84 protein-coding genes, 3 tRNA genes, 2 rRNA genes and 9 pseudogenes (1 of these 98 only partly in view) are annotated in these 115,343 nt (G+C 46.8%); 42 read left to right on the top strand and 56 right to left on the bottom strand.

The genetic code is table 11. From position 1 onward, the window contains the following. Positions 1-627, top strand: the 3' portion of a protein-coding gene (locus JGUZn3_RS04075; protein WP_203414431.1) for a glycosyltransferase family 32 protein. The gene continues 219 nt to the left of window position 1, outside the view; 627 of the gene's 846 nt are visible here — the last part of the coding sequence; its start codon lies off the left edge, out of view; its stop codon occupies positions 625-627. On the opposite strand, the gene JGUZn3_RS04070 is transcribed toward JGUZn3_RS04075, so the two are convergent. Continuing rightward, the gene (locus tag JGUZn3_RS04070) at positions 615-869 is read right to left on the bottom strand and encodes a chorismate synthase (protein WP_408871764.1); all 255 of its coding nucleotides are present in this window, start codon (positions 867-869) and stop codon (positions 615-617) included. The two genes, JGUZn3_RS04075 and JGUZn3_RS04070, sit on opposite strands and share 13 nt — an antisense overlap. Before the next feature lie 171 nt (positions 870-1,040). Between JGUZn3_RS04070 and JGUZn3_RS12820 the strand changes: the two are divergent. Then, positions 1,041-1,190, top strand: a pseudogene (locus JGUZn3_RS12820) (DUF3164 family protein); the annotation flags it as partial. A 144-nt stretch (positions 1,191-1,334) separates the two neighbouring features. Here the strand turns inward: JGUZn3_RS12820 and aroC are convergent. Both aroC and JGUZn3_RS04055 read right to left on the bottom strand, forming a co-directional pair. Continuing rightward, positions 1,335-2,417, bottom strand: a complete 1,083-nt coding sequence (gene aroC / locus JGUZn3_RS04060; protein ID WP_203414429.1) for a chorismate synthase — start codon at positions 2,415-2,417, stop codon at positions 1,335-1,337. A 155-nt stretch (positions 2,418-2,572) separates the two neighbouring features. Continuing rightward, on the bottom strand, positions 2,573-3,418 hold the full coding sequence (locus JGUZn3_RS04055; RefSeq protein WP_203414428.1) for an enoyl-ACP reductase FabI: 846 nt from the start codon (positions 3,416-3,418) through the stop codon (positions 2,573-2,575). Between the two features lie 624 nt (positions 3,419-4,042). Here JGUZn3_RS04055 and pdxH point away from each other — a divergent pair. The 3 genes and pseudogenes from pdxH to JGUZn3_RS12725 all read left to right on the top strand — a co-directional run. Further along, on the top strand, positions 4,043-4,645 hold the full coding sequence (gene pdxH, locus JGUZn3_RS04050) for a pyridoxamine 5'-phosphate oxidase (RefSeq protein WP_203414427.1): 603 nt from the start codon (positions 4,043-4,045) through the stop codon (positions 4,643-4,645). 44 nt (positions 4,646-4,689) lie between these two features. Then, entirely contained in the window at positions 4,690-5,568 is an 879-nt protein-coding gene (locus JGUZn3_RS04045; RefSeq protein WP_203414426.1) for a universal stress protein, read from the top strand. 80 nt (positions 5,569-5,648) lie between these two features. Next, a pseudogene (locus tag JGUZn3_RS12725) lies at positions 5,649-5,768 on the top strand (hypothetical protein); the annotation flags it as partial. Between the two features lie 883 nt (positions 5,769-6,651). Here the strand turns inward: JGUZn3_RS12725 and JGUZn3_RS04035 are convergent. Continuing rightward, positions 6,652-7,350 carry a pirin family protein gene (locus JGUZn3_RS04035; protein ID WP_203414425.1) on the bottom strand — a complete coding sequence of 233 codons (699 nt, stop codon included), beginning with the start codon at positions 7,348-7,350 and terminating at the stop codon, positions 6,652-6,654. A gap of 240 nt (positions 7,351-7,590) precedes the next feature. On the opposite strand from JGUZn3_RS04035, the pseudogene JGUZn3_RS04030 reads away from it, so the two are divergent. Continuing rightward, a pseudogene (locus JGUZn3_RS04030) lies at positions 7,591-7,815 on the top strand (hypothetical protein); the annotation flags it as partial. Between the two features lie 15 nt (positions 7,816-7,830). On the opposite strand, the gene JGUZn3_RS04025 reads toward JGUZn3_RS04030, so the two are convergent. Next, positions 7,831-9,324: a carbohydrate porin gene (locus tag JGUZn3_RS04025; protein WP_203414424.1), complete on the bottom strand. Its 1,494-nt coding sequence runs from the start codon at positions 9,322-9,324 to the stop codon at positions 7,831-7,833. Positions 9,325-9,661: 337 nt separating this feature from the next. After that, a pseudogene (locus JGUZn3_RS12815) lies at positions 9,662-9,971 on the bottom strand (phosphoketolase family protein); the annotation flags it as partial. Positions 9,972-10,023: 52 nt separating this feature from the next. Here JGUZn3_RS12815 and JGUZn3_RS04015 point away from each other — a divergent pair. The 4 genes from JGUZn3_RS04015 to JGUZn3_RS04000 all read left to right on the top strand — a co-directional run bounded on the left by JGUZn3_RS04015 (position 10,024) and on the right by JGUZn3_RS04000 (position 14,305). Next, positions 10,024-11,403: a 3-deoxy-D-manno-octulosonic acid transferase gene (locus tag JGUZn3_RS04015; protein ID WP_203414423.1), complete on the top strand. Its 1,380-nt coding sequence runs from the start codon at positions 10,024-10,026 to the stop codon at positions 11,401-11,403. 127 nt (positions 11,404-11,530) lie between these two features. Next, positions 11,531-12,565: a tetraacyldisaccharide 4'-kinase gene (gene lpxK / locus JGUZn3_RS04010; RefSeq protein ID WP_203414422.1), complete on the top strand. Its 1,035-nt coding sequence runs from the start codon at positions 11,531-11,533 to the stop codon at positions 12,563-12,565. Positions 12,566-12,657: 92 nt separating this feature from the next. Continuing rightward, a complete protein-coding gene (locus tag JGUZn3_RS04005) occupies positions 12,658-13,503 on the top strand; it encodes a lysophospholipid acyltransferase family protein (protein WP_238996932.1) in 846 nt (281 codons plus the stop codon). 424 nt (positions 13,504-13,927) lie between these two features. After that, the gene (locus JGUZn3_RS04000) at positions 13,928-14,305 is read left to right on the top strand and encodes a hypothetical protein (protein WP_203414420.1); all 378 of its coding nucleotides are present in this window, start codon (positions 13,928-13,930) and stop codon (positions 14,303-14,305) included. An 87-nt stretch (positions 14,306-14,392) separates the two neighbouring features. Here the strand turns inward: JGUZn3_RS04000 and JGUZn3_RS03995 are convergent, their stop codons facing one another. Continuing rightward, positions 14,393-15,775 (bottom strand): penicillin-binding protein activator, encoded by a 1,383-nt coding sequence (locus JGUZn3_RS03995; RefSeq protein WP_203414419.1) that lies wholly within the window; start codon positions 15,773-15,775, stop codon positions 14,393-14,395. 194 nt (positions 15,776-15,969) lie between these two features. Between JGUZn3_RS03995 and rsmI the strand changes: the two genes are divergently transcribed. Further along, positions 15,970-16,890: a 16S rRNA (cytidine(1402)-2'-O)-methyltransferase gene (rsmI, locus tag JGUZn3_RS03990; RefSeq protein WP_203414418.1), complete on the top strand. Its 921-nt coding sequence runs from the start codon at positions 15,970-15,972 to the stop codon at positions 16,888-16,890. A 77-nt stretch (positions 16,891-16,967) separates the two neighbouring features. Here rsmI and JGUZn3_RS03985 read toward each other — a convergent pair whose 3' ends face one another. From JGUZn3_RS03985 to JGUZn3_RS03965, 5 genes are all read right to left on the bottom strand, one after another. Then, a complete protein-coding gene (locus tag JGUZn3_RS03985) occupies positions 16,968-17,642 on the bottom strand; it encodes a LolA family protein (RefSeq protein WP_203414417.1) in 675 nt (224 codons plus the stop codon). Between the two features lie 59 nt (positions 17,643-17,701). Further along, complete coding sequence (locus JGUZn3_RS03980; RefSeq protein WP_203414791.1) at positions 17,702-19,165, bottom strand: APC family permease; 1,464 nt, start codon at positions 19,163-19,165, stop codon at positions 17,702-17,704. Positions 19,166-19,532: 367 nt separating this feature from the next. Further along, entirely contained in the window at positions 19,533-21,257 is a 1,725-nt protein-coding gene (locus JGUZn3_RS03975; protein WP_203414416.1) for an efflux transporter outer membrane subunit, read from the bottom strand. After that, positions 21,254-24,412, bottom strand: a complete 3,159-nt coding sequence (locus JGUZn3_RS03970; protein WP_203414415.1) for an efflux RND transporter permease subunit — start codon at positions 24,410-24,412, stop codon at positions 21,254-21,256. Before JGUZn3_RS03970 ends, JGUZn3_RS03975 begins: the two co-directional genes overlap by 4 nt. Before the next feature lie 61 nt (positions 24,413-24,473). Continuing rightward, positions 24,474-25,667, bottom strand: a complete 1,194-nt coding sequence (locus JGUZn3_RS03965; protein WP_203414414.1) for an efflux RND transporter periplasmic adaptor subunit — start codon at positions 25,665-25,667, stop codon at positions 24,474-24,476. An 868-nt stretch (positions 25,668-26,535) separates the two neighbouring features. Here JGUZn3_RS03965 and treF point away from each other — a divergent pair. Beyond that, complete coding sequence (gene treF / locus JGUZn3_RS03960; protein ID WP_238996891.1) at positions 26,536-28,731, top strand: alpha,alpha-trehalase TreF; 2,196 nt, start codon at positions 26,536-26,538, stop codon at positions 28,729-28,731. A gap of 115 nt (positions 28,732-28,846) precedes the next feature. On the opposite strand, the gene JGUZn3_RS12565 is transcribed toward treF, so the two are convergent. The 4 genes and pseudogenes from JGUZn3_RS12565 to JGUZn3_RS03945 all read right to left on the bottom strand — a co-directional run bounded on the left by JGUZn3_RS12565 (position 28,847) and on the right by JGUZn3_RS03945 (position 32,547). Then, the gene (locus tag JGUZn3_RS12565) at positions 28,847-28,978 is read right to left on the bottom strand and encodes a hypothetical protein (protein ID WP_275402852.1); all 132 of its coding nucleotides are present in this window, start codon (positions 28,976-28,978) and stop codon (positions 28,847-28,849) included. A gap of 267 nt (positions 28,979-29,245) precedes the next feature. After that, positions 29,246-29,608, bottom strand: a pseudogene (locus tag JGUZn3_RS03955) (phosphate acyltransferase PlsX); the annotation flags it as partial. A gap of 543 nt (positions 29,609-30,151) precedes the next feature. Further along, the gene (locus JGUZn3_RS03950; protein WP_203414413.1) at positions 30,152-31,564 is read right to left on the bottom strand and encodes a glutamate--cysteine ligase; all 1,413 of its coding nucleotides are present in this window, start codon (positions 31,562-31,564) and stop codon (positions 30,152-30,154) included. A gap of 176 nt (positions 31,565-31,740) precedes the next feature. Beyond that, a complete protein-coding gene (locus JGUZn3_RS03945; RefSeq protein ID WP_203414412.1) occupies positions 31,741-32,547 on the bottom strand; it encodes an RsmE family RNA methyltransferase in 807 nt (268 codons plus the stop codon). Positions 32,548-32,686: 139 nt separating this feature from the next. Here JGUZn3_RS03945 and JGUZn3_RS03940 point away from each other — a divergent pair, with 139 nt between their 5' ends. After that, entirely contained in the window at positions 32,687-32,842 is a 156-nt protein-coding gene (locus JGUZn3_RS03940) for a hypothetical protein (RefSeq protein ID WP_203414411.1), read from the top strand. A 159-nt stretch (positions 32,843-33,001) separates the two neighbouring features. On the opposite strand, the pseudogene JGUZn3_RS03935 reads toward JGUZn3_RS03940, so the two are convergent. Together JGUZn3_RS03935 and JGUZn3_RS03930 are read right to left on the bottom strand one after the other, a co-directional pair. Then, a pseudogene (locus JGUZn3_RS03935) lies at positions 33,002-33,177 on the bottom strand (ribosomal protein L16); the annotation flags it as partial. Between the two features lie 83 nt (positions 33,178-33,260). Continuing rightward, positions 33,261-33,578: pseudogene (locus JGUZn3_RS03930) on the bottom strand (hypothetical protein); the annotation flags it as partial. A gap of 448 nt (positions 33,579-34,026) precedes the next feature. Here JGUZn3_RS03930 and ubiA point away from each other — a divergent pair. Further along, a complete protein-coding gene (gene ubiA / locus JGUZn3_RS03925; RefSeq protein WP_203414410.1) occupies positions 34,027-34,944 on the top strand; it encodes a 4-hydroxybenzoate octaprenyltransferase in 918 nt (305 codons plus the stop codon). A 796-nt stretch (positions 34,945-35,740) separates the two neighbouring features. On the opposite strand, the gene JGUZn3_RS12810 is transcribed toward ubiA, so the two are convergent. The 4 genes from JGUZn3_RS12810 to queE are packed head-to-tail and all read right to left on the bottom strand — an operon-like array spanning position 35,741 to position 37,998. Further along, positions 35,741-36,028 (bottom strand): hypothetical protein, encoded by a 288-nt coding sequence (locus JGUZn3_RS12810; protein ID WP_408871754.1) that lies wholly within the window; start codon positions 36,026-36,028, stop codon positions 35,741-35,743. 39 nt (positions 36,029-36,067) lie between these two features. Next, the gene (locus JGUZn3_RS03915; RefSeq protein WP_203414408.1) at positions 36,068-36,607 is read right to left on the bottom strand and encodes a 6-pyruvoyl trahydropterin synthase family protein; all 540 of its coding nucleotides are present in this window, start codon (positions 36,605-36,607) and stop codon (positions 36,068-36,070) included. After that, positions 36,604-37,347 carry a 7-cyano-7-deazaguanine synthase QueC gene (gene queC, locus JGUZn3_RS03910; protein ID WP_203414407.1) on the bottom strand — a complete coding sequence of 248 codons (744 nt, stop codon included), beginning with the start codon at positions 37,345-37,347 and terminating at the stop codon, positions 36,604-36,606. Before queC ends, JGUZn3_RS03915 begins: the two co-directional genes overlap by 4 nt. Positions 37,348-37,350: 3 nt before the next feature. Next, a complete protein-coding gene (queE, locus tag JGUZn3_RS03905; RefSeq protein ID WP_203414406.1) occupies positions 37,351-37,998 on the bottom strand; it encodes a 7-carboxy-7-deazaguanine synthase in 648 nt (215 codons plus the stop codon). A 313-nt stretch (positions 37,999-38,311) separates the two neighbouring features. Between queE and JGUZn3_RS03900 the strand changes: the two genes are divergently transcribed. Further along, positions 38,312-39,115, top strand: a complete 804-nt coding sequence (locus JGUZn3_RS03900; protein WP_203414405.1) for an alpha/beta hydrolase — start codon at positions 38,312-38,314, stop codon at positions 39,113-39,115. A gap of 920 nt (positions 39,116-40,035) precedes the next feature. On the opposite strand, the gene JGUZn3_RS12805 is transcribed toward JGUZn3_RS03900, so the two are convergent. Both JGUZn3_RS12805 and JGUZn3_RS12800 read right to left on the bottom strand, forming a co-directional pair. After that, positions 40,036-40,125 (bottom strand): hypothetical protein, encoded by a 90-nt coding sequence (locus tag JGUZn3_RS12805; protein ID WP_203414789.1) that lies wholly within the window; start codon positions 40,123-40,125, stop codon positions 40,036-40,038. Between the two features lie 5 nt (positions 40,126-40,130). Beyond that, positions 40,131-40,280: a DMT family transporter gene (locus JGUZn3_RS12800; protein WP_408871753.1), complete on the bottom strand. Its 150-nt coding sequence runs from the start codon at positions 40,278-40,280 to the stop codon at positions 40,131-40,133. Between the two features lie 379 nt (positions 40,281-40,659). Between JGUZn3_RS12800 and JGUZn3_RS03885 the strand changes: the two genes are divergently transcribed. Both JGUZn3_RS03885 and JGUZn3_RS03880 read left to right on the top strand, forming a co-directional pair. Next, positions 40,660-41,277 carry a GDSL-type esterase/lipase family protein gene (locus tag JGUZn3_RS03885; protein ID WP_238996931.1) on the top strand — a complete coding sequence of 206 codons (618 nt, stop codon included), beginning with the start codon at positions 40,660-40,662 and terminating at the stop codon, positions 41,275-41,277. A 217-nt stretch (positions 41,278-41,494) separates the two neighbouring features. After that, complete coding sequence (locus JGUZn3_RS03880; protein ID WP_203414402.1) at positions 41,495-42,871, top strand: NAD-dependent succinate-semialdehyde dehydrogenase; 1,377 nt, start codon at positions 41,495-41,497, stop codon at positions 42,869-42,871. A gap of 205 nt (positions 42,872-43,076) precedes the next feature. On the opposite strand, the gene JGUZn3_RS12275 is transcribed toward JGUZn3_RS03880, so the two are convergent. Next, positions 43,077-43,199, bottom strand: a complete 123-nt coding sequence (locus JGUZn3_RS12275; protein ID WP_238996890.1) for a transcription antitermination NusB family protein — start codon at positions 43,197-43,199, stop codon at positions 43,077-43,079. Positions 43,200-44,159: 960 nt separating this feature from the next. Continuing rightward, positions 44,160-44,789 (bottom strand): NUDIX domain-containing protein, encoded by a 630-nt coding sequence (locus tag JGUZn3_RS03870; protein ID WP_203414401.1) that lies wholly within the window; start codon positions 44,787-44,789, stop codon positions 44,160-44,162. A 158-nt stretch (positions 44,790-44,947) separates the two neighbouring features. Here JGUZn3_RS03870 and JGUZn3_RS03865 point away from each other — a divergent pair, with 158 nt between their 5' ends. From JGUZn3_RS03865 to JGUZn3_RS03855, 3 genes are all read left to right on the top strand, one after another. Then, positions 44,948-48,124 carry a glycosyltransferase gene (locus tag JGUZn3_RS03865; protein WP_203414400.1) on the top strand — a complete coding sequence of 1,059 codons (3,177 nt, stop codon included), beginning with the start codon at positions 44,948-44,950 and terminating at the stop codon, positions 48,122-48,124. A 230-nt stretch (positions 48,125-48,354) separates the two neighbouring features. After that, positions 48,355-48,978 (top strand): glutathione S-transferase family protein, encoded by a 624-nt coding sequence (locus tag JGUZn3_RS03860; RefSeq protein ID WP_203414399.1) that lies wholly within the window; start codon positions 48,355-48,357, stop codon positions 48,976-48,978. Between the two features lie 164 nt (positions 48,979-49,142). Next, complete coding sequence (locus JGUZn3_RS03855; RefSeq protein ID WP_203414398.1) at positions 49,143-49,355, top strand: hypothetical protein; 213 nt, start codon at positions 49,143-49,145, stop codon at positions 49,353-49,355. Positions 49,356-50,200: 845 nt separating this feature from the next. On the opposite strand, the gene JGUZn3_RS03850 is transcribed toward JGUZn3_RS03855, so the two are convergent. Together JGUZn3_RS03850 and JGUZn3_RS03845 are read right to left on the bottom strand one after the other, a co-directional pair. After that, entirely contained in the window at positions 50,201-50,623 is a 423-nt protein-coding gene (locus tag JGUZn3_RS03850; RefSeq protein WP_203414397.1) for a hypothetical protein, read from the bottom strand. A gap of 17 nt (positions 50,624-50,640) precedes the next feature. Then, positions 50,641-51,180 (bottom strand): hypothetical protein, encoded by a 540-nt coding sequence (locus JGUZn3_RS03845; protein ID WP_203414396.1) that lies wholly within the window; start codon positions 51,178-51,180, stop codon positions 50,641-50,643. Positions 51,181-51,834: 654 nt separating this feature from the next. Here JGUZn3_RS03845 and JGUZn3_RS03840 point away from each other — a divergent pair. Then, positions 51,835-53,124, top strand: a complete 1,290-nt coding sequence (locus JGUZn3_RS03840; RefSeq protein ID WP_203414395.1) for a hypothetical protein — start codon at positions 51,835-51,837, stop codon at positions 53,122-53,124. Between the two features lie 165 nt (positions 53,125-53,289). Continuing rightward, on the top strand, positions 53,290-53,790 hold the full coding sequence (locus JGUZn3_RS03835) for a hypothetical protein (RefSeq protein ID WP_203414394.1): 501 nt from the start codon (positions 53,290-53,292) through the stop codon (positions 53,788-53,790). Positions 53,791-53,897: 107 nt separating this feature from the next. Here JGUZn3_RS03835 and JGUZn3_RS03830 read toward each other — a convergent pair whose 3' ends face one another. The 4 genes from JGUZn3_RS03830 to ureA form a co-directional block, all read right to left on the bottom strand. After that, the gene (locus JGUZn3_RS03830; protein WP_203414393.1) at positions 53,898-54,932 is read right to left on the bottom strand and encodes an alpha/beta hydrolase; all 1,035 of its coding nucleotides are present in this window, start codon (positions 54,930-54,932) and stop codon (positions 53,898-53,900) included. A gap of 97 nt (positions 54,933-55,029) precedes the next feature. Next, a complete protein-coding gene (locus tag JGUZn3_RS03825) occupies positions 55,030-58,992 on the bottom strand; it encodes a molybdopterin-dependent oxidoreductase (protein WP_203414392.1) in 3,963 nt (1,320 codons plus the stop codon). Between the two features lie 172 nt (positions 58,993-59,164). Next, positions 59,165-60,880, bottom strand: a complete 1,716-nt coding sequence (ureC, locus tag JGUZn3_RS03820; RefSeq protein WP_203414391.1) for an urease subunit alpha — start codon at positions 60,878-60,880, stop codon at positions 59,165-59,167. Positions 60,881-60,931: 51 nt separating this feature from the next. Then, entirely contained in the window at positions 60,932-61,696 is a 765-nt protein-coding gene (ureA, locus tag JGUZn3_RS03815) for an urease subunit gamma (RefSeq protein ID WP_203414390.1), read from the bottom strand. Positions 61,697-62,055: 359 nt separating this feature from the next. Here ureA and JGUZn3_RS03810 point away from each other — a divergent pair, with 359 nt between their 5' ends. Next, positions 62,056-63,726, top strand: a complete 1,671-nt coding sequence (locus JGUZn3_RS03810) for a purine-cytosine permease family protein (RefSeq protein WP_203414389.1) — start codon at positions 62,056-62,058, stop codon at positions 63,724-63,726. Between the two features lie 512 nt (positions 63,727-64,238). Here JGUZn3_RS03810 and JGUZn3_RS03805 read toward each other — a convergent pair. The 12 genes and pseudogenes from JGUZn3_RS03805 to gpt all read right to left on the bottom strand — a co-directional run. Continuing rightward, positions 64,239-64,435 (bottom strand): annotated as a pseudogene (locus JGUZn3_RS03805) (tRNA ligase subunit PheS family protein); the annotation flags it as partial. 177 nt (positions 64,436-64,612) lie between these two features. Continuing rightward, positions 64,613-65,476: a carboxylating nicotinate-nucleotide diphosphorylase gene (gene nadC / locus JGUZn3_RS03800; protein ID WP_238996930.1), complete on the bottom strand. Its 864-nt coding sequence runs from the start codon at positions 65,474-65,476 to the stop codon at positions 64,613-64,615. A gap of 310 nt (positions 65,477-65,786) precedes the next feature. Next, positions 65,787-67,811, bottom strand: coding sequence for an L-aspartate oxidase (locus tag JGUZn3_RS03795; protein ID WP_203414387.1), 2,025 nt, complete (start codon positions 67,809-67,811; stop codon positions 65,787-65,789). Positions 67,812-68,016: 205 nt separating this feature from the next. Next, complete coding sequence (gene nadA / locus JGUZn3_RS03790; RefSeq protein ID WP_203414386.1) at positions 68,017-69,000, bottom strand: quinolinate synthase NadA; 984 nt, start codon at positions 68,998-69,000, stop codon at positions 68,017-68,019. Positions 69,001-69,129: 129 nt separating this feature from the next. Continuing rightward, complete coding sequence (locus JGUZn3_RS03785; RefSeq protein WP_203414385.1) at positions 69,130-69,585, bottom strand: phosphopantothenoylcysteine decarboxylase domain-containing protein; 456 nt, start codon at positions 69,583-69,585, stop codon at positions 69,130-69,132. A gap of 47 nt (positions 69,586-69,632) precedes the next feature. After that, positions 69,633-69,875: a hypothetical protein gene (locus tag JGUZn3_RS03780; RefSeq protein ID WP_203414384.1), complete on the bottom strand. Its 243-nt coding sequence runs from the start codon at positions 69,873-69,875 to the stop codon at positions 69,633-69,635. Between the two features lie 229 nt (positions 69,876-70,104). Beyond that, the gene (locus JGUZn3_RS03775) at positions 70,105-71,169 is read right to left on the bottom strand and encodes an NUDIX hydrolase (protein WP_203414383.1); all 1,065 of its coding nucleotides are present in this window, start codon (positions 71,167-71,169) and stop codon (positions 70,105-70,107) included. Positions 71,170-71,900: 731 nt separating this feature from the next. Further along, positions 71,901-72,182: pseudogene (locus JGUZn3_RS03770) on the bottom strand (hypothetical protein); the annotation flags it as partial. Between the two features lie 324 nt (positions 72,183-72,506). Further along, positions 72,507-72,583 (bottom strand) — tRNA-Arg (locus JGUZn3_RS03765). A 21-nt stretch (positions 72,584-72,604) separates the two neighbouring features. Then, a complete protein-coding gene (locus JGUZn3_RS03760) occupies positions 72,605-72,910 on the bottom strand; it encodes an ETC complex I subunit (protein WP_203414382.1) in 306 nt (101 codons plus the stop codon). An 18-nt stretch (positions 72,911-72,928) separates the two neighbouring features. Further along, positions 72,929-73,005, bottom strand: a tRNA-Pro gene (locus tag JGUZn3_RS03755). Positions 73,006-73,292: 287 nt separating this feature from the next. Then, positions 73,293-73,769, bottom strand: coding sequence for a xanthine phosphoribosyltransferase (gene gpt, locus JGUZn3_RS03750; protein ID WP_203414381.1), 477 nt, complete (start codon positions 73,767-73,769; stop codon positions 73,293-73,295). A 555-nt stretch (positions 73,770-74,324) separates the two neighbouring features. Between gpt and JGUZn3_RS03745 the strand changes: the two genes are divergently transcribed. The 13 genes from JGUZn3_RS03745 to JGUZn3_RS03685 all read left to right on the top strand — a co-directional run bounded on the left by JGUZn3_RS03745 (position 74,325) and on the right by JGUZn3_RS03685 (position 93,499). After that, a complete protein-coding gene (locus JGUZn3_RS03745; RefSeq protein ID WP_203414380.1) occupies positions 74,325-76,106 on the top strand; it encodes a S1 family peptidase in 1,782 nt (593 codons plus the stop codon). Further along, on the top strand, positions 76,103-76,852 hold the full coding sequence (locus JGUZn3_RS03740) for a hypothetical protein (RefSeq protein ID WP_203414379.1): 750 nt from the start codon (positions 76,103-76,105) through the stop codon (positions 76,850-76,852). The genes JGUZn3_RS03745 and JGUZn3_RS03740 overlap by 4 nt, the downstream gene beginning before the upstream one ends. Positions 76,853-76,963: 111 nt before the next feature. After that, positions 76,964-78,286, top strand: coding sequence for a hypothetical protein (locus tag JGUZn3_RS03735; RefSeq protein ID WP_203414378.1), 1,323 nt, complete (start codon positions 76,964-76,966; stop codon positions 78,284-78,286). A 20-nt stretch (positions 78,287-78,306) separates the two neighbouring features. Further along, positions 78,307-79,194: a hypothetical protein gene (locus JGUZn3_RS03730; protein ID WP_203414377.1), complete on the top strand. Its 888-nt coding sequence runs from the start codon at positions 78,307-78,309 to the stop codon at positions 79,192-79,194. Positions 79,195-79,375: 181 nt separating this feature from the next. Further along, positions 79,376-82,609, top strand: coding sequence for a virulence factor SrfB (locus JGUZn3_RS03725; RefSeq protein ID WP_203414376.1), 3,234 nt, complete (start codon positions 79,376-79,378; stop codon positions 82,607-82,609). A 10-nt stretch (positions 82,610-82,619) separates the two neighbouring features. Then, positions 82,620-85,349: a virulence factor SrfC family protein gene (locus tag JGUZn3_RS03720; protein ID WP_203414375.1), complete on the top strand. Its 2,730-nt coding sequence runs from the start codon at positions 82,620-82,622 to the stop codon at positions 85,347-85,349. Next, positions 85,346-86,407 (top strand): SEL1-like repeat protein, encoded by a 1,062-nt coding sequence (locus JGUZn3_RS03715; protein ID WP_203414374.1) that lies wholly within the window; start codon positions 85,346-85,348, stop codon positions 86,405-86,407. Before JGUZn3_RS03720 ends, JGUZn3_RS03715 begins: the two co-directional genes overlap by 4 nt. Next, positions 86,404-88,482, top strand: coding sequence for a vWA domain-containing protein (locus tag JGUZn3_RS03710; RefSeq protein ID WP_203414373.1), 2,079 nt, complete (start codon positions 86,404-86,406; stop codon positions 88,480-88,482). The genes JGUZn3_RS03715 and JGUZn3_RS03710 overlap by 4 nt, the downstream gene beginning before the upstream one ends. 28 nt (positions 88,483-88,510) lie before the next feature. Next, positions 88,511-89,218 carry an ABC transporter ATP-binding protein gene (locus JGUZn3_RS03705; protein ID WP_203414372.1) on the top strand — a complete coding sequence of 236 codons (708 nt, stop codon included), beginning with the start codon at positions 88,511-88,513 and terminating at the stop codon, positions 89,216-89,218. A gap of 2 nt (positions 89,219-89,220) precedes the next feature. Then, a complete protein-coding gene (locus tag JGUZn3_RS03700; protein WP_203414371.1) occupies positions 89,221-90,573 on the top strand; it encodes an ABC transporter permease in 1,353 nt (450 codons plus the stop codon). A 10-nt stretch (positions 90,574-90,583) separates the two neighbouring features. Then, on the top strand, positions 90,584-92,191 hold the full coding sequence (locus tag JGUZn3_RS03695) for a formylglycine-generating enzyme family protein (RefSeq protein ID WP_203414370.1): 1,608 nt from the start codon (positions 90,584-90,586) through the stop codon (positions 92,189-92,191). A 35-nt stretch (positions 92,192-92,226) separates the two neighbouring features. Continuing rightward, positions 92,227-92,763, top strand: coding sequence for a Fur family transcriptional regulator (locus JGUZn3_RS03690; protein WP_203414369.1), 537 nt, complete (start codon positions 92,227-92,229; stop codon positions 92,761-92,763). 523 nt (positions 92,764-93,286) lie between these two features. Further along, a complete protein-coding gene (locus JGUZn3_RS03685; protein ID WP_203414368.1) occupies positions 93,287-93,499 on the top strand; it encodes a hypothetical protein in 213 nt (70 codons plus the stop codon). 79 nt (positions 93,500-93,578) lie between these two features. Here JGUZn3_RS03685 and JGUZn3_RS03680 read toward each other — a convergent pair whose 3' ends face one another. The 4 genes from JGUZn3_RS03680 to JGUZn3_RS03665 form a co-directional block, all read right to left on the bottom strand. Beyond that, positions 93,579-94,040, bottom strand: coding sequence for a hypothetical protein (locus JGUZn3_RS03680; protein ID WP_203414367.1), 462 nt, complete (start codon positions 94,038-94,040; stop codon positions 93,579-93,581). A 106-nt stretch (positions 94,041-94,146) separates the two neighbouring features. Then, positions 94,147-94,863, bottom strand: coding sequence for a glycine zipper domain-containing protein (locus JGUZn3_RS03675; RefSeq protein ID WP_238996889.1), 717 nt, complete (start codon positions 94,861-94,863; stop codon positions 94,147-94,149). Positions 94,864-95,398: 535 nt separating this feature from the next. After that, positions 95,399-96,334, bottom strand: coding sequence for a carbohydrate kinase family protein (locus JGUZn3_RS03670; protein ID WP_203414366.1), 936 nt, complete (start codon positions 96,332-96,334; stop codon positions 95,399-95,401). Positions 96,335-96,483: 149 nt separating this feature from the next. Continuing rightward, positions 96,484-96,759 (bottom strand): hypothetical protein, encoded by a 276-nt coding sequence (locus tag JGUZn3_RS03665; RefSeq protein ID WP_203414365.1) that lies wholly within the window; start codon positions 96,757-96,759, stop codon positions 96,484-96,486. A 991-nt stretch (positions 96,760-97,750) separates the two neighbouring features. On the opposite strand from JGUZn3_RS03665, the gene JGUZn3_RS03660 reads away from it, so the two are divergent. The 3 genes from JGUZn3_RS03660 to cydB all read left to right on the top strand — a co-directional run bounded on the left by JGUZn3_RS03660 (position 97,751) and on the right by cydB (position 101,720). Continuing rightward, on the top strand, positions 97,751-99,079 hold the full coding sequence (locus JGUZn3_RS03660) for a carbohydrate porin (protein WP_203414364.1): 1,329 nt from the start codon (positions 97,751-97,753) through the stop codon (positions 99,077-99,079). A 176-nt stretch (positions 99,080-99,255) separates the two neighbouring features. Continuing rightward, positions 99,256-100,704 (top strand): cytochrome ubiquinol oxidase subunit I, encoded by a 1,449-nt coding sequence (locus tag JGUZn3_RS03655; protein ID WP_203414363.1) that lies wholly within the window; start codon positions 99,256-99,258, stop codon positions 100,702-100,704. Further along, complete coding sequence (cydB, locus tag JGUZn3_RS03650; protein WP_203414362.1) at positions 100,701-101,720, top strand: cytochrome d ubiquinol oxidase subunit II; 1,020 nt, start codon at positions 100,701-100,703, stop codon at positions 101,718-101,720. The genes JGUZn3_RS03655 and cydB overlap by 4 nt, the downstream gene beginning before the upstream one ends. A 132-nt stretch (positions 101,721-101,852) precedes the next feature. Here cydB and JGUZn3_RS03645 read toward each other — a convergent pair whose 3' ends face one another. The 4 genes from JGUZn3_RS03645 to galE all read right to left on the bottom strand — a co-directional run bounded on the left by JGUZn3_RS03645 (position 101,853) and on the right by galE (position 106,980). Then, complete coding sequence (locus tag JGUZn3_RS03645; protein WP_203414361.1) at positions 101,853-103,106, bottom strand: discoidin domain-containing protein; 1,254 nt, start codon at positions 103,104-103,106, stop codon at positions 101,853-101,855. Positions 103,107-103,237: 131 nt separating this feature from the next. Further along, positions 103,238-104,464, bottom strand: a complete 1,227-nt coding sequence (locus tag JGUZn3_RS03640) for a discoidin domain-containing protein (RefSeq protein WP_203414360.1) — start codon at positions 104,462-104,464, stop codon at positions 103,238-103,240. 144 nt (positions 104,465-104,608) lie between these two features. Next, entirely contained in the window at positions 104,609-105,883 is a 1,275-nt protein-coding gene (locus tag JGUZn3_RS03635; RefSeq protein WP_203414359.1) for a discoidin domain-containing protein, read from the bottom strand. Between the two features lie 71 nt (positions 105,884-105,954). Next, positions 105,955-106,980: a UDP-glucose 4-epimerase GalE gene (gene galE / locus JGUZn3_RS03630; protein WP_203414358.1), complete on the bottom strand. Its 1,026-nt coding sequence runs from the start codon at positions 106,978-106,980 to the stop codon at positions 105,955-105,957. A gap of 74 nt (positions 106,981-107,054) precedes the next feature. Here galE and JGUZn3_RS03625 point away from each other — a divergent pair, with 74 nt between their 5' ends. The 3 genes from JGUZn3_RS03625 (at position 107,055) to JGUZn3_RS03615 (ending at position 109,382) form a co-directional block, all read left to right on the top strand. Next, positions 107,055-107,879 carry a hypothetical protein gene (locus tag JGUZn3_RS03625; protein ID WP_203414357.1) on the top strand — a complete coding sequence of 275 codons (825 nt, stop codon included), beginning with the start codon at positions 107,055-107,057 and terminating at the stop codon, positions 107,877-107,879. Beyond that, positions 107,840-108,433 carry a hypothetical protein gene (locus JGUZn3_RS03620; RefSeq protein WP_203414356.1) on the top strand — a complete coding sequence of 198 codons (594 nt, stop codon included), beginning with the start codon at positions 107,840-107,842 and terminating at the stop codon, positions 108,431-108,433. Before JGUZn3_RS03625 ends, JGUZn3_RS03620 begins: the two co-directional genes overlap by 40 nt. 109 nt (positions 108,434-108,542) lie before the next feature. Beyond that, positions 108,543-109,382, top strand: a complete 840-nt coding sequence (locus JGUZn3_RS03615; RefSeq protein WP_203414355.1) for a glycosyltransferase family protein — start codon at positions 108,543-108,545, stop codon at positions 109,380-109,382. 241 nt (positions 109,383-109,623) lie between these two features. Here the strand turns inward: JGUZn3_RS03615 and JGUZn3_RS03610 are convergent, their stop codons facing one another. The 4 genes from JGUZn3_RS03610 to JGUZn3_RS03595 form a co-directional block, all read right to left on the bottom strand. Beyond that, positions 109,624-111,849, bottom strand: coding sequence for a hypothetical protein (locus JGUZn3_RS03610; RefSeq protein WP_203414354.1), 2,226 nt, complete (start codon positions 111,847-111,849; stop codon positions 109,624-109,626). 223 nt (positions 111,850-112,072) lie between these two features. After that, a tRNA-Met gene (locus tag JGUZn3_RS03605) sits at positions 112,073-112,149 on the bottom strand. A gap of 44 nt (positions 112,150-112,193) precedes the next feature. Continuing rightward, positions 112,194-112,309 (bottom strand): 5S ribosomal RNA (rrf, locus tag JGUZn3_RS03600). A gap of 146 nt (positions 112,310-112,455) precedes the next feature. Beyond that, positions 112,456-115,200: ribosomal RNA gene (locus JGUZn3_RS03595) — 23S ribosomal RNA — on the bottom strand. Positions 115,201-115,343 lie beyond the last annotated feature (143 nt).

The following is a 115,343-nucleotide window of genomic DNA, read 5'->3' as shown; positions in this document are numbered from 1 at the left end:
ATTGATACAGCAATAGAGTCGATGAAAGCCCACAATCCTGGATACGACCATCTGATTGAAAATGACGCAGGCGCGCGCACCTTTATCCAAGCCCATTTTGGCCCCCATTATGCCACCTTGTATGACCACTGCCTTCATGTCACTATGAAGGCCGATTTCTGGCGACTATGTTACCTTTATATTTTTGGTGGCATTTATATTGATATCGATAATACTTGCGTTGCGCCCTTAACCACTCTTATGGCCAAACGCTCTTTCGAATGTTTTTTTCATTATGCCGTAGGAAAACCCTGGTGTGTTAACAACGGCTTTATTGTCACCACCCCCAAAAACTCGCTTATTCATGCACTTTTAAACCGCACAGCTGCAAATATCGAACATATTATAGAAAATCCCGCCTCTTTTAGCAATGTGTGGGAACTCACCGGCCCCGGGGCAACCACACGTGCGGCAATGCGCCAAGTAGCCCTTAACCCAAGCTTGATCACCCCCACCCCCAAGGGGCATATTCCGCTTCTTCTAAGCCATGAGAATACCGCCCGCTATAGCTATCATCACGAGGAATTTGCCTATAAACAAACTGCCGAAGGAAATTGGAGACTATTCACCAACCCTCACTCTGTGTAACCAATAACCCCTTTCTTGTCTCCCAAAATCTGGCCTTTAAAGGCCAGATCTGCATCCAGTTTTCCGTAAACAGGGACCCCTAACCCAAGCGGTATCCCTTCGGCACGCACTTCAACCACTCCCCCAATCGAAGAACCCGCCTTTCGTAAAGTGGCATAGAGACTCCTCCCATAGCGAAACCACACCTGTATCAGGACAAAAAAACGGGTTATTCTGAATTTCAGCATCATCCCAACGGGCATAATCCACACCGTACTGCCCCATTTTCACCAATGCGCCCGTTATCCTTACCGCAGGGCCCAAAAGCTTTCACACCCAAACCCGTTCCTTAATGGCCCTGTTAAAGGGAGGCACATTTTCCTCACCACACACAAGCATACAAAAGAAGAGACACCTGACCCAAATGGCTCAAGGCCATGGAAGCCATTGCTGATGCGATCCGGATGGAAAGTTCAAAATCCTATGTGCGTTTCCATAAAAAAACTGACTCAGATGCCCATTTTGTGCAGAAGGAGAGAAAAACCAAACCAAGGGCTCTTCCAGCCAAATCTTTCATGGCTTGATGGTTGACGTAAGTAAAATCTGACCTGGGTGAAAGAGGGCGTTAACATTAAAAGATTACCCAAAGAAATACACTCAGCAAAAACAGCGCACCATTTTGCTGCCCCCACAAAACCATGTCCCTGGCAAAACCATATCCCTGACCATTATCCCTGTTGGCCACGATGGCGTAACAAATGATCGGCCAGCACACAGGCCATCATAGCCTCACCCACTGGTACAGCCCTTATGCCTACACACGGGTCATGCCGGCCTTTGGTGATCACCTCAACATTATCTCCCGTCGATGAAATGGACGGTACGGGGACAAGAATGGAGCTAGTGGGCTTTACGGCAAAGCGGGCAATGATGGGCTGACCGGTAGAGATCCCCCCCAAAATTCCACCGGCATGGTTGCTGAGAAAACGCACCTCTCCCCCCTCTTGACGAATGGGGTCGGCATTGTCTTCCCCCCTGAGATTTGCTGCAGCAAACCCCTCGCCAATCTCTACCCCCTTAACCGCATTAATCCCCATTAAGGCGGCAGCCAAATCTGCATCCAGTTTTCCGTAAACAGGGGCTCCTAACCCAGGCGGTATCCCTTCGGCACGCACTTCAACCACTCCCCCAATCGAAGAGCCCGCCTTTCGTAAGCTGGTAAGATACTCCTCCCATAGCGAAACCACGCCTGCATCAGGACAAAAAAACGGGTTATTCTGAATTTCAGCATCATCCCAACGGGCATAGTCCACGCTGTATTGCCCCATTTTCACCAATGCGCCCGTTATCCTTACCGCAGGGCCCAAAAGGGTTGCAAGCACCTTAAGGGCTACAGCACCAGCCGCCACCCGCATGGCCGTCTCTCGGGCAGAAGAGCGCCCACCACCCCGATAATCCCTAATCCCATATTTCTGATCATAGGTAAAATCCGCATGGCCAGGACGATAACGCGCTGCAATATCACCATAATCGCGGGAGCGCTGGTCTGTATTTTCAATCATTAAGGCAATAGGTGTGCCTGTTGTCTGGCCTTCAAACACTCCAGACAGGATCTTAACCTGGTCGGCCTCCTGGCGCTGAGTGGTAAAACGCGATTGCCCAGGCCTGCGTCGATCAAGAAAGGGCTGGATATCCGCCTCAGATAAAGGAATACGCGAAGGGCAGCCATCTACCACGCATCCAATGGCTGGCCCATGACTTTCACCCCATGTCGTAACGCGAAACATATGGCCAAAACTGTTAAACGACATACTGCCCCCTTCCTTTACACAGACCCACTTTTACACAGGCCCACTTCAGCCAGAAAACCCGTTTTTAAAAAGGGGCTTGCCTTGTTCTTCCTTATAAAGTTTCTCCCCATTGCCTAGAGCAACACCAGGACAACACTAGGACAACAAAAGAAAATCTAGTCTTCATTAAGGACTAAGGCAATATCTGGGGCAGCAGGGTTTTTCATCCCCACCAGATGGTAGCCATTATCCACATGATGAACCTCTCCGGTAACACCACCCGAAAGGCTAGAGAGCAGGTAAAGCCCAGCTCCCCCCACATCGTCAAGGCTAACATTGCGCCCCAAGGGGGAGTTAAGCTGGTTCCACTTTAAAATATAGCGAAAATCCCCAATTCCGCTGGCTGCCAGCGTTTTAACAGGCCCTGCAGAAAGGGCATTCACACGGATATTCTCTCCCCCAAGATCGACCGCCATATAACGTACCGAGGCCTCAAGAGCTGCCTTGGCTACCCCCATAACATTGTAATGGGGCATAACACGCTCTGAGCCCAAATAGGTTAAGGTTAAAATAGAGCCGCCCGGGTTCATCATGCTGGCAGCCCGTTTGGCAACACCAACAAAAGAATAGCAGGAAATGTTCAGGGCCTCCAAAAAGGCCTCCCGCGGAGTGTCAATATAACGCCCGCGTAAATACTGTTTATCTGCCCAACCAATGGCGTGAACCAGAAAATCAATCTTGCCTACTGAGTGCTCAAGCTCCCCAAAAGCCCTCTCTATATCATCATCACTGGCAACATCGCAGGAAATAACAACGGAGCTGTTCACACTTTCTGCCAAAGGGCGCACCCGCTTTTCCAAAGCCTCACCCTGATAGGTAAAAGCCAGCTCGGCCCCTTGCTGGGCACAAGCTTGTGCGATGGCCCAGCCAATTGAACGATCATTGGCAACACCCATGACAAGGCCACGCTTGCCCTGCATAAGATTGCCCCTTACAGGGACGGATGAACCTCCATCTGACATATTGCAACCCCTCAATTATTTTGTTAACGTTTTCCAACGAAGCTGCCTGTCTCCATTCTGGTCTCTTCTGGCAGCCCTGTGGCCAACTTCCCTTAACGAAACAGCAACCGCCCTTAAAAATCCAGCAGATACCCCTTGCGTTATGAACGTTCGGGAATTTAGCAAAAAAAAACCCGCTATGCGAGTGTAAAGAAGTATAAAGAAACAGCCCCTCATACGCTTTTTTGTGAAAAGAGACAATTTTGCCTAAGCTTGTCCCCTTGAGCGCGCCACCCCCATTTAAGGCCTTTGTTATGAACTCTTTCTCATTTTTATTGTTATAGATCATGCCCCGTTACGGCAAAAAGCCCCTATTTTAAGATTAAGACCCTCATGTTTTATGATAAACCCTAATAGACCCCACACTCTAACAAACTTCATGAATTGACAAGCTTGACGCATTGAACAGACTGACTAACCCTCTAAAAGTTCTTATCTCATGACTGGATCAAAATTATTATCAAAATTTTACAAACCTGATTAAAATGGCCCTCACAGGCCTATACCCATTATCATGATACCTATTTTTCTTATTGTTTATAAAATTTGCTTATAAAATGCTTTTAATGACGGAAAGAACCTGGAATGTCTACCCCACTGATTGATATGAACGCCAACCCGTTTGACCTCTTCTCCCGCTGGCTCAAAGAAGCCGAAACCTACGAACCCAACGACCCCAACGCCATGTCGGTGGCCACAGCAGATAGCCGCGGTCGACCTTCTGTACGGACTTTACTCTTAAAGGGTTTTGACCAAAGAGGGTTTGTTTTTTATACCAATACGCTCAGCCGAAAAGGCCAGGAATTGGCAGAAAACCCTTACGCTGCCCTTTTGTTTTACTGGAAGAGCCTTCATCGCCAGATCAGAATTGAGGGAAAGGTGGTTCCCGTTTCTGCCGAAGAGGCAGATGCCTATTTTGCAACCCGTAGCCGAATTTCGCGTATTGGAGCACTGGCCTCTGAACAATCCCACCCGCTGGCAGACCGGGCCATACTAGAACAAAAGGTTCAAGAGCTGGAAAAACACTACCCTGGTGATATAATCCCTCGACCCGATAACTGGTCCGGGTATAGAGTAATCCCAAATCATATAGAATTCTGGCAGGATCGTCCCTACCGCTTGCACGACCGTGCTGTTTGGACCCTTTCCAGCCAGGGAACATGGAGTGTCACTAGGCTTTACCCATAATTTTCTCTGAACCCCTCTCCTCCCGCTTTTCAGAAAGGCTTACAATGAACATTATTCAAAAAATTCTTGTTCCTCTTCAGGGGTCTCCTAACGGATCATCGGCCATTGAGGCAGGGCTACATTTTGCCCAAACCTTTGGCGCCCACCTTTCTATCCTACATGTGCGCCCCGATAGCAGAGACATTGCCCCCCTAGCTGGTGAGGGCATTTCAGGAGCCATGGTTGAGGAGATGATCTCTTCTGCTGAGGCTGAAAACAGTGAGCGCCTGCAAAAAGCGCGTACTACCTTTGATACCTGTATGGCCAAACATAACATTACCCTGACCAGCCCTTCCCCTAGAGAGAGAAAGCCTGGAACCGTTTCCGCCAGTTTTTCGGCCCTAACAGGAAATGAGAACGAAGTGATTGCCTTTCAGGCCCGGGTTTCGGACGTTATCGTGGTACCCCACCCGAATGCTGGCGATGAAATCTCTTCTTCCGAAGCGCTCCACTCCGTTTTATTCGATAGTGGAAAACCCGTTATTATTGCCCCCAGCACCCTACCGCCCGCTTTGGGGAGCCGGGTTTGTATTGGTTGGAATGGTTCACCGGAGTCGGCCTCGGCCTTACAAAGTTTTTTACCATGGGCCTACAAGGCTGAAGCCGTGCAAATCTTGTATTCTGAAGAATATCAGCGCCGTGGCCCGCATGCTACTGAAGTCAAAGATTATTTGGCCTTTCATGGCATAGAAGCCAGCGTACAAGAATTTGGCGTTATCCGTAACAATGTGGGGGCTAGCCTGCTTTCAGCTTGCGATGCCTTTAAGGCCGATATGCTCTGTATAGGGGCATACTCCCACTCCCGTTTACGCCAGCTTATTTTGGGGGGCGTCACCCGCCACGTGTTAGAGCATGCCAAACTTGCCCTTTTCATGGGACGTTAAACTTCAGAGAACGAGCGTTATTAAGCCCCTTTTTGGAGAAAGCTTATTTCCTCCTATGCCTTCCGCATGCTTATTCAACTAAAGACATAACCTCCCGAGTGATAGACTTGGTGATCCCTATCGGAAAAGGTCAGCGTGCCTTAATTGTGGCTCCTCCCCGTACGGGTAAAACCGTACTGTTACAAAATATTGCCCCCAGCACCCTACCGCCCGCTTTGGGGAGCCGGGTTTGTATTGGTTGGAATGGTTCACCGGAGTCGGCCTCGGCCTTACAGAGTTTTTTACCATGGGCCTACAAGGCTGAAGCCGTGCAAATCTTGTATTCTGAAGAATATCAACGCCGTGGCCCGCATGCTACTGAAGTCAAAGATTATTTGGCCTTTCATGGCATAGAAGCCAGCGTACAAGAATTTGGCGTTATCCGTAACAATGTGGGGGCTAGCCTGCTTTCAGCTTGCGATGCCTTTAAGGCCGATATGCTATTGATTGATGAGCGCCCAGAAGAAGTCACAGATATAACGCGTTCTGTTCGAGGAGAGGTCGTTTCTTCCATCTTTGATGAACCTGCTACTCGTTGTTTCCCTGGGGAAACTTCCCGCTTTGGTAAGCTTCCCCCTCTTTTGGCGCTCCTAAATGGGCCCTCTTCTGGATCGCTCCCTGAATTGCTCCCCAGATCGCACTCTAGATTACTCTCTGGGCCACTCATCCGGGGTATAACAGAGCGGGCCGTTTGGAATCATTCATCTGGATCCACTTATCTACGAGCCACTCATCTGGAAACCACTTACCTGGGAGCCATTTATCTGGGGCACTTACCAAAGGGGCACTCACTTCGGGCCATTGAGATTCCCAGCAAGAGGCTACTCCCCATAGGCCCCTCCAAGATTGAAGCATTACGAACAAAAATCCCCCTTCTCAGTCATGATAAGGAGGATTTTTGGTGATCATATTGTAAAATATTATCATCGGTATAGGTAGAGGACATGAAGGGGGAGCATGAGGAGCAGTCGTAAAGCGTCATGTCCCCTTTCACTATAATCACTGCCTACCACTATACCACGACCTGCAGTAAGAAAAGCATGCTCAGGCGGTATCGGTCATAACAATCTCGGAATCTTCCAAAGCCTTGATGTCTAACTTGCTTTCATCCATCACGGCCAAACCATCGTAAGCATTCACCGTAATACCATTCACTTCAATAGAACCCTTGGCAGGAACAATATAGATATGGCGATGGGGATCAATCTTGTGCTCCAGGGTCTTTCCTTTTTCCAGGGTTGCGCATTGAAGCCTACCATCTGTTCTAATCTTTAAGGCCTCCTTATCTTCTGGAAAGCCGCTCGCAAGGGTTACAAACTGCCCAGAACGCTCCCCTTTGGGGAAAGGCCGTGCCCCCCACTGGGGTTCGCCCCCACGTTGGGTCGGAATAATCCAGATCTGGAATATTTTCGTAGTCCCCTTCTCAAGGTTATATTCTGAATGGCGCAGGCCCGTGCCAGCACTCATGACCTGAACATCACCCGCTTCCGTGCGGCCTTTATTGCCCATGCTATCTTGGTGGGTGATCGCCCCTTCCCGAACGTAGGTAATAATTTCCATATCCGCATGGGGATGGGGTGGAAAGCCCGTACCAGGAGCAATGTCATCATCATTCCATACTCTCAGAGCACCCCAATGCATCCGTTGAGGGTCATAATAATCAGCAAATGAAAAATGATGGCGTGTATCCAGCCAACCGTGGTTTCCACCACCTAAACTTTTATAGGGTCTTAATTCTAACATTGTTTTACCCTTTCGGCATAATCATCAAATTTTATTCTGCTTGTCTAAGCCAGAATATCCATATTCATATATATATTCTCTCTTGGCCTTAAAGATAAGCTCATCTTCATATTAAAGAAATAGAAAAAATAGAAAGTTATTTTTTCATAAATAATCTCTATTGTACTATTCTTTTCCTAAATTTACTCCTAACAGGCTTGAATGTAGAGCCTTTTTTAGCATTTCTCCCTTCCTTGCTTTGGTAAGGCTGATCGGACATGTTGGCAAGGGCGCCGACCTCATAATCGTGGCGTTGTTATGAACCCTGTTGATCACCCTCATGGTGGTGAGGATCGGACCTCGGGTGGTCGTCATCCTGTTACCCCATGGGGTAATAAGCCCACTAAAGGATATAAGACCAGCACGCCACACTGCCCTGTACCGCCCTCCCTATACCACTTTGGCAAGAATATCCCCCTAGAGTGAGCGCTACCCTGATATTTAATAAGATACGAGACAATGAAGGCCGAAAATAGCCTCATTGCGCACCATCTTCTTTTTTTGGACCTCAAAGCTTCCTCCTCCAGGGGACCATACATATTGGAAATCCGGCGTTACATTCATCCACGCAGCAACCTGGATGTTATACATAACCTCCAGATGATATTCTGTTGAGCGTATGGGATAAAGGGGATTTAAAAAATGACGTACGTCACGATCATAGGCACGGACACGATTACTGATCCGCCCAAGCCCACCCCCAACCCCAAATTCGTCCTGCTCCCGACCGGGTAAGGCCCCCTGCCATAGCAAGGCCGCATCAGCAGCCAGATTAACAATATTACGGTCTCCCCCATTGCCTGTTAGGCGCCCTGAAAGAGACAGGCTTTCCGGCTTTGTCCAATCTGGCCGCCAGACCATGGCATCAAACAAGGCATAAACCTGCCAGTTCCCCTTATGGCGAAAGGGTTCCCCCCCGGTAAGGGCAAGGAGATGACGCTGGCTATCATAGCGCTGATCAAAAAAATGGGCTGTATCATAATAACCACCCAGTTTAAAAATCGAGGGAAGACCCGGGTCTGTCAAAGCATGCTGTAAATCATCTGGCTGTGGGTTAAGCTGATATTGGAGTTCTTCAATAATGAGCGCGCCTGTACCAAGGTGAAATGCTGCCCCAGAAGAGGTGTAGTTTTGCACGGTAGGGTCTTTGGGGTCATAAAAGGGGCCACCTGGGGGGTTATCATCCACCACAGCACTTAAGAAAGACCATGTATCATCGAGAGCGTAATGAAGCCTTACCCCAAGCGAAGCCAACGGCCAGGAAGGCCCACCCGCATACATGTTTACGGAAGGCGCCAAAGGCCAGCCAAAAGAGGAATTTAGAAAATAGTTAAATGTCGATGTGGTATTGAATTCAGTATCAATACCCATTTGCCCCAATCGAATATCAACCTTTTCATCTGGGAAGGTGTGTTGGTACCACATTTCCCATAACCGTAAAGAGCGATCGGCTTCAAACCCACTAGTGGGATTAAGAACATAGAGCTGGTCCTGGCTGATACTCCTCCCCCGGATCAGGATACCACTTATATTAAAAGTGCCGTTCTCTATCCCCAAGAGCTTTCCCGTATCCACTGTCAAAGATCCTTGGGTAATACCATCGTAAGCCGCACCAGTATGTTTGCCCCCCGAAACATTTCCCCAGACTTCGTTAACATCAAACAACCCAAAGGTTACACCATACGACTCCAGAAGCTTACGGATATCCCACCGTTCTCCCAGAACTTGACCATCGACATCATCATCAATAGAGTTAGGGTTTGCGGCAAAAACTGCTTTAAAAGATACGCACAAAAACACCGTAGCCACCAAGCCAACCCCGCAAAGCCCCCCAACACAGGAAAACAAGGGATAAAAGCACTTTGGGGTCCACCTTTTAACAGCGGGAGACTGGCCGTGTTTGATAGAAAAAACCCTGGTTTTTTTCTTTTCCATTCCCCGATCACAATACCCTTTTAATACTGGCCATCACACCCAAACCCACTCTTTCCTTCTTCGTCACCACTTGCCCCATCACAATGGCGGTTAAGGACAAAAAATACCCAAGGGTTCTTTCTTAACTACTGTGTTTAAAAACTACCGTGTTTAAAAAATATTGTATACTCGACAAAGTCTATTCATTCTTTAAATTTTCTTTATTTTTCCTTAACTATACTTTCCTTTATACGCCCTTTATGTCGAAATCTCCGAACTCTTCTCCTCCTGCCTTCTCTACACCACCATATTGATGGTTCTCCAAAAAGGTTTCCAAAAGGTAAGGCTCCCTTCAGATATGCCAAGCTGTAGCCAAGGGTCTGGTTTCAGCGTCACCATCTCCGATAACCCCGATAATATAGGCCCCAGATAACACTGGCTCCCAATAACACTCATACCCGATAACACAGGTGCAGATTAGCTCTGGGTTATCAACTGCACCATCAGCATGAGCCATAAGCATGAGAAAGAGGATAACCCAACCCTCCCCCTTCATGGATAGAACCCGGTGTGCTAGCAGCAGCATGGCTTGGAATACCACCAGGAAAAGAGACAGGAAAAAAGAACTGTTTGAAAAACTTCAATAACGCTTCCTCATCCTCTATAACATAAAGTTTGTAGGCCGTTGGCTGTGATCATGAAGGGAAGCTTTGAATATTCATGATCTTTGCCGTAAACTCACCTTTTCACCCCGATAAGCTTCGCCAGGATTACCCCCATCAGGATCGCCCCATGCCGTCGTCTAAAACTGCCAACCCTCCAACGCCTTTGTGGAAGTTATGGAACCAGGCCACCGCATGGCTTGCACTGCCCCTTAAAGGTTATCTGTATTATCGCTGTTCCCAAAAAAAAGAAGACCCCACCCGCCTAAATGAACGCTTTGGACGAACAACCCTTTCCCGCCCGAGGGGCACGTTACTATGGTTTCATGCAGCCAGTGTAGGAGAAATGCTCTCCTTGCTCCCCTTGCTGGAATCTCTCAATAACCAAAGGCCTGAGCTCTATTTCCTCCTCACCACGGGCACTCTCACGGCGGCCAACCTGCTCAGAAAGCGCATAGCGACTTCCCCCTTAAAGACTTGCCTCATCCATCAGTTTATCCCTTTGGATGTTCCCCAATGGATAGAACGCTTTCTAGCCCATTGGCAGCCCCAGCTTGCCCTTTTAACCGAGAGCGAACTCTGGCCTAACCTGATAGCAGGTTGCCAGAACCACTCTATTCCCCTTATTCTCCTAAATGGTCGCCTTTCGGAGCGCAGTTTTCGTCGCTGGCGAAAGCTGCCTTTCCTGATTACCCCCATTCTGCAAAACTTTGCCTGGATCGCTGCCCGCTCGAAGGAAGATGGCCACCGGTTCCAGCAGCTGGGTGGGCCCATAGACCTGATTGGAGACCTTAAAGAAGCAGCCCCACCCTTACCCTATAATGAGGATGTTCTTGAAAGCATTCGCCGCCATCTTCATGGGCGCCAACTCTGGATTGCCTCTTCAACCCATGAAGGGGAAGAAGAGGTTATTATAGCAGCTCACCGTCGTCTCCTGCAATTTTTTCCTGCCCTTCTCTGCCTTATTATTCCCCGCCATCCTCATCGGGGTGAGGCCATAGCAGCCTTAGCTGATCAGGCCCCCCAATACTCCAAAAACGCTCTCCCCACCCCTTCAGACCCCTTCTGGATAGGAGATACGTTGGGAGATATGGGGGTATTTTACCGTCTTTCAGAGATTGTTTTTTTAGGCAATAGCCTGCCCTGCATGGCTCCAAAAGGAGGAGGGCATAATCCATTAGAACCCATCAGACTGCATTCTGCCCTGGCCTGCGGCCCCGAAATGAAGAATTTTGCGGAAATTATTAAAGAATTGCAGGAGGATATCACCATTGTCTATAATGATGAAACCTTGGCATCGTGGGTTTTAACCATGCTGAATAACCCCGTCCTAAGAGAAAAACGATCCCTTTCTGCCTTCCATTACGCAACCTCCCTTCAGGGAAAAGCCTTGGAAGAACTCTCTTCGCGTATCCTCTCTTCGCTTTCATCGCTCTAAGCCTGCATCACCGACCCCACCGATTATTCTTTCAAAACACTCTTTATTCTTCTTATTCTTTGTTATTCTTTAAAATACTCTCCTTATTTGCCTATTCCTTCAATAGCGGCCTGATCGTTCTTGCATCATGTTTCCATTTCATCATCTCCACCCGCCCGCCTTTTGGTACAATTCCCCTTCCCTCAAGCCCTCTCCCCCCAAGGCTTTTACCCCTGGTTGGCCCAAAATTCTTGCGCCCTTTACCCTTATAACCCGTATCCTCAGTGCCCATCGGCTCAAGGGAAGAAACAAGTCCCCCTTTCCTATCCCCGTGCTATGCTGTGGTAACCTTACGGTCGGTGGGAGCGGTAAGACCCCGGTTACCATTGCCTTGGTGCAAGAACTCCAAAAAGCGGGGAAAAATGTCCATATCCTCTGCCGTGGGTATGGGGGGAAGCTCAAGGCTGCCACCCGAGTTGATCTTGCCTCCCACGGGGCTGATCTGGTTGGAGATGAAGCTCTGCTACTGGCCCAATATGCCCCGTGCTGGATGGGAGCCAACCGCCTGGAAACAGCTTGGCTAGCCCAAAAGGCCGGAGCGGATTGCCTGGTAATGGATGACGGCTTCCAAAACACAACCCTTACCCCCACGATGGGGCTGCTCATTATTAACAGCCAAAGAGGGTTTGGCAATGGCTACCTTTTGCCTGCTGGCCCCTTAAGAGAGCCTGTCTCTGCGGGAATGGCACGGGCCGCCGGGGTTATTTTTATAGGCCCCCCCCACCAAGAGCTTTTACGCCATTTGCCACCCTCCTTGGAATATTGGCAGGCCAAACGCAAGGCAGACCCTGCCCTTGCCAAACTCTACAACCGTACGGTTGTAGCCTTTAGCGGGATTGGTGAACCTGAGCAGTTTTTCGCCATGATTCGCACAGCAAAGCCTGCCAAGGTCATCACCCAAAGTTTTCCAGATCATTTTCCCTTTCCCGAAAAAACCATCAGACAATTATACAAGCTTGCCGAAAAAAATAATGCTATTTTGGTTACAACAGAAAAAGACTGTATGAAAATCCCCCCCTCTTTCAGAAAAAACCTGTTTATCCTCTCTCTCTCCCTGGAGTGGGAAAACCCAGAGGCGCCTACCCTCATTATTAAAAAATTCCTTAATTCTTACCTTCCCTGAAATCTTACCTTACTCTGAAAGATTTGCCCATGTTTACGTTCCTTAAAACAAAATACCCAAAACGTTATTATGCCGAATACTGGGCCCTTAAAATGATTCTGCAATTTTTTTACAGGCTAGGGCCTATTAAAGCTTCAAACTGGGGTGGGTGGCTGTTTCGCAGCCTAGGCCCTTACCTTCCCCTTTCCAAAATTGCCGATACCAATCTTAAGTTGGCCTATCCAGTAAGCCTTAAACAACAAAGGCAAAGCATTATTAAAGGCATGTGGGAAAATTTGGGCAGAAATTTTGGGGAGTTTCCGCATCTTTCTGCTCTCAGGCAAAACACGCCTTACGGGCCAGGCTGGGAAGTGACGGGAGAGCAAACCTTAATAGAGCAGGCCAAAAAAGGGGGAGCTGTGATCTTCATCTCAGGCCATATCGGTAACTGGGAAATGCTGCCACCCGCTGTTGCTCACTATGGCCTAGCCTTTTCATCCTTCTATCGTGCTGCCAATAACCCCCTTGTTGACGAGCTCATTAAAAGCTATCGGCTCAAAGCCCTTAAAACCACCATTCCCCTTTTTGCCAAGGGCGCTACTGGGGCCCGTAAAGCATTACTCCACCTTGCACGAGGGGGAAGACTTGGCATGCTGATGGACCAAAAAATGAATGATGGAATCCAGGCCACCTTCTTTAACCATCCAGCCATGACAGCCTCTGCTGCTGCGGCTATGGCATTACGGTTTGGCTGCCCGCTTATCCCTGGGTATGTGGAACGTCTAGGCCCTGCACGATTACGGATTGTGGTCGCCCCCCCCCTTTCCTTTCAACCGACAGGCGATACCCCTGAAGATGAGCACCAGCTGACCCAAACGATCAATGATTTGTTGGAAGTCTGGATTAGAAAGGCTCCTCAAAACTGGCTATGGCTTCATAAAAGATGGCCATTGGCTTAAACGGATACCCACGCATATTATTGCGAATATGCAACATATTGATTAATATTTTATTAATAAAATTTATTTTTTAATAAAATGATGAAAATTTTCCTAAAATGTTATATAGGGTAATACAGGTCAATACCAGACTAACAGATATATAATAAACATTTTAAAGCATTAGATTTAATATCTACTATTAAAATGATCTTTATTGTATATTTATAGTATAATTATAAAACTATTCATGCGGGCTTATTTCATTTTCCATTTACTCTACCTCTATCAACAGCAATGATTTTTCAAAAAAGCAAAAATACTGTTTTTATGGGCTCCGTGGCTTCTCTATCCACGGTGAAGCTATACCTTAATGGTCATTTGCTGCGTAACAAACGCACTTTTAATGCGGTTTTCATATTTTTAAAACAAAGGGTAAGTGTTCATGTTAAAAATTGCATTACATCAAATCCCTGCAAACAATAACCTGAGCGTATCCGTCCACTCCCATGTTATTCCCATGAAAAAAAACTTCCTTCCACGGCACTATGAGTACCTCATGCGTTGGCTTGAGGTCGGCTCCAGCATGGGGCTATGTGATGTGGATATAAGCCCCCGCTTTTCTGCAAACCAGGAACATGACACAATCGACTATATCTTGATCTGGGTGAGGGAAAAACCCGACCCTGCCTATATGATTAAGCCCATAGGGACAAAATGGGTGGTCATTGATCACCTTCGCAATTATCAGCTGGGGCAATATAAGAATTTTGAAGACGCCTTGCTGCGTATTCGTCCTTTAAACATTAGCCACAAGCCCTAGTAGGCGTTTCCCCATCCCTTATAAGGGATGGGCAAGCCGTGCCCTTTCTTTTGCCTGCTGTATGTGTTTGTCTTTATGTGTTTGTCTTTATGTGTTTGTCTTCACAGAGTGTTCAGCCGTTGTTTGCACGGCGGGCTTTTTCATAACAGCGCTTCCTTGGGGTTGAATTTCAAAAATTGCAAGCTCACGGCGGACATGCCCGTTCGGTAACAAGCTAAAGGCACCCCCAACCCCCAAAAACCCTTCTGGTCTGGTAAGGTTAGAGACGGTATACCCCCCGTTCTTGTGTAAATTTCCTACCAAAGCTCCCGAATCATAAGCCAGATCTGCCAATGGCTTGGGAGATGTATGATATTTTGCCAAATATTTGGAGACAAAGCCCCTGCGTGACTCCGGATCAGAAGAGGCATACCACGCCCCAGCCAAACTCCCCAGTTTAGAAGAAAAGGCAGCCCAAAGACCTGGCCCTAAAATACGGACCTTCTGGGAGCTGACTTGCACCTCTTCCAAGGCATCAATAACATATTGTAACTGCACACCCGTATCACCCAGAAGAAGGGCATCAAAAGCAGGGGGAGCAAGCGTCTGCGGAGCTTTAGAAGAGGTACCCGAAGATGCCTGGTCTACTGCTGGCGATGCTGCTGCTTGAGGAGCGCCCGATGAGGTAGCAGCAGGGTCCAACTCTGCCAGCAGGTTATCTCCCCCATTGCCAGAAGATGCAGAGGAAGATGCTGAGCTTGATGAGAGAGAAGAGCTTGTCTGAGTCTGCCGGCCAGTATAATCCGCAAATAGTTTCATGGCTTCAACCACACCCGTTTTTGAGGATGTATGGTAGGTAATATGAGCAGGGGCTAGGTTTTCCTGTTCACAGGCACTAATCAGACCATCTCCCAAAGCATGCCCTAAAGCCGTATCAGGAAGAAAAGCGGCAAAATGCTGCCTTCCCTCGGCTTTGGCAGCCTTTACCAAATGTGCTACCTGCTGTTCTGGGGTAATCCCCATCACCCATACTCCAGGCTGAGCCTGGTGGATATCACTGGTAAAAGCCAGCACGGGAATACCAGCCATTTTTGCAGCAGAGGAAAGCTTGCCAGTATTTTCCGCCGTTAAGGGGCCAATAATAATGCCATCACCATTCTGGATAGCCGTGTTCACCAAGCGGGACATATCGCCACCACTATCATGAATATCCAGTGTCAGGTCTTTTTCATCGGCTAGAGCAAGCTTGGCAGCATTCAACATATTATGCCCCAATCCCCCATTCCGGCCAGAAAGCGGTAAGAAAATACCTACTTTTCCGGGTGTGGTTCCCCCCTGTTCAACTGAAGAACTCAGGGCTGGCTCCCCCCCCGATGATTGAGGAGAAGAGTGACTACAAGCGGCCACTCCCATCAGCAAACACACAGCTAACCCATAGGGCAGGCCCTGTTTTTTGTTGGTACCTTTTACGGTAAAAATATTTCTATACATTCTGCACTTTCCTCTTAAAGCTTTTTTCACACATCCCTTTATCTTGAAAAATTACGGCATCTTTTTGCCAGGAATGTTCCAAAGCCCTTATCTTACCTTATACAAGCTAAAACCCTAGTCCCAATCAAGCAAATGGTTATAATACGCTCTTACCATACCTGACAAAACCATTTCCTCAAACTCTAGGGACCGGCATGCCTGATCTTTACCCCCTTTCCTCTCTCCAAGACCATACCCTCAACCTGCGTGAAAAGGGGATATTCTGCCTGGTGGCCACCCCCATCGGTAATCTGGAAGATTTAAGCGCCCGGGCAAGGCAAGTGCTGGCCCAGGCGGACTTGATCTTGTGTGAAGATACTCGCGTTACCGCAAGGCTTCTACAGCATTATGGCATAACAACCCCCACCGAATCCCTGCATGATCATAATGAAGCCCACCGTATTCCCACCCATATTTCCCGGCTGCATAAGGGGATGACCATTGCCCTTGTCAGTGATGCCGGAACACCTGTTATTTCTGATCCGGGTTACCGCCTTGTTCGCGCTGTAATTGAGGCTGAGCTGCCCGTAACGGCAATTCCTGGGCCCAATGCTGCTCTTATGGCGTTAACGCTTTCGGGCTTTCCCCCCCACCCTTTTCTTTTTATGGGCTTTCCCCCCACACGGCAGGCCGCCCGTTTAAGCGATTTTTCCATCCTGAAAGCCGTAGAGCAAGCAGGTCTTTCCACAACTGTTATCTGGTACGAAGCTCCCCATCGGCTTGCCGAATGCCTTGGTGACATCGCTGAAGTTTTTGGCAGCCAACGCCCTGTGGCCATTGCCCGAGAATTGACCAAACGCTTTGAGGAACTCCGCCGGGGCTCGGCCAAAGAATTGGCAGATTTTTATGCCCATACTCCCCCTCGTGGCGAAATTGTCCTGCTTATGGCCCCCAACAGCACCCCCACTGTTACCACGCAAGCAGAGCTTGACCGCCATATTTTACACGCCCTAACCCATATGAGCCTGAAAGATGCAGCCGCTTTCGTGGCAAAAACGTTAAACCTGCCAAAAAAAACAGTTTATACCCGCGCCCTTGAGCTTGCCCAAAACACCCCTAAAACAGAATTACCGTAACAATAACGCGGCCATACAATAGCATCGCAATAAGTAATCTCCTCTTCTGGCTTCAGAGCTGAAGGGGTTTTCTGGCTTTACTCGTCGTGCTTATTCCGTCCAATATCAAGGCTGAATAATGAAGAGGGAAATTCTTCTCCTTTTTGGAGCTCAAAGAGGTCGACCTGGGTTTGGCGGCCTTGGGCGTCCACCACACGCCAACCGCGTAAGGCAAATGGGTTTTGCCAAAAAACCAGCGTAAGGTTTCCCTCTCCCGGGGCATTGCTGCGTATAACCCGCACCATGACAAAGCCATTGGTCTGTTGAAAACCTGTTATCGTCACATCACCGGAGAGGCGCAAATTTTCTCGTAAAAGAAGCCCTAAAGGCGTTTTATTTAACGGAATGGTTGTGGTCTGATCCAGCTGGCTATCATTAAAAATAAGTTTCCCTTCATTGGCCACCAACAGTAAGGGACTAGGTTTATCATATTGGAACCGCATTTTTCCGGGCCGTTCAATCCAGGCATCCCCCGTTGTACGAGACCCATTTTGAGCAATCTGCTGAAAACGGGCCTTAAGGGTGCTTACACTATTCATCCAGTCTTCAACTTTTTTGACCCAAGCCTGCTGCGCTGCTGTTAAAGATAATGGAGCTACACGCTCCCCCGTTTGAATTGTAATGGTGGTAGGGGATTTGGCTATGGCTTGGGTGCTCACGCCCCCCACGAGCCCATAAACACCAGCAGCCAGTGCAACCGGAATTATTTTCATAAAAGATCCTTCTCTTTACAAAACAGCTTTATTACTAAGGCGCTGTTTTTGGCATTTTGTTACTGATTATAATGCTTTGAAAGCCTGGAATGTTTCCTTCCGTAACAGATATAAGCCAAAATCCCTATCAGCAAATAGGCCAATAAAAGCAATAAAGGCACTGGGTTTCCCCTAAAGAAGGCCAAAACCATATCAATGAGTAACGGCCCTGCCATAACCAGACAAAAGAAAATTCCTAAACAGGGGGTTATTCCCAGCCAGATATTTTTTATTCTTATTGCCCCTAACGGTACCTTGAAAGGGCGTTCCAGCTCTGGGTGAACATTCCGCTGCCAGATCACTGTAAAACACACCACCCCAAATGCTGTGGCTGTCCCTAAACTGACAAGATCACTAATAATATCCAGAGGCAAAAAGGCCGTTGCCAAAGCCACCACAACGCCTATAACCAAGGTGCCTGTCCAAGGGGTGGCAAAACGCGGATGAAGCTTGCTAAAAGCGGCAGGCAGCAAGCCATCGTAAGACATGGCATAAAAAATCCGGGTCTGGCCGAAAAGTAAAACCAGCATAACAGAAAACAGCCCTGTAACCGCAGCCAACTTCAATATACTGCCTAGCCAGGGCATCTGCATATGATTAACTGCAATCGCTAAAGGATCCGCGACATTCAGTTCCCGATAGGGAACCACCCCTACCATGACCGCAGCCGTTGCCATATAAATTAATGTACAGACCAATAAGGAGACTATAATGCCAAACGGCACATCTCGGGCTGGGTTACGGGCTTCTGAAGATGCTGTTGAAACAGCCTCAAACCCCACATAGGCAAAAAAGATAATAGATGCTGCACGGAATATGCCAGAATAGCCATAATGAAAGCCGTCTGTCGCTGGAGGAATAAAGGGCGTAAAATTGGCTTTATGAACATAAAATACCCCCAAACCCACAAACACAAGAAGAACCAGAATTTTAATTACAACAATGATGGCATTGATGGTGGCATTCTCTGAAACACCTAATAACAGGCAAAACGTAACCAGCCCAATGGCCCCTGCCCCCAATAAATCAATACTCATATGGCCGACCAATGCCCCATCAGCCGTAGTACCCAGTGTTGGCGTCACCAAGGCCTGTGGCATGGTAATACCGATATCCTGAAGAAAACTTGTCAGATAGCCTGAAAAACCCGCAGCCACACTGGCATCGGAAATACCATATTCCAAAAGCAATAACCAACCAACTCCCCAGGCAAAAACTTCCCCCAAGGAAAGATAAGCATAACTATAGGCTGAGCCCGAAACCGGCATAACCGAAGCCAGCTCGCCATAAGAAAAGGCTGTAAATAAACAAGCCAAACCAGCAACGACAAATGAAACCAATATGGCCGGGCCAGCATAAACCGAAGCCGCCATCCCCGTCATAACGTAAATCCCAGCTCCTACAATTGAGCCTATCCCGAGCATGGTCAGCTGAAAGCGCCCCAGACTTCTTTTTAACCCATGGGAGTGAAGTTCTGCCTGCATCTGCTGGAAGGTTTTACGTTGACGGGATGAAGATAGTGATGTTGCGTTTTTTTCTATTTTTCCCACCCTGCTGAACCTTATCGTATTATGAACTCCACCTTTTTACCATGGAATAAACCTTCTACCCAAGACAACCACCTTTTCAAGATAGACCGTGCATTTTTCAGTATTTTGCAAGCGTATTTATTTTACAAGCGTATTTCAGAAAAAAGGCTCAGTAGGTTTCCCAGTTTTGAAGTTTCTCAGTTTTACCAGACATCCTTTCTAGAACCAGACACTCTTTCTGAGACAAGACATCCCCTCGCCCTCAAGCCAGAAGGATACTCTTCTTAACAGGCAACGAATCTTGACAAGCAACGAACGAAACCTATTGGCTTTTTTGCCCTGTTAGAGGTTGAAGATTAACAGCTTGGCCATGTGTTGCCAAACCACTATCTACTGCCTTAACACTCTGTGGGGGTGTCGCTGTATTTTGAACAGGGCCTTTCGGATCATTCACAGCACGAGCATTGGGAATGGGCATTTCCTCCGACACTGTCCACCCCCCACCTAACGCAGTATATAAGGTAGAAAGGCTATTCTTATACTGCAAGCGGGACTGAATAAGGGTAAGCTGATTGGTAAGATACGTATTTTGAGCCACCAACGTATTTAAAAAACTATCAACCCCATTCAGGAAGCGGGCTCTTGAAAGGGTATAGTCTGTATGGCTTGCCACCACCCTCTCCTGGTCAAATCCAATCTGCTGGGAATAGGTATGGCGAGACGCCAAGGCATCAGCCACTTCCCTAAAAGCCGTTTGTACGGCCTTTTGGTATTGGGCCACAGCAACACGTTGTTCTGCCTTGGCCTGTTCAAGACCAGCCACATTCTGCCCCGCTGTAAAAATTGGCAAGCTCACAGTAGGGGCCAGCTGCCAGATTAAGGAATGTTTCTTAAAAAACTGGGCAAACTGCGTACCACCCGTGCCCACAGAAGCGGTTGACAGCAAAATGGAGGGATAAAACTGGGAACGGACATACCCAATATTCGCATTGGCTGCCAAAAGCTGATGTTCAGCCGCACGGATATCAGGCCGTCTTTGCAACAACTGAGACGGAACCCCCTGAGGCAAAGGAGGGAAAGGTTCTACCTGCTGTAAAGAGGTAACCTGTTCCATCTGTGCCAGTAAGGGCGGGGGTGGATTGGTCCCTAATAAAAGCACAAGATTATTCATATCCAGGGCCACTTGGCGAGTATACTGCATTTCCTGGCTTTTAGCCTGTTGATAGGCCTCTTGGGCTTCCGCACGGGCCTGGCCGGTTTGCTGGCCATAACGCAACAGACTAGAGACCAGATCCAAATTCTTAGCCCTGTTTTCAACCGTACCTTGAATAACACGTAAGCTTTCCCGATCGGCTATCCAGGTAAGATAAGCATTGGTAACCTGAGTCATCAAGCTGATCTGAACACTCATACGAGTATTGATCTGGGCCATATATTCTTCAAAAGCCTGTTCCGTTAAGCTTCTGACATGGTCAAAAAGGTCAATCTGATAATTGGAAATGCCAAACCCGGTCTGCAGCCTGTTCCAATGCACGGTAGTGCTGGAAGAGCTGAGCGTACTTCCGGGATAAGTTGCATAACTGGCAGAAAACTGACCACTAATGGTCGGAAACAGCTCCCCACGTTGGTACTGATAGGCCGAACGTTGACTAATGATATTTTCGGTTGCAACACGCAGGTCCCGATTGTTGCGCAAGCTAATTTCAATCAGCCTGATGAGAACAGGGTCATGAAAAAACGCCTTCCAGCCAATAGTTTCAACCCCGGGCTTGCCAGCATCATTTAAGAGAGCTGGGCCATAGGCAGGCCCAATGGGCCAGTTTTGCGCAACGGGAAAATCAGGGCGGTGATAGTCTGGCACAAGATTACATCCCCCTAAGGAGACCAGAAAAACCATGCAAACACTGATAACCCACCCAACAGGCCTCTTCATTCGCAAACCCTGGCGCAAACCCTGAACCGGCCTATTGTCTGCACAAGCCCCATACCCTTTTACAAGGCCGCGAACCTGCATTCTAGCGTTTAATGCCTGCTTGACCATCATCATTCCATAGCCTGTCCTGCTGTTGTCTTTGAAGCTTCTTTTTGTATAGGATGGGGTTTCACACCAAAGGCCCGCAACACCACAATAAAAAACACAGGTACAAAAAGCAGGGCCAAAACAGTTGCACTGACAACCCCACCGGTAAGGCTAGTACCCATATCCACATGGCTGGCAGCCCCAGGCCCAGTGGCAATAGCTAAGGGCAGAACACCAAACACAAAGGCCAGTGATGTCATTAAAATGGGGCGAATACGCTCATGGGCAGCAAGCCAGGCTGACTCAAACAGACTTTTACCGGAATCATAATGCTCCTTGGCAAATTCCACAATCAGAATGGCGTTTTTCGCTGAAAGTCCTACTGTTGTTAACAGCCCCACCTGGAAGTAGACGTCGTTACTTAACCCGCGCAAAATGGTTAAGCCTGTGGCCCCCAAAATTCCCAAGGGAACAACCATCATCACCGCAAAGGGGATAGGCCAGCTTTCATAAAGGGCGGCAAGAGAGAGCAAGACAATAACAATGGAAATCGCATAAAGCTTCCAGGCCTGACCCGCGCTTTTCTGCTCTTCATATGACATGCCCGTCCACTCATGCCCTATACCAGGGCCAAGTTTGGCCACATACTCTTCCATAATTTTCATAGCCTGGCCAGAGCTGATCCCCGCTGCCCCTTGGCCTACAATTTCGTAAGAGGAGTAGCCATTATAGGTTTCCACCTTAAGGCGCCCTGTTGTCCAGTGCCCTGTTACAAATGTGCTGAGTGGAACCATGCTCCCTTGTCCATTGCGGATATACCATTTTTGCAACAACTGCTCCGGCTTCATACGCGAATCTGGTGCCCCTTGTACAAACACATGCTTCACGCGCCCACGAAGGTTAAAAAGACCTGCATCGTTAGAGCCAATAATGGTTGCCAGCATCGTGTTGATATCACTAATTGAAACACCCTGGGCACTGGCTTTTTGCCGATCAATATTAAAAGTGTATTCGGGAGCGTCACTCAGCCCATTCGGGCGAACAGCCACAAGCCTTTTATCAGCACTGGCCATTCTTAACAGCTTGCGTCTGGCCTCTGCCATTTTTTGTACCCCGAGATGGCCACGGTCTTCAAGCTCAAGGTCAAAACCGGTGGCATTTCCCAAATCCTTCACAGGGGGTGGAAGAAAGGGAATAATCGTTGCCCCTCGGATGGTCGAGAAGAACTTGCGCGAACGGGCAATAACGGCCTCAGCCGAATCTTGCTTTCCTCTTCGCTCATCAAAGGGTTTAAGATGCACAGCCCCAAAAGCTGCATTCTGTGCCTGGCCCCCAAAATTAAAGCCAATCGCTGTAAAGCACAGCTCAACAGAATCCTTTTCCTGGGTAAGGTAGTAATTCATAATCTGCTCGTTAACGGCTGCAACCTGGGCAGCCGAAGCCCCTGGGGCCAAGGTGGTCTGAATATAGAACTCCCCCTGATCCTCATCTGGCATAAAGCCACCAGGAATACGCATATAAAAGAGTGCCACAACCGCACAAATCGCAAGATAGGCGATCAGGGTGATCACCCAGTGGTTCATCATCACTTTAACACAGCGGATATAATGGCTGACCATCCACTCAAAACCCTGGTTAAATTTCCGGAAAAACCAAAATGGCTTTTTTCCTTCTTCACGAGGTTTCAGCAAGGTTGCACATAAGGCCGGTGAAAAAATAAGGGCAATGATAACAGAGAGAATCATGGCCGAAACAATAGTAATGGAAAACTGCCTATAAACCACGCCAGCAGAACCACTGAAAAAGGCCATAGGAATAAAAACAACCGAAAGCACAACAGCAATACCGACCAAGGCCCCACTGATCTGATCCATAGAGACACGCGTAGCCTCCTTGGCATCCAGATTGTCTTCTTCCATCACGCGTTCAACATTTTCCACCACAACGATCGCATCATCAACCAGCAGCCCAATAGCAAGAACCATGGCTAACATAGTCAAAGTGTTAATGGTAAACCCGGCAAACCCTAAAATGGCAAATGTCCCCAGCAACACCACAGGCACTGCAATAGAAGGCACAAGTGTTGCCCGCCAGCTTTGCAAGAACAAATACATCACCACCACCACCAAGAGCACGGCAATAACCAATGTTTCTACCACTTCATGCATGGAGGCAACCACAAAGGGGGAGGTATCGACTGGGTATTCAACCTTGGTATGGGGAGGGAAATACCGCGAGAGGTCCTTCATTTTGTCATAGACCTCATTCGCAACAGCAAGCTGGTTTGCTGTCGGCGAAAGCTTAAGGCCCAAAGGCGCAATCTGATGGCCGTTAAGCATGCCCAAGGGTTGGAACTGCATAGGCCCCAGCTCTACCTTAGCAATGTCAGAAAGATGGACGGTAGCTCCATTCGTTTTGACCTTGAGTAGAATATTCTGAAACTGCTCAGGTGACATTAAACGCCTAATACCGCTAGAGAGGGCATAGGTCCGTGTCTGGGGCAGAGCCGGCAATTTTCCGAATTCCCCCAAGGGCTGTTCGGCATTCTGGGCCTCGATGGACTGCATGACATCACCAACATTAAGCTGGTAGTTATTCATCTTGTCGGGATCAAGCCACACACGCATAGCATATTCGGACGAAAACAGAAGGTAATCGCCAATACCGTTCAAACGAGTTACGGGGTTTTGTACATCCGTAGCCATAAGGTCGCCCAAGGCCGCCTCGTCCATGGAGTTGTCTTCTGAGCTTAAGCTCACCACCATGCTTAGGCTTTTATTGGACTTACTGATACGAATTCCCTGAAGGGCTACCACCGATGGCAACAGGGAATTCGCCACATTCATACGAATCAGCACCTGGGTGGCTGCCGTATCAGGGTTCGTGCCCTGGGCAAAGGTCAGCGTGATGGTGCTGCTTCCATCAGCATTGGCCACAGCAGAAATATATTCCAGATTGTCCAGCCCGTAGACACTCTGCAAGATGGGATCTACCACTGTTCTTTGAACAGTATCAGCCGTAGCCCCTGGATAGGTGGCAGAAATAGTAATAGGCGGCGGGGCAATTAACGGCCATTGTGCCACCGGTAGACTGATAATTTGAATAACGCCTATAATGGAAATAATAAGGGCTACCACCCAGGCAAAAATCGGTCGATCAATAAAAAAGCGTGATAGGGACATTCTAATCCGTTCTTAAACCTTAAAACCATCTAATACCAAATAACAAACCACCAACCTCCTGTTATTTGGGAACAAACCCAAGCTTGTTCATCCCTTCCTCTGGCTTAACCGTATCTCCGGTAATCAAGGAAGATGGGTCAGAGACAATAACGCGGTCACCATCGTCGATCCCGCCGACAACAATCCAGTTTTCACCCTCCTGCCTTTGAAGGTTAATCACTTTACGGACAACCTTATTCCCCTTGCCAACAACATACACATAAGGGGTATCTGCCAAATCGCGCATAACACCCTCTGCAGGAACTTCAAAGGTATTATCCTCTTTGCCTTCATGCAGAACAGCCCTGACATACATGCCAGGAAGTAAAAGCTTGTTGGGGTTGGGGAAAAGCACACGTTGAACCACTGTGCCCACCTGCTGGTCAACAATAACTTCCGAGAAAAGAAGCTCTCCCTGCAGGGGATATTGTGAGCCATCCTCGAGATAAAGGGTGACTTTAACAGCGCTCTTGCCGTTAATTTTATCGAGCTTATCCTGTTGTAGACGTTGCCTGATACGCAACTGCTCAACAGTGGGCTCATTAATATCAACATAGATCGGGTCAAGCTGCGTTACAGTTGCGATAGGATCGGTCTGGTTCGCTGTAACCAAGGCCCCTTGGGTTGCTACCGAGCGGCTGATACGCCCGCTGATGGGAGAAAACACCTTTGTATAGTCCAGGTCAATCTGCGCCCTGCGGACAGAGGCTTTATCATTGACAATATTCGCCTTGGTCTGCTTTTCGGTGGCCACCGCATCGTTATAATCCTGCAAGCTGACAGCAGAAATGTTCTTAAGAGGCCCATAGCGCTGGGCCCGTAAATGCTGGGTGGTATAAAGGGCTTCATCATGGACAAGCTGGGCCTGAGCATTCTCGTAAGCCGTTTGGTAGGGGCGTGGATCTATCTGATAAAGCTGCTGGCCTTTTTTAACATCTGCCCCTTCCACAAACATACGTTTCCACAAGATCCCTGTAGCCTGTGGGCGAATCTCCGCAATTTGGACGGAGTTTACACGGCCGGGAAGGTTAACTTGCAGCTCTGTGCTTTTCTTATGCACGGTTACAACATAAACCTGCCGGGCAGCCTTGCCTTTAGGGGGAGCTTTTTTTTCGCACCCTGCCAATGTGGCCGCAAATATGCTTAACCCTGTTGCTAAAATCGCCCACTTGGTCAAGCGCGCATCGAGCTGTCGTTTACAAGAAAAAAACTGCATTCTCTACTCCGGCTACCTGATATGAGCCTTAATTTCAACCAGAGTTACACCACACTCATCATTTCATGAAGTAACACTACTGTTGGACATTACCATTCGGTAGTTATCTGGAGATCACTCCCCAAGTCAAGAACTTTCATTCATTTCCTAATGATAGGTTAACCAACAAAAAATATCTTTAATTCCACGGTACTCTATTCATATCCATCGTTGGAAAGACCATAAAGGTAATATTGCAAAACCTTGTCCAAGGTCATGTTCTCCTCAGACCTCGGCCCTATTCCCCAACCTTGAAAGGATTCTGCTTGTCTTTCGGGGGTGATCAAGAATGATCCCTGCCACTGATCCTGCCCATTGGTGAAGACACAAGCCGTTTTTTATAAGTTTTTATCGTGATCCATTCTCTTAATAGATTAACAGAAAAAAGTTGGAACAATCTTTCTGGCCTCGTGTTAAAATAACCAACCATCCCCTTGCCAATGCAACCCTGTAGGGGCAACCCTGCAGGAGAAGGTAGTGGTGCTCTTTGATAAGGGCAAAATCCTTACAGGAGTAAAATAGCGTGCCTTTTATACCTTTTATGCCTTTCCAAGGAATATGGGCCAAGGAATACGGCTTCAATCCCTCACCTTTTCGGCTGGTCTCGTACTTGTAGCGGCTATGCTGTAGCTTATGATGCAGGCTCCATGTCCCACCTTCATGACTGCCACCTCCATGACTATAAGTCTTTATCTCTGTAAAATGACTGAATGATACAAGAACTGAATGATACAATAAGTGAAATGAGAACCCTTTACCCCCCAACATTCATTATTATCTCTTAACAAAGCTGTTATCCTATTCTCTTTCAGATAAAGGACATATAAAGGTGCGACAGGCCAGGTGTCTTCTTTTCTCGTGCAGGCGTAAGTTTTTATTTCTTCCTCGCGATATTCTGCATTTTCTGGCCTGTTTTTCTCTGGTGTTTAGCCTTGCTATACCTTCTGCTCAAGCTCAGTTCTTCAGCGCGCCTCAACCAGAGAGCCTTCATACCCCCAGCCATATTCACACCGTTCAATCCACCCCAGAGGAAGAGCAAAAAAAACCGTCCTCTCCCCCTGTTGCCGATCTGGCCAGCCCCAAGAAAACCGAAGCCAAACACGATAGCGAGCAACAAGATCTTACCCCCCCTTCCATGGCCTTGGGTGAACTTTTTGCAGCCATTGGGCAAGCCCATATTTTTACCGATGCCAAAACAGTAGCCGACATTATCCCCGATCGCCCCCCGGCAACCTTACTGAAATTGTATAACAAGCAAAAACAGCAGGATAATTTTAACCTTAAAGATTTCGTAGCCCAGCATTTTACCCAACCTCCCCTTAAAAAAGTCTCCTTTAACCCCAGGCCTGATATGTCTGTTCTGGATTATATTGCCGATATGTGGGAGGTTTTAAAGCGCGAGGCAGACCGCTACGAGCTCTACTCCTCCTTGCTGCCCCTTCCCAAACCTTATATTGTTCCAGGGGGGCGCTTTAGCGAGATTTATTACTGGGACTCGTATTTCACCATGATTGGCCTTTATGAGGCTGGAAAAGCAGAACTTCTACGAAATATGGTAATAGACATGGCCTCGCTCATAGATCGGTACGGCCATATCCCCAATGGAAACCGCACCTATTATCTGAGTCGCTCACAACCCCCTTTTTTCGCCTTAATGGTTGACCTCCTTGCAGAACAGGATGGACAAAAGGTCTATCTCACCTACCTTCCTGAATTACAGCGTGAGTATGATTATTGGATGAATGGGGCAGAAACCCTTAAAGCCGGAAAAGCCTACCGCCACGTGGTACGCTTAGCCGATAACACCGTTATGAATCGCCACTGGGATGATATGGACACCCCCCGTGATGAAAGCTACCCCCAGGATATTCATACCGCCCAACATATTAAAAACCGCCCCGCTGCTGAAATCTATCGCAACTTGCGGGCAGGCTCAGAAACAGGATGGGACTTTTCATCACGATGGCTGACCGATCAGCATACCCTTGGACGCATGAACACAACAGAATTACTGCCCATAGAACTGAATAGCTTGATGGCTCACCTCGAGCAGGTCCTAGCCCATGCCTATCTTTTAAAAGAGGATCCTGAAAAATCCCTGTTTTATGAGCGCTTGGCCCAAAAGCGCATCACGGCCCTCAACACCCTTTTATGGGATGAAAAACGAGAAGGCTATTTTGACTATAACTGGACAACCGGCCAACATACTCCCGTTTACAGTGCCGCCATGGTGGTTCCTCTTTTCCTGCATCTTGCCTCCCCGCAGCAAAGCCAGGCGGTAGCGCAGATCTTAAAAACCAAACTGCTTAAAAATGGTGGTCTTGTGGCTACAGACCAAAATAGTGGCCAACAATGGGATTTCCCCAATGGTTGGGCCCCCTTGGAGTGGATGGCTGTAAAAGGGCTCAATGCCTATGGCCAAGCTGCCCTGGCCCGCGATATTGCAACACGGTGGATGACCCGTGTTATTGCAACCTATGAAAAATCTGGCGTATTGTTGGAGAAATATGATGTCGTGGCAAAAACCATAAGCCCCGTCGGAGGGAAAGGTGGGGGAGAATATCCCATGCAGGTGGGCTTTGGCTGGACGAATGGAACCCTTTTGGGCCTGATGAACCGCTACCCTGAGGAGGCCGCAGCCATCCTGAAGAAAAACCCCCATGCAGCCCCCACTCTGGCTGTAAAATTCATGCCCCCTATTGATGCTTTTACCTCGGCAGGGCATAGCCTTATCAGTGCCCAGACCTCTTTGGAAAATCTCCCCGCTATCCCCTCGCATTCTCTTCTCAGGGTTGTGTTCCCTTATTTACAGGGCATTGGTTTACAAAGCATTGAACACACAGCAATGGAGGGGGAAACGGAGTGGACCTTTCCTCTTGCGGGTTCAAAGGTTAGCCCTTCGCAAGAATTCCTCACAGCGTTAAACAGGGCTATCCAGCCTAACGCCTTCTCTTCTACCCTCTTCCCATCTGGGGACTCTTCCCTTGAGGCGCCCGAAGCCTCCTTTTTAGAAAACACCCCTTAAAAACTCGTTTTTAGCCCTGATGCCATTCAACCATGGGAGAATTCCATCGGGCTTCAAATAACTTCGCCACATGAGGAAGATCACTAGTAATATCATGTGTTTTCAAGCTTTCACATCAGGTTTCAACCAGCTTTGCCACATGGGAAAGATCATCCGTAATATCGCGTGTCATATCGCATGTTTTCAAGCCTTTACGAGGACTATGGGCCAAAACATCCCTTGTATTTACCACGGCTTCATTCTGCATAGATTATCCTGCACAAACCATTCTACACAGAAAATAAGGAACTCTAGAGAAAGAACGTAACGCGCAGCATTCTCAAAGGGACCAAAAAACCGTCTTTAGTTTTTTTCTCTTAAACCGTACGACTTGCCATCCCGAAAGACCTTCGCGGAAAACAGCTCTCTTCTCTCTTCTCTCTTCTCTCTTCTCTCTTCTCTCTTCTCTCTTCTCTCTTCTCTCTTCAGGACATAAAAATCATGATCAACATAGTTTTGCTATATACACTTTTTACACGAGCGTAAAAGCCAGTTTTAGAGCACCCTCACCTGCTTTAAGGGCAACATTGCCCGTAAAACCATCAGTAACAACAATATCAGTCGTTCCTGCGGTAATATCGTGCCCTTCAACAAACCCATAAAACTGCTTTGAAAGAGGGCTCTCCTTGAGGATCTCCGCAGCAACCTTTAAGCGTTCATCACCCTTCAATTCTTCAGAACCAACATTCAGAAACCCTATAGAAGGAGCATTAAGACCTAAAACTGCTTTTGCAAAAGCATCACCCATAACGGCGAACTCTACAAGATTTCTCCAATCACAATGAACATTGGCCCCCAAGTCCAGCATCACAACATCACCCTTAACCGTAGGGCTAATGAATGATCAACTTATTAAAGTCATTGTAAGACAGATGCCGTAACAGGTCGTAAACCAGAGGCCAAGCGCAATAAAGTGCCCGCTTTACAGGATTGTCTGCAAAAGCGGGGTGTGCAAAAAGAAGTGTATATACATGTGTTTATACAACAACACCTAAAAAGCCGAACTCCGCCTTCGTAAGCCTGCAAACCTTAACAAGGGCAGCCAAGTGCTCTTTTCAGGTGCTCTTTTTGGGCACCTTAGCATACTCCTCCAAAACGAGCAGGAACCGACCACTATCCGCATTCCCATATCTGGAGTTTATGACTTGATTCTGATATCCCCCATTTTAGCGTAACCCAATAAAAAGTCATATGATACGCTTATACAGAGCCCGTATAATAAAGCTCCATATGCCAACACTCAACAAGCAAAAGCCCGTACCGCAAAAGAGGTCGACATAAAAAACAGCCTAATAAAAAACAGTCTAATACGTAAGCAGCAGCCTAAAGAGAGACCCAAAAGCCCGCTTACACTGCGAGGAAGACTTATCCCAAAGGGACGTTAAATTTGGGCTTCCATGAAAATACGGGCTGCCTTATGTTCCCACGGGCCTGCAAACCGCTCCAACCAATGTTCTGCCTGGGTTTTTCCGCCATGGGCAATAGAAAATAAAGGAGCAAGATATTGGCGTTCATCTTCCCCTTGCGCATTTTTAACCCCCCTGGCTTTAAGGCCTGCCTCTGCTAATTCCAATAAACGTAAGGCCCAATAGCGCATGGGTTTTCCTGCAAGGCTTGCGCCAATCCCTTTTTGGGGAACCTCCAAACGGGCCGCCACACATTGCTGATGAGAAAGGCCAGCGGCTAGCCCCACCGCTTCCTTTAAAGCAACCTCATCATAAAGCAGGCCAACCCATAAGGCAGAAAATGCCACCATCATTTCAGGGCTGCCTGCATCTGCACCCCGCATTTCCAAAAACTGTTTCAGACGTACTTCAGGAAACACCGTTGTTAGATGATCATCAAAATCCCCAATCGTTGGGGAGTACCCTACTAACAGCGGCGAAGGGGTGCCTTCCAGCCATGCCCTGAAGGAACAGCCAGCAACATCAATCATTTTCCCATCGCGGATAATAAAATACATGGGCACATCCAACGCCCAATTCACATAAGTGGCAAAGCTAAAATCCGGCGAGAAAAAACATTCTGGCATACCGCTACGCCCATTATCGGTATCAGTCCAAATACGGGCACGGTTAGACATTAAACCATTCGGTTGGCCCTCATAAAAGGGAGAATTGGCAAACAAAGCCGTAGCAACGGGTTGAAAAGCCATAGCCACCTGCATTTTCTGGCGCATATCCTCTTCTGAGGAAAAATCCAAATTGACCTGTACCGTGCATGTGCGGGTCATCATATCCAGGCCAAGCTGCCCAACCAAAGGCATATAGCGACGCATAATGGCGTACCGGCTTTTGGGCATCCAGGGCATGGCCTTTCGAGGATTTTCTGGGTGAAATCCCAAAGGAGCAAACCCTAACCCCAAGGGTTGGGCGACTTCTCGTACTTCCTGAAAATGCGTATGCAACTCGGCATGGGTTTCATGCAAGGTAGCAAGGGGGGCTCCAGAAAGCTCAAACTGCCCTGCTGGCTCAAGGGAAATGGAACGCCCCTTATTAGCACCCTGGCCTTTCAGGCCAATCAGGTTTTCTCCATCCATGATGGGCGCCCATCGTTCTGGCCCATTATTCTGCATGCCCGTTAAAACAGCACGAATTCCCCCATGATCATAAGCAGGAGGAGAAAAAGCTGGCTTTTCTGCCCCATCGGTTGCAGAGGGGAGAACAAAGCCAAATTTTTCATGCTCTGTTCCAATCCGCCAGTCCTGCCGGGGTTTTATGCCGTTAGAGAGCACAGCCACCATCTGTTCAAAAGACGTAATCGGTTGTGTATTAATTTCCGATGGATTGGACATTAAAATAAAGCCTTAAAACAAATACAGATATAACAACACTCTACACACCCTTACCCCCAAGGGCAGGTAATCCCAAGGACAAGAGCTGGCCCAACATATTTTTAAAGCCCGCACACGCCAGACCTTATCCTAAAACAGACCTTACCCTAAAACAGATTGGCTATGCAGCCCCCTGCTCAAAATTTTGACCTCGACACATCTTGCCCCTCTCGCACGATTTTACTCCATGCTTCAACTGAAGGCCAACATTGCAACAAGCCCAAAGCCGTAACCGCTGCCGTTTCAGCCCTGAGAATACACGGCCCTAAAGAAAGCGGTACAACAAACGGCAGGGAGAAAAAATACTTCTTCTCCCCTGGCGAAAAGCCACCCTCTGGCCCAATCAGAACCCCATCAGCAATGGGCAGGCCCTGCCTTATCCGTTGAACCAGTAACGACTGTGGTTCAAGATAGGGACCATTCTCCATTCTTTCAACAGCTACGGCCAGTATTTTATTGGGAGGCCAGGTTTGCAAAAACGCCTCTACTGCTTGAAGCGGCTCAAAGGTGGGAAGATCCATACGTTCACATTGCTCAGCAGCTTCACGGGCTATCACCTGCCAGCGTTCTTCCTTAACCTTGTGGGTATTGGAATGAGCACAAATCACTGGTGCAAATCTTCCCACTCCCAGCTCTGTCCCCATACGGACGACCAAATCTGTTGCCTCCCGTTTCAGGGGGGCGAAAGCCAAAACAGGGTCTGCTTCAACCGTAACAGGGGGGCGGGCCTGGGAGATAAGGCGGACATGACCCTTTTTCCTGTCTGTCACAACCAGTTCAGCCTCCCACTCTCCTGCCTGCGCGTTAAAAAGCCTAATACGATCTGAAACCCCACAGCGCATGACCGAAACCAGATAATGCATAATTTCTACTGGTAATGGGCAGAGCTGGCCTTCATAAGGGCTCTTGGTAAAATGATAATAAACCCTTGGAAGTGTCTGCATAACACACGCCTTATCCCTCGTAATGAAACCCGACAAGCCCAAAAAACCCTTGCCAGCCCAAAATTGCCTCTCACAACCTCCTTGTCAAAAATTATCCCTCAAAAAACCAGAGCAAGAAAGCCAGGGCAATAGGGTCTTTATGATCCAATTGGATGATCTGATTGATATCTCTTCATACTCCAAAAACCCTCTCCTGCCAAACACCTGCCACTCCCGGCCTATGGCAGACAGTTTTATGGCAGATCTGTCAAAAAACCTCCCTTTTGTGGCCCCACATGCCCTGCGCGTTTCATAACTTCATAACACGGATAGATAATATGTAAGATGGTCAAAAATTCTCCCTTTTTGCTCACTATTCCTACAGCTGCTCGCTACCCCTGCAACTTTCAGGCCCCGCAACTCTCTAGTCCCGCAGCGCTCTGGCCCTGCACATAAAAACATCACACAACGATTACATAGCCCTTCTTGAGGCCTCAATCTGGCGAGCTGTAATCCGTTCAGACTCCAGCGCCTTAAGGCCAAAAGCTCCAAACTTCAGTACCATACCCCCTTCTCCGTACTCCCATTGGCAAGACCATGGATCCGCCCCTTATAAGCCTTGCAAAATTTCGTGCCCTTCGGCGAAAGCATTCTTCTTTTTCCAAGACATCTTACAAGATTCACCCCAATCCCCTATCGTTGAAGCGCTTGCTCTGTCGCACGACGATCCTGGGTCAGGAGATCGGGCCAGAAGATCGGGCCAGTGGATCTGACCTGGGGATTAGGCCTAGGGACCAGACCTGGGGGCCCTGCGCCATAATCTCACCCGTGAAAATCAAACTTTCACACCACACATTCCATACGTTGTACGCGCTGTCGCAGTGCCATAATCACTATCCACCCGTAAGGTATGCCCCGTAAGATATGCAAGGAAACACGCCCTTCACGATACCATTCAATCCGCGCAATCTCCGCACCACCAAAACGATCGCTGCAATTTAACGACCACTACAATATATACGAATACCCTGAGCATCCAAACGCATAGCAGATTAAACGAATCCTACACCAACGCCGTCCTCTTTTCGTGCTGGAACCCCATACGGACTCATCATGCAGACACAACAGGCTGCAAGGGCAAAAAGCATAAAATATTGCATCTTGGCAGGGACATTCTATATGGTTATAAAACTATATGGTTATAAAAATAATGTTTTTTTAAGCGGATTTCCTGTATTCGTAAGGCTACTGCAGCCTTCGGAATTCTGGAAATTAAAAGGGCAATTGAAATGAGAGGTGAGAAGCAATAACCTTATGGCTGCTTATACTAGATAACGGCTTATGCTAAAAAACTTTCGTAACTTGGGCAAAACGTTTTTAAATAAAAATTTTAAATCTGTTAATCTCCTCTTGACCTTTTCATCGCGCTTATAGCCCTTTTTTAAAACATTTCCCTCTTCACAATCCTATTTTCTTCACGAGCCTGTTTTAAGATATCCCATGCCCCTTACCCCTACCCCTTCTGACATTGTCTATCATAACTGGATCAGTCGCCTGCCTTCTTCTGTCCAGCCTTATCTGATCCTTGCCCGGCTCGATAGGCCAATTGGAGCATGGCTGCTTTTTTTGCCAGGGGCGTGGTCTATCCTTCTTGCCGAGAAAACCCCCTCTATCCAACAATTCTGGCTACTTGCCCTTTTTGGAGCCGGCAGTATTATTATGCGCAGTGCAGGGTGTGTGATCAATGATCTGTGGGATAGGGATATAGACCGCAAAGTAGCTCGCACCGCCGATCGCCCCTTGGCCAGCGGACAGATTAGCGCAAAAAAAGCAACCATTTTCCTCGCTGTTTTGCTAAGCCTTGGCCTGCTCATTCTCCTCCAGCTTAACCCGCTTGCCCAAATTCTGGGGGCTTCCTCTCTTATTCTGGTGGCTTTCTATCCCCTTGCCAAACGCTATACCTGGTGGCCCCAGCTGGTCATGGGGTTTACCTTCGGTTTTGGTGCCCCCCTTGGCTATGCGGCAGCTGCCAATAAGGTTGATATGCTTTTGGGGCTGGTCTACCTGGCAACTATCTTCTGGCAGTTGGGGTATGATACAATTTATGGCTTTCAGGATATGGAAGATGATGCCCGGATCGGAGTAAAGTCCACCTCTCGCAGATGGGCTAAAACCCCACGCCGTTTTGTGGCCGCTTGCTATTGTGGCATGATCTTTTTTTTAGGAATAACAGGATACGCAGCCGCTCTGGGAATTTTATATTGGGGGAGCCTCGCTCTTGCCGCAGCTTATCTTTGCCGCCAAATCGTTCGGTTGGATACAACAAACCCTTCTTACTGCCTATACCAGTTTAAAGAGCACCGCCTGATAGGCATTATTATTGCCATAGGGTTCGGGTTTGGCCATTTTTCTTTTTAACACCTTTCCCTCTTCACTGTTTTAAAGAATTTACGCGCCTCCTTTAAGCTCACCTGTTTTCATCACGAATAACAAGCGCCTCTCTGCAACTCTGACGAAGCGGATTTGTAAAACGGCACCATCAGATTCCGTGATTGGAGCATTAATGGCGCTGATTGAACATCCAGGCCTCTGCTAATATCCAGCCCCTGCGTCCCGTGGCGTTAAATAGATCCGGTTTTTTCTGGAATAGTATATACTGAAATAGTGTATAATCGCTTATAGGAAGAGGATTTTGAAATGCCAATAAATCCGCATATTCACCCCACCTGACTATTGGATAACCGCATCACGCCCCTGTTAAGGCTAAAGTGGGAATACCATACGTCCATTTTTCTACACCCAATCAATGGCCTTATCCCTCTCCATAACCCGTCCATTCTTGAGCAAATGAGTCAATAGGCAAAAAAAGCTCAGACGCCTGCTCAGGCAGCAGAAAAACTCTGCCCTGTAGGTAGTTTACAACCGTTTAAAAATAAAGAGGAGGAGAGTTAGGCACGCTGATGGGCCTACCAGAACCCATATTGCGCTCAGACAAACAAATGTCAGGCTACGGCGGGTAGAATAGCACCGTGTCACAGCACGCCCTAGGATATAACGTAGCACAATGAGAGGAGTTTTTCTATTAAAATCACAGCGAACACCACGGGGAAAATCACTGGGGGGAACATATGTAAGGAAGAGGGAGTTTGAACCTAAGAGGTTCCTGTAGAGGTAGACAATAGCTGGTTCTACCGTTTTCCTAGCCTTTAGAGCGCTATCTGGGCTTTGGGCTTTGGGCTTTGGGCTTTGGGCTTTGGGCTTTGGGCTTTGGGCTTTGGGCTTTGGGCTTTGGGCTTTGGGCTTTGGGCTTTGGGCTTTGGGCTTTGGGCTTTGGGCTTTGGGCTTTGGGCTTTGGGCTTTGGGCTTTGGGCTTTGGGCTTTGGGCTTTGGGCTTTGGGCTTTGGGCTTTGGGCTTTGGGCTTTGGGCTTTGGGCTTTGGGCTTTGGGCTTTGGGCTTTGGGCTTTGGGCTTTGGGCTTTGGGCTTTGGGCTTTGGGCAACATTGACCCTTTTCCACCACTCTTGCAACCCTCATCGAACGATTAATTCTTACAATCTGCAATACTCATATCGGGGCGGCACCACCAGCGTTCATTCTCTGCCCTATCAGAGAGGGGCAGAAAATCATGGGGATTGCCCTCATAGGTTACGGTATTGGTGGGGGTTTCTTCCAGCATGATTTTCTGGCAGGCCAAAATATTCCCATTCGCCTGCAAAAAGGCATTCAGCTTGGCAAGAAGTAGGCAGGCGGTAAGCTCGGTGGTGGGATCCCCAGGGGTCACCATAATCCGCTGGGCACGCTGGGGTTCATGGGTAAAAAACCACTCCAGCAACGGGTCATCCTCTGAAAGTTGCAGGGCGTGATCAATCTTGGTGTCTACAAAACGATGCCAGGTGGATTTAGCCTCAGAAAAAGCCTGAATCATGTTGGCCCGGCCATCCAGCCTTACGGTTTGCACGGGATGCAAATACACTTTAACATATTCATTATGGCCATGTGGCAGAGCGCAGACATCGCTCCCTGAATGGATCAAGCGATGGCCCATAGAAAACCGCCGGGTAAAAACCATTTCCGGTTTCATTCTTTTCTCCTCTCTTGCGCTCCCTGCAGGGCCTGATAACGGTCCCATCCTGAGCGACGCAGCTCACAAGCCGGGCAATGGCCACAGCCATACCCCCATTCATGCCTGTGGGTTCTCTCTCCCAAATAACAACTGTGACTTTCATGGTTAATAAGCTCCACAAGAGGTTGCCCACCAAGGGAGTCCGCCAGCTGCCAGGTGGCAGCCTTATCGCGCCACATTAAAGGGGTATGCACCACAAAACGCCTGTCCATCCCTAAATTCAAGGCCACCTGAAGAGCCTTTATGGTGTCATCTCGACAATCTGGGTAGCCAGAATAATCTGTCTCGCACATGCCACCAATGATATGGCGAATATCCCGCCGATAAGCCAAGGCCGAGGCAAAGGTTAAAAAAATAAGATTGCGGGCCGGCACAAAAGTATTGGGAAGGCCATCTTTCTCAAAAATCTTTTCCGCTTGACCCGTCAAAGCCGTTTGGGAAAGCGCTCCCAGAACCGATAAATCCAGCACATGGTCTTCCCCGCATCTTTGCTGCCATTGGGGATTGAGGCGTTTTATCCCTTCCCGCAGATGAATACGACACTCCATTTCCACCACATGGCGCTGCCCATAGGAAAAACCCACCGTTTCAACCCGCTCAAAACGATCAAGCGCCCAAGCCAGGCATGTTGCAGAATCCTGCCCACCAGAAAATAACAGCAAGGCCGCTTTATGAGACTCAGCAACAGAAGAAGACATGGATTATGGAATTCCTATCAACTTATGGGTTTGCAGGGAAAGCTTCCACTCAGGATGGTTCAGACAATAGGCCGTAGCGCGTTCAATATTGTGCTGCTGGTTTGGCCCATCCTGTGGTTGAAGCCAAAAATGCTGAAAAGAAAGGGAAAGGAAGAAGGCCGGATCAACCTCTTCCATCTGGGGGCTTTCTTGCGGATAGACAAGCTTGAGCTCATGACCAGAGCACTGCATGAGGGGAGTATACCCCTTGGGGCTGACACAAATCCAATCAATCTGCTGAGGGACAGGTAAAGTACCGTTGGTTTCTACCGCCACTTCAAAGCCTTTTTCCTGCAAAGCTTCAATAAGAGCAAGATCCACCTGAAGCAAAGGCTCGCCCCCTGTGAGCACCACATAGCGGCGGCCAGAACGCTCCCCCCAGCAGGCTTCAATAGCATGGGCCAAGGCGTTTTCATGAGCAAAACGCCCACCCCCCTCTCCATCCGTTCCCACAAAATCCGTATCACAAAAACGGCATTGGGCCTGACTGCGGTCTTGTTCACGCCCGTTCCACAGGTTACATCCTGAAAAACGGCAGAACACCGCTACACGCCCACTTTGGTGGCCCTCCCCCTGAAGGGTCAGGAAAATTTCTTTGACACTATAAACCATTGAGCTTTGTAAGAACCCTTAAGCCTTGTAAGGAGGTGAGACAATAAAAACAAAGCCTGTTAATCAAAAACAGCCTGTTGCGGTTTTTACCCCTATCCTTATTCGCATATCAAGCACAATTTCTCTAGAATGCCCCCCAAAACTCTTTACAAGAAAATTTGCAGAACATATTTATTCTCTCTTATAATCACAGGGCTTGTCAGACAATTTCCCACTGTCTACGCGCAACTACGTTTATGTTTTTGCGTATGAATACTAAAGGCAGAAACCCACACGGTACAGAATCATTACTCTTTTCAGGATATTATACTCAATGGAAATGGAACAGCTGCACCATCCTAAAATCCGTGGTAAGGACATGACCCTCAATATCAGAACCATGAGAGGGCAACCCCCCACACTTGTTTTTTTACATGGCCTTGCCAGCTCGCTGGAAAGTACGAAAGGCAACTTCCTGCTTGATGTGGCCATGAAATATAAGTTGGGTATCCTCCGAATGGATTACAGAGGCCATGGGATGAGCGATGGCAATTTTACAGAATGCACCCTGACAGACTGGAAAGAAGATACCTTATTGGGCATTGATAATTTTACTGAAGGCCCTTTACTGTTTGTAGGCTCTTCTATTGGGGTATGGGTGGGGTTGCTCGCCGCACTAGAACGCCCCGAGCGCATTATGGGGTTTGTAGGGATTGCTGCAGCAGTGGATGTGACCCGCCACCTCTATCAAACCCTCTCCTCTTTTGAAAAGGAAGCCCTGGACCAAACCGGACTATGCAAAACCTATTCCAACCATGCTGACCCCATTACAATTACGCAGCGCCTGATGGATAGCGGCCAAAATAACCTGCTGATGGACAAACCTATTCCTCTGCACTGCCCTGTAAGACTTCTCCATGGAGAAAAGGACACGGACGTGCCTTACTCTTACTCTCTAGAACTGTCCAAAGCCCTTGAAAGCGAGGATGTCCACACCATTCTCATCAAAGACGGGGAGCATCGTCTTTCTCGAGAGCAAGACCTAGCTCTTCTGGAACAGACGATAGAGATGATGGTCAAAAATTACCATAAAAATACCCCCCTTACCAAACCTGTCGACAGGATAAGCTATTTCTAAGAGGTGAGATTGGAAGAAGCTCCACCATTTTCTGACCCCTACTTTCTCCAACAGACCCTCGAAAAGGAGCGTCTGTTTATTGCAGACCAATATTTATTACATGACATGACTAAATTATTGCCTCACCAAACAGGAATTTTTATGGTTATCGCTCTTTTTTAACTATCATCAATCCAGTTCAATCAATCCCATTAAGTCAATAAACCTGAACAACAAAAAACTGGTTGTACGGAAAACTGATTATGTTGAAAAATATACAAAACCATTATGCCAGCTAGAGCCAATAGACCCACACTCTATGGTAACACAATGTGTCAATCTATCGCCCAGAGGTACGAGACTAGGGGTATCGCCTAAGGATATCGTCTAGGGGTCGTCCTGCAAAACCCGCAACACGCACACCTAAAAAGAGGAAAAGAAAAGCTGCATAAAATATTAAGGCCGGATAAAGAAGTTAAGGGCAGCTAGGATGATGTTATAATATTTATAAGGAAGCTTACCTTAAACCTTTTGTCATTTAGTGAATAAGATTTCTAATTTAGAGAATTCCCTTACTGAGAGCAGCCACGTTATTTTAAGATTGACCCCAATATTTTAAGCATTAAGTATTTTAAACATTACCAGAGAGTGAAGCCCATAACATTGAGGGAGAGGGAGAGGAAAGTTGAGAGGGAGGATTCCACCTTGCTAAAAATCTGCCAAAAACAAGAGCGGATTAAAGAGATAAAGAATTTGAAAAGAGACATTGGCTCGACAGGTTATAAAAAACAAAAGACCTCATTTCTTTGAAAAGATATGTGTAAGCCCCCATCCCAGGGCTATCGTAGCCAGCTTAATGGACTGCCAGTTTGAGAATAAAGTTTGAGACTAACAAGGGCTACAATCATCATCGCTACTACACAACCTTGTATCTCATATTATTAGGGTCTCCCCAAAAAGAGCACCCCGAGAAGAATGGAGCCGATAATGCCAATATCTCTCCATAAAGCATAGGTTACCCTCAGAGAAATAGATTTTACGGGGAATAAATTTTACAGGAAATAAATTTTCCGGCGTAAGCAAGGCAGGCAACACTGACCACTCTCCCCACACTTGTAACCACGGTCAGAACAAGCCTGCTAAAACCGATAGACTCCTTCGTGACTGCTGCCCAAACCACTTCCAAAATACCTGCAACCAGTCAACTGATCCACACCATTTAAACCTTTACCTTCATGCTTGGAACTGTTTGTATTAACCTTATAATCAGCCCTGCTATCATAAAAACCTCATAGCCATGAAGGCCCAAGGGCCCTTTACGGTTCCCTCCCTTTCAGATCTTCTATTGAATGGGTGCTTTCTTATGGCCTATACTGAAAAACTGATATAAAACCTCAGGAATGAAGGGGTAAGAAGCACTTTCTTATCGCACGCTGTTCTGTAAAGCCCTTTTTCTCTCTAGGATCTTTCTTGCCTACAAACCTGCTCCTGTCAAAAACTGTAAATGAAGGGGGTTGGGTAAGCATTCTTTTGCAGCACTCACCAAAAATGATTAATTTTTCGTGATGGAAAACCTGATCTTTATAGGAGATAGCTATATTGAAGCCACGGGAGATGCCACCCACATCGGGTGGTGTAACAGGGTTGTTACCTTTACCCAAAAACGCTTTCCTGCCTTGGCCTTGACCAACACTCTCCTGGGCGTGGGAGGAAATACCTCAGCTGATATCCTACACCGCTGGCAAAAAGAGGTGCAAAAGGCCCTTCAACCTCATACAACCACCCGCCTTATCTTTGCCTTTGGACTGAATGACTGTGCCAGAAAACATGCCGACCAGCTGGCTATCCCGCTTACAGAAACCCTTCAAAATTCCGAATCCATCCTTACAGAAGCCACCAAGACATTTCCCTGCCTTATGATTGGCCCCGCCCCCGTGCGAGAAGACCGCCGCCGCCTGGAGGATGTTAAAGCGGTTTCGGATGGTTTAGCAGCTCTGTGCCAGAGGCTGCACATCCCCTATCTTTCGCTTATTCCCCTTTTGCAGGATAACCCCACCTGGCAGGCTATTCTCCACCATTATGATGGTCTGCATCCTAACGAAGAAGGCTATGGCCTTATGGCAGAAATTATTGCGAATTGGCCTGCATGGAACGCATGGCTCATGGCAGAAAATAGCTTATAACCCCACCTATTCGATCAAGAAATTGTGACAAATACTATTTTCGACACAAAAAACCCGATATGAATAAGGCAGCATTTTATTCAACGATTTTGCTGCAGAATGTTCTTGCGCCTTTTGTGCCAACATTGATCTAGCACAAACGCAAGAAAGAATTTATTCTGAATATCAACAACTGAAAAACTATACACTTACTATATACTTTAGGACATTTCTTGTTATGGCATATGAAACCATCAATCCATTCAATAATGAAAAAGTTAAAGCCTTTTCAGACCTTACAGATTCTGAGCTGGAGGATGTTATCAGCCAGGCTCAAAAAGAATTCACCCACTGGAAAACCCTTTCTTATGCTGAACGAGGAAAAATACTGAGCAAAGCAGCCAGCCTTCTTCGTAAAGATATCGATAAATACGCCAAAATTCTTACTCTTGAAATGGGCAAGCTGATTGGCGACGCCATTGGAGAAGTAGAACTTTCGGCCGATATTTTGGACTATTACGCTGAAAACACCGAAAAATTCCTAGCCCCTAGAAAAATCCACCCGAAAGAAGGCGGAGAAGCGATTATTGAAAGCCAGCCCATTGGCATTCTATTTGGTGTTCAGCCATGGAACTTTCCTTATTACCAGCTTGCCCGCATTGCAGGCCCAAACCTGATGGCTGGAAACGTGCTGATTGTTAAGCATGCCTCAAACGTTCCGCAAAGTGCCAAAGCCTTTGAAGCCCTTCTGCTTGAGGCAGGAGCCCCTAAAGGCCTTTATTCAAACGTCTTTGCCACACGGCCTCAAATTGAAAAAATTATTGCTGATCCCCGTATCAAGGGGGTAGCCCTTACCGGGGGTGAAAAAGGCGGGGCGGCTGTGGCTTCCGAAGCAGGAAAGGCTCTTAAAAAATCCACCATGGAGCTGGGCGGCAGCGATGCCTTTATCGTTTTGGAAGATGCCAACATGGACAAGGCCATTAAATGGGCGGTCTGGGGGCGTATGAATAACACCGGGCAGTGCTGTGTTGCCGCCAAACGCTTTATCGTGGTTGAAAAAGTTGCTGATGAATTCATCCGCCGCTTTAAAGAAGAGCTGGCCAAACTGGAACCCGGTGACCCTATGGATAAATCCACAACACTTGGGCCTGTATGTTCTGAAAGCGCTGCCGTGGGCTTACAACAGCAAATCGACCGTGCTGTAAAGAATGGTGCCAAGGTTATTCTGGGTGGCCATCGCATTCAACGGCCAGGGGCTTTTATTGAACCCACTATCCTGACCGATATCGCTAAAAGCAACCCTGTTTATTATGAAGAATTCTTTGGCCCAGTGGCCATGATCTTCCGCGTGCCTGATGACAAAGCAGCCGTAGAGCTTGCCAACGATTCTCCCTTTGGCTTGGGTGGTTCTATCATCACTGAAAATGTCGAGCACGGTAAGGCGCTGGCTCGGCAGATTGAAACTGGTATGGTCTTTATTAACCAGTCTACCTGGACAGCACCGGATTTGCCATTCGGAGGCGTTAAAATTTCCGGCTACGGGCGTGAGCTTGCTGAACTGGGAGTTCATGAATTTGTTAATAAAAAACTCATCCGTGTTCACGAAGGGGCCTAACTCCTTGTCCAAACCCTAAATATATTTAACCCTAAATGCATTTCTGGTCTCTTGTAAGATAGAGGCCAGAAAACGGGCTATAAAAAGGGACCAGAATAAGCCCCAAAAAAAGGTGTAAGAACGAGTGCTAGAACAAGGTGCGAGAACATTGGGTGGATATTACAGCAAGGGTCTTCCCCTATTCTTGTGGCCCTATCTATTGTATTTAAAATACCATTCGCCATTTTTGGCTCATCACCGGAAAAAAACTATGGGCTACATTAATATACTCATTAATCACTACCCGCGATGGGGTTTCCTTAAAGGCGTATAATTCTATAATAGCCATACAGAGCAAAGATTTTAAAACAGGATCAATACGATTAAGAGACCATTCCGCATTATTGCAGAGTGTCGATATTTATCGGCTGCGTAAATAAATGCGCTCTAACCAGTCTACATCTATTCATCAACGTCCTCTTGTACAGAGTGGGGATAGTATTGAGACCGGTGATAATATTGCCGATTATGAAGAGAAATTTCTAGCCGTTTTATCTGGAAATAGATGCCTAATTGACTAAAAGAGTTTTATAAAAAAAGCCTATATTCTCTAAAAAACTAAGGCATCAACTCCTCTCCACTGAGAAAAAGCAGAAGGGTCTTTCCTATCTGGAGTAGTAGAAATTGAAGGGCTATGCCAGTCTTGCTTACAGGAAAAAAATTCTATAAAACCAGCTCCACTGCTTAACTCGCACTTTTTTGGACTATAGGATGAGACTTCGTACCCCGCTAAAGCAAGAGCATGACCAGTTAGCGGCTGTAAGCAATGAGCTCCAAAATAAAAGACTCCCTTAAAATTTATGCCTTGTTTACCAGGGTATTTTTATCTCATGGTTTCATTCTAGACTTTTATTTTGAGCTTTTATTTTAGATTTTAGATGGTTTTTACTTGAGGCCTCGAAATTCCTGCCCCCAGGCCCAATCTCCGCAAAAAGCCCCTATCGTATCGGCCCTTCCCTAAAAGTTTCGGCCAGGCCCTTTTTAAAAAAATTCTTTTCCTAATAGGCTCAAAGATTATCATGCAGGCCATGATGACTGTTTACTAATATTAATACTGTTTACTCATGTTCATTGTAAAGAAAGAGCAAAGTGCTGAGTGAAGAAAAAGCAAGGTGCTGGCCAGGTTTAAAAGGACTGTTCCGAATAGTTTTCCCTTGAGACAATAAAACAGCGTGATAAGCAATGGTTCCGAGAACTAAGACCACTTTTAATTGCTCAAGCTTTTCAATTTCTGCTTTTAGATAGGGATTTATGTGGAAGAATGATCTCCCCAGTGTTGTAATAAGGCCTGCTGAAGCAAAATAACTGTTTTGGCATCTATAATCTTACCTTCCTGTACCCACTGAATCGCTTCTGGCAGGGTCAGCTCAATCACATCAATGTCTTCCCCTTCAGCTTCTATCCCACCCCCGCTTGAGAGACGTTCGCCACACTCAGCAAGAAAATAATACAATTTTTCAGTCAGGAGCCCAGGGCAGCTATAAAGAGAAAATAAATAATGCAGTTTTCTGATCTGCCAGCCAGTTTCTTCCATAACCTCACGGCTAACCGCGCGCATGCTGGCTTCCTCCCACGAGCCACCTTTTAAATCCTCTGGGTCGATATTGCCCGCACAAACTTCTATCACCCCAGTAATCCCCTCCATCGCAAAAGGGGGAACCCGCAATTGGCGAGTTAGAACAACCGTGTTGGTTTCTGCACGATAGAGCAAGACGGCCACGCTATTAGGGGCCTGCATCACCTCACGGGTAATCTCCTGCGTTTTTCCAGAATGTCTGGCAAAAGCTACGTCAATTTTTTCCAGTTTAAAATGTCCATCCGAAACTTTTTCCCGTTTTATCACTTGAGGTAAATAACCCTGTTTTGGCCGATTATTCATAAGAAACTCCCCCCCCTATACCCCAATAATAATTCTGTAAAATTATTGTCTTTCGTTATAAAATACGACTTTACTTTTTGTATGAACTTTCTTGCAGAATACTGGCTACGCTTTTAAGCGGCTTATAAAAATACTTTACTCCTGATAAAGACTATTTCATGATAGAATTTGTAGAGCACTATCCAGAACTGATTGTTAAAATTCAAGATGAACAAGCCGGAAAAAAGCATTATGCCGTTATTCTGGATGGACAGGTGATAGAAAAAATCGCCCATGACCACCGCAAGAAAAAACAAGCCACCTTTTCAGTTAACCTTAGCCAATACCCCTTAGCCCAGTCAGTCAATATCTATTGTTTTGAAAGCCATACCCTTTTGGCTGCGCAAGACTATCCGCTTTTAAAATTCTTTGGGTTTTCTCTTACCGCCCTTACCATAAAAAACCTGCATATCAGCGGGCAATTCAGCCTTCACCACTCTCAACGGCATCAGGAAATCTGGCTTGAATGTCTTGATGAACGCGATAACACGCCCCTTGCCTTTGGCATGGCCCAATGGGAGAACAAAACCCAAACCTATCATTTCTCCCTACCTTTGCAAAAACTCATCGATACGTTTGAGCCTGTTACTGCCCTTTTCCGATTATTAGGCATAAAGCTTCATTCCCCACGCTTGCAGCTTACGGATGAAAATACCGGCATGGCAGGGTTTGTTGACCATATAGAGGTAGGCAAAATCAATGGCTGGGCCTATAACCCCCAAGAGATTAAAAAACGTGTCTCTCTAGACTTAGTCTATAACGGCCAGGTTCTCCAAACCACCAAGGCCAACATTTACCGACCAGACCTGTTTGAGAATAAGCTGGGAGATGGCCATTGTGGTTTCACCTTCGAGCTAGACCCCACTCTGGATTACAGCAAACAACGCATGATCTCAGTAGTTGTTTCTAAAACTACTACCCATCTGCGCAATAGCCCGGTTGCTTTTTCTCCCCCTTCCATGTTGCGGGGCTTTTTTGACAGGGTTCGGCTTGGCACGGCAGAAGGCTGGGCGATCGACTATAACGACCCCGAAAAACCCGCTATGGTTGAAATTGTCTGGAAAGAGACGGTGCTTGCTGAAGGAGAAGCCAAGTTTTATCGGGGTGACTTGCTTGCTGCAGGCCTGGGAGATGGGTTTTGCGCCTTTAAGGTTGACCTCTCTGCTGACAAAACCGAACTTCTCTTGGGAGAATCCGTATTTGCCCGCATCAAGGGCACCAACCATATCTTACCTGGCTCCCCACAGGTTATAACTCAAAACGAGAATATTCTGGCTTATCAGAAACCCAACCGGGGCATTCCAGCGGCTTCGATAGAGCGCTTTCGGCGAATGGCAGCGCATCGTTACGGGCATAACCTCATCTCTCTCATTATGCCTGTCTATAACACGCCCGTCAGTTGGCTGAAGGAGGCCCTCGATAGCGTACTGGCCCAATGGGTCGATTGCTGGGAATTGCTCTGTATTGACGATGCCTCAACAGACCCCGCCATAAAACCCCTGCTCACAAGCTATGCCGAAAAAGATAGCCGCATAAAGCCTATCTTCCTTCAAAAAAACAGTGGGATTGCTGTGGCAACCAATAAAGGGATTCAACACGCCCAAGGCACATATATTGCCTTTATGGATCATGATGACTGGCTGGAACCCGATGCTATTTACCACCTTTCCAAAGCCATTCAGGAAGAGCATCCAGACCTGATCTATACCGATGAGGTCGCAACCTCAGAAAATCTCCGCACCTTTGAGGAGATCAAGGCCAGGCCAGCCTTTTCATATGATTACTATCTATCTCATCCCTATTTTGTGCATCTGCTTTGTGTTCCTAAGGCGCTGGCCGAAAAAATTGGGGGTTGGGATGAAGCCATGCCCATTTCCGCTGATGTCGATTTTGTTTTGCGAATATTAGAAGTGGCCAAAACAGTCACCCATATCCCACGGGTTGTTTACCGTTGGCGCACCCATGAAAAAAGTACAGGCCATAGTCGCCAGCGCACTGTGATGGAAGCCACCAAAAAAGCGCTCCAAAACCATTTAAACCGTGTCTACCCAGGCCAGGCCACCGTGGAAGACGGAGCAAGCTTTAACCAATATAAAATTAACTGGAAAGATGATAAAGGGCGCATCCTTATTGTTATTCCCACAAAAAACCGAGGGGAACTGGTTAAAACTGCCGTAGAATCCATTGAAAAAACGGCCAATCGTCAAGACTACAAAATCGTTATTATAAATCATGATTCCGATGACCCCGCTACGCTGGACTATTTTAAGTCCATAGAAAAACGCCATATTATTATGCCTTATTCGGGTGTTTTTAATTATTCCCACATGAATAACCTGGCCGTAAAACACCATGGAGAAGGGTGCAAATTTGTGCTCTTCCTCAATAACGATATCGAAGCCATAGAAAAAGGCTGGCTTAACAGGATGCGTGCCTTAGCAGCGCGCCCAGATGTGGGGGTAGTGGGGGCCTTACTGCTCTATCCCGATGATAAGATCCAGCATGCAGGCGTTATTATGAGCTTTAATGGCTCAGCAGACCATGCCTTCAAATTCATTCCCGCCTATATTGGCAAAAAAGCCAACAACAAACGCAATATTGGCTATAATAGTAACCTGACCTCCGTGCGGGATTTTTCAGCCGTAACCGCAGCCTGCCTGATGATGCGGATAGAGGTTTTCAACCAGCTGGGGGGATTTGATGAAAAATTCTCGGTAGGGTTTAATGATACTGACCTCTGCCTCCGTGCCAAGGCGGCAGGCTATAAGGTTCTCTATGATGGTATGAGCGTGCTCTATCATTATGAAAGTGCAACCCGCAGCCATACCAAACAGGTTCTCCACCCAGAAGATTCTATTTTACTGCTTTCCCGCTATGATAAAATTATTACCGAAGGCGACCCTTACTATAACCCTAACCTAAGCCTGGTCACGCAAGACCATGTCATTCGGGATGATAAGGGGGGGAAATTTGCCCGCAACCGCACAGTAACCGTTGACTTCTCCGGGCACACTCCTACCCCTCCGTTGGTAAACAAAGCTTCTTCATCTTCTGCTAATCCTCCCACTTCACTTCAAGCCAAACTTCAAACCCAACCCCCTTCGTCCCCTATAAGCCCCAAAATAAAAGCCGCCCCTTCGGGAAAAGCCAAAAAATCGCCTACCCAAACCCCACAAAAACCTCCCCTAAAAGAGAGAGAAAATACCGCAAAAGCTCCCAAGAAACCTGCCATCAAAGCCCCAACCGCAAAAAAGGCAGCCCTGAGCAGCGCTTCAAAAACAAAAAAACATAAGTAATAGCCAACCCTTCCCAAAGAAAGGCTCTGGAATTGTCTTTTCCTCCTCTCGGTTATGCTCTATCGTGAAGAATCCTTCACCAAGAGAGTGCTGGACAAAACAAACTTTTTACCAGTATAGCTATTGTTTAAGAGAGTCTTGCCGGTCCACTATACCGGTTTTTATTAAACAGCCCTGCTGGGCTATCCATTCTGCTCCTTCCGCAGTTACCCTATTTCAGGATTACTGATATGATAAAACTCTATTATAGACCAGGTGCGTGCTCCCTCGCCCCCCATATTGCCCTGGAATTCATTGGCCAGCCTTATGAGGCCGAACTGGCACAAAGGGATTCCACCGCTATTTTAGAACTTAACCCTGCAGGCGCGGTGCCTATTTTAGACACAGGAGAAGGATGGATACTCACCCAGGCTGCAGCCATACTCCAATATCTTGACAAACGCTTCCCCGAGGCCAAATTAGGCTCTACCGGCGATCTCAAACACGATAGTGAACTTACAAGATGGGCCAGCTTTTTAACGGGCGATCTCCACCCTGCTTTTTACCCCATTTATTTTCCAAACCGCTATACCGTATCGACCAAGGAAGAAGACCTTGAAAACGTCAAACAGGCAGCGCTAAAAATTATCCGCAGAAAACTAGCAGTTATTGAGCAGCATCTGGATAAGAAAGATTATATGGTCGGTGCTAACCTAACCTATGTTGATATCTACCTGTTCCCTATGCTCAGATGGGCCAAATTCCAGCTTGCCGATGATGGGGGATTGAAGAACTATACCAATATCGAGCGTTTATTTGCCAAGCTGAAACACCACCCTGTCTTTACAAAAACCCTAGAGCTGGAAAGCAAATAAGCCCCTTTCTTACGAACTCATTAAGGTTACATAAGAGCATAGTGTGCTCTGGGGAGTTTACTTTTCCACTTTCGTGGATTGGGTGAAATTTTTCCCAATCAGGGAACCTGCCCATGCAATACAACTATGAGGAGCATTGAATACACGAATTTTGGCTTCTTCCCATGGTTGATATGCTGCATTCTCGGCATGCTGCGCGCGCTCTGGGATATGCTCTGGTGGGGGTACTCTCTGGGGCAACAATTCGCCTGACAGCGCGCGCCATGAAGCTTGGAATGTTTAAAACCTTTTGCAGCAATAAACTCCCCACAACATTTCTTTCTAAAAAATCTGAAAAAACAAAACTGGCTGCTCTTTCTAGCCAATCTTTCTGGTAATCTTTCTGGCCAAACTCTCTATCTGCCAACACACCCTTTACTTTCAACAAGGGTCTTAAGGCTAGAAAGACCGTAAGAAACGTTAGGCCATCGCCCCCGATCTAGGCTAAGGGCTTGCAACAACACCGTACCTAAACTTTCAGGGATTGCCCATATACTTGCCAAGGAATTCTACGGAAAACCCGTTAAAATAGGGTTCCACCATACATGTGGAAGTAAAATGGAGCGAGACATATCCTCTAGGGTCCATTCCTCTCTGGGGAGGAATCATTGCCTTCACAAGGAAGGAGACAGGATATTTTCCGACTTATATTTGCAGGCTTACGATATATGAAGAATTCGCCCACCCTATTGTCCCATAAACTCTAAAAACAGCAAGCCAACCGGCTATTTTTTTAGGTTTTATAAGGGAATTTACAAAGCCCCAAACCCTATTCTGAATATCCCATACTAAACAGAGTGCCTGACTCGGATTTGCCCTGCCTCGGATTTTCCTGGGCCGAATTATCTGACCAGATTACCTGACCAGAAAGCCCTTGTTTAGCCCCAGATCGTTGGAGAACACCTTTAGGTTGGATATAACACCCTTTAGAGAGAGGGGCCATAGGATAAACATGGTTGGTCACTGGCTTTTTACCAGAGAGAATAATGGCTTGTAGAGCCTGCCCAGTTTAATGCCATAAGAATACTCTATTGACACGGCGATATGGGTTGCACGGCAATATGGGGTAGGAAGGGGCAGGATTAACACATGTTTTTCATGTGGGCTCCTACACCCCCCCTACCCTATGGGAGAACAATTCCTCTCACAAGGGTACCGTGCAGGCTTAGAACTATTTAAAATCTTAGATGGAGTCATCCACAACGTTTCTGGCCAAGGCCCGAAAGAATGAGTTAATCGGCCGTGGGTCTTCCACAAATTCATCGCCATACATTGCTTTAAAGCCCACAAAGGTTTTTCCATTCTTGTCGGTGGTCACCCAAATCATCACCTGAATTGTCCAGTTCCTGAGGCTTTCTCCATAAATTTTACCTTGCTGGAAATCAATCCAGTTAATGGCAAAATCCAGATCCTGTAAGGTGTAAATGGTTTTTTGCATGATTTTGAGCGTATCGGATGTATCGAAAACCCGCTGGCGATCAAGAGAGATCCCTTTTTCCTGGGCATAAAGCGAGGAAACGGGAGCCAGTAAAAAACCCAAACCGAGAAGGCCTCCTAACAACCATCCCCGTTTAGTACGTGTGTCTGTGTGTTTTACCATGTGCATTTTAACACCTTGCAGCCTTATGATTGCGAATCTGTACGTTTTTGGTCAAGAAGCTGATCCGTATCCTTGAAGAAATCCTCGTAAATACTGGGGTAAGCCCCTGGTTTACAGTCCTCGGTTACGATATTGCAGGAGGCTGCCTGAATCCCTCGACTATAGTACGCCACATATTGGAAAACAACCCGAATGCGTACCTCATTTTCAGGCATCGCGGTAATAACGACTGAGGCAATCATATCAGAACGGCTAATGGCATTCACACGCACACTATAGCCTTGCGCATCTGCTGAGCCGTAATTAGGCACCATCTCAATATCGGGGTTACCATAGATCATGGTGTTCACTGTTGTGGTTGTGGGAGCAATATATTTCGAAAACTTCCCCGTAACGCAGTTATTATAATCTATCGACGGATTACATTCGTTGCGATAGGCATATACCAAGCCTATGGGCCCCTCAATTTTATTTTTAATATAATAGCCCCGTTTTTTTAGAAGGATAGCCACGGCCTCTACCGCCTTACTTACGGAAACACCCTTATAGAAAGCTGTTGTCACAGAGCGGTTCTGAATTCTCTCCCTTGTAAGCCTAAAGCCCCTTTTACCGCTCTCTTCTCTTGCGCATGCTGTAACGATAAAAATAGACAATAACAGTAATAGTATAGTTCTAAACCGTTTCAATGATACCTCTCCCCGTGGATCTGCTTTGGTTTCTGCTGCCCTGAGCAGGCCTATCATATGTCCAAATAAAGATTTTACCAATCCCGATTTTCAAGAAAATCACGTCTATGGCCCTAGATGTTTTCCCCCTTCGCCCCTTGAGGCTCTATGGAAGGGCCCTCGTACTACGGCCTTGTGTTGAAAGAAATGTTGAGACAAGTATTTCCATGCTCTCGATAGTATTTCCATACCCCCAATTAATAAGGGCTTACTCTATAGACTCCACAATTTTACCCAAAAATAATTTCAAAAAACAAAAAATATTTCTCATGGACCAGAAAAAGACAAAATTAAGAAGTAGTAAATATTAAGAAATAGTAAATATTCTATGCTGATCTTTGGAGAAAAAAGACATTCCATGCAACTCAAGTTGCTGGTGCAGGCACGGTTGCAAGCAAAAATTTCCATAAAAATATTTTTACGAAAGATGCTTTTAACGCTCCAAACCTTTTCAAACTTTTTATTCTATAAACCTTAACCAGAGGATTGACCATGGCCAGTACATATGTTCTTTCAGGCTCAGACCAGTTAAATTTAGATGCCACCGCATGGAATGAATCCACGGCAAATGTTAACGTAAACAGCGCCCGGCAAGGAAGCCTTTCCATTCACAACACCGCCAGTGCTGTTTTAAACGTTACAGGCAGTGCCAGCAGTACCCTCTCCATAGAAACAGGCCAATCTTCGCTTTCAACCGTGACCGTTTCTGGCCTAGGAGCAAGCGCCTTCCTTGTTGCCGGGCAAGGAACTGTTTACTCCTACGGAGATTCTTCGACCAATCAGTTCAGAATCTTTGCCGATGGTAATAGCCATTCTGCCTCTTCCAATCTCTTTAACATTACCGAGCAAAACACATTGCTTGTTATGAATGGGGCCACCTACCCAACAACAGCCAATATCTATGATTTAGGCGGAAACCAAACCTGGGTAGGAAACGGACAATATATCAATTACTACCTTAACTCTGTTCCAGAAAACTCCACAATACGCAACCCAGGCGCTGACTCCCAGCTGGTTGCAGGCTCCACCACGGCCACGTTCAACATTAACGGCCCAAATAACACGGGCACAACACTTCACCATCTTGATGTTATTCTGAACGCAATTAACTCCTCCACCAACACCTATAACATAACAACCAATGCGCTGACTGGTACCACCCCACAGGTTAATATTTTCCAATCAGCCGGCACCCTAAATTTTACAGGCAACAATGCGATTGTTGTCTACAACAACCCTGGCAACCAAACCTTTGCCAACCTGAATTTTACAGGAAACGACCAAGCCTATACTGGCAACCAGTCCTCTGTCATCAATATCAATGGGGGCAATAACAGTGTTGTGGTTGGCGGGGTTGGCAGCGTGACCATTAATGGTTCCAATAATGCCACACTCAATTACGGGCAAACCTTTATTGGCAGCTCCGAAGCAGGAAGCGGTGCGATTATCTACCACGGGGGAACAGAAAATGTTCAAATCAGCACGGCCGCTCGTAATAGCCTGACTGCCACACTCGGCTCAGGTTCTGCCGATATTGACCTCAAGCCACTTTATAATGCCAGTTTTGATATTACTGTAGGCACTGGTAATACGATTTTACGAAATTTTACTCAGTCACAAGCAACAAATGGGGCCGCCAGTCAATTCAAACTCCATCTGGAAAATGGCCAAAATATTGTGAACACCCAGATTACTGGGGGAAACACAATCTACACACTCAATTCTGGGAATCTTATCACATTAGCCGGTTGGACCCAAAATGGGCAAAACCCTTTTAGCTAAGCTTGTAAGCCAGCCGCTATGAGCTGAGAGAAAATATGATGAGTAAGAGAAAATATTTTTAAACAGACCCATAAAAACAATAGTTTAAACTCAAGCCTGGTATTATAACTAAGCCAGGCTTTTTTATGAGCGATTTTATTTTTACATTTTCCAAGAGATACGCGAATGCCTTCAAGATTCATACCCTCAGCTGTTCTTCTCTCCTGCTTTGCTCTATCTCCCCTTCTGTCAGCACGAGCAGCGCCTGCTAATCCAGATTTTAATGCCATTTTCAACCACGCTCCAAGCGCTCAAGAGGAAAAATATCAGCGCCTGGAAAAGCAAGAAGACATCTACGGTAATGTCGATACTCAGGATGATACCCATCTCGACCGTGCCATTGTTCTTCTTAACGCCAGAAAAGCTACGGCAACAACGGCCTTTAATACAGCCAACTGTTCTGGTCGCATCGAAGGGCAGCTCTCTAAAATGGCCGATCAAATCACCATTACCCAACCGGCCAGCTATGTTGATAAGCCTGTTGTCCACCCCGAATGCCGCATAACCTTTAAAGCTGCAGGCCACAGCCTTACGGCAGTATCGGCCAGTGAGGGATGTAGGGTTTATACTGGGGCTTCGTGCAATTTTGTAACAGAAATTGGCACCCTGAACCGAGTCTATAAATAACTACCCTCGATTATATATCTTCAGGCATTATACCTTCTGGCATTATACCTCCTGGGGCAGGTAAGCCCTCTTAGGGGAGAAGAGGAAAGCTGAGCAAACAAAACCTATTATTGGGATAAAAACACAACCTGAACCCAATTTAAAAAAAGGGGCTGCCAAAGATAGGTCTCAAGCTTATGTTTTCTAAACCAACCATGGCCTCCTTGCTGAAAAATATGGAGCTCTGCCTTAACATGGGCTTGTCTTAACATCGTATACATGCGAAGGCTATTTTCTACCGGCGCAATGGGGTCATCTTCTGCATGGGCTAAAAACATGGGCGAAGTGTCCTTATCTACGGTAAACTCCGCAGAATAGTCTTTTACCGTCTCCCCCTTTTCGAGGTGGCGAGAAATTTGCCGGGAAGAATGATTATGATTATAAGGCGCCATGAGCGTTAAAACAGGGTAAATGAGCCCTACAAAATCTGGCCGGGCAGAAAGGGTATCGAAACCATCGCAAATATGCTCCCAGCGTTTTTGGCATTGGGTTGCAGTTATGGCAGCGAGGTGACCGCCAGCCGAAAACCCCAGCATTCCAACCCGATCTGCAGGGTAATGGTATTGTTCTGCCAGGTGCCTCACCACCCTTACGGCACGCTGACCATCAGATAAAACAGCGTGATCCGACCAGCCCGAAATCGGCAGGCGATAGAGGAGCTCAAACACCTGAAAGCCCTGCTCCATAAGCCAGCGAGCTGTAGGCGCTCCTTCCACCCCTTCCTCTATATTACAATACCCACCCCCAGGAACCACAATAACAGCCCCCCTGCATGTCTTACCAGCGGGAAAATTGTGCATGAGCAATCGTGGTTCCATGACATCAAAAACCTGCCCTCTCTGGCCTGTATGCTCTGTTCGTTTTAGGCGTGAATCCTGAAGATACCCCTGAGGCCAAAGGGGGAAAACCGTTATTGAGGAAGAAGTCACTTCATCAGACTTTTGCCCTCTCTCCCTTCGAGAAGAAGAACCAGAAATAGAGGGCCCCTTAAAGGGGCCCTTGAGTGTATCCATGAGGGTTTCAGAACGCCCCTGGCCAAAAGCAGAAAGAGAAGCCAACCCTTGGGCTACTCCAGCCATCAACAATTTACGCCTTACCAGCACACCCTTATCTCCTACTAGCTAGAAAGCTGCTGTCTTTCATCACCAGGCTTCTCATAAACAGCCTTGTTAAGGCAGAGAAATTATTAACGCAGAAAAACTAATAAATATCCTTCATGTAACGCTTTTCTTTCTGCATATTCAAGAGGTATGCTTGGGCCATTTCATCAGACATGTGCCCATAAGTGGCAATAATGGATTGGAAAGCCCCTTCAACTTCTCGGGCCATATGAAGGGCATCACCGCAAATATAAAAATTGGCTCCCTCCTGTAACCATCGCCATAACTCGGCTCCTTTCTCCATAATACGGTGCTGAACATACACTTTATGGCCCTGATCACGGGAAAATGCCGTATCAAAACAAGATAAATACCCTTGTTGGGTATACTCCTCCCATTCATGACGGTAGTAAAAATCCGAATGGAAATGTTGCTCCCCAAAAAATAGCCAGTTTTTTCCTTTATCTCCGCGCGCTCTGCGTTCTTGCAGAAATGCCCTAAACGGGGCCACTCCTGTGCCGGCCCCGACCATAATCACAGCGCGCTCACTGTCCTCTGGCAGGCGAAAATGTGCTGAAGGCTGAATAAACAACTTGGCCTTTTCAGCCCGGTCAGCCAAAAAAGTGGAACACACCCCACCACGCAGCTCATCCTTACAGTAATAGCGCAAGGTTGAAACCGTAAGGTGAATATGCTCAGGTGCCACAAGCGGGCTAGAGGCGATGGAATAAAAACGGGGCTGAAGCGGCTTGAGCTGATCGACCCACTCTTGCGGGGTACATTTTATAGGGTAAGTCCGCAGCACATCAACAATCTGATGTGCCCAAACCCATTGACGGCATTCCTCTGCATTGTCCTCCTCCAGCAATTGAGCCAGATAGCCACTTTTGGTATGGTCACAAACAAAACGAAGAAAATCTATTGACAGACGAGAAATTTCGTAATGATGGGCTAAAGCCTCTTGCAAAACCATAGGCTCATGGCCAGGAACATGCACAAGATCATGAGCAGAAAACCCCAGACAGGAAAGGATGGTTGCTATTAATCTTGGGTCATTTTCAGGCACCACCCCCAGGGCATCCCCTGCTTCATAAGCCAGGGAGAGGCCTGCTGTATGAAAAATATAATGGCGAGTATCCTTAAGGGAATCCTGTTGGTTCAGCCGTGCATTTTTAACAAGCCTTGCAAATTCTGTTTTACGCTTTACCGCCGGGGCCTGAATGCCCAAATCAAGCCGTATGCAGGCTATGCCGTTCTCGTTTTTCTTAAGCGCATGATGGCCCTCCTTGTCTTTTATACTTTCACTTCTGCCCTTCTTGTTGGAGGCCAGTAAAGAGATATTGCCTGAAAGGGCTGCAATCACCTCGGCCAGCCATTGCCCTACAGGCTGCATATCATCATGCTCACTTTCATAATGCGGTATGAAGAGATAGGCCCCCATAGCGTGCAAGGCTTTTTCCAGTTTTTTGCCAAACCCACAAAACTGCGCATAACTCCTATCTCCAAACGCCATAACAGAGACCGGCAAAGAAAGCAGATAGTCTGTATCCTTGCAGGCTTCTACCTCTTCCCAAAAGGGAAGCTCCGCATCGGGAGGAGCCCCATCCCCAAATGTGCTCACCATCGCCAGCACACAGGAAGCCGCTCGTAAATCTGCCAGTATTGTCTCTCCCAAGCGCTGTAAAACCACTGTAATGCCATAATCCTTTAACTTGGCCTGGCACTGATAAGCCAACTGTTCGGTTTTTCCAGTCTGAGAGGCCCATAGCAAAACCACCTGGCCAGCAAGGGGACTAGCCTCAAGCATCTCTACAGCCTTAAGAGGCTGGGGCTGGGAGAGATCATCTGCCTGCTCTGATGAGGGGTCTACTGCCAGAAGGTTAACAGCACAATATTTAAGTTCCGGTTGAAGAGAGGTTGCATCTACTGCAGGGTTGGTAACCGCGTTGATGGCCATATCCTCCCCAAACAGGTCACTCCAGTGAAAAGGGACAAAACAATTTCCCCTTTTGACACGGTGGCTTATAACCAGAGGCAATAGAGCCTTTCCCCGCCGCGAAATAACCTGAACCATCTCTCCTTTATCCACTCCCCTCTTCAAGCCCGTCTTTAAACCCAGGGCTTTGGCATCATAGGGGTTCACCTCAATAAAGGGGCCGGGGTTAAGCCGGTTTAGAGCCTCAATCTTGCCTGTTTTTGTAGCCGTATGCCACTGATTTTGCACCCGGCCCGTATTGAGAATAAAAGGGTAAGCTTCATCCACCCTTTCAGCAGGAGGAACAAAAGGGCGGGCATGAAAAACAGCCTTACCCGAAGGCGTTGCAAAATTCAACCTGGGCCATACAGGGGCCTGAGGAGCAGAAGCCCCTTTTGCTTGGCACCTTGCCTGGCTATGGCCATTATTAATATAGCGTATCCTCCCACGGGCATGCGGATCATCCTGTGGAGAGGCAGGCCATTGGGCACTTCCCTTTTGTAAATCCTTATAGGTAATACCGCGCAGGTCATACCCCGTTTTAGGATTCCAAAACTGGCAGATTTCCTCAAATATCTCCGCTGAGGAGGTATAAGAAAAGGCATGCCCATAGCCCATGGCTACTGCAACCTTGGCAATCAACTGCCAATCGGGAAGGGCAAACCCAGGGGGCTCTAGCGCCTTGGTTGCCAATGTCAGGGTACGGTCTGAATTCACCATAACGCCATCGCCTTCCGCCCAAAGGGCTCCAGCGAGGAGCGTATCCGCATAAGGGGTGGTTTCGGTTTTCTCAAAGATATCCTGCACAATCACGTAGTCTGCCCGTTCCAAGGCTTCTTGCACAAGTTGGCGGTGGGGTATACTCGCCACGGGATTGGTGCAAATAATCCAGCAGGCTTTTATAGCACCCACCCTTAGTTGCCTAAATAAGCCCAGTGTCCCTTCACCGCCATCGGTGGGAAGGGTAGATGGAGGCAGGCCCCACATGTTTTCAACAAAAGCCCGATCTTCAGCCTCAAGGGCTGAGCGTTGCCCAGGCAAACCCGCCCCCATATAGCCAATATCGCGCCCCCCCATCGCATTTGGCTGCCCCGTAAGCGATAAAGGGCCACTCCCTGGCCTACAAATTGCCCCAGTAGCCAAATGCAAGTTACAGATCGCATTGGTATGGGCCGTACCACTTGTACTTTGGTTTAACCCCATCGTCCAGCAGCTGATCCATTCAGGGGCCTCGGCAATCATCTGGGCTGCTTTGCAAATATCGTGCTCGGCCAAACCTGTAATATATGACACAAAAGCTGGCGTATAGGGTTCTAAAAAAGCGGGCATGGCTGCCCAACCCTCGGTAAAATTTTCAATAAAGTCTCTATCAATACGCTGCTCTTTTACCAAACAATGCAAAAGCCCATTTAGTAAGGCCATATCTGTACCAGCCTTCAGTTGTAAGAACAGGTCGGCCTTTTCTGCCATTGGTGTTTGACGGGGATCTACCACAATCAGCTTTGCCCCCTGGCGGATACGGTCCATCATCCTCAGATAGAGAATTGGGTGACAATCGGCCATATTGCTCCCAATCACAAAAAACAGATGAGTACAATCCATATCCTCATAAGAGCCAGGTGGGGCATCAGCCCCAAGAGACTGTTTATACCCTGCAGAGGCTGAAGCCATACACAGGCGTGAATTGGATTCCACATACCGAGTCCGGATAAATCCCTTGGCCAGTTTTGTCACCAGATATTGGGCCTCTAGCGACATTTGCCCAGAAACATAAAAGGAAATGGCATCAGGGCCATGCTCCTCTAAGAGTGTCTTCAATATCGCAGCCACATGGCTTACGGCTTCTTCAGTGGAGGTGGGGCTGGCGGCCTCTCCCCTTTTCTTCCTAATCCAATGATGGGTAAGGCGCTCGGGGTGAGCGACCACCTGATGAGCAGTGCTACCCTTGGTGCAAAGCCGCCCCATATTGACGGGATGGGTCTTATCGCCTTCTATCTTTTTTATCTGCCCTTCTTCGAGGGTAAGGACCGTTCCACAGCCTACGCCGCAATAGGGGCAAACAGATTTTACCTGTTTTGTTCCAACCATCCACTTTTCCTATCGCCTGAGTTTTTCCTATCTCCTGAGTTCAATACTCTTCAATCGGATTATTCTCCCACTCTTCCCAGAAGAATTGGCTCCTGTAGTGTTTTTTTCGTAAACTACTGACTGCTTAACCTCCCCCTGTTTGTGATTAAGATCACCCCGTGGGCAAACCAGCTTAAAAAAGAGCAAATTTTTGGGCGAGTGGAAGAGTTGAAACAGGCCTGGCTGCAATTTCTACCCCGCCAACCTCTACAGCATAGGTTTTAAGGTTAACGGTAATATCCGGAATGGCATCATTTAATTTCATGGTTTTTCGGCCAATATCACGGCAATTTTGCACAGGCTCTAGGCGTTTTTTAAGGCCATAATTTTCTACACCTCCTTCCTGAAGGGAAGCCTTACTAACAAAAAGAATGGCATTTTTCCCTACCCCACCTTCAAGAGCACCAAACATGGGCCGCATATATTGCGGCTGTGGCGTCGGAATAGAAGCGTTGGCATCACCAATCTGGGCCATGGCAATAAAACCGTTTTTCAGCACCATCTCAGGGCGGGTACCAAAAAATGCGGGGCGCCATAAAACCAAATCAGCAATTTTGCCTTTCTCAACAGATCCCAAAAGATGGGACATACCGTGCGCAATCGCCCCGTTAATGGTATATTTGGCAATGTAACGACGGATACGGACATTATCGTTCTGGTCTGAATCTTCAGGCAAGCTACCACGCTGATCTTTCATAACATCGGCCAACTGCCAGGTGCGCATAATGACTTCACCAGCGCGGCCCATCGCCTGGCTATCGGATGTCATCATGGAAATTGCTCCTATATCGTGCAAGACCCCTTCGGCGGCGATAGTGCCTGCCCGAATACGGCTTGCAGCAAAGGCTTTATCTTCTGGCACATTTTTATCCAGATGGTGACATACCATCAGCATATCCAGATGTTCTGAAACAGTATTGACCGTATAGGGGTTTGTTGGCGTGGTAGAACTGGTCAGAATATTGGGTACAGAACAGATTTTGAGCAGATCCGGGGCATGACCACCACCTGCCCCTTCGGCATGATAGGCATGAATAGTACGCCCGCCAAAAGCCTTGATACTATCCTCTACGGTTGCACTCTCATTAATGCTATCAGTATGGATAGTCACCTGAATATCCTCTGCCTCAGCTATGCTTAAACAATTATCAATAGCAGCTGGTGTGGTGCCCCAATCTTCATGCAGTTTCAAACCCCCTGCCCCCGCCAGTACCTGTTCACGAAGGCCTTGTGGGCTGGAAGAATTGCCCCGTCCTGTAAAAACAAAATTGACAGGAATTGAATCTGTAGCCTGCATCATCTGGCGCAGGTAAGTGGCATTGGGCGTGCAGGTTGTCGCCAAAGAACCCGTAGCCGGCCCCGTTCCCCCACCGACCAGGGTCGTTATCCCGCTGGCTAAAGCCGTTAAAGGCTGAGGAGGGCAGATGTAATGGAAATGGGTATCTACCCCACCGGCGGTCAGAAGCAACCCTTCACCAGAGATCACCTCAGTATTAACGCCAATAATCAGATCTGGATCAACACCGGCCATAACATCCGGGTTACCCGCTTTGCCAATTCCGGCAATCACGCCTTGTTTTATCCCAATATCAGCCTTGTAAATACCCGTATAGTCTATCACCACCACGTTGGTAATCACACAATCAAGCACGTGGCGGCTTTCAATACCGGAAGCCTGGCCCATGCCATCACGGATAACCTTGCCAGCACCGAAAACGCACTCATCCCCATAGGAGGTGTAGTCTTTTTCGACCTCTGCCCAAAGGGCGGTATCACCCAAGCGGATCCGATCACCGGTGGTAGGGCCAAACAAGGCAGCATAGTCTTTACGGGAAAGTTTATAGGCCATACTCTTTTTTCCTTTTTCAGAAGGCTTAAAGACGGATTCCAAAAATCAAGTTTATTTGGCGGTCTCTACAACAGGTTGGCTTTCTGTTAAATCCGCCCCTTGGCCTACACGGCCATTGGCAAAACGATTGCCCCCTTTAATCATCTGATGACCAGCAATTGGAACAATGCCAACCTTTCGGCTCTCTCCTGCCTCGAAACGAATAGCCGTGCCTGCAGGAATATCCAGCCTCTTTCCTACGGCCAATTCTCTATCAAACACCAAACGGGGATTAGCTTCTGCCAAATGAAAATGGCTACCCACCTGAATGGGACGCCCATCGGTATTGGTCATCTCAAGTTCAAAAACGGGCCGCCCTTCATTAAGCTCTATAGGCGATTGCGCATAAAGATATTGCTGGGTCTTTGCCTGAGCATTAAGGGCCATCTCCTGAGAAACAGACTCAAAAAGCTGTTCATCCGGTACAGGGAGAAAGCTTCCGTAAAGGGCAAGGGAAAGATGCCCTTTTTCGTTACGCAAGGGCAGGTTGACAGCAACAAGCTTTGTACCGTCAGGAAATGTCCCTTCTATATGCAGGGTTTCCAACATCTCTGCTACACCATCCATCACTTCACGGCGACCAAGAATAGTACTCCCCAGCTCCATAAGCTGAGAAACAGAATGCCGGCCATCACGAATAAGCTCAAGCAACACAAGGGAGAGTAAGGCCACAGCCTCGGGGTAAGAAAGGCGACACCCCCGCGCTAAGCGTCTTTGGGCAAGAAAGCCTGCGGTAACAATAGAAAGCTTATCACTTTCACTGGGCGTAAGATGCACGGTTTTCCCCTCCTTAACTGAGTGTTGCCATTGGTAATTTTTGTTTTCTAAAGAAAACACACAGGCCAACATCATGAATAACAATAAACGAAATAGATATTTTTATTTATAAAATCATATTAATTGAGTAATTAAAAGAATAAAAAATACGATAATTTAATTTTATAGTTAAAAAAATAAATATATGATTTTTATATATTTATAAAATAGGCATTTGTATAAAAATTAATCATATTGCTTGTTTTTTCATCATAACATTAAAATAAATTTTGTTTTTTTTATTTTATTATTGTCATTTATTACTTTGTTGCTTACCCTTTACCCATTCCCTCATTACCCCTTTGATGGAGTATAGGATCATGAGCGCAAACTCCCCCTCAGCCTCCCAGCCTGAAAATTTCACACCCCCTGAACACTTCACAACCCCCGAAAACTTCCTAGCCACCCAAGGCTCCTCTCCTATTTTTGTCAAGGAAACACGCGAAGATTACACCTTACGATACGCCCCCCATAGTTTTAGAACTTGGAGTGCTCGCACCGTAGCCATTACAGCCCTGGGTGGCATTGCCTATATGGCCGATTTTTCCATTGGAGCCAGTATTGGTTTAACATATGGCACTTTCAATGCCCTTTTAGCGATTGCATTGGCAGCGATAATCATCTTCACCACCAGCTTCCCGCTGGCTTTTTATGCTGCCCGCTATAATATTGACCTCGACCTGATTACAAGAGGAGCAGGCTTTGGCTATTATGGCTCGGTTATTACCAGCATTATTTTTGCCAGCTTCACCTTTATTTTCTTTGCACTTGAAGGCTCCATTATGGCCCAAGGTCTTAATATGGGGTTGGGGATTCCCCTCTGGCTGGGATATTTGCTGGCTTCAGTTATTGTCATCCCGCTTGTTTTTTTTGGTATGAAGGCCTTAAGCAAGCTTCAAATATGGACAACCCCCCTCTGGCTCTTTCTCATGGTTGGGCCAGTAGCCTATCTTGTCTTTCATCATCCAGAAATATTACCAGCCTGGCTGGCCCATAATGGTTCAGAAAAATTTGCCTCTCTCAGCCTTCCGGCCATCATGCTGGGAGCAGGTGTTGCCCTATCCCTTATGGGCCAGATTGGGGAACAGATTGATTATTTACGGTTTATGCCAACCTACACGCACGCTACTCGCCGTCAATGGTGGTGGGCTGTGGTTTGCGCTGGGCCAGGATGGGTTATTCTAGGGGCCATAAAACAAGCGATTGGCGCTTTTATTGCCTTTTATGTTGTCACCACCTTTTCTCAACCTACAGCCATGGCGACTGAACCTGTCGAGCAATTTGCAACCTTATTCCAAAATATGGCTCCCCACGGACTAGCCGTGTTACTGGCTGTGGTTCTGGTGGTGATTAGTCAGGTTAAAATTAATGTCACCAACGCCTATTCCGGCTCCTTGGCCTGGACAAGTGCCTATACCCGCCTTACCTGCCACTACCCAGGGCGGCTGGTGTTTGTGGTTGTTAATGTGGGGTTTGCCTTTTTCCTGATGGAGGAAAACCTGTTTGCGCTGCTGAATGCTATATTAGGCTTTTATGCCAATTGTGCCATTGCCTGGGTTATGGTGGTCGCCACGGATATTACGATTAATAAATATCTTTTAGGGCTTTCCCCCAAAGAGCCGGAATTCCGCAAACATATGCTTTATGGCATTAACCCGGTAGGGGTTATCGCCTTTTTACTGGCTTCTGGTCTTTCTATTGCTGCCTATTTTGGCCTGTTGGGCGCAACACTTACCTCCTATTCCCCCCTTATAGCGTTGGCAATAGGCTTTATTGCCCCGCCCCTGCTCTGCCTTGCCACCAAGGGAAAATATTATTTACGCCACACAGAAGATGGTATATTGGAGCCGCGCTTTGATGCCAGCGGCCTCCCTACAAAAAGCCTTTACACCTGCACATCCTGCCAGGAAGAGTTTGAACGCCCCGATGTCATGCACCTTCCCCACATGGAGGGAATAACCTGTTCCCTGTGTGTTACAACCCAGCGTTAACCCTTTAAAACTTGCCCCTTTTCTCCCAATGGGAGAAAAGGCGTTTTCCATTTTAGAGCCATTTACCGAAATTCCGGCTTTAATGCATGCTTTCAGCAAGAGATTGGGAACGTCTTTTTCCCCTTACACCTGAAAAGCTGGGGAACCCACCTTGGCAGAACCGCTTGCTGGAAGGAGAGCTCTCTTTCCACGACCCGCTTACTGTAAAGCACTTATTGGCAAACACTCTCTGCCAAGAAAAATACCAGGAAAACTACTGGAAAAACTATCAGACACAAATAAAAGCTCCCCTAAAGCCTTCTCCATAGGGGTTTTTCCATTATTCTCTAGAAGAGAAAATTACGGTAGGTTATTATCGTAGTGAAGAGACTGTGGCTCCAAAATCCCAAACTGAAATTTATATGGCCATGACATTTTTCCACCTCTAGGCCTATCCTATTCAAGCAGGCGCAAATATCCTCAATCACGACCGATGTTTCAAGAGGCTTACACAGACCAGAAAAATGTAAATTTCACCGGTTTACTTCTTCATGCAGAATAACAGACACAAGCGAGCTACAACCAAAACGCTTTAACCAACGCACATTGCTTTCGTAACACATTGGCTTTCGTAAAAGGAGCGCAAATCCGAAATACCATTTTTCAACATGGTTAAACGCTCTACCCCCATGCCAAAGGCAAAACCCTGCCACTCCCGTGGGTCTAACCCGCCATACCAATCAATAACGGACGTTGGGCAGGGGTTTCTTTTGATATCCCTTTTTCTTTGGCCGCTTATATCTGCAACCCCTTTGGGATTCTTTATCCAGAATTCTGGCCTAATTTCTGCCCTAAAGTCAGATGAGAATTCAGAAGGAGCCTATTCCTGGCGGCATATAGCTTGGCCTTAAGCCTGCCTGACTGTTTCCTCCCACAGGCCTTCATAGCCTTCATAATCCAGCCCAATATCTAAAGCGCTAACAGAGTGCGTGAGCCAACCGATAGAAAGGATATCTACCCCTGTTTGAGCAATCTCAGGAGCACTCAAGGGCGTAATCCCCCCCGAGGCCTCGGCAATGGCCCTTCCATTTATGATATGAACTGCCTGACGGAGCTGGGAGCTAGGCATGTTATCAAGCAAAAAGGCATCTACCCCTCCGCAGGCTAGTCCTTCCTCCAACTGCTCAAGAGTATCCACCTCCAATTCAACTTTTACCAGATGCCCAATCCGGCTACGGATGGATTCGAGAACCTGAGCAATGCCGCCGGCCACAGCAATATGGTTATCCTTGATAAGAACAGCATCATCCAACCCAAATCTATGGCTAAACCCACCCCCAGCCCGAACGGCATATTTTTGAATAGCCCGAAAACCTGGTAATGTTTTCCGTGTACAGCATATTTTGGCTTTGGTTCCCTTTACCGATTGGACTACCCCCCAAGTCGCTGTGGCAATCCCACTCAGATGGGAGAGAAAATTAAGCGCAACACGTTCAGCCATAAGGATAGAACGAGCATTGCCTTCAACGACTGCCAAGGTCTCCCCCGCCTTAACAACATTTCCATCAAAAACCACTTCTGTAAAACGCACATCCCGATCAATAAGAGCAAAAGCCATGCGGGCCAGGGAAAGGCCTGCGATACACCCAGCACTCCGGGCTACAAAACGCGTGCGTGTGCGTAACCCTGGGCGAATCACAGTGGTGGTGGTAATGTCCCCCGCTCGGCCAAGATCTTCCTGTAACCCAGCCCGTACAAGGGATTCCACCATAATATCGGGTAATGATTCACAATGCCTTTCCACGATCCTCATCCTTTTCCATATAGGCCATACTCCCCTCCAAAATCCGACATTTCTATGTCAATAAATTTTTTAAATTCAACAAACTTTTTAAGCCGGTTGTTCATCAAAAATAGCTGTTCATCCAAAATAAAGGGGTATTTTTAATAGGCTTTTTCATTGACCTTTATCTTTAAAAAGAAGCATTCAAAACCATTATAGCGCGTTACTGCCATTCTGGCTTCTCTCTTCAAAGATCTTCCGTTTTATCCAGCTATTATCCTACTATTCTGGCCCTACCTTATTCCTTTTCCAGTGATCCCTTTATGGCCTCTGCTCCAACGCCAACCAAAGTCTCTATTTCTGGCCAGACCTTATCCAACCGATAGGACTGAGCCGGCAACATCGATGGAAGAAACGCCGCATCCGCACGGAAATGCGCGCCACAATTTTGCTTGCGCTGTAAGGCAGAATAGATGATAAGGCAACCTATCAAGGCCTGTTTACTGTGACGGGCCAGAGGTGCTAATGCTCTTAAAGCAGCCTTTAATCCTTCTTCATGGCGGATAATCCCGCCATAACGGCTCATAATCGCTCTAACCTCTTCACCTTTCTCAGCTTGTCGGTTTGCCTTTCCAAAGCTCGTCTCCTTCAAGGCATGGGGAAGAGAAAAACTGCCTTGCCAGCTCCCCTCACACCGTAACGGCTGTTCCTTCAAAACACTGCCTGACCTTTTTGATTGATCCACCCCTTTTCTCTGACTTTTCGCAAGATCAGGGGTAGAATCAGAAGATAGTTTTGGGCCTTGGAGTAACGGGGGTGGTAACTGCTGAGCCTTCAAGGCAAAAACAACATCCTGAGCAGCCCTACGCCCCATAATAACGGCTTCTAACAAAGAGTTACTGGCCAGACGGTTAGCCCCATGCAACCCCGTTACTGCGCATTCTCCCACTGCCCATAGCCCCTTAAGGCTTGTACGAGCGTTAAGATCTGTTTGAATGCCCCCCATTGTGTAATGCGCTGCAGGCACAATGGGAATAAGCTGCTGCTCTGCATGAAGGCCAGCCTTAAGGCAAGTCGCCGTTATCATCGGGAATAGGCTTTTTACCGATCCTTTCTTGAGTTTTCTTGCATCCATATAAACCTTATGGCCCTTTTGATGGTGGGCCCATACCGCACGGCTGACCTGATCCCGTGGGGCGAGCTCATCCGTAAAACGATGGCCTGTTTCATCCACCAGCAAACCACCTGCCCCCCGAACCGCTTCACTAATCAATGGAAGCCGTCCATCTGGAAAAGCGCTTTTTTGGTCTGCTGTTAAGGAAAGAGCAGACAGATCCAGTGCCGTTGGATGAAACTGAATAAATTCCATATTGGAAAAAACAGCCCCTGCTAAAATGGCACAAGCCATAACCTGGCCATCAATTGAGGACGGATTGGTCGTATGATGATACAAAGCCCCTGCCCCTCCGCCTGCCAGAATAACAGTAGACGTAAAGATTGGCCTGCCTTTTATCCCATCATCCACCATAACACCTTTTATCGTCCCGCCCTCTTCAATAAGGGCGTTAAGTCGCATAGAAGGTAAAAGCCTGATATGAGATGACTGCCTAACCCTCTCCAACAAAACCTGCATGAGTGACGCCCCCGTACCATCGCCCTGGATATGCAAGATGCGCGCAGCAGAATGCGCTGCTTCGAGATGCAGATCATACTCACCATTCGGTTTTTTACTGAAAGCCACCCCTTGTTGTTCCAAAAAGGCAATGGCCGAGGCCCCTTCGGCAAGAATGCTTCTAACGGCAGCTTCCTCCCCCAAACCCGCACCGGCTTTAAGGGTATCCTGCACATGGCTTTCGACCGTATCGGCACTAGAAACAACAGCGGCTATCCCCCCTTGAGCCAAAACACTGGAAGAAGCATACAAAGGCCTGTTCCCCATCACCAAAAGGCAGGGGCAGTCTAAGGACAAAGCTGCTACGACCCCGGCAAGGCCAGCACCAATAATAACCGGGAGATTCTGGAGATTCTGCGGAAAATCCTCAGAATATTCGTCTGCAGGCTGCTGACAAAACTCATCAGAACATTCTTCTGAAAACTTTTCTGAAAAATGTCCTGATGAGTTTTCTGGCACCGCTCCTGAAACTCCTGTAGGGCCATTTTTTTGAAAACTTTCCAGAATCCCTTCCTCTCCCACCTTCTCTTCATCATGGAAGAAAGCTATGGTTTCAGCAGGCTTTTTATCTCCCAAATTTTCTTGCAAGGCTGGCCACTCACCTTTAGGCGCCACCCCCACCCTTAAAAGGCTTTTTTGTTGCGCCCTCATACCTGCCTCTCATTTAATCCTTCTTCTTATGCCGCCTTGCTAGCCCCCTCACGCCGTAACGGCTATTCTTTCAAAGCAAAGTCAAACCGCGCCAATTAAGACCAGCTCAAAATCCCACTTTTACCAAGAGAGGAATTTGCCAAAAGTGGAAGCTGAAATCTCAACCACAAGCGCCCCCCTTAAAGAGATTTTACTGAAAAGAGGTTTACTGAACAGCGAGCATACGCTCCACTGCCTGGCGCGCCCTTGGAGCATATTGTGCAGGAATAGTTACTTCATGCGTCATTGATTGAAGGGCCTTCTTAAGGCCGGATAAAGTAATACGCTTCATATGCGGGCATAAATTACAAGGGCGCACAAACTCTATAGTGGGGTATTGCGCTGCGAGATTATCACTCATGGAGCATTCGGTTAACAACAGAATCTGCTGAGCCTGGCTGTGAGCAATATATTCCCCCATTCTGGCCGTAGAGCCAGAAAAATCAACCTCTGCTACCACTTCGGGGGGGCATTCGGGGTGGGCAAGCACCTCAACGCCAGGATTAGCCAAACGGTAATGACGTACCTCGTGGGCACTAAACTGCTCATGCACCTCGCAATGACCAGGCCAGGTGAGCATTTCAATCCCTGTTTCTTTCTGGATATTTTGCGCCAGATATTCATCTGGGATCATAATAACCCGCTCAACGCCAAGGCTTTCCACGATTTTTTTGGCATTACCCGACGTACAACAAATATCGCTTTCAGCCTTTACGGCTGCTGAAGTGTTGACATACGTAACCACGGGAACCCCAGGGTACTGGGCTTTAAGTGTGCGGACATCTTCAGCCGTAATCGATTCTGCTAACGAGCAGCCTGCGGCCATATCAGGAATAAGGACCTTTTTATGAGGGTTTAACAATTTTGCCGTTTCCGCCATGAAATGCACTCCGGCCATAATAATGACATCGGCTTCTACATTCTGGGCATCCCTGGCAAGTTGTAGACTATCGCCACGAATATCAGAAACACAGTGAAAAATTTCAGGAGTCTGATAATTATGGGCTAAAATAATGGCATTATGAGCTTTTTTTAACGCCAAGATCTCTTCAATATCCTGAGCAAAGCCTTGCCACTCCATAGGAGGAATAACGCGTTTAACTTTTTCGTACAACGCATCAAGGCGTGGGTCTGCAACGGCGATATTCATATTTATCTCCTTTATGCTCATTTTGAGCATAAATACGTTGGAAGAAATAATTATATTATAAAGTAAAGAAAGACTCTCTAGAGTCAAGAAGACCAAGAGGATTTTTTCATCACACTTTCTTGGGGTCTCTTATTCATAAGTTAAGATCTTGAGAGAGAGGCCACCCAAAGCAACCTTGGGGCAAAGACTGACTTTAGAGTGTGTGGTAAAAACTTGGAGTTGATTTTCCTCTCCCCCCATAATGCCTGTAGACGCGGAAACATCGTTGGCAATGATCCAATCACATTTCTTCTTTTTGAGTTTCTGCAAGGCATTGTCTTCGATATTCTCAGTTTCCGCTGCAAATCCTATAACCAGTTTTGGGCGATACTGAGAATGTTGAGCAATCTCCGCCAGAATATCGGGGTTTTGAATAAGCGTGAGCTGTAAGGGGCCTTGGTGCTGAGATTTTTTCATCTTCTGATCAGGCACAAATTGTACACGCCAATCCGAGACAGCCGCTGCCATAATGGCAATGTCAACTGGTAAAACCTCCATGCAGGCTTCGTGCATTTCTAATGCCGTCTCAACATCAATAACCTCCACTAGCCCCCTCCTTTCAAGAGACTCTTTTTAGAGCAAGAGGGAAAATCCTAACCTGTATCTTCCATATAAAATTGCGCGAGAAGGTTTTTAGCCACCTCCAATCGATACCAACTGCTGGCCCGCACATCACTCAATGGTTTGGAATCCTTATGCAAGGCTTGCTGTGCTGCTAGTCTTGATCCAAAAGAGATTTTCAAAGGTGAGACGTTATGGTTTGCTTTGATCAGGGTTTTCTTTTTTCCGTATGACACAGTATGAATAATCATTATATGAACAGTATGAACGATCATTAAAAGAGAAAAAGCCTGAAAAGAAGCCTTTCCAGACCCGCTTGCTCCCCACTCAAAAAAGCAACGCTCTACTCCCCATAACAAACCATTTTAGACACTATATCTGCGCATACGGCCCCATAGAAAACCCCACACACCCAAACGAGTGGCATGCTACTGCACGAAGGGATGTGATAACCAAACAGATTGGCATGTTTGATATGCCATTATCCTGGTCCCCACCCCAGCCCTATAAACGACTTTTAAGAATAGGAAGCTTGGTACCAGAAACCTGGCGCAGATCTACAACCTCTCTCTTAAAACGAAAAAGCTTAGCTGGGCGCCCTTTACTTTTTTGTACACTTTCACCCGTTTCTTCCACCAGAGATTGCTGGGTAAGGAGCCTACGAAAATTCTGCTTATGGATTTTACGCCCCGCTACTTTCTCAACCACATTTTGTAAATCCAAAAGAGTAAACACCTTTGGCATCAATTCAAAAACAACTGGACGATAGCGTATTTTAACCCGCAAGCGCGCAATGCCCGTTGCCAAAATCCGTCGATGATCAAAATCCATAGCCAAGCCTGGCACCAGCGTTTCGCCATCGCGTTTAAAACACGATTCCTCAATAAGACCAGCTTCATACAAAAGTTCGTAGCGTTGAAGAACAAGCTCATCATCCCACAACAGCCCATACTGGCCCATGGTCAGGCAATAACGCTGATAAAGGGCAGAATCATTGGCATGATAAGTGTTTAACCATAATTCCAATTTTTCACACACCAAGCGCAAGATCTCTTGGCCCATTTTGGTGGTTTGGTCCTCCCATGGAAAAAAAGCATACCAGCTCTGCCAGCCTTTCTCACTTTTCCTGATACGGGTCAGCGCAAGGTAAGACACCATAATGAGGCTTGTTCTCTCTGCTGATTTGCTCTGTTGGAGTTCGCTCAACTGGGCTTTGTTTTGGCCCACCTCCCCTGCGCTCTCAAGATAAGAAGCAAGGATAGAAGAAGAGCCAGCAAGATTGCCAACACCGCTGCCATGCTGATGAGTATCATGATCGTTGCCATGACTATTGCAATGATGACTATAATGATCGCTGGGGCTATAAAATGTATAAAGCTGCTCAATATGGCCCAATTTATGGCCTGTTTGACGCTCTACCCATTGCCGCATACCGGCTTGCAAGGAATAGAGCTGTTCTTCCAAGGGGCCAGAAGGCAGTAGCCGGCTCCCCTGTAAAGTCAGCACAAGTGGCGTTTCTTCTGAAACGGCCAGCAAAACAGCAACCAAACTGACGCTGACCTCTCCCATTATTTCTCCATTCTTTTAAAGACTTACTTATTATTTTACCCCCTTTGTTTTATCGCTTTACAGATTTTGCAGCCACTATAAATTTGCCTCTTCCATTCGATTTGTTAAAGCTCTTCCTGTTAAGAAGAACTTCTATAAAAAATCTCTCTTGTGATGCTCTCATCTCATGCCATTGAAGAAGGAATGACTTTTTTTAGAATAAAAGAATTTTTAAGAATGGTTTCCTTCAAAAAATATACTGCTAAAACAGCATCAGAAAAATCAACGCCCGTTCTGAAACACCTGTTCTAAAAGGGATAAAAACTGGAAGGAGTAAAAAAGCAGGGGAGATTTGTTCCTAACCTGCAGGCTTTCATGGAACCCGTTCGGGACTGGCTCACCCGAACCGATTAAAGAATACGATACCCTCTTTGGCCTTTTCTCCCAGACCTCTTTCACCCCAACCGAGCAAAAAATGTTTGTATGAGTGCCAATTTCAAGAATAATTACCCCTATTGCGCGGCCGGCCATACAGCACTTTCTAAACATAAGGGCGTTGCAGCAGACGTTCTCACAACCCTCATAATCCAGCTCTCAGAGAAGGTACCCCCATTGCTGACAAAAAGCTTGAAGCTCTTTATTATTTTGCCGACCTAATGGTTAAAAATCGGGGTTGGAAGTTATTATTGCTTCACATGGTGGATGTTTGACCATGAACTTCATAGCGGCCATAGTATTCCCCTACTGGAAGACAGGATATCGCCAGGGTTAACCTCTGCCCCTATATAGACAATGCCGGCCTCATCCAGATTACGAAGAGCCTCTTCGCCAACATTGGGAACATCCCGGGTGATTTCTTCTTGCCCCAACTTGGTATCACGAGCCATCACTTCAAATTCCTCAATGTGAATCGAAGTGAAAACATCATCACGAGCAATCCGCTCTGAAATCAAGATAGACTCTTCGAAGTTATAGCCATTCCAGGGCATAAAAGCCACAAGGACATTCCGCCCCAAGGCTAACTCACCAAGAGTAGACTTTCTAGATATAGCCTTGTGGGCAGCACCCCTCAAGGCTTGCATAGTAAGCCTGACGTAGTAAGCTTGGCATAATAAAGCTGGCATAATCATGCCAAAGCCCATCTCTTGATAAATTCTTATTAGAAATTATACAAAATATGCCCTGTTCCCTCGCTTTCCAGAAGCTTGAACATCCCAAGCCCGTAGAAAGCCAGCCCCCCACGAAGTATAAATAAACCGACGAGGTGAAAGCTGACGCAACGATAATAAAGCTGGCGTAATGATAATAAAATAAAAGCCAAAAATTATAATTTAAAAGAAGAATGGTTTAAAAAAGAATGGTGCGCCCTGCTGGATTCGAACCAGCGACCCACAGCTTAGAAGGCTGTTGCTCTATCCAACTGAGCTAAGGGCGCATACTTAACCGGCCAAATGAGTTAATGTGTCCAGTTCTGAACCCTGCTCGGGCGAAAATTATCGGCGTACGATTTAGGAACGTAAATTTTCTTTGAAGGTTGCTCTACCCGGTAGGCTATCCCATTTTTTTGGGCAAACTGTTCGGCTTCTTCCTGCGTTGCAAAAATAACCTTCACTTGAGAGAGAGGATCCTTGCTACCTGTCCACCCCATCAGGAAATCCTGCTTGTGGGGAGCGGTCTGTCCATATTCAAGCACCCACTTCCCTTCCTTGGCATGGCCAGACTGGGTTGCAACTTTGGACTGCTGATAAATACGAGCTTTCATACAGAGTAATCCTTAATCTGGTCGGGGCGCCCGGACTCGAACCGGGGGCCTCCTGTACCCAAAACAGGCGCGCTACCAGGCTGCGCCACGCCCCGAACCGTTCGGCAAACTAAAGTTATAATAAAAAAATGGCAAGAGCCTTATTGAAAAAAAATACAAAAAAGCGTTTTTTTATTTTTTATGATAAAATATTTTCTATCATAAAATACGAAAGTGCCCTAGTAAAAAATCCCCAAAACCCCGTTCCTTAAACTGGTTCTCTCGATGAGCGAGGAATTCATCAAACAATACAATGAAAGCTTTCTTCTATAAGGCTTCTATAAGGGCACTCTCTTAACCTTTACCTTCCTATTCCGTCTCTAGAACCTTAGCAAGGCTCCTCCTATCCTTGTTTCTTTCTGGCTAAAGGGGGCACGAATAAGGGGGCCGTATCCCATGGGAAAAGGATCCAGGTTTCTTGCGTAACCTCCACGACAAAGGAATCTGTAAGAGGCTTGCCCAAGGGCTTAGCGTAAAGGCAGGCAAAATAAGATTTGGGCAAGATCTGTCGAATCTCCCTTGCCGTAACGCCAGAATCCACCAGATCATCAATCACTAAAAACCCCTCTCCATCACCAGCAGCTGTGGGGGATTTGATAATTTTGGGGGTGCTGGCCTTTTCATCATCATAAGTGATAACAGAAACCGTCTCCACCAGCCTGCAGTCCAGCTCACGGGCAATAATTGCCGCGGGAATGAGCCCACCACGCGTTACAGCAACAATGCCCTTAAATGGCCCCTGCTCCACAAGAGATTCTGCCAAAAGCCGGGCATCCCTATGCAACTGGTCCCATGTCACGGTTGCGTATGTTACAGCCATATTTTACCTGCCTCTTTTCTATTCCAACCCATAAACCCGAAAATGCCTTAACCTGCCATGACAGGCCCAGAGCAATCCGAAAAATTCTTCCCAAAAATTCTTCTATGATAAATTTTTCAAAATTGACAATTTTTATATATTAAATTTCTACACTTTATTAAATTTCTACGCTTTAAATGCAACTGCCTACTTGTGCAGTCATGGTGTAGTAGCGCCCTTTTTCCCAGAAAGGCAAGAACCCAAACACTCGCATCAACTCAAAGCGCTTAATTGTTACCCATGGTCAGTAAGGAGCCTATCTCTCACCTCGATTTTTCTTATGATTGGTTCCTTTGCCAATCATCAGCCTGCGTTATAATGTCGGGCCTTCTTTTTTTGCCATCTTCCCTTTATTCTCTATATTATTAGATTCTTTTATTATGAGGTTTATTCTTCTCCTATAGTTTCGTTTTCCATAAAACGAGGCAATACTTATGGACAAACCGTCATAACAAAATCAAAATACTCTTATAGTTTAACGCTAAAAATTTTTACAATGGCTTAGTCAGGTCGTATATGGCACTTTACACTTTAGGCAAAACCCCTCTGGAAAATATTTTCCAGTTCCAGGTTAACGGTAGCCCCATTCAAACGCTCTATACCTCTTTGACAGCCCAACTTAGGCAGCTCCAGCAAAAAGGCAATACCCTCTTGCTGGCGGAACCTGTTATCACACCTGCTTCCTCCACCGGGGCAGCCAGCATTGCCTGGTATTACGAAGGCTCTGCCCAACCCATCGCTTTTACAAGCCTTACCCCCTCTGAACAGGAGACCCTTAAAACCCAGCTGACCCAAAACCTGGCTTTATTGTTTCCCCCTGAAAAAGACCCCGATCCACTCCTACTTCAAGCGTTCAGCATTCTCTCTCTTGAAAAAATCTTTGTTGCAGATGGGTTCATCATCCTTACCCAGTGGGGGCTTTCTCCACTTTCTTTTCCTGCTCAAACACCGATACCTTTCAAAGATTCTCCCTTAGGTCAGCTCATTACTGCTGTTCCTCCCTCCCCACAACCTGAGCCTGCGGCCCCATCCCCTAAAGCCCCTCCCTATCCCACTCCTCCCCCTTTTCTCCCAACGCCTGCTACGCCGTGGACATCGTGGGCAAGATGGCTACTACGCCCAGTGACTTACGGGTTAATCATCTGCACGTTTTTTGCCATTGGCTTTTTCCTTGGCCAACGCCTGATATGGGCTGAGCACCCAACCCAGATTGCCCATATCCCCACACCGCAAGCTAGGGCCCTTGCCCTAAATGACCCCGCCCAGCAAAAAAAGAACGCCCAGCTCGCCCAAGAGGTACAAAGCCTTCAGGAGCAGCTTAAACACCCCACCTGTGACCTAACCCAAAACCGGGTTGCCCCTGGGCTTAACCATCTCCTCCCGACGAAAGCCGCCCCGAACCAGAAGGACGGCCAACCTTTCGCAGGAAGCTTGGCCCGTCTCCTCAGCCAAAGCACGGTGCTCGTCCTTGCCTTGAGCGATAAAGGCATTTCCTTGGGTTCCGGTTTTTTTGTAACCCCCGATACGATTGTAACCAACCGCCATGTTATCGCCCTGGAACATATTAAACTCCTGGCTGTGACCAATAAACAAATCGGTCGTTTAATCCCAGCCAGTATTGAAAACACACCAATGGAAAATATAGACTTGGCTGTTTTAAAGGTCACAGGAATTCCCCCCCAGCAACCCCTAGCCCTTACCCGTGCAGCCAACCCACTTGATGATGTGGTTGCCGCTGGCTACCCCGGCATGCTCATGCGCAATGATGGAAACTTTGAAAAACTCTTAAAAGGAGATATCGAATCCATTCCCGGGATTATCCTCACCAAAGGGCAAATTAACGCTATCCAGACAGATCGCTCGGGCCTGCCTATTCTGCCCCACAGCGCTACGGTTTCTAAAGGCAATTCCGGAGGGCCCTTGGTGGATATGTGTGGCCGAGTTGTTGGCATTAATACCTTTGTAACCTCAGAAAAAGAAACATCCTCCCACGGCAATTACGCCTTAAAGTCCGATATCCTTATAACCGCCTTACAAAATTCTGGCATTCCCATTACCGTTAAGGAGGGAGCCTGCACGCTAGAAACCCCTACGAGTCCCTCTCTACCCCCTGCTTCTCCACCATCGGCTGCTCCCGCCCCCACACCTTCTGCAGAAAACAAGACAGGTACGCCACCAACCGTAGGTGAGCTACCTAAAAACCCTCCTGATCATAACACTGGTGCTCCTGCTCAGCCGGCACCAAACGCTCAGCCCCAGCCCAACCCAGGTACAACGCCGGAGACAAAACCGCAATGAGCCGTACCACCCTCGTTCAAACCACAACCTTTAGCCAATATTCTCCCCTTGGATGGTCTGGCCAATTACTGGTTGAAAACTGGCCTACCCTCTATGAGCTATTGCTTCACCGAATGGGGGCAGAATATGCCAACCTCCTGCTAGAGCCTGTCATTGACCGCAAGAGAGGGGTCATTGACTGGTACATTCCTCCCCAAGCTGCCCTTTCTCCACTCCAACAGACCGACTCTATTAGTCTTCAAAGGCGGGCGCATGTCATGCTGGAGCGTATTAAATCTTTTGCTATTTCTTTGAGGGATTCTCCCCAGTTAGCAGATCATACCAAAGCAGAAATGTTGCTGATGGCCCTGAACTACCCAGACTATACCTGCCTTGTTCACACAGAAGTAGGCATTGGCATCGTCGGATGGGGGCATGAACCGACAGGCAAAGGAATTCTCCCCGAAGCCCTCTCCATGCGTGGACAGGAGATCCCATCCCAAACCATAACCATCCTGCCATCGCCATCCCCTTCATCACCCCCTAAAAGCACCTCTCTATGGTGGATCTTCCTACCGAGCCTCATAGCCTTGGCCCTGTTGGTGGCCCTCCCCTGGAAAGAGGGCTGGCTCGGGATTGAAAATTTCTGCCGTTATTACTGGGTCTGGCCCGTTATCGCCCTTCTCCTCATAGGGCTTGCCCTGCTCGCCCTTCAGCTGATACGCAGAAAAAAACCTGCACCATCCCTCTCTTCGCCCACACCATAACCCTGCACCCTTTTGCCTAAAACGCTCCCACGATTGACCCAAAACCAGAATTTGCCCACAAACACCCTTATCCTCAACCCCTCACTCTCCCGCTTCTAAAGGTTATTGTTTATGGTATTGACCCTTCTGCGTGTTGAACGTGCCCATGGCCCCATACAGGTGGACTCCACGGTCGCAGCAGGCCTCTCCTTACCCACGCTTTACCCTTTACTGGCCCAGGAAATCTCAGAAGCCTGTAGCTCCGAGCACGCCCATATTCTCGCCACCCCTTCAGAAACACAAACCCATCTCCTCTGGACCACACAGGGCCAGGTGGCCATACCCTTCTCCCAACTGGCAGAACCCCAGCAACAGCAGCTCATCAAGGCCGCTGCCACTATTCTGGCCGATATCGAAACCTTCGCCCGTAAAAACCCTCACAGTACCACCGCACAAAACTGGCCAGCCATTGCCTGTTTCCCCAGTCTCACAAGCCTGTTCGCAGTCGATGGTAGGCCCGTTATCACCCAATGGGCCATGCAAGCCCCCAGCGCAAAAATACCCTCAGCCCCTTTAACCCCCTTTATGCCACAACAACCCAACCCACGCCCCAACCTACGCTCCAGCCTCACAAGCCTCCTTCCCCCATTCCCCCTGGCCACAGCCCTCATAAGCCTCGCTGCCGGCCTGATCACAGCCCTCCTCTGGCAGACAATCCATACCCCCTTGAAACTTTGCTATGCCCAATGGCCCCAGGCTACAACCCTCCAAAACGCCCAAAAACATCAACAAGAATTCAACACTCTCAACGCACAAAAACAAAACCTCCTCAAACAAATCCAAGCCCATAAACAACAATGCGCTCTCCCAACATGGAAACCAGATAGCCTGCAACCCCCACCCCAGCAGCCTACCCCCCTTGAAGACCTTAAAGCGGAGCCCCTGCCAGAGCTTAACCCTCCAACCCAACCCAATAAGCTTCAGGTTCCGACAGCAAAACCGAAACCTGAGCCAAAACCCGAACCCAAGGTTGAGCCCCAACAACCGCCTCAGGAAAAACCCAAGCCCCACGTACCCTTACCTAAAGAAGCCTGGGATAAACATGACAAAACCATGCTCAAAGGCTGTTGGCAACTTTCAACCCGCCTGTTCTACGGCAAGCGTTTTCTCTTATGGGATAATACCGAACCCGTCACCAACTGGACCATGTGCTACGACCAGAACGGAAATGGCTATCAAAGCCTTCAGCTGGCCAATGGCAATAGCTGCCGCAGCGCATTGAGCGCCAATTTTGCTGGCAATACCCTTAGAATGCATGCTCCTACAGCCTGCTCGGGCAGCTTTAACTTCCAACCAGGCCCAAATGTTTGTACCCGCGTTAGCGATCAGGAAGCATCTTGTGTTTACACCAACCCAGACGGCAGCACTGCCCATGGTATATTCAGACGTCGGTAATAACCTATTCAAAACCCCGTATGCCACAACAACCCAACCCACGCCCCAACCTACGCTCCAGCCTCACAAGCCTCCTTCCCCCATTCCCCCTGGCCACAGCCCTCATAAGCCTCGCTGCCGGCCTGATCACAGCCCTCCTCTGGCAGACAATCCATACCCCCTTGAAACTTTGCTATGCCCAATGGCCCCAGGCTACAACCCTCCAAAACGCCCAAAAACATCAACAAGAATTCAACACTCTCAACGCACAAAAACAAAACCTCCTCAAACAAATCCAAGCCCATAAACAACAATGCGCTCTCCCAACATGGAAACCAGATAGCCTGCAAAAGCCCTTAAATCCCCTTAAAAAAGAGACTGAAAATGCGCTCCCACCCCCAGACTTCTCCCCCCTGCCTGAGCTAAGACCTTTGCAGGGCACAATTCCGCCAAAAATAACCACTAAAAGAGAAAGCGTACCAACTCCACCCCCCGCAAAACAATCCCAAGCAACCTCCTTGCCGCCTTCTCATTCAAAACCATTGGGCGATTTACCGGAAGAAACCTGGAACAAACATGATCCATCCATGCTCAAAGGCTGTTGGCAACTTTCAACCCATATGAACATTCTTGAAATTGATGGCGATTTTCGCAAGACCTATCCTATTACCCAATGGACATTATGTTTTGATGCCAGCGGCAACGGCAGGCAAACCCTAACCATGTCTGATGGACGGCAATGCCGAGGGGGCCTTCATGTTCATTTTAATGGTCAAGCTATGATGATAGAGGAATCCTCCCCCTGTGAAGGAGATTTCCCTCTGCTTCATGGCCGTAATGCCTGCGTGCGCCTCAATAACCAAGCCGCTCGTTGCACTTATATCGACTCCCGCAACGAACGCCCACAAGGGATCTTCCGAAGACGATAAGAACACGCTACTATACCTCTATATTTCACTATACCCCTATACTTACCTTAACTTGCCACTCTCTTTAACTTTTTTGAATCCGAGCCCTATATTATGGCCATTATTTTTTCTGAAACTTTAAACTGAGCTATTTTTTCTTCTCTCTCATTTTCTGACCCGATTTAAAATAAGAGGCCCCGATATGCCACGCACCATAACCCTGATCCCAGAAAGCGGAATCCAGTTCTGGCCAGTGGAGCTTGATATGGATACAGCTCGAAAACAGCATTGCTGGTTTTGGGAAAAAAAAGATGGCACCTATGACGATGGCACTCCCCGCTATACACTGCATACCCTAGAAGAAGATGAGGACACTGGGGTCTTGCGCGACACCATAAGCAGCTTTGCCCCCCCAGAAGAGGAAATCTACGAACTGGGCTTAAAACAGGTGCTGACGGTGTGGGAAGATCAATGGCTCCCCCTACCTTTCTTTGCCATTGATGGCCAAACAGACAATGGCGCCACCAAACTACGCCGTGGCCCAGCCAATTGGGTGAGAGGCAAGCTGGTCAGGCTTTCAGACCATAAGCTGATCTGCGTTATTGCGGTTGATACCTCGCTCCAGCAAGAGGTTTTGGACAAAGATGTTCCCTATAATGCACCCACCCCAGAAGACAGCCAAAGGCAGGACCAATTCACCTTTACCGCTACCGCCCAGGAAACCAGTTGGTTCCTCAATGAAGGATGGGTAGGAGAATGGCTTGAGCAACTCCTTTTGGAAAACCGTGGAAAAAATACCGCCAAAACACCCCTTTCTGAAACGCCTCATTACTGCGAGCATTATGCCCTTTACCTCACCTTTTTAACTCTTTTAAGCCAGGGCAAAGAGCTTCCCATTATTCACCTTCTGGATGGTGGGCAAGGAAAAATCGCCCAAAAAAGCGTAGATGTAGACCTGGTGCTTGACCTGGGCAACTCCCGCAGCTGTGGCATTCTCATTGAAGAACACCCAGGTCAGGGGGTAGATTTTTCCAATAGCTACCCTCTTGTGATCCGCGATCTTTCTCGCCCCTGGATTGAGTATGACAAGCCTTTTCCCAGCCGGGTTGAGTTTTCACGCCCATTTTTTGGCAATGTCCTCTTCTCCCGCCGTTCGGGGCGAAAAAAGGCTTTTGTCTGGCCCAGTCCGGTAAGAATAGGGTTTGAAGCCACCATATTGGCAGGAACGCGGATCGGTAATGAAGGGTTGACCGGGCTTTCCTCGCCCAAACGCTATTTATGGGATACACGGGAATCCCTTCAGGACTGGCGTTTTAACAATGGTACAGATTTTAACACCATTATAGACCCCCCCGTGAATGGCCCGTTCATGGCGATGATGACCCCCTCTGGTCGCTTGTTAACACAAGCAGAACTTGCCACCGGGCAAGGGTTTATGACCCAGCCTACCTTTTCACGTAGCACCTTGTTTACATTTCTTCTTCTGGAGATCTTGCTACAAGTCCACCTTCAGATTAATGCCCCTCAAAACAGGGAGCAGCGCAGGGATAAAACCCGAAAACGCAGGCTGCGCACCGTTATGCTGACCATGCCGCCGGGTATGCCTGTTGCTGAACAAAAGCTCTTACGCGAGCGTGCCCAGGCAGCCATTGACCTATGCTGGCAACTGGAAGGCTATGCCAACACTGAAAAACCACGCCTGCGCACAGAGCTTGATGAAGCCACCGCCACACAAATTGTATGGCTTCATAACGAAATTACCGAACGTTTGGGTGGTAATGTTGATGAAATGTTTCGTCTGCAAGGCCGTATCACCCCCACGATAAGGCCTCAACCCACTCCCCCTCAGGCCAGGCCATCGCAGGCTCCCCTTTCAGAGCAAGCCACCACTCTAGAGCCCTCTCCGCAGGGGGCATCTTCTTTGGATTCTTCTGATCAGGGCCACTCGACCTCTTCCCCGTCTGTCTCTCCACTGCCTGCCTCTCCACCGATCACAGAAAAAGCAGAGCAGGCCGTTCCTTCCTCTGCCTACAGCCTCCGTGTGGCCAGTATCGATATTGGGGGCGGGACAACCGATTTAATGATTACCACCTATACCCTCCCCTCGGGAGAGGCTATTCACCCCCATCAGGAATTCCGCGAAAGTTTTAAAACCGCAGGCGATGATATTATGGAGCATCTCATCACCCATATTGTCTTGCCTGAAATCAGCCAAACCCTTAAGAAATGCGGGGTCGAGGACCCTAACGCCTTGCTAAACCGCGTTCTCGGCCAGGATTGGGGAGGACAATCCGAACAGGAACGCCATCTGCGCCGGCTCTTCGTCTCCACCATCTTAGAGCCAACCGCCCTTGCCCTTCTTTCCGACTATGAACAGCTCACAGATCGAAAAACAGAGCACCTCCCCCCTTTCACTCTCCAAGACATTATAAATACCAACCAGGAAAGTACCAAACGGGCCCTTTCCTTCATGCAAAGCCATGCTCAGGCTGCCGGGGCGGAAGGGTTTGATATCCGCCATATCACAATTAGCACGTCGGTTCGCCAAGTTGAGGCCTCCATCACCCATATTCTTGGCCCCGTCATTGCTGATCTCTGCGAGGTGGTCTGGACCTATGATTGTGATGTGCTCCTGATTTCCGGCAGGCCATCACGCTTACGCCGGGTGGCTGATATGATCATGACGGCCATGCCAGTGCCCCCCCACCGTATTATCAGCATGTATCACTACCGGGTTGGCCCCCATTATGCCTTTCGTGATGCCCGAAACCGTATTGATGACCCTAAAACCACGGCAGCCGTAGGAGCCTCACTATGTTTACAGGCAGAAGGGCGATTACAGAATTTCGTACTACGAACCCGTGCCCTTCGCATGCGTTCTACCGCACGCTTTATTGGTCGGCTGGATAAAAACGGCCAACTGAGGGAGCGTAATGTGTGGCTTAAAAATGTTGACCTTGATGCTCCACCCCAATCTCCTCCCCCTTCAGACCCGACCATCCCCCAAGCCTCTCCCCAGCAAATCTCTCCTGCAGCAGAGGGTTTTCCCCTTCATCCCACTGTAAGCCTGTCTTCTGCCAGCTGGGGTGAAACCAGCTTTGTGGTGCCAGATTTTGAAAATATGACACGTATTGGCTACCGGCAGCTTGATATTGAACGTTGGCCAGCCCAACCTCTTTATACGCTGGAATTTGGCAATTTTCCTGGGTTTGAACACATTGCTCTTCCCCTTTCTATTAAAATTACCCGCCGTGATATAGACCCCGAGCGTGAAGAAGAACGTAAAGACTATTCCGATCGGGAACAGTTCCAGGTCACCGAAGTGCTAGACCGGCATGGCGAACATCTGCATTTACGTATTGTACGCCTGCGCTTGCAAACCCTGGCCGAGTCAGATGGCTACTGGCGGGATACTGGCCGTTTTACCCTGGCTTAGGAGCCTATTCATGACACATCCTGAATTTCCTTCCTTTTTCCAAAAAGCAGAGACATTCGCCCACTCTGCCGCTAAGGCCATAGAATGGCTGGAGCAAAACCCCAAAGCTGCCAAAGGCAATATTGCCACCCCGCAAGCAGCCTTACGCCGTTACCGACGAATGGCCAGAAAAATTTCTCATTCTGCCCAGCACCCTCCTTCTGTAGCCGTTTTTGGGGCTTCCCAGGCGGGGAAATCCTATCTGGTCACAGGGTTAGCCAGCCCAAACGGTAAAACCCTTACAGCCCATTACCCAGAAAGGAATCTGGACTTCTTAACAGAAATGAACCCCCCGGGTGGCAATGAATCCACTGCCCTAGTGACCCGTTTTACCACCAAGGCTGCCAGCAGCCCTAACCCTTCTGCCAGCGTCCCTCTCCGCTTGTTAAGCTTTGGCGATATAACCAAAATCCTTATGAATGCCTATTTGGAGGATTTCAGTAAAACCAAGCCTTCACCAACCAACACCCCTGTTGAAGCCCTCTTTCAATCCCCTGTGACGGGGGCTCCTGTTGCAGGCATTACCGGGCGCATTGGCCCCCTGCCTCAATCCCCTGTAGCAGGAAACCCTAGCCAGGGTCTTTTCAACCTGGATGACATTGAAGACCTCCATGACCTCGTGCTGTCTACCTATGCGGGAAATCCCCATTTGCTTTGGACGAATGAAACCTACTGGACACTTCTGAAACAGCATCTTCCCACCCTCTCCCTTGCTGAAAGCGTACGGGTTCTCTCCCCCCTTTGGGGCCAACTATCCCCTTTAACAACGCTTGCACACCAACTTTTCGAGGCCCGGCTTTCGCTGGGTAAAAGTGAACAAGTGTTTTGTTCTGTGGCAGCCCTAACCCCCAGAGAAAAAAGCATTTTGCATGTAGAGACCCTGCACCAACTTGGTCAAACAGACAATCTTGAGAAAACAGACACTCTTGACCTACTCGACGTGATCACCACAGAGGGGAAAAAGGTTGCTCTTCACCGCCCTATCCTTGCAGCACTGGGCAGTGAAATTACTGTTCCCCTCTCCGAAAAACCCTGGCCCTTTCTTGAGGAAGCAGACCTACTGGACTTTCCAGGCGCTCGCTCGCGCGAAAACATATATGATATCGAGGCCTTTTTTGCCCAACCCACAAATTTGGGCCGCCTGTTCCTGCGTGGAAAAATTGCCTATCTCTTTAGCATGTATCAAAGTGCACGCGAAATTAACGCCATGATCCTTTGCGTCAGTGACTCCGTGCAAAATGTGACCTCCATTCCCGCCATGGTCGATGACTGGGTCAATAATATGGCTGGTGCCACCCCGCAAGCCAGGACAGATAAAACCGATGCGCTGTTTGTCGTGTTGACGAAATTTGATCGCGAATTTGAAGAAAAAAAGGGAGAGGCCAGCACCTCGGCTAACCGATGGACAGCCCGCCTACACGCCAGCCTGGTCGATTTTTTTAAAGCTAGTCCCTGGCTCAAAGAGTGGAAACCCCAGCAGCCCTTTAACAACACCTTCTGGCTGCGGAGCACAGCCGTAGCTTTTCCTGCGGTATTTTCCTATGAAACGACAGTTGATGGCCCCAGAGAAAACGGCTTTACCCCTCATGGCAGCAAGCTTGTAGCAGAACGCCATGAGGCTTACCTTGCCAATACTGCGGTTAAAACCTACATTCGCCATCCCGAGCGCGCCTGGGATGAAGTGCTTAAGGCCAATGATGGCGGAATTTCCTATCTGGCAGAACAGCTTGCCCAAAGTGCGCTTTTGGCAACAAAAGAAAAACAGCTCGCCAGTATGCTCCACACCCTATCCACAGATATGACCCGTTACCTTCACCAATATTACCGTAGCGAAAACCTTGCTGAGGCTATCCAAAAGGCCCGCCTAGAAGCCCAAAACGTGGCCCGCGCCTTAATGAGCAGCGTGACCGCCCAAATGCTGCCCCCCTTTCTTCGCCGTTTACAAATCACCCATGAGCAGCTGATGGAACTCTGGCAGCTCCTGGAAAGCAACCCGACTGACTATACAACCCCAATAGGGCGGATGAACGATGTGCGTGAAATATTTTCTGACATGTTCCCCAATGCTGCCCCACCCCACCCCGACCTTCAGGAGGAGGAAAAGAGCATTGAGCCGGATAATGCTCAAACCCAACCTTTTCACCCCTCTGACCGGCATGACCAATTTGCCGACATGGTCGTCACCAAATGGAATACCCTCATAGACAGTTTTGCCCAGGAAGAAGGTCTTGAAGCCATTTACCATGTGCCTTCGTCTCAGGTCAGCACCCTGACCACAGAACTAGGAACGCTGGCTAACAGGCTTGATCTGCGACAGACCCTGGCCAACTCTTTTCGTAAACAAGCCAGTTACCAAAACAGCCTTAACCTTTCGGGGGAAATTCAAGCCCTGATCGCTGAAATCGAAATTGGCAATTTTATAACATGGCTAGGCTATCATACTATTCCCCTGGCTGAACGCCCCCATTCTTTGGGCAAAACCCCTCAGCCCATTTTTCTTCCTCGGCCCCCTGTCACGGGCCTCCCCTCCCTTCAGGAAACCCCAACCCCCTATAATGAGCAATATATCAGGGACTGGATTTCTGCCCTGGTTGAACGTTTTGCCGAAAATGCCGGTGCTGTTGGTATGAATGGTGTTGACCCTGCCGCCAATACCGCCTTAAAACAGATTATTGATGCCATAGGAAACTGTGCCCAATGAATGCAGCACTTACAATTGTCCCTGAAGGCCCAGGGATTGCACGGCTTACCATACCCAACGCTGCAGGCCAGGCTAGCCAGCCTCTGACCGTGGTGTTTCCCACCAGCCCAGGTACACCTGCTTGTATCCCTGTAGATATCCATCCTGCACCCAATGGCCGCGACCTGATTCTGCTTTTGGATGCCGATGCCATTAGCCTCACGATAGAAGCGGGGAATCCCTACCAATTACGCATCCCAGAGCTGGATCTTACTACCACGCTCATATGGCCAGAAATCCCTTCACGGCGAAGCTCTGCGCGCACTGTTATCAACACAGACTCCCCCAAAACCTCTCCCCTTCCTGTTGCAGATCCTCTCCCAGACAACCCCTTCACACCCCCCAAAGATCCACTTCCTGAAGAGCCCTTAGCTGCTGCATCAGAGCAGCCTGCCTCTTCCCCTGAGCCTCCTTCAAAGCCATTGGAGCCTACCACACGCCACCAACTTTCTTCCTCCCCCACCCGTTCCTGGTTAGGGGTTGGCTTTCTTGTCGCTTTTATCCTGCTTATCGCCGGAGGGGGCCTGTATTTTTTCCTCTCAGAAGATGAAGAGGCCCCCCCCCCTTCCACTGCCCAACTGACGCCCCCTGTTGCCAAGCCTGTTGCCAAGCCTGCGGCCACCTCCTCCGCTCCCCCACCCGTTACGCTCGACAAACTCTCGGTGAAAGAGGTTATTGCCCGTGCGCCCAATGCCAGTAGTATTGGCCAAGAAGGGATAAGACGCCTGAAGGGTACGCAAAAAGACGATGGACTCCTTCTACTGGAAACTGCCGCCAACAAAGGCGATTCGGTTGCCATGCTGGAACTGGCAAAATTGTACGACCCAGTAGGCTTCAAACCGGGCGGACCGATCCCTGCCCCTGACTTTAGGGAATCGGCACGCTATTATCGTGATGCAGCGAAAGCAGGGGACAATCAGGCTATTCAGCTGCGTGCAAAGCTCCATGAATTCCTTGAACAGGAAGATAAAAAAGGCAATCTCAGTGCCCAGCTCGCTTTAAAGGATTTTTGGCCATGAGTTTTTCTGTCTTCATCTGGTTTTCTAGGACAGCCCTCACCCCTCTCTCCTCGGGGGGTAAGCCCCTATCACGCACCCTTGTTCTTCCAAACTTATCAAAATCAAAAAGGGCAGACAGGCCACGCCTGAACCTCTATATATCGGTTATGGCGACCTTTATCGCTGCAAGCCCTTTCACAGAGGCTACCAAAATATGGGCAGCTGAACCGGCCACTTCTGCCACCGCGCCTACAGCGCCTTTACTCATGCCAGGCAAGCATACCCTCTACCAACGCATTATCACCCGCCCAGGAGCAATCCTCTCCCCCCAGGCTTCTCCTACCCAAGCTACCCCCATTCCCGGTTTTAGTATTTTTTACGTCTATGACCGTCAAACAAGTCAGGATGGTAAAACCCGTTGGGTACAGGTGGGATCCTCTCCTCATGGTGAGAGAGTGGGCTGGATCCCTGCGGAAAAAACAATAGACTGGAAACATAGCCTTGTCGGGGCCTTTACCAACCCTGCTGGCCGCCAGCGAGTCCTTTTTCTTAAAACGGCTGAAGAGGAAAAAAAACTCATCCTCGACCCCCAGCCCGGTCAAAAAGCCGAAGCCCTTCTTAAAGGAGCACTGGCGAACACTCCTGGCCCTGTTATTGCCCTAGAACCTGAAACCTATATTGACATTACCCATAATTTCTACCTGCTACCCATACTGGATGCCCAACAGATTGAACGTGAAAATGGCCCATCCCTCAAGCTGCTTACAGTCATTTCTGCCCCAGCTGACCATACACCTGCCCCAGCTCCTGCCAAAATCTCCATTAAAGATTTCAAGGCAGGCCTTGTGTTTGTTATGGATACGACCATCAGCATGCAGCCTTATATTGAACATACAAGGCAGGCAGTAAAAGACATTGCCAACTCTATAAAAGGCACAGTTGTTAGCAACAATTTTCGTTTTGGGCTCGTCGCTTACCGCGATAGCCTGAAGGAAAACCCCAAGCTGGAATATGAAACCAAAACCTATGCCCTGCCAGATTTTTCCCAACCGATTGACTCTATCAACACCGCCATTGCCTCAGTGCATGATGCACCATCCTCATCCGCCTCTTTTGATGAAGATGCCTTAGCGGGCATAAAAAAAGCCTTAGATGACGTAAACTGGGCAAGTTTTGCCGGGCGCTATATTGTACTGGTTACGGATGCCGGCGCACGAGAGGCCGATGACCCACACAGCCTGACCAAAATGGATATTGAGGGCATAAGGCAGCTGGCACAGTCCAAGGGGGTGGCCCTTTTTGTTATTCACCTTCTTACCCCTGCGGGGCAAAAAAATGCCGATCATAGTAAGGCTGCGCGCCAATACCAGCAGCTTTCCAAATTTGGTACCGCAGGTTCCCTTTACTTCCCCGTTAAGGATGGATCCCCCCAGGAGTTTGACAAAATCGTTCAAACCCTTTCCACCTCGCTTCTCCAACAGGTTGCAGATACAACCGGGCAAAAGCTTGCGGGTCTGGCCCCCAAGACGACGACCCAGGAAGACCAAAAAAAGATTGATGTAGTCGCCCAGGCCATGAAGCTGGCCTATCTTGGTGATCTCCAGCACACATCTGCCCCAGATGTGATCCAAAGCTTTACCACTGATCGTGACCTAGCAGACCCAGCCAAACAAAGCATTCAGGTGCGTATTCTCCTCACGCGCAACCAGCTTTCTGATCTAGCTCAGGCCTTGCAAACAATCCTGACCACGGGGCTTGCCGGACGTACTGAACCCCAAACCTTCTTTACCCAATTGCGCTCTGCTTTTGCAGCTGCCGCCCGTGACCCCTCCCAGATTGCCCATGCTGAACGCATTGGTGACCTTTTGGGAGAATATCTGGATGGTCTGCCCTACAAACCCGACCTTATGACGATCTCCCAACAAGATTGGCTAGCGATGGGAGCTATTGCCCAGCGCACGGTGCTTAACCGGGTAGAATCTCGTCTTAGGCTTTACCAGGCCTATCAATCCCAACCCGACTTATGGGTTCAGCTTGGCGGCAGCCATGACCCGGGCGAGGCTGTCTATCCTGTTCCTCTTGAGGCCCTTCCCTAACCCTTTTCATTTTCCATCTGGTTTTCCCATGCCTGTTATCCTTCGTGCCACCCATCTTAGCCGGCATTTCTCTGCCAGCCACAGTACAACGGGCAATATTGCCATTATCCTTTCCCAGGTTACATTGAGTACTCAGTGTAAGGTAGCCCTATGTGGCCCTTCAGGATGTGGGAAAAGCACGGCGCTTGGGCTACTTTCTACCGCCTTATCCCCCACGGAGGTAGAAACCTTCCAGGTTGATGGGATTGACCTTATCCCCTTATGGAAAAACAACCAATTAGACAAGCTCGCGCAAATTCGGGCCTCTCTTTTTGGATTTGTTGCCCAAACCTCCTCTCTGATTCCTTTTTTAAGCGTGTATGAAAATATTATTATTTCCCAAAAAATCCTCCACCGTATCGATAAGAAATATATCACCCACCTTATGAAAAGCCTGGAGATAGAGCACTTGAAAGACCGCGCAGTTATCGAACTTTCCGTAGGGCAAAAGCAAAGGGTAGGCATAGCCCGCGCCCTTGCTAGCAAGCCCCGGATTATTCTGGCTGATGAGCCCACCTCGGCCCTCCACCCCACCCAGGCCGATACAGTGCTCCAAGTTCTCCTTCAAGAAAGCACCGCCAATCATGCTGCCCTCATCATGAGTACCCACAACCCGGAACGAGCCACCTATGCCGGGTTCTCCCTTTCTCATTGCCATCTGGATATGGTTTCCCAAACCACAAGGATTACCCTGTAGCGATGCCCCCTTCCCCCCATCATTCGCTTTCGTCTCGCTGGCACCCTCTTCTCTCTATCCAGCTCGCCCTTAGAGACCTTTGGTCTGATAAAGTCCTGACCCTTTGCTCGATCCTGGCTATTATGGCTGTAATCGCCCCCATGATTATTGTAGCTGGTCTACGGAGCGGTATAATCCACTCCATCCGTCATGCCCTCCTTGAAAACCCCCACAGCTTGGAAATTGTAAGCATTTCCAACGGAAGTTATACCCAAGAACAGCTGGCTCAACTTGCCGCACTTCAGGACGTTCGCTTCCTCATTCCCAAAACGCGCACCTTAGCTGCTAGCTTATTGGTGGAAAAACCCGGCCATAAGGGAGAGGGGCTTTATCTCACCTTGCAACCCACCGCCAAGGGGGATCCTCTCCTTGCTTTTACCGCTGCCCCTCACCAGGCTTTCCCCCCTCCTCACGCTTCTGAGCAATCTTCCGGGCAATCTTTTGGGCAATCTTTTGGGCAATCTTCTGGTCAAGCCCTTGATCCGTCCTCTGGTTCATCCTTCTCTTCTGATGTGATGATTTCCTCTTCTGCAGCAGCGTATTTGCATGTGGGGCAGGGTGATAAAATTACAGGCTATGTCAACCGTATCATGAATGGCCAAAAGGAAAATCACCCCGTAACACTGACAATACAACGGGTTGTTCCCCCCGAAGTCACTGTGCAAAAAACACTTTATGTGACCCTGCTTTTTGCCCTTGCCCTTGAAGCCTACCAAGATGGTCAGATTTCTTGGCCCAATAATCTCGAGCATTTTACCCCTCCCCCCCAGCCTGTTTATGCGGGGTTTAGGCTCTATGCGAAAAAGTTAAGCATGGTTCCCACACTTGATACGATGTTGCGCCAGAAAGGGTATGATATCCTCTCCCATGCCGACGAAGTTCAGGGCCTTATGAGTATGAGCCATAACCTTTCCCTTCTTTTCTTACTGGTGGCTTCCATTGGTGGGGTAGGCATACTGGTTTCCCTGGGAGCTGGGTTATGGGCCAATATTGAACGCAAACGCCATATTCTGGCATTGTTACGATTTTCTGGGTTATCAGGTATGGACCTTCTGATTTTTCCGCTTACCCAATCGTTGATTCTGGCTTGCCTTGGAGCTTTGGGAGGCAGTGCTGTCGCTGTAGGATCTGCTTTATGGATTAACCATATTTTCCCCAACCTGCTCCCCCATAACCAAAATCTTTGCCATATTGATACTCCCCTTATTGCTATAGCCTGCCTGCTGACCTTGTGCGGTGCTACCTGTGCAGCTTTCCTGGCTGGACGGCGCGCTGTGTATGTTAAACCCTGGGAAGAAGGTATCATTACACCGTAGGAGACTGCTCTTGTATTTTTTTTCCTTCTACCGCAAGCCAAGTGTTTTTCTTATGGCCTTTGGGGTATCCCTGCAATTGGCGATCTCTTTTTCTGCCTCAAGCTGGGGGGCTACTTCTTCTATAACATGGGATAAAAAATTTTATGACCCCCACCCGATGGAGGATGATTTAACCCTCCCCTTACCCTGTGGAGGAGCTATGGTGTTTCGCCCTATTGACGTCCCTCAGGCTGGTGGCCTCTTGGGGGATCAAAACATACAGATCGGGCGGGCAGATTTTTCACAAGGCTATAACCTCTATCTCCGCCAGGCCTGGCTTGCAGCCCCATTTCCTGGCAATACTCCTTCTATTAAGCGCTACTATCTAGCAAAATATGATGTCACCCAAAACCAGTATAACGCCCTTTTGGCTGCCCAGAACCAGAAAACGTGCCCTGAACCTTCTCTGGCAGGGCGAGTGCCTGTAAGCCGATTATCCTGGTTTGATGCCCAGTCCATTTCAGCCTTCTGGTCTGGATGGCTCTTGGAACATGCTAAAAACTCCCTCCCTAAACGAGGCGATGCTTACGGTTATCTCCGCCTCCCAACGGAAGAGGAATGGAGTTATGCAGCCAAGGGGGGTATGAAAGTCAGCCCTACAGAATTTATGGCCCCCCTATGGCCTATGCCAGACGGGGTAGAGCACTATATCATGGCGGGCAGCCTTGCTGAAAATCACCTTCAGCCAGTTGGCCAGCTTAAATCCAACCCGCTGGGCCTTTACGATATGCTGGGCGAGGTGGAACAAATGATGCAAGAACCCTATCGCCTTAACCGTGTTGGCCGCCAACAAGGCCAGGCAGGGGGCCTTATTGGCCGGGGAGGGAATTATACTTACGACCCGCACGACCTTTTTACGGCTATGCGGGAAGAAATTGCCCCCTTTAACGCAACAACCCATAGCCCTACAGCCCTTTCCACCCTGGGGTTTAGAATGGCCATCGGGGCCGTAAGCCTTGGTAGCCTGCAAGAGACAGAACAGGCCCAAAAAGAGTTTATGGCCCTTACCCATTCCGCCCAAGCCGATCTAGAGAGCGGAACAGACCCTACTCAATTGATTGATCATCTCCAAAAGCAGACCACAGACCTTGCCATTCAGCAGGGGCTCGACAAAATCAAATCTGCCTTTGTCAGCAAGGAACGGGCCAACCAGGATGCCGCTGCACGAACCTTGCGGGCCCAAGCCGAGGCGGCCGCCACATTGGGCATGAATATCTGGCAGTCGCTCAATACGATCCGCCTTCTCCAAAAGGAAATGCAGGTACTGACCCACCTGACAGAGGAGCAGAAAAAAATTATTACGACCAACGTGAATACCCATAAACGCCTTGTTCGGGGGTCCATTGAGGGGTATACCGAGCTGGCCCAACAAATAGCAACCGCTCCCCTATCCGCCCAAAATTGCCAAGAGCAATTCCAGATTCTGAAATCAATCTTCGAAACCCGTGGACAAAATAACCTTGCTGTTTTTCTTTCCGCTTTGCGTAACCATATAGAATTACTGGGCCACCATGCAAGCTTAAGCTCTTCAGCCATTGAGCAGTCTATCGGGGTCATTCCAGCTGACAAAGCCCGTTAACGCCATTCAGATTTTTAACCACATATAGGATATCCATGACGAGCTTAAAACCGAATGCCAAAGTTACCGAACAACTGGAAAAAGCGACCAGGCTTATTGTATCCCGCGGCCTGAAAATGACTGCGCTACGCCATGATGTTCTGGCTCTTATTCTTTCCTCTGAACGCCCTTTAGGAGCTTATGATATTCTGCATCAACTGCAAAATAGCCATAAAGGGGCTGCACCGCCAACAGTGTACCGCACCCTTGATTTTTTACAGAAGCAAGGACTGGTGCATAAAATAGAAAAACTGGCAGCCTTTATTAGCTGCATCCACAAGGAAGACCCTCTAACAGATACAGATACAGATACAGATGCTGGGCACCTCCATCAGCATAAAATACAGTTTCTTCTTTGTACCTCTTGCGGACATGCCACTGAACTGAATAGCCTGGTTATTGAAAAAACCCTCTCTTCCGTCGCACAGGAACAAGGATTTCAATATGAGTCTGCGATCGTAGAAATTGAAGGGCTATGCCAGTCTTGCTTACAGGAGAAGAAATCCCATAAAAAATCCAGCTCCACAGCTTAACCCGCACTTCAAAGATTTTTAAGAGGGGAGAAACAGCGCATTAAGATAAAAGGGTTTGGGTATATCAACCAAATTTCATAGCCCCTCTCTCTATGTGCCTATATCGTTTGGATGGCACTGACAATTTTTCGTCTCGTTTGGGCCGTAGCCCTTCTTGAAAGTTGTAGGTTAGGTCTTATGCCTAGCACGAGGGTAAAAACCTCAATGACAATCAAAATACCATAGAAACACCAACTCCCGTTTCGTAAACTTTAGCAATCATTAACCTTAGACAAGTCTTTCCTCGATATTGGCTGCACCCTACAGGCGATGAACACTTCATCCCCCAAAAGACCTGAAGAGTAAAACTTCAAGCCCAATTTTTTAGGGGTCTTTTGCAAGCCCAACCCTACGCACCTTACTTTTTGCGGCTTTATTATCTCAGCCTTGAGACCCCTGAAGTTAGAAATATGCCTGATCAGAACGAATATAATGACTAGGGCCGGCTGGTAAAAATAAGGGCTAAAGGTGAGAGCTACAACTTTTGCCACGATTTGTGAGAGAGAATATTGCCCTTCATAGAAATGTCATAAAACTGCACAACAAGATCCGCACCCATTATGAAGCGATTGACGCTGAGAGAAAGAGTGTTTGCCGCACTGTGATTACGACATCAGACTGTAATCACTATACCAGGAAGGATGCTCATTGCGCAGACTTTACCCAAAAATCCAGCAATCCCCCTTCGGCCTTATGAATAAACAGCCCACCCAAAAGACGAATTCTTTAAAGAGTTCGCTAAGAGAGAGACTGTGTTTCCTTCCCGTAAAATCCAATTATAGACCACCCAATATGGATGTCAGAGCATTGAGTTCTTTTTCTGAAGGATTGGTTGAAGAAGTATGAGCCCGCACTTTATCAAACTGGTCAAGCTTCGCTTTTTCGGCCTTAAGTTCTCTCGAGAGCGTTTTTTTGCTATTCTGAGCCTGAGTAACCCGTTTGCGTAACTGCCAGGCTTTATTATCAACCTGCATAAGCTCTGCCCGCCTTTGAGCCACTGCCTTTTGGGCTGTTATGGCTTGCTGTTGAGCTGTTAAGGCCTGTTTCTGTTGCTGGCCCTCATTCAGTTTAGCCTCGGCATATTTTTTCTTCAGCAGATCGGTTCTATCCTGATAGCCATCCCCCACCGAGCAGCCTACCCCTGTGAATAGGTCTGCCTGGTTTGGATCGCATTGCTGGGCAGAACACGCTGCCAAAAAAACCGTGCACCCTAAAAAAGCCGGCGCGATTTTTTTCATATTTCCCACTCGTTTTATCGGCATACCCCATTTTATCTGCATACCCGATTCCCCATATCGTGCCATTCTTCCTTATTCCTCTCCGTATCATACCTCTTCATGTCGCTTACGATGACGTACCCCTGTTTGAAAGGGTGCCGCCTTGCGCAGGTTGCTGGCCAAGGCCTGTTGCCAAAACGGATTCAGCCTGTTCCATTTCAGAAACGGATCGATCCGTAATAACCGCCAAATGCGCCATAGAAGTACTCCGACGAGCTTGCGCATACCGATACATAGACTGGGTATGATCCTTATATTTGGCAATAAGTTTGCGCAAGGACTGATCTGTTGACTGAAGAGAATCCAGCTTTTTCTGGTAAGCATCAGCCGATATTTTCTTCTGGGCCAGTTGGCGGTTCATATCAGCGAGCTGTTTTTGGGCTTGCTGGGCAGCTGCCCTTGCTGTTTGAGCATCGATTTTGGCTTCATTCGCGGTTTTCTGGGCCTGTTGAATCGCTGCCTGATATTGGTCTTCTGTTTGCTGCTGCGCTTCTGTATTGCTAGCAACGGCATACCCAAGCCCAACCCCTAGAGCAGCGCCACTGGCCGCCCCTATAGCCGCCCCTTCCCCATGGTTTTTTGCAGCCAGCCCTCCAATAAGGGCCCCTAATAAAGCCCCCGCAACAGCCCCTTCTGCCAAAGTATCATTAAACTGGTCGGCCCGTTGGCGTATTTTATTTTCTTCTGGAGTAAGGTTTGGGTCATATGCTGTACTAGAGCAGGCCGCTACGCCTAAAACCACGACCATACCCAATGATAAGGCACGAAAAGAACGCACTCCCATATCCCTCTTACCTTTGCAATGCCATATTATTCAGCAAACCACGTACGCTTTTTATTGTAACACTCTCTTTTTGGCAAAAAAATAGCAATCTTCCCATTTAATTTGTCTCATCTTATCAAGAGCTATGCTTCCAAGAGACCATAACCAGCACCTGAACTTTCCATTCTTCAAAAAAGGGCACTTCAGAGCGGCTTAAACTAGCACCCCTGACTTTAAAGGCTTGACGGGTGAGCAGTATAGCTGGGGCGTGCTCTTCCCAGGGGCTTTAAAAATTCCCACCTACTCACTGGATCAAGTCCAATTCCACTGCCTTTTGGGCTGTTATGGTTTGCTGTTAAGCCCTGTTTCTGTTGCTAACCCTCACTCAGTTTGGCTCCGGCATATGTTTTTCAAAAGTATGCATTATTGCCATAGGCTAAAATAGAATGCTATTAGGTAATATAAAAAAACAAAACCTTCTTTTAAACGAGGGCAAAAAAATAATCCCTTTTATAAGAGAGTGCTTTTTTATTATGGCAAACGATCCTTCTCGGGGTTAGCGAGCGTCCACTTCCTTCTTCCAAGGTGGATTAGCACCTTGACGCTCACACACCATGGCCGCAACCTTTGCGGCATAAGCTAGAGCTTCTTCCATATCTTTAGAAGTGATCTGATGGAATTTGGCTTTGTTCAACACACCCCGAGCCTGGAAAAAGGCCAGAAGAGAGCCAATAAATGTATCCCCCGCTCCCACCGTATCAACCACATTCCGTGCTTCTGCTGGGGGAACAACCACCATGGGTTGATCTTTAAAGAAACCGAGAGCCCCCAAAATCCCTCGGGTTATAACCACCATACTTGCCCCACCATTGAGCCAACGTTTTGCAGCTTCTTCCGGAGCAACATTTGGCAGGACGTACTCCAGATCGTCTAATGAAAGTTTAATAATATCTGCCATACCCATTAAGCGAGCAATTCGTTCACGATAGACATGGACGTTTTTTGTCAGGGTTGGTCGGCAGTTCGGATCAATGCACAATAATTTTTTACCATGCTCTGCTTTAAACATCGCTTCACATGAAGCAGCAATCGGCATTTCTATAAGAGAGGTTGAGCCAATATGGATCAGCTCAACATCCTCCGTAAAGGGTGGAGACATGGAGCGCTCCCACAATTGGGAAGCCGAATTTTCATCAAAAAATGCATAACGGGCATCTGTTGCCTCGAGCTTGACAAAAGCGAGGGTTGAACCATGCCCGTTTCGGGCGATATACCGTGTATCAACACCCGCCTCTACCATACGGTCAATGAGCATATCACCAAAAAAATCGGTTGATACTCCCCCCATGAAAGAGACTTTTCCACCCAAGCGCCCAATGGCAGTAGCAATATTGCTGCATGAACCCCCTGCAACTGGAGAGTACGCCATACTCCCTGTTTTGGTTTCTACAGGGATGAAGTCGATCAGCACATCGCCACATACTACAATCATGGAGAGCCTATAAAATTATCAATAAAATACTAAACTCACAAACATCTTAAAATATTTCACTCAAATATCAAAAAAATATTTTGAACCCGTTAAAGACTAAAAACATATTTCCCCTTTTGTAAAGGGGAAATATGGTACCCCCCTAATTTTTAGGCCGCAGCGGTAGCTGCAGGGGTTGTTTCTGTTCCATGAGCAGTATTATTGCCGTTATCTAGACCAAAAGCGGTAGCAATGGCTGTAAGGCCATAAATCCAATGCAGTGGGCAATAGGGAGTTAGAAGGATAGCGCCAATTCCAGAACCTAAAGCCATCGCTTGTGCACTACCATTGCCTAATACAGCGCCAATGGCTGCACCGATAAGAGGAGAAGTAAAGTAAAAACCACCAGAAACGGTTTCAGTTTCATGTACAGATAGATCACGCATCTATAAAAATCCTTTAATCGTTAATTTAGTCAACACTTTTTATTATTACTTATTCGATCTGAAGAGGTAAGCAGAGATAAACAATAAAGGGTTTTTAACTTGACATAACAGGCATTTAAACCCTTAGCAAATTATTAACCATTTATAGATTTATTTATAATTTATTTTATTCAAATCGTAAATGATATAATTTATTTTATTCATTACTTGCATGGACTGACCTGGACTAACCTGGAAAAAAATCTTTATTAATGGCGAAGCCAACACCACCAAACTTGAAATAAAAAACGGATTAAACACTCTTCATGATCAATGTTCTCTCTCTTCCTTCGGAATTCCGTAAGAATGAGCCTGCACAAAAAGAGTATTACGCTTAGGCGGACCTCTTTGTTCTCTGCCTGCTTTATAAAGCCTCTCGCGAGGGCTATCATCCTCCTGGGATGAACAAGTTCAGAGTGGAATAGAGCCGTAAACAGGAATAAAGATCAGACCGTAATACTCTTAAAGACTGGCCAGATGACCGGCCAGGGCTTTACCAAAAGGAGAAAATGAAGGTGAATGATCTGGCCTTTTTACCATTCTAATATCGGAAAAGAAATGGAGGGGCCGTAAAAATCGTTCGTACTGCCTACCCTGCTATGGCAATGTCTTAAAGCCAAGGAGGCCTTATCATTCATAGCATATACGGTGTTGTTCATCGAAAGCAGTATAAGACCCCAGCAATTGTCTTGGAACAACCTCCCCACTTTTATGGAAGTGCTCCCTAATTTTACAACAAAACAAAATTTTTCTTTTACATTTTTGTTATAAACAAGTGGTGCTATTTACAGTATTATAAAATAATTGATAAAATTGACCGTAAGATTTCATTCATGCTTTTATATCCTAACCACCCCCTATTGACTGCCCCAATTTTTTGTTGTGATCGCAATAAACAGCCTTATTATCCTATATGAAAAACTTAGCCTTATTAAAAAGCTGGGGTTTCCTGGTGGTTATCTGTCTTGCCTCTTTCCCCTCTTTAACCCACGCCAAAGAGACAAAAGAGCAGAACTTCTCCGTAAGCCAGAAGCTGAGTGCCATCCACACACAACCATCAGACAGTACAGACATCCCAGAATACAAGTTTCTCTCTCAAATTAACAACCTCATTTCCCCTTATGGCCTTACGTTTGGCGTGATTGGCTTTGGAGGTGTTGTCTCAAACGTTGCAGGTGGCCTTGAGCCCAGAAACAGCGCTAATGCCAACGCCCTTTTCTTTAATGTCAACGCTAATCTGGAAAAGATGATAGGGTGGCAAGGCGGCCAAATCCATTTTCAATGGGGACAATATATTTTTCGTAATAACGTTCTGGGGTGGGATTCCCAAATAGGGGATATGACCCTTTCTTACCAGCACCCCCATTTAATTCGCTCGTACGCCTTACAGATGCTAACCTATGAGCAAACCCTTATTAAAGACACCCTGACCGTAGAGGCCGGACGAACAAACTTAATCCGCTATTTTACACCAGATATTTGTACCTCTATCCTGACCTGTTTTTCCAATATCTGGATATATAATATCAATATCGCCCCAATAACGACCTCTCACTGGGCAGGGGTTATAACCTATAATATCGATAAAGACTGGACCTTACGGATGGGGGCCTCTGAAATCAACCCCAGTGAAGGTTTAACCCATGGCACACAATTTAGCACCAAAAACGCTATTGGTGCCACAGGGATAACCCAGCTGGCTTATAGCGACAAATCAAGCGAATACAATAATTATTACGGCCTTATGGCGTACTATAATGGCTCAACCGCCCCTGATCCATTCTATAATGGCGGTCTCAATGTTTATGGAAAACCCAAACCGCTGATCACTCACAGTCGTGGAACAGGGGTTTTAGCCGGCTTCTCCCAGGAGATATGGAAAGAACGGGAGAAAAACGGAAGAGCCCTCTCTGTTTACGGCACGCTCGGCTCTGGATTTGAATCCTACGACCTCATTGCCCAAGATGCCATAGCAGGCTTTACCCTCAACTCCTTGGTTCCTGGTATTCCTGATGACAAGATAGGCCTCCAACTTCATTGGTCTCGTGCGGGCAAGCAGCAATACCGAGCCTTTAGGGAATATGGCGTTGATATTAAACGTTCTTCTTATATCTTAACACTTCTTACGCAATTTCAGGTGGTTCCTGGCGTTTTATTTCAGCCCTCTGTGCAATATGCCTTCAACCCCAATAATTTTACTAATCTCCAGAGCAACCGAAAACCCAAAAATGCCGTTGTGATCGGAATGATGATGTTAATTGATTTCAACAAAATCTTCTAAAACACTACCCTATTCCCAGCAGATTCTTTATAATAATTCCTGTTATTTTTAGGTGAGATACATCTGTTCGGCTATGGTATTTTTTATACCGTTTTGGACATTTGAGCCTATATATTTATTATGCTTTAGGTCTTTATTACGCTTCAGGCTATGTTAACACAATAAGGAACAAATATATGGTTGATGTCACGGCGCTCCTCATCGCACGTGTACAATTTGCCTTTACTATTGGTGTACACATCGTTTTTCCGGCCTTGTCCATTGGCTTGGCAGCTTATCTGGCCGCACTCGAAGGGTTATGGCTTATAACCAAACGCAGTACCTATCTTGACCTTTACCATTACTGGCTGAAGATATTTTCGGTGGGGTTTGGCATGGGGGTTGTCTCTGGGGTTGTCATGAGTTACGAATTTGGCACCAACTGGGCCAATTTCTCACAAAAAGCTGGTGCTATTACTGGTCCCCTTCTGGGATATGAAGTACTTACAGCCTTTTTTCTTGAAGCCGGTTTTCTTGGCATTATGCTCTTTGGGATGGGCCGTGTCAGCAAAGGGATCCATTTTTTTTCAACCTGTATGGTCTCGCTTGGCACCCTCATTTCCATGACATGGATCCTGGCCTCCAATTCCTGGATGCAAACCCCCCAAGGCTATATGATCGAACCAGGAACTGGGCGTTTTCTTCCCGAGAACTGGCTGCATATCATCTTCAACCCCTCCTTTCCCTATCGTTTGGTTCATATGGCTTTGGCGTGTTTCTTATGTGTAGCCCTAACGGTTTCAGCGGTCGCAGCCTTCCATATCCTGGCACATAAAAAACAGAACAAGCCTTTGCCCCAAACGGTAAAAACAATGTTTGCCATGGCTACGGGCCTTATCGTTATTGCGGGCCCCCTCCAATTACTGGCAGGCGATGCCCATGGGCTGAACACACTGCATTACCAGCCTGCCAAATTGGCAGCTATAGAAGGGCATTGGGAAACCTCCAAACGGGCGGGTCTTATTCTTTTCGGCCTTCCTGATATGGAAGCCGAGCAAACCAAATATGCTATTGAACTCCCCCTCGCAGGCTCTCTTATCCTCACCCATAGCCTGGATGGAACGGTACCTGGGTTAAAAGACTTCCCCAAACAGGACCGTGCACCCGTGCCTGTCGTGTTTTTTGCCTTTAGACTCATGGTTGGCCTCGGCATTCTTATGGCTCTTTTTGGCCTGTATGCCCTGTGGTGCCGTATAAAAGGAAACCTGTTTGACTCGCCCCTTCTGGTGAGATGGGCGCTCCTTATGGGCCCAGCTGGGTTTTTAGCCCTGTTATGCGGGTGGGTTACCACAGAAGTGGGCCGCCAGCCTTATACTATTTACGGTCTTCTTCGAACGGAGCATAGCGCTTCCAACATTAGCCTTGCCATGGTCAGCACCTCAATGACGGCTTTTGCCATTGTGTATTTTATTGTGTTCGGTTCCGGCATTTTTATCCTCATGAGAATGATGGGTAAACTCCCCGCCCCTTATGAAGGCCCAGGCAGTACGACCTATGGGAAAGACCACTCCCTTTTTCAGGCACAAGCCAATACAGCGACCCAGGCCCTTACCAATACCACCGTTAAGAGAGGAATAGAGTCATGAGTGGCGCTGAATACTGGATTCCCATCATATGGTCAGGCATTGCAGCCATTGCGATACTGACCTATATCCTCCTAGATGGTTTTGATCTCGGCATCGGAATTCTCTTTGCTGTGGAGAAAAACCCTACTCACCGCAATATTATGCTTAACACCATTGCCCCTATATGGGATGGAAACGAAACCTGGATGGTGCTTGGGGGAGCAACCTTGTTTGGGGTCTTCCCTATGGCCTATAGCATTATCCTTTCAGCCTTTTACCCGGTCATTATTACCATGCTCCTGGCTTTGATATTCCGAGGCGTGGCTTTTGAATTTCGCTTTAAAGTCCACTCTCCTCAAGCTCGGGAATATTGGGGCTTTGCCTTTATGGCTGGGTCGTGCCTAACCGCCTTCTGCCAAGGCATTGTGCTTGGGGCTCTTATCCAGGGAATTACCATTGATGGGCAACATTTTGCAGGCTCCCATTACGAGTGGTTAACCCCTTTCAGCCTGCTATGTGGTTTTTCTGTTATTGTTGGGTATGCCCTTTTAGGCAGTACGTGGCTTATTATGAAAACAGAAGGAGCACTGGCTGAATATAATAGAAAACTGTCATGGCTGCTTACTGCCCTACTCGTGATCTGTATCGGGATCGTGAGTTTATGGACCCCTTTCCTCAATGAAACCTATATGAGAAACTGGTTCAGCTGGCCCCATATTCTTTTTGTTCTTCCTGTTCCGCTCTGCGTGGTTCTCGCAGCTTTTGGGGTCTATTTTGGTATTTATCATAAACTGCATGCCATGCCCTTTTTCTGTAGCCTCTTCTTATTTTTTCTGTGTTTTTCGGGGCTGGGCATTTCTATATGGCCTTATATTGTTCCCCCCAGTATCACCATTTGGGAGGCCTCTTCATCACCTTATAGCCAAGGGTTCCTGCTGTTTGGTACGGCTATACTGCTCCCTCTTATCCTGATTTATACCCTTTATTCATATTGGGTATTTCGGGGGAAAGTCACCGAACACGATTTTTATCATTGAGTTTGACCCCGCACAGATTAAAGGCCTATTCTTTTTTCAGAGAATAGGCCTTTTCTTCTTTTCCTCACCAACAAGGTCCTAACCCGTAGGCCAACGCCCTCTTACGTGAGCTCAAGCTCTAACGCTCTTGTTCTAACTGGCACTTGTTTTTTGTAAAGCGGAATCCTCGCTCTCAACCCCATAGACCTCTACCCTGGCGATGTTCAAAACATTGGGTAAATCCAAAATAACGCGGATATAACGCCCCTTGATAGAGCATGGCAAGCTAAAGGGTCTTCCATATTCTCCTCCGACAATTTCATTATCTGTTTTCTTCACCAGAGTGTGCCATATATGGCCATCTTCTGAAGCGATGATTGAAAACTTTAAAAAACGAAAGGCCCAATCCATAGCATCGCTACGATTATATAATATAATATGCTTAACCTGATAAACTTTCCCAAGATCTATCTGCCACCAGGGATGCTCTTCATACGCTGTATGGTTATTATAAAAGCGCGTCAGGGGTTCTTTTAACAAACGCTCTGCATCCCCTACAACATCCCGCGCTAAGGAATGCTCACAAACGGAACTTTGCGTGGCTGTTTTTCCCTCGGAGATAAGCGGGTAGGAGGGTTTATCGATATAGACATTGGAAGGAGCAGTGTGGTTTCCTATCCAACGCGCATAGGGCTTAAAAGAGTCTTCCACCAACTTATGCAGCATGTTTTTATAGGCTTTTGCTGTAAAAGCAAACTCATCATTATATAAGCCTGCAAGGATTTCTTGCAAATAATTCCGGCTACTATCAACCGTAAGAAAATAGTTGGCCATTGGATGCTCTGTGGTTTTAAGAAAAACAACATCAAATCCATCAGACTTAAAAAAACGACCATGTAAGGCATCTTCATAACCCCAGGCAGGAAGAAGTAAGACAGATTTGCCAAGAGCTTGAGGGCGAGAATAATCCGAAAAGACATATTCCTTTATCGCTTCGCCGTCCACTACACTTAGGGCCCCATACCATTTACAAAAAGGCTGCAAAGCGGAATATTGGGGACAAAGCGCTAAAATTCTGTGGAGATCTGGATAAAACTCGGAGAATAATAAAGCCCCTGATCCCCCAATGCTTTCTCCTAAAGCATAAACTTTTTCAAACCCTTTGCAAAATTTTGCCAGAGCACGAAATGTCTTATAAACATTGCGATTATTATACCAATCCAAATGAAGGGATCGAACAAATATAAAAGAGCTATTAAAATCTGAAAATTCTTCTACGAACTCTTTTAAAGGTAACGAAAAAGCATTACTCCCCTCACTGGCAAATGCCACAGTCACATTAGGAGAAGACCGATCTAGATAGCTAATCTCATAATTTTCATTCTGTATTATTATCTTTGCTTCCATCAAACCAAACCCCTTTTATTCTTTCAGGCATAACTTCCTTACCTTTTTCTAAGGCGGTTATTATGCCTTTTTCCCCGACATTGTTTTTTCTAGGCTGTTTAAAAAAACAGCTTAACCGAATATGGGAGCTTTTATAGTACGGCCTCACCATAGACTTCGACACGAGCCAGATTGAGAACATTTTTTGAATTCAGTACAATTTTAACATAGCGCGCTACAGTCGAGCACTCGACACTTAAGGGTTTACCATATTGCCCCCCAACGGGCTCAGTATCCACTTTCTTATAGAGCGTACGCCACGCATGCCCATCTTCAGAAACAAGAATGGTCAAGTGTAAAAGACGAATAGACCAATCAATCTGATCGCTGCGGTTAAAAACAATAATTTGCCGAATGGTATAAGGCTTTTCCAAATCAACCTGCCACCATGGGGTAAGTTCCATATCTGTATGGTTACTAAAAGACCGACCAAGCGGGGCTGTAAGAACCTCAGTAGCATCCCCTTCAATATTTTGGATTTTTGAATAGCCGCTGATGGAACTTTGAGTTGCCTTTTTGCCTTCTGAAATCAGAGGGTAGACTGGTTTTTCTAAATAAACCTCATACGGTGCGGCAATATTCCCAATCCAATGAACGTAGGGCTTATAATATTTTTCAACCATAGTATGGAGAAGATCCGAATAGCCTTCGGCAGAATAATCAAAATCTTCATCATAGAGGGCGGTCATCACTTCAATAAGGTAATTTCGGCCTGCTGAATAATTTTTTAAAAAGGCGGCTAAAGCATGCTCTCGCGTTTTCAAGAACACCACTTCAAACCCATCAGATTTGAAGAAGCGCGCATGCATAATATCTTCCAACCCCTGGGAGGGAGAAAGTAAAACAGCCTTGGAAAGCGCTTCTTTACGAGAATAATCCGAGAAAATAAATTCATGAATGGCCCCATCAACACCCCCCAGTGGCCCACCCCATTTACAAAAGGGTGGCAGAGCGGAATACTGTGCACTGAATGTAAGAATTCTATGAACTTCTGGATAAAATTCTGCAAATAACAAGGCCCCTGAGCCACCAAGGCTTTCGCCCAAAGCGTATACGCGCTCAAACTGGCGCTCCCGGCAAAATTGCGCTAACGCCTGAAAAGTTTTAATGGAATCCCTATTATTGTACCAATCCAGATGAAGGGAGCGGACAAAAATATAAGAGGTATTGAAATGAGAAATGGTTTTCTTAAATTCTTCTACAGGTTGGGCTAAGGCTAAGGCTCCCCCACTGGAAAATACAATGGTCACATTGGGAGAAGTTAATTCTGTAAACGTCACCTCATAATGGTCGTTCGATATCAGTGTTTTATGGTCCATACTAAGCCCCTTTACCTTTAATATTGTTTTTTTTGATATTGTTTTTTCTTCGGATACTCTTTTAGCCTTAGCTACTGATTTTCAGTCTCGATTCCGAAAAAATCTTATTATCGTTTCTTAACAAAAATTATTATTATTGAATATTTATTCTCTCAAAAAATGCACTTCATCATTACCCCTCACCTCACTCACAACCGTTTCACCATAAATTTCCACGCGCGCAAGGTTTAATACGTTATGAGCATTCAGCACTATCTTAACAAACCGTGCCATAATAGAGCACGGCAAGCTGAAGGGCTTTCCATAAAGGCCTCCCACAGGCTCATTATTTGTTTTTTTATATAAGGTACGCCAGATATGGCCATTCTCTGAAACCATAATCGTAAACTGTAAAAAACGCATTGCCCAATCAATCTCATCTCCACGATTATAGATGATGATGTGTCGGACATGGTATATCTCACCAAGATCAACCTGCCACCATGGCGCGGGCTCCATACCAGTATGATTATTATATTTCTCAGTTAAGGGTTCATTTAAAACCCTCTCCGCATCCTTCTCTGGGCTCTTTTCTTGGGAGAATTGCTCAGAAAATGAACTTTGAGTGGCTTTTTTCCCCTGAGAGATCAAAGGGTAAGAGGGTTTTTTAATGAAGAGCTCGTGGGGGGCTGTCCGATCGCCAATCCAATGAACATAGGGTTTAAAAGATCTTTCTGCTAAGGGATGTAACAAATTGAGATAATTCTTTGCAGAAAACTCAAAATTACTATCATAGAATGCACGCATCACCTGCTGAAGGTAATTTTTACTTTCAAACAACTTTAAGAAGGCGGCCATGGCATGGGCATGTGTTTTCAAAAAAACAACATCAAACCCGTCAGATTTGAAGAAGCGACCATGCAGGGCATCTTCATAGCTCCAGGCTGGAAAAATCAATACAGATTTGGAAAGGGCTTCTTCCCGCGAGTAATCAGAAAAAATAAATTCTTTAATAACGCCATCAACAACACTTAAGGGACCATACCATTTACAAAAGGAGGGCAAGGCCGAGTATTGGGGCACAAAAGCCAATATCCTGTAAATATTGGGGCAAAATTCAGAGAATAATAATGCCCCCGATCCCCCATGACTTTCACCAAGAACGTAGATTTTTTCAAAATCTTTGCAAAACTCTGCCACCTGTTCAAAGGTTTTTATAGCATTTCTGTTATTATACCAATCCAAATGCACAGAACGAACAAAAATATAGGACGTATCAAACTGGGTGATTGTCTTTTTAAATTCTTCTACCGGCTGAGCTAGGGCAACCCCCCCCGCACTGGAAAATACAATACTTACATTTGATGAGAATCTGTCTAAATACGTTACTTCATAGTTATCATTTGAAATGATTATTCTTGATTCATTCTTTGAATACATAATTATATATTTCTTTTAAATAATTAATGTGAAATTTAGACTTTAATATAAATAGCTATATTTGTTATTTTTCATATATGCTTACTATTCCCTACTAACAATTTTTGTTTAAGTGAGGAATACCCATTGGGATGAGCCACACGCCACCGAACAGCCGTTTCAATAATCTGATCAAGGACAGTATATTCCGGTTTCCATCCCAATTCCTGGCGTATACGTGCTGAATCTGCAACAAGCACATCTGGATCCCCAAAGCGAGGAGCAGCCCATTCCCAGGGAACTTTCTTCCCTGTGACCCGCTCAACGCTTTGGATCACTTCAAGATTGGTAAACCCTTGCCCATTTCCCAGATTATATCGCACCGAGCGACCCTTGATATGCTCCATCGCTAAAAGATGGGCACTGGCCAGGTCATTCACATGAATATAATCCCTTACACAGGTTCCATCTCGGGTAGGGTAATTATTGCCAAACACCTTTAAGCCAGAGTTATACCCCAAAGCTGCATCAATGGTTAAAGGAATAAGGTGAGTTTCAGGCGTATGGTCTTCACCGGCTCGGCCTTTAGGGTCGGCACCTGCGGCATTAAAATACCGTAAACTAGCACTATACATCCCATAGACACGCTCTGCCCATACCAAGACACGCTCTATCATAAATTTACTTTCTCCATAGGGCGAGCCAGGATCTATAGGCGCTGTATCGGCTATAGGAGGGGTTTGGACCCCGCCAAACAAAGCCGCTGTAGAGGAAAAAACAAACCGTTTGATCCCATGCTTGACACACGCTTCTATAAGATTAAGAGAATTCATATAGTTTTGGCGTAAATATAAAAACGGATCTCGCATACTTTCCCCCACGAGGGAAAGCGCAGCAAAATGCAAAACTCCATCCCACGGTTGAGAAGCAACTACTTGTTCTACCCCGACTTTATCTGCTAAATCAATTTTAAAAAACTCAACCAATTTTGGAATATATTTACGATGACCTCTACTAAGATTATCTAAAACTGCAACTTCATGTCCTGCTTCTAATAAAGCCAGAACAACGTGTATACCTACGTAACCTGCTCCTCCTGTAACCAAATATTTACCCATCAATAATATCTCACTATTCCACATTAATTTTTAATCAACATATCATATTTATATATTAATTTTTAGGAGATAAAATGATTATTTATAATTCAGAAGACATAGTTGTGCATTATGAATCTGGAGATACTAACTATGTAATAGTAACCTTCATGGGCATAGGTGAGGAAAACAATTCTGAAACAGAATATTTTTTGAAAGGATATTGTTTAAAACATAAAATATCATGCATTGGTTTTACAAGTAAAAAACGAAGTTGGTACACATCGTCATATATGAAAAATGCTTTAAAAAAAGCTCTTAGTATAATAACACAAAATTACCAACACAGCATAGGAATTGGTTTCTCTGCTGGAGGATTTGCAGCCATATATTACGCAAAATCATTAAATCTTGATTGTGTATTTTCTTTTGCACCTAGTTTCAAAATTGATATAGAGTATTACAAAAGCAAATACAATTTATCTTCTAATCACATTAATCATTTCAATAGCATTTGGAGAGGTAATTTTAATAAAAACGAATCAATAGAGAAAAAAACGATTGTACTTTTTGACCCTTATAATCTTACAGATAAGTTGATGAAAGAAGAACTCATACGCTTTTTTGAAGAAAAACCAAGAAATAATAATCTATTATTTATCCCTATTTTTTATGCTTTACATCTTATACCACTTTCATTTAGAAGAAGTGATATCTATCACGAAATGATTTATTTTTCTTTAGGAAGAATAACATTTGATAAACTTAAAGAAAAAATCTCATATGTTAGAAGACATAATATTACAAATATTTACCATCGCCTACGTTTAGGACATAGGCAACATCCTTTACTAACTTATAGAGTATTAAAAAGTAATTTTTGGAAAAATCCAAAAATCCAAAAATCCAAAAAAATATAAACGATCAACCTATATTAAAAGATAATATATTAATCTCTTCAACAATCTATTCTCTTATTAAAAAAGGGTATAAACAAGAAGCATTTGATCTATATAAATATATTTTTTCTTACTACTGGTTAGATACTTTAGAAAATCATAAATATAAAATACCGTCGAGAATATCATTAAATTTAATTATTGGCTATCATGGCCTTTTATTAGGTTTTTCTCCTAAAAAGAAAAAATTAGTTTCATATCAATTAAACTATATGTCTGAATGGATTTGGCCTATTCAAATAATGATGATTAATTCTACATATACACCTATAGTAATATTCGAAGAGCATATATTTGGATTGAAAATTCTTAATGATGCTGGTGATATATCTTTGATAGATACCATAGATATAGAAAATAACAATCAAATATTAAAAACTGAACCCATTACCAAAAATACTTGGGCTCTTAAAACTCCATATGGCTATGTCTCATCTACTCCACAAGGAGAGTTTTACGTAAACTATACGAATTTACTAGATCACAAAATTTTTGTACAACTTAACTGTACATAACTATTATAAAAATATAATCATTATATTCAACCAAATTCTAATATTGCACTTCACCAAAAAAAGATTTAATTTTCAAGTTCTGCACTACCTAACAATTAAGGAACTTAAAATGAAATGGTTTTTTGCAATTACTCAGGAAACTTTAAATAACGATCCAGACCATGGTTTTAGTGATTGTATTAAAGTAGCTATACTATCAGCAAAAAAAAATACAACATTAGAAGCAAATTTGCTTTTTGATGGTAACGAATGTGATTTTACACAAGAAATGAAAAGTTTTGGAGTTAATGTAATTTATCACAGAATTACTTTCTATGATAAATTACAACAAGCTCAAACACAACAACGTCCAGAGTGGCCTAATTATATGCAAACTGCCGCTGGTGCCTTTTTACGTTTAGATATACCATTAATAGAAAGAGTTGAAAAATACGTATTATATACTGACTGCGATGTATTATTTCTCAAGAACCCACAATTGGATTTTTGCAAGCCAGAAATTTTTGCTGCATGTGGGCAATTTGGTCAACAAGATTATTATTCAGACATGAATTCAGGGGTAATAATTTTAAATTTAGAAAGATTGCGCAATGATTATTTAGCATTAGTTGAATTTATGTGTGATAATTTTCGTTACATATCAGGTTATGATCAAGAGCTATTAAGAATATTTTATAATCAGAATTGGAGTCCTTTATCTAGTAAATATAATTGGAAACCATATTGGGGAGAAAATGAAAACACTTGTATAGTTCATTTTCATGGACCTAAAGCTGCTGCCTCAAGAAAATTACTAGAAGATGCCACTTATAGAGAAAATGATCCGTCTTTTCATACTTGGAGACATTGGTTTTTTCAAAACACTTCTGGTTATGCTCATTACGTTCCATTATGGGAAAATTATCTTAAAGAATATAACGATTTGAAAAAAATAAATTTTATTTCATAATGTATAAATATAAAAAGTATCAGCATTGAATTTAAAAAATTTTTTATCTAAAATTATGAAAATCTTCATAGAAAAAGCAAAACATCACTTTTAAAATTAACTATTTAAATTTGTTTATAATTTATTTTATTACTAACCTAGCAAAAAACCTTTATAGATAATGAAATTCATAATCATAGCTATCTTTAGATAGATTCATAGCTATTTAGGTAGCTATGAATCCTAATATCAAAAACTCCTTTTAATGTTGAATCACTTCGCCAAGTGAATCCGTCCAGTTAGAACCATCCCACCAAACTGGTATACCTTTTTTATGGTGTGAGTTTGCACTTGAATAACAATCAGAACAATATTGTTGAGTCCCTTGTAATAGCTGGTTTTTTTCTAATTGGCTATAAGTGACTGCTTTTATAATTAATTTGTTACCTGCATTAATACTATCAATAGCTTTAATCTGATTCGAAGTAATTGTAATTCCTCTACCAGAAGCGGTTTTAAATATAATACTATCGCGAGCATCTGCTGTAACTACAGGATTGTCATCTGAAATAGCAGTACCAGGAGAAATAATTTTCAGTCCACCACTATTAACTAAAATGATATCACCTTTTACTAAAACATTATTTGTTGTTACTGACCCAGTAGAAGAGATTTCAAATATGGGGGCAACGTCTCGAATAGTAGTGCCACTCAAAACATTATAAAATTTAAACCCACCGAGATTACTATTTGTAGAAGGAGAAATATTAACAAAGTATGACTTATAATCTGCTTTACTATTATTCCATCCCAATACAGCTCCCTGACCTGTAACTTTTTCAATTCTATCATCATAAGTTGTAGCATTAAATGTTATACTATCCAAACCACGCAAGCCGATTTTTGTATTAGAAATATTTGACTTGAATAAAAGATTATTGTCATCTGTGCGATTAATAGTAATACCGTCTGAATTGTCATTTCCTTGAAAAGACAAAACTGCTCCTTTTTTTAGATAAGTTGAATTTAAGATTATACTCCCATCATATTTTTCAACTAAACCGCATACACCTGAACCACCACAGAGACTGATCCCCCCATTATTTTGACCCTGCTGGTTCCATATAATTTCTCCTTCATTAACCCCCGATTCAATATCAGATTCATTACCATCTATCAACAAACTCAAATGCATAGAAGTTCCAGACCAATTATTGGCAGCTGTATCTTTAGAGAGATAATTTACTAAACGAAATCTATTCCCGGCACCAGTTTGATCACTCTTGTCACTAAATTGGTCATATTCCCAACCAATTCTTTTTTGTGACAATAGATGATTACCTATACTTTTTCCCTTGCCTGCCACCCCTTCAAAACTATGCACATATAAAGAATTAGAATTAATAACATTATTAGTAGAGCCTTCATCTATTAATAAATGTTCTGGAACCTCTCCTGCTAATTTTAAATCCCAACTATCATTAGTAAATATATCCGTTCCTTCAAGAGAATTAGTATAAGAAATAGCCCCAATAGTCATTCCATGCATTGATATACTATGTGGTCGATATTCATCAGAAATCATCATATCCAATTCCTCCCCTTCAAAAGAATGAATTAAAGACTTAGCATTGGTTCCTCCTCCCTTGTACTTCATAACTAAATTACGTCCAAAACTTTTTGTAGGCTGACCTATAAACACCACTGGTTTTCCATAATTGGAATACCAACGTTCCAACGCATCTTTATTCCCTGCATCAGGAACTTTCCCAAATGTATCTTTTTCACCAACAACAAACCAATTCATAACTTTGATATAATTCTGTGTAATTGCATCAGAAGCATTGCTAACATAACCCGAATAATTTCTTAAAGACGGAAGCTCACCTTCTTTAGATTTTTCTGATATGTTAGGGGCAAGAGTGTTAGTTTGAATAATCATAAAAGGATGTATTTGTGACATTTGATCTTGTGTTAATGGCGTTTTAAACACAACGCGATCATTCTCATAATGGTCGACGTCAGCAATAATACGAGCAGCCGTATTGTTGATATATTCAAAAAAACCAACCTGATCAACTCCAGAACCATACATATCTGAAGGTATTCCCGATAACGTTTGAGAAATAGCCGGCTGGCCTCCTCCTTGCGAAAAAGGATCTTCCGTTGTTACAACGCACAAGGTACACCCCATATGATATCCACTATAGGGTCTACCTGAAATATATAATGACTGAGATGCTTTTAAGCCATTCTTTTTATCAAAACCACCTATAAAATTTTGTTCTTTACCTGCAAATGAGAAATCATAATCACCTTCATTTCCACCAGGCCCCAACCAAATAAGTGGTTTATTATTACTATCATTAACCACAAGATTGGAAACTGTCGTCATTCGTAAAATAGAATTAGAACTCTCAGCATAAGAATTTTGAGTAAAAAACAAAAAACTATTTATAAACAGTAAAAAATTGAACCTCTTAAACATAAATTTTACCTTTTTATGAAAGTGTAGCTTACAAAAAGCAGAAGGAAGGATGAGATTGACCCCATAACAAAATCTGGCACGAAAGAGACATAACTTATGGGAGAACCTACCCATTACCTGCTCAGTAATTATTATTATGGTTAGGAGATCTATTCCCCTCTGTAATATACTAATATATAGCATTGAGGGTGGATATTTTATAACTTGTATGGAATGATTTTTTTGGTTGCGGGGACAGGATTTGAACCTGTGACCTTCAGGTTATGAGCCTGACGAGCTACCGGGCTGCTCCACCCCGCGTTAGGTGTATTGATGAGCTCTTAGGGGGTCGAGTGGGCTTAAAGACCTGGCGGCGACCGACTTTCCCACGTCTTAAGACGCAGTATCATAGGCGCTGGGGCATTTCACGGCCGAGTTCGGGATGGGATCGGGTGGATCATTCCCCGCCATAGCCACCAAGTCATCAAGCCCACCCGATAAACTGTGTGCGGGTGGATGGAGGTGTTTAAGGATAGAGCAAAGCGAGAGCCAGAAAGGCCATAAAATTATGAGAAGGTTGTGTGTAGATGGTCTCTGTGCACATTATGGGCCTGCAAGCAGGCCATAAAGGGTAAGCCAATTGGGCAATTAGTACCGGTTAGCTTCACACATTACTGCGCTTTCACACCCGGCCTATCAACGTGGTGGTCTACCACGGCCCTAATGGGGAGATCTTGTTTTGAGGTGGGTTTCTCGCTTAGATGCTTTCAGCGATTATCCCGTCCGCACTTAGCTACCCGGCCATGCCGCTGGCGCGACAACCGGTGCACCAGAGGTGCGTTCATCCCGGTCCTCTCGTACTAAGGACAAATCCTCTCAAATCTCCAACACCCACGGCAGATAGGGACCGAACTGTCTCACGACGTTCTAAACCCAGCTCACGTACCACTTTAATCGGCGAACAGCCGAACCCTTGGGACCTGCTCCAGCCCCAGGATGTGATGAGCCGACATCGAGGTGCCAAACCTCCCCGTCGATGTGGACTCTTGGGGGAGATCAGCCTGTTATCCCTAGAGTACCTTTTATCCGTTGAGCGATGGCCCTTCCACGTGGAACCACCGGATCACTATGGCCGACTTTCGTCTCTGCTCGAGCTGTCACTCTCGCAGTCAGGCGGGCTTATGCCATTGCACTCAACAGCCGATGTCCGACCGGCTTGAGCCCACCATCGCGCGCCTCCGTTACTTTTTGGGAGGCGACCGCCCCAGTCAAACTGCCCACCATGCAGGGTCCCGATCCAGGATAACTGGATGCGGTTAGACATCAGAAAAATTCAGGGTGGTATTTCAAGGCTGGCTCCACAGAAACTGGCGCCTCCGCTTCAAAGCCTCCCACCTATCCTACACAGCTTTCTCCTGATGCCACTGCAAAGCTACAGTAAAGGTTCATAGGGTCTTTCCGTCTGACCGCGGGTACCCCGCATCTTCACGGGGAATTCAATTTCGCTGAGCCGATGCTGGAGACAGCGGGGAAGTCGTTACGCCATTCGTGCAGGTCGGAACTTACCCGACAAGGAATTTCGCTACCTTAGGACCGTTATAGTTACGGCCGCCGTTTACCGGGGCTTCAATTCAGTGCTCTCACACCTCCTCTTAACCTTCCGGCACCGGGCAGGCGTCAGGCCCTATACGTCGTCTTTCGACTTCGCAGAGCCCTGTGTTTTTAATAAACAGTCGCTACCCCCTGGTCTGTGCCACCCGCAAATGGTTGCCCACTCACAGGTCTCGCTTATCCCGAAGTTACACGAGCAATTTGCCTAGTTCCTTCAGCATCGTTCTCTCAAGCGCCTTGGTATACTCTACCAGTCCACCTGTGTCGGTTTCGGGTACGGTCTATACGCCAGAGCTATTTCCCGGAATGCTCAAAAAGCTAGACCAATCCAATAAGGCCTAACAACATCTCACATTCGTCACTTCTGGCAGGTTCAGGACTATTCACCTGATTCCCATCAACTACGGCTTTCGCCCTCGCCTTAGGGGCCGACTAACCCTGCGCGGATTAACCTTGCGCAGGAACCCTTGGACTTCCGGCGACAGTGTTTCTCACACTGTTTGTCGCTACTCATGTCAGCATTCTCACTTCCGATATCTCCAGAGAGGGTCACCCCGTCTCCTTCACAGACCTACGGAACGCTCCGCTACCGCACACACCTAAATGATGTGCACCCACAGCTTCGGCACGTGGCTTGAGCCCCGTTACATTTTCGGCGCAGGGTTTCTATTAGACCAGTGAGCTATTACGCTTTCTTTAAAGGATGGCTGCTTCTAAGCCAACCTCCTGGTTGTTTTGGAATCCCCACATCCTTTCCCACTTAGCCACGATTTAGGGGCCTTAGCTGGTGGTCTGGGCTGTTTCCCTCTCGACAATGGACCTTAGCACCCACTGTCTGTCTGCCATGCTATACTTCCCGGTATTCGGAGTTTGGTTAGGTTTGGTAAGGCTTTGGGCCCCCCTAGCCCATCCAGTGCTCTACCCCCGAGAGTAAACACATGACGGTCTACCTCAATAGATTTCGCGGAGAACCAGCTATCTCCGAGTTTGATTGGCCTTTCACCCCTAGCCACAGCTCATCCCCGACTTTTTCAACAGGCGTGGGTTCGGCCCTCCAGTGCGTGTTACCACACCTTCAGCCTGGCCATGGCTAGATCACTCGGTTTCGGGTCTTCTGCCAGCAACTAACGCCCTATTCAGACTCGCTTTCGCTACGCCTACACCTATCGGCTTAAGCTCGCTGCAAACAGAAACTCGCTGACCCATTATACAAAAGGTACGCCGTCACCCCATAAGAGGCTCCGACTGTTTGTAGGCATTCGGTTTCAGGTCTCTTTCACTCCCCTTGTCGGGGTGCTTTTCACCTTTCCCTCACGGTACTTGTTCACTATCGGTCATCAGGGAGTATTTAGGCTTGGAGGGTGGTCCCCCCATGTTCAGACAGGATTTCACGTGTCCCGCCCTACTCAAGAACATAAACCTCTCTCCACATACCGGGCTATCACCGTCTCTGGCCGGACTTTCCAATCCGTTCTGCTCAATACAGCTCATGCTACTGGCCTGCTCCGCGTTCGCTCGCCACTACTAGCGGAATCTCTGTTGATGTCTTTTCCTCCAGGTACTGAGATGTTTCAGTTCCCCGGGTTCGCCTCATAACCCTATGAATTCAGATTATGATACCCCAAAGGGGTGGGTTGCCCCATTCAGATATCTGTGGATCAAAGCCTGCTCGCGGCTCCCCACAGCTTTTCGCAGCGTGCTACGTCTTTCATCGCCTCCTGATGCCAAGGCATCCACCAAATGCCCTTCTCTTGCTTCCCTTACACAATATGCACAGAAATCATCCACACATATCCCATAATAAAAGACTCTCTTCTCTCTCATCCATGAACGTATCAAATCCACCAGATTAACAATCCATGACTACAAAATGCCCCTTCACAGAAACATCCCATAACCACAGA

It is taken from the genome of Entomobacter blattae (assembly GCF_014672835.1).
Lineage (GTDB): Bacteria > Pseudomonadota > Alphaproteobacteria > Acetobacterales > Acetobacteraceae > Entomobacter > Entomobacter blattae.
This window is presented reverse-complemented; position numbering and strand designations above follow the sequence as displayed.

Coding starts and splice junctions, on each gene's coding strand:
- JGUZn3_RS04070 (WP_408871764.1), bottom strand. CDS start 869: ATGCCCGTTGGGATGATGCTGAAATTCAGAATAACCCGTTTTTTTGTC.
- aroC (WP_203414429.1), bottom strand. CDS start 2,417: ATGTCGTTTAACAGTTTTGGCCATATGTTTCGCGTTACGACATGGGGT.
- JGUZn3_RS04055 (WP_203414428.1), bottom strand. CDS start 3,418: ATGTCAGATGGAGGTTCATCCGTCCCTGTAAGGGGCAATCTTATGCAG.
- pdxH (WP_203414427.1), top strand. CDS start 4,043: ATGTCTACCCCACTGATTGATATGAACGCCAACCCGTTTGACCTCTTC.
- JGUZn3_RS04045 (WP_203414426.1), top strand. CDS start 4,690: ATGAACATTATTCAAAAAATTCTTGTTCCTCTTCAGGGGTCTCCTAAC.
- JGUZn3_RS04035 (WP_203414425.1), bottom strand. CDS start 7,350: ATGTTAGAATTAAGACCCTATAAAAGTTTAGGTGGTGGAAACCACGGT.
- JGUZn3_RS04025 (WP_203414424.1), bottom strand. CDS start 9,324: ATGGAAAAGAAAAAAACCAGGGTTTTTTCTATCAAACACGGCCAGTCT.
- JGUZn3_RS04015 (WP_203414423.1), top strand. CDS start 10,024: ATGATCTTTGCCGTAAACTCACCTTTTCACCCCGATAAGCTTCGCCAG.
- lpxK (WP_203414422.1), top strand. CDS start 11,531: ATGTTTCCATTTCATCATCTCCACCCGCCCGCCTTTTGGTACAATTCC.
- JGUZn3_RS04005 (WP_238996932.1), top strand. CDS start 12,658: ATGATTCTGCAATTTTTTTACAGGCTAGGGCCTATTAAAGCTTCAAAC.
- JGUZn3_RS04000 (WP_203414420.1), top strand. CDS start 13,928: ATGTTAAAAATTGCATTACATCAAATCCCTGCAAACAATAACCTGAGC.
- JGUZn3_RS03995 (WP_203414419.1), bottom strand. CDS start 15,775: ATGTATAGAAATATTTTTACCGTAAAAGGTACCAACAAAAAACAGGGC.
- rsmI (WP_203414418.1), top strand. CDS start 15,970: ATGCCTGATCTTTACCCCCTTTCCTCTCTCCAAGACCATACCCTCAAC.
- JGUZn3_RS03985 (WP_203414417.1), bottom strand. CDS start 17,642: ATGAAAATAATTCCGGTTGCACTGGCTGCTGGTGTTTATGGGCTCGTG.
- JGUZn3_RS03980 (WP_203414791.1), bottom strand. CDS start 19,165: ATGCAGGCAGAACTTCACTCCCATGGGTTAAAAAGAAGTCTGGGGCGC.
- JGUZn3_RS03975 (WP_203414416.1), bottom strand. CDS start 21,257: ATGATGATGGTCAAGCAGGCATTAAACGCTAGAATGCAGGTTCGCGGC.
- JGUZn3_RS03970 (WP_203414415.1), bottom strand. CDS start 24,412: ATGTCCCTATCACGCTTTTTTATTGATCGACCGATTTTTGCCTGGGTG.
- JGUZn3_RS03965 (WP_203414414.1), bottom strand. CDS start 25,667: ATGCAGTTTTTTTCTTGTAAACGACAGCTCGATGCGCGCTTGACCAAG.
- JGUZn3_RS12565 (WP_275402852.1), bottom strand. CDS start 28,978: ATGCAGAATGAAGCCGTGGTAAATACAAGGGATGTTTTGGCCCATAGT.
- JGUZn3_RS03950 (WP_203414413.1), bottom strand. CDS start 31,564: ATGTCCAATCCATCGGAAATTAATACACAACCGATTACGTCTTTTGAA.
- JGUZn3_RS03945 (WP_203414412.1), bottom strand. CDS start 32,547: ATGCAGACACTTCCAAGGGTTTATTATCATTTTACCAAGAGCCCTTAT.
- JGUZn3_RS03940 (WP_203414411.1), top strand. CDS start 32,687: ATGATCCAATTGGATGATCTGATTGATATCTCTTCATACTCCAAAAAC.
- ubiA (WP_203414410.1), top strand. CDS start 34,027: ATGCCCCTTACCCCTACCCCTTCTGACATTGTCTATCATAACTGGATC.
- JGUZn3_RS12810 (WP_408871754.1), bottom strand. CDS start 36,028: ATGTTGCCCAAAGCCCAAAGCCCAAAGCCCAAAGCCCAAAGCCCAAAG.
- JGUZn3_RS03915 (WP_203414408.1), bottom strand. CDS start 36,607: ATGAAACCGGAAATGGTTTTTACCCGGCGGTTTTCTATGGGCCATCGC.
- queC (WP_203414407.1), bottom strand. CDS start 37,347: ATGTCTTCTTCTGTTGCTGAGTCTCATAAAGCGGCCTTGCTGTTATTT.
- queE (WP_203414406.1), bottom strand. CDS start 37,998: ATGGTTTATAGTGTCAAAGAAATTTTCCTGACCCTTCAGGGGGAGGGC.
- JGUZn3_RS03900 (WP_203414405.1), top strand. CDS start 38,312: ATGGAAATGGAACAGCTGCACCATCCTAAAATCCGTGGTAAGGACATG.
- JGUZn3_RS03885 (WP_238996931.1), top strand. CDS start 40,660: ATGGAAAACCTGATCTTTATAGGAGATAGCTATATTGAAGCCACGGGA.
- JGUZn3_RS03880 (WP_203414402.1), top strand. CDS start 41,495: ATGGCATATGAAACCATCAATCCATTCAATAATGAAAAAGTTAAAGCC.
- JGUZn3_RS12275 (WP_238996890.1), bottom strand. CDS start 43,199: ATGGCTATTATAGAATTATACGCCTTTAAGGAAACCCCATCGCGGGTA.
- JGUZn3_RS03870 (WP_203414401.1), bottom strand. CDS start 44,789: ATGAATAATCGGCCAAAACAGGGTTATTTACCTCAAGTGATAAAACGG.
- JGUZn3_RS03865 (WP_203414400.1), top strand. CDS start 44,948: ATGATAGAATTTGTAGAGCACTATCCAGAACTGATTGTTAAAATTCAA.
- JGUZn3_RS03860 (WP_203414399.1), top strand. CDS start 48,355: ATGATAAAACTCTATTATAGACCAGGTGCGTGCTCCCTCGCCCCCCAT.
- JGUZn3_RS03855 (WP_203414398.1), top strand. CDS start 49,143: ATGGTTGATATGCTGCATTCTCGGCATGCTGCGCGCGCTCTGGGATAT.
- JGUZn3_RS03850 (WP_203414397.1), bottom strand. CDS start 50,623: ATGCACATGGTAAAACACACAGACACACGTACTAAACGGGGATGGTTG.
- JGUZn3_RS03840 (WP_203414395.1), top strand. CDS start 51,835: ATGGCCAGTACATATGTTCTTTCAGGCTCAGACCAGTTAAATTTAGAT.
- JGUZn3_RS03835 (WP_203414394.1), top strand. CDS start 53,290: ATGCCTTCAAGATTCATACCCTCAGCTGTTCTTCTCTCCTGCTTTGCT.
- JGUZn3_RS03825 (WP_203414392.1), bottom strand. CDS start 58,992: ATGGTTGGAACAAAACAGGTAAAATCTGTTTGCCCCTATTGCGGCGTA.
- ureC (WP_203414391.1), bottom strand. CDS start 60,880: ATGGCCTATAAACTTTCCCGTAAAGACTATGCTGCCTTGTTTGGCCCT.
- JGUZn3_RS03810 (WP_203414389.1), top strand. CDS start 62,056: ATGAGCGCAAACTCCCCCTCAGCCTCCCAGCCTGAAAATTTCACACCC.
- nadC (WP_238996930.1), bottom strand. CDS start 65,476: ATGGTGGAATCCCTTGTACGGGCTGGGTTACAGGAAGATCTTGGCCGA.
- JGUZn3_RS03795 (WP_203414387.1), bottom strand. CDS start 67,811: ATGAGGGCGCAACAAAAAAGCCTTTTAAGGGTGGGGGTGGCGCCTAAA.
- nadA (WP_203414386.1), bottom strand. CDS start 69,000: ATGAATATCGCCGTTGCAGACCCACGCCTTGATGCGTTGTACGAAAAA.
- JGUZn3_RS03780 (WP_203414384.1), bottom strand. CDS start 69,875: ATGATCGTTCATACTGTTCATATAATGATTATTCATACTGTGTCATAC.
- JGUZn3_RS03775 (WP_203414383.1), bottom strand. CDS start 71,169: ATGGGAGAGGTCAGCGTCAGTTTGGTTGCTGTTTTGCTGGCCGTTTCA.
- JGUZn3_RS03760 (WP_203414382.1), bottom strand. CDS start 72,910: ATGAAAGCTCGTATTTATCAGCAGTCCAAAGTTGCAACCCAGTCTGGC.
- gpt (WP_203414381.1), bottom strand. CDS start 73,769: ATGGCTGTAACATACGCAACCGTGACATGGGACCAGTTGCATAGGGAT.
- JGUZn3_RS03745 (WP_203414380.1), top strand. CDS start 74,325: ATGGCACTTTACACTTTAGGCAAAACCCCTCTGGAAAATATTTTCCAG.
- JGUZn3_RS03740 (WP_203414379.1), top strand. CDS start 76,103: ATGAGCCGTACCACCCTCGTTCAAACCACAACCTTTAGCCAATATTCT.
- JGUZn3_RS03735 (WP_203414378.1), top strand. CDS start 76,964: ATGGTATTGACCCTTCTGCGTGTTGAACGTGCCCATGGCCCCATACAG.
- JGUZn3_RS03730 (WP_203414377.1), top strand. CDS start 78,307: ATGCCACAACAACCCAACCCACGCCCCAACCTACGCTCCAGCCTCACA.
- JGUZn3_RS03725 (WP_203414376.1), top strand. CDS start 79,376: ATGCCACGCACCATAACCCTGATCCCAGAAAGCGGAATCCAGTTCTGG.
- JGUZn3_RS03720 (WP_203414375.1), top strand. CDS start 82,620: ATGACACATCCTGAATTTCCTTCCTTTTTCCAAAAAGCAGAGACATTC.
- JGUZn3_RS03715 (WP_203414374.1), top strand. CDS start 85,346: ATGAATGCAGCACTTACAATTGTCCCTGAAGGCCCAGGGATTGCACGG.
- JGUZn3_RS03710 (WP_203414373.1), top strand. CDS start 86,404: ATGAGTTTTTCTGTCTTCATCTGGTTTTCTAGGACAGCCCTCACCCCT.
- JGUZn3_RS03705 (WP_203414372.1), top strand. CDS start 88,511: ATGCCTGTTATCCTTCGTGCCACCCATCTTAGCCGGCATTTCTCTGCC.
- JGUZn3_RS03700 (WP_203414371.1), top strand. CDS start 89,221: ATGCCCCCTTCCCCCCATCATTCGCTTTCGTCTCGCTGGCACCCTCTT.
- JGUZn3_RS03690 (WP_203414369.1), top strand. CDS start 92,227: ATGACGAGCTTAAAACCGAATGCCAAAGTTACCGAACAACTGGAAAAA.
- JGUZn3_RS03680 (WP_203414367.1), bottom strand. CDS start 94,040: ATGAAAAAAATCGCGCCGGCTTTTTTAGGGTGCACGGTTTTTTTGGCA.
- JGUZn3_RS03675 (WP_238996889.1), bottom strand. CDS start 94,863: ATGGGAGTGCGTTCTTTTCGTGCCTTATCATTGGGTATGGTCGTGGTT.
- JGUZn3_RS03670 (WP_203414366.1), bottom strand. CDS start 96,334: ATGATTGTAGTATGTGGCGATGTGCTGATCGACTTCATCCCTGTAGAA.
- JGUZn3_RS03665 (WP_203414365.1), bottom strand. CDS start 96,759: ATGCGTGATCTATCTGTACATGAAACTGAAACCGTTTCTGGTGGTTTT.
- JGUZn3_RS03655 (WP_203414363.1), top strand. CDS start 99,256: ATGGTTGATGTCACGGCGCTCCTCATCGCACGTGTACAATTTGCCTTT.
- cydB (WP_203414362.1), top strand. CDS start 100,701: ATGAGTGGCGCTGAATACTGGATTCCCATCATATGGTCAGGCATTGCA.
- JGUZn3_RS03645 (WP_203414361.1), bottom strand. CDS start 103,106: ATGGAAGCAAAGATAATAATACAGAATGAAAATTATGAGATTAGCTAT.
- JGUZn3_RS03640 (WP_203414360.1), bottom strand. CDS start 104,464: ATGGACCATAAAACACTGATATCGAACGACCATTATGAGGTGACGTTT.
- JGUZn3_RS03635 (WP_203414359.1), bottom strand. CDS start 105,883: ATGTATTCAAAGAATGAATCAAGAATAATCATTTCAAATGATAACTAT.
- galE (WP_203414358.1), bottom strand. CDS start 106,980: ATGGGTAAATATTTGGTTACAGGAGGAGCAGGTTACGTAGGTATACAC.
- JGUZn3_RS03625 (WP_203414357.1), top strand. CDS start 107,055: ATGATTATTTATAATTCAGAAGACATAGTTGTGCATTATGAATCTGGA.
- JGUZn3_RS03615 (WP_203414355.1), top strand. CDS start 108,543: ATGAAATGGTTTTTTGCAATTACTCAGGAAACTTTAAATAACGATCCA.
- JGUZn3_RS03610 (WP_203414354.1), bottom strand. CDS start 111,849: ATGTTTAAGAGGTTCAATTTTTTACTGTTTATAAATAGTTTTTTGTTT.